General features: G+C 42.8%; 95 protein-coding genes, 4 tRNA genes and 1 other annotated feature (1 of these 100 running past the window's edge). Of the genes, 87 read left to right on the forward strand and 12 right to left on the reverse strand.

Annotated elements, in window-relative coordinates; genetic code table 11:
- The 12 genes from iscB to ACYQ3Q_RS22275 form a co-directional block, all read left to right on the forward strand.
- Positions 1-974, forward strand: the 3' portion of a protein-coding gene (gene iscB, locus ACYQ3Q_RS22220) for an RNA-guided endonuclease IscB (RefSeq protein WP_459930667.1). 262 nt of this gene lie to the left of the window's left edge; only the last 974 of its 1,236 coding nucleotides appear in the window; its start codon lies beyond the left edge, outside the window; its stop codon occupies positions 972-974.
- A gap of 86 nt (positions 975-1,060) precedes the next feature.
- Positions 1,061-1,987, forward strand: coding sequence for an alanyl-tRNA editing protein (locus ACYQ3Q_RS22225; protein ID WP_459930750.1), 927 nt, complete (start codon positions 1,061-1,063; stop codon positions 1,985-1,987).
- Positions 1,988-2,225: 238 nt separating this feature from the next.
- Positions 2,226-2,951, forward strand: a complete 726-nt coding sequence (gene rph, locus ACYQ3Q_RS22230; RefSeq protein ID WP_459930751.1) for a ribonuclease PH — start codon at positions 2,226-2,228, stop codon at positions 2,949-2,951.
- Complete coding sequence (locus ACYQ3Q_RS22235; protein ID WP_459930668.1) at positions 2,948-3,553, forward strand: XTP/dITP diphosphatase; 606 nt, start codon at positions 2,948-2,950, stop codon at positions 3,551-3,553. The genes rph and ACYQ3Q_RS22235 overlap by 4 nt, the downstream gene beginning before the upstream one ends.
- 131 nt (positions 3,554-3,684) lie before the next feature.
- Positions 3,685-3,761: transfer RNA gene (locus ACYQ3Q_RS22240), tRNA-Pro, on the forward strand.
- A 59-nt stretch (positions 3,762-3,820) separates the two neighbouring features.
- Positions 3,821-3,897: transfer RNA gene (locus ACYQ3Q_RS22245), tRNA-Arg, on the forward strand.
- A gap of 17 nt (positions 3,898-3,914) precedes the next feature.
- Positions 3,915-3,990: transfer RNA gene (locus ACYQ3Q_RS22250), tRNA-His, on the forward strand.
- 248 nt (positions 3,991-4,238) lie between these two features.
- Positions 4,239-6,227 (forward strand): glutamate mutase L, encoded by a 1,989-nt coding sequence (locus ACYQ3Q_RS22255; RefSeq protein ID WP_459930669.1) that lies wholly within the window; start codon positions 4,239-4,241, stop codon positions 6,225-6,227.
- On the forward strand, positions 6,202-6,849 hold the full coding sequence (locus ACYQ3Q_RS22260) for a DUF1638 domain-containing protein (RefSeq protein ID WP_459930670.1): 648 nt from the start codon (positions 6,202-6,204) through the stop codon (positions 6,847-6,849). The genes ACYQ3Q_RS22255 and ACYQ3Q_RS22260 overlap by 26 nt, the downstream gene beginning before the upstream one ends.
- 274 nt (positions 6,850-7,123) lie before the next feature.
- Entirely contained in the window at positions 7,124-8,311 is a 1,188-nt protein-coding gene (locus ACYQ3Q_RS22265) for a DUF5667 domain-containing protein (protein WP_459930671.1), read from the forward strand.
- A gap of 262 nt (positions 8,312-8,573) precedes the next feature.
- The gene (locus tag ACYQ3Q_RS22270; RefSeq protein ID WP_459930672.1) at positions 8,574-8,888 is read left to right on the forward strand and encodes a hypothetical protein; all 315 of its coding nucleotides are present in this window, start codon (positions 8,574-8,576) and stop codon (positions 8,886-8,888) included.
- A gap of 88 nt (positions 8,889-8,976) precedes the next feature.
- A tRNA-Leu gene (locus ACYQ3Q_RS22275) sits at positions 8,977-9,060 on the forward strand.
- Positions 9,061-9,116: 56 nt separating this feature from the next.
- Here ACYQ3Q_RS22275 and ACYQ3Q_RS22280 read toward each other — a convergent pair.
- Positions 9,117-9,497 (reverse strand): DUF4363 family protein, encoded by a 381-nt coding sequence (locus ACYQ3Q_RS22280; RefSeq protein ID WP_459930673.1) that lies wholly within the window; start codon positions 9,495-9,497, stop codon positions 9,117-9,119.
- A 13-nt stretch (positions 9,498-9,510) separates the two neighbouring features.
- A complete protein-coding gene (locus ACYQ3Q_RS22285; RefSeq protein WP_459930674.1) occupies positions 9,511-10,206 on the reverse strand; it encodes a DUF421 domain-containing protein in 696 nt (231 codons plus the stop codon).
- Positions 10,207-10,649: 443 nt separating this feature from the next.
- Here ACYQ3Q_RS22285 and tig point away from each other — a divergent pair, with 443 nt between their 5' ends.
- The 4 genes from tig to lon all read left to right on the forward strand — a co-directional run bounded on the left by tig (position 10,650) and on the right by lon (position 17,826).
- On the forward strand, positions 10,650-11,933 hold the full coding sequence (gene tig / locus ACYQ3Q_RS22290; protein WP_459930675.1) for a trigger factor: 1,284 nt from the start codon (positions 10,650-10,652) through the stop codon (positions 11,931-11,933).
- 44 nt (positions 11,934-11,977) lie between these two features.
- Positions 11,978-13,243, forward strand: coding sequence for an ATP-dependent Clp protease ATP-binding subunit ClpX (gene clpX / locus ACYQ3Q_RS22295; RefSeq protein WP_034142137.1), 1,266 nt, complete (start codon positions 11,978-11,980; stop codon positions 13,241-13,243).
- 193 nt (positions 13,244-13,436) lie between these two features.
- Positions 13,437-15,182: an ATP-dependent protease LonB gene (gene lonB / locus ACYQ3Q_RS22300; protein ID WP_459930676.1), complete on the forward strand. Its 1,746-nt coding sequence runs from the start codon at positions 13,437-13,439 to the stop codon at positions 15,180-15,182.
- A gap of 223 nt (positions 15,183-15,405) precedes the next feature.
- Entirely contained in the window at positions 15,406-17,826 is a 2,421-nt protein-coding gene (gene lon, locus ACYQ3Q_RS22305) for an endopeptidase La (RefSeq protein WP_459930677.1), read from the forward strand.
- A gap of 476 nt (positions 17,827-18,302) precedes the next feature.
- Here lon and ACYQ3Q_RS22310 read toward each other — a convergent pair whose 3' ends face one another.
- Positions 18,303-18,575, reverse strand: coding sequence for a hypothetical protein (locus tag ACYQ3Q_RS22310; protein ID WP_459930678.1), 273 nt, complete (start codon positions 18,573-18,575; stop codon positions 18,303-18,305).
- Between the two features lie 36 nt (positions 18,576-18,611).
- Between ACYQ3Q_RS22310 and yihA the strand changes: the two genes are divergently transcribed.
- The gene (gene yihA / locus ACYQ3Q_RS22315; RefSeq protein WP_459930752.1) at positions 18,612-19,205 is read left to right on the forward strand and encodes a ribosome biogenesis GTP-binding protein YihA/YsxC; all 594 of its coding nucleotides are present in this window, start codon (positions 18,612-18,614) and stop codon (positions 19,203-19,205) included.
- A gap of 547 nt (positions 19,206-19,752) precedes the next feature.
- Here the strand turns inward: yihA and ACYQ3Q_RS22320 are convergent.
- Both ACYQ3Q_RS22320 and ACYQ3Q_RS22325 read right to left on the reverse strand, forming a co-directional pair.
- Positions 19,753-20,010 carry a type II toxin-antitoxin system RelE/ParE family toxin gene (locus tag ACYQ3Q_RS22320; protein WP_459930679.1) on the reverse strand — a complete coding sequence of 86 codons (258 nt, stop codon included), beginning with the start codon at positions 20,008-20,010 and terminating at the stop codon, positions 19,753-19,755.
- Positions 19,979-20,287, reverse strand: coding sequence for an AbrB/MazE/SpoVT family DNA-binding domain-containing protein (locus ACYQ3Q_RS22325; RefSeq protein WP_459930680.1), 309 nt, complete (start codon positions 20,285-20,287; stop codon positions 19,979-19,981). Before ACYQ3Q_RS22325 ends, ACYQ3Q_RS22320 begins: the two co-directional genes overlap by 32 nt.
- Before the next feature lie 307 nt (positions 20,288-20,594).
- Between ACYQ3Q_RS22325 and ACYQ3Q_RS22330 the strand changes: the two genes are divergently transcribed.
- Entirely contained in the window at positions 20,595-21,593 is a 999-nt protein-coding gene (locus ACYQ3Q_RS22330) for a sodium:calcium antiporter (RefSeq protein WP_459930681.1), read from the forward strand.
- On the opposite strand, the gene ACYQ3Q_RS22335 is transcribed toward ACYQ3Q_RS22330, so the two are convergent.
- Together ACYQ3Q_RS22335 and ACYQ3Q_RS22340 are read right to left on the reverse strand one after the other, a co-directional pair.
- Positions 21,559-22,437 (reverse strand): DMT family transporter, encoded by an 879-nt coding sequence (locus ACYQ3Q_RS22335; protein WP_459930682.1) that lies wholly within the window; start codon positions 22,435-22,437, stop codon positions 21,559-21,561. The two genes, ACYQ3Q_RS22330 and ACYQ3Q_RS22335, sit on opposite strands and share 35 nt — an antisense overlap.
- Before the next feature lie 293 nt (positions 22,438-22,730).
- Positions 22,731-23,504: a LysM peptidoglycan-binding domain-containing protein gene (locus ACYQ3Q_RS22340; RefSeq protein ID WP_459930683.1), complete on the reverse strand. Its 774-nt coding sequence runs from the start codon at positions 23,502-23,504 to the stop codon at positions 22,731-22,733.
- Positions 23,505-23,680: 176 nt separating this feature from the next.
- Between ACYQ3Q_RS22340 and ACYQ3Q_RS22345 the strand changes: the two genes are divergently transcribed.
- From ACYQ3Q_RS22345 to aspA, 16 genes are all read left to right on the forward strand, one after another.
- Positions 23,681-24,439 carry a hypothetical protein gene (locus tag ACYQ3Q_RS22345; RefSeq protein WP_459930684.1) on the forward strand — a complete coding sequence of 253 codons (759 nt, stop codon included), beginning with the start codon at positions 23,681-23,683 and terminating at the stop codon, positions 24,437-24,439.
- Positions 24,440-24,551: 112 nt separating this feature from the next.
- On the forward strand, positions 24,552-25,085 hold the full coding sequence (locus tag ACYQ3Q_RS22350; protein ID WP_459930685.1) for a nitroreductase family protein: 534 nt from the start codon (positions 24,552-24,554) through the stop codon (positions 25,083-25,085).
- The gene (locus ACYQ3Q_RS22355; protein ID WP_459930686.1) at positions 25,078-25,365 is read left to right on the forward strand and encodes a hypothetical protein; all 288 of its coding nucleotides are present in this window, start codon (positions 25,078-25,080) and stop codon (positions 25,363-25,365) included. Before ACYQ3Q_RS22350 ends, ACYQ3Q_RS22355 begins: the two co-directional genes overlap by 8 nt.
- A 633-nt stretch (positions 25,366-25,998) precedes the next feature.
- Positions 25,999-27,393, forward strand: coding sequence for an FMN-binding glutamate synthase family protein (locus ACYQ3Q_RS22360; RefSeq protein ID WP_459930753.1), 1,395 nt, complete (start codon positions 25,999-26,001; stop codon positions 27,391-27,393).
- A 275-nt stretch (positions 27,394-27,668) separates the two neighbouring features.
- Positions 27,669-27,885: a binding site (T-box leader), on the forward strand.
- A 348-nt stretch (positions 27,886-28,233) separates the two neighbouring features.
- The gene (locus tag ACYQ3Q_RS22365) at positions 28,234-30,894 is read left to right on the forward strand and encodes a valine--tRNA ligase (protein WP_459930687.1); all 2,661 of its coding nucleotides are present in this window, start codon (positions 28,234-28,236) and stop codon (positions 30,892-30,894) included.
- Between the two features lie 175 nt (positions 30,895-31,069).
- On the forward strand, positions 31,070-32,395 hold the full coding sequence (locus ACYQ3Q_RS22370; protein ID WP_459930688.1) for a bifunctional folylpolyglutamate synthase/dihydrofolate synthase: 1,326 nt from the start codon (positions 31,070-31,072) through the stop codon (positions 32,393-32,395).
- Positions 32,396-32,551: 156 nt separating this feature from the next.
- Entirely contained in the window at positions 32,552-33,178 is a 627-nt protein-coding gene (locus ACYQ3Q_RS22375; RefSeq protein WP_034142149.1) for a DUF47 domain-containing protein, read from the forward strand.
- On the forward strand, positions 33,171-34,181 hold the full coding sequence (locus tag ACYQ3Q_RS22380) for an inorganic phosphate transporter (RefSeq protein ID WP_459930689.1): 1,011 nt from the start codon (positions 33,171-33,173) through the stop codon (positions 34,179-34,181). The genes ACYQ3Q_RS22375 and ACYQ3Q_RS22380 overlap by 8 nt, the downstream gene beginning before the upstream one ends.
- 136 nt (positions 34,182-34,317) lie before the next feature.
- Complete coding sequence (locus ACYQ3Q_RS22385; RefSeq protein WP_459930690.1) at positions 34,318-35,001, forward strand: SPOR domain-containing protein; 684 nt, start codon at positions 34,318-34,320, stop codon at positions 34,999-35,001.
- 134 nt (positions 35,002-35,135) lie between these two features.
- The gene (locus ACYQ3Q_RS22390; RefSeq protein ID WP_459930691.1) at positions 35,136-35,771 is read left to right on the forward strand and encodes a redox-sensing transcriptional repressor Rex; all 636 of its coding nucleotides are present in this window, start codon (positions 35,136-35,138) and stop codon (positions 35,769-35,771) included.
- 52 nt (positions 35,772-35,823) lie between these two features.
- Positions 35,824-36,132 carry a hypothetical protein gene (locus ACYQ3Q_RS22395; RefSeq protein WP_459930692.1) on the forward strand — a complete coding sequence of 103 codons (309 nt, stop codon included), beginning with the start codon at positions 35,824-35,826 and terminating at the stop codon, positions 36,130-36,132.
- A gap of 92 nt (positions 36,133-36,224) precedes the next feature.
- A complete protein-coding gene (locus ACYQ3Q_RS22400) occupies positions 36,225-36,431 on the forward strand; it encodes a hypothetical protein (protein ID WP_459930693.1) in 207 nt (68 codons plus the stop codon).
- 304 nt (positions 36,432-36,735) lie between these two features.
- Entirely contained in the window at positions 36,736-38,316 is a 1,581-nt protein-coding gene (gene cimA, locus ACYQ3Q_RS22405; RefSeq protein ID WP_459930694.1) for a citramalate synthase, read from the forward strand.
- Between the two features lie 243 nt (positions 38,317-38,559).
- Positions 38,560-38,922: a type II toxin-antitoxin system Phd/YefM family antitoxin gene (locus tag ACYQ3Q_RS22410; RefSeq protein ID WP_459930695.1), complete on the forward strand. Its 363-nt coding sequence runs from the start codon at positions 38,560-38,562 to the stop codon at positions 38,920-38,922.
- Complete coding sequence (locus ACYQ3Q_RS22415) at positions 38,915-39,169, forward strand: Txe/YoeB family addiction module toxin (RefSeq protein WP_034142154.1); 255 nt, start codon at positions 38,915-38,917, stop codon at positions 39,167-39,169. Before ACYQ3Q_RS22410 ends, ACYQ3Q_RS22415 begins: the two co-directional genes overlap by 8 nt.
- 243 nt (positions 39,170-39,412) lie before the next feature.
- The gene (gene aspA / locus ACYQ3Q_RS22420; RefSeq protein WP_459930696.1) at positions 39,413-40,819 is read left to right on the forward strand and encodes an aspartate ammonia-lyase; all 1,407 of its coding nucleotides are present in this window, start codon (positions 39,413-39,415) and stop codon (positions 40,817-40,819) included.
- Positions 40,820-40,832: 13 nt separating this feature from the next.
- Here the strand turns inward: aspA and ACYQ3Q_RS22425 are convergent, their stop codons facing one another.
- Positions 40,833-40,961 (reverse strand): hypothetical protein, encoded by a 129-nt coding sequence (locus ACYQ3Q_RS22425; RefSeq protein WP_459930697.1) that lies wholly within the window; start codon positions 40,959-40,961, stop codon positions 40,833-40,835.
- 435 nt (positions 40,962-41,396) lie between these two features.
- Between ACYQ3Q_RS22425 and ACYQ3Q_RS22430 the strand changes: the two genes are divergently transcribed.
- The 20 genes from ACYQ3Q_RS22430 (at position 41,397) to ACYQ3Q_RS22525 (ending at position 60,395) form a co-directional block, all read left to right on the forward strand.
- Entirely contained in the window at positions 41,397-41,951 is a 555-nt protein-coding gene (locus tag ACYQ3Q_RS22430; protein ID WP_459930698.1) for a hypothetical protein, read from the forward strand.
- Between the two features lie 141 nt (positions 41,952-42,092).
- Entirely contained in the window at positions 42,093-42,278 is a 186-nt protein-coding gene (locus ACYQ3Q_RS22435) for a hypothetical protein (RefSeq protein ID WP_459930699.1), read from the forward strand.
- Entirely contained in the window at positions 42,256-42,678 is a 423-nt protein-coding gene (locus ACYQ3Q_RS22440; RefSeq protein WP_459930700.1) for a type II toxin-antitoxin system PemK/MazF family toxin, read from the forward strand. The genes ACYQ3Q_RS22435 and ACYQ3Q_RS22440 overlap by 23 nt, the downstream gene beginning before the upstream one ends.
- A gap of 282 nt (positions 42,679-42,960) precedes the next feature.
- Positions 42,961-43,275: a DUF4321 domain-containing protein gene (locus ACYQ3Q_RS22445; protein ID WP_459930701.1), complete on the forward strand. Its 315-nt coding sequence runs from the start codon at positions 42,961-42,963 to the stop codon at positions 43,273-43,275.
- A 1-nt stretch (position 43,276) separates the two neighbouring features.
- Positions 43,277-43,933: a Maf family protein gene (locus ACYQ3Q_RS22450; RefSeq protein WP_459930702.1), complete on the forward strand. Its 657-nt coding sequence runs from the start codon at positions 43,277-43,279 to the stop codon at positions 43,931-43,933.
- Positions 43,884-44,567, forward strand: coding sequence for a RadC family protein (radC, locus tag ACYQ3Q_RS22455; protein WP_459930754.1), 684 nt, complete (start codon positions 43,884-43,886; stop codon positions 44,565-44,567). The genes ACYQ3Q_RS22450 and radC overlap by 50 nt, the downstream gene beginning before the upstream one ends.
- 164 nt (positions 44,568-44,731) lie before the next feature.
- Entirely contained in the window at positions 44,732-45,757 is a 1,026-nt protein-coding gene (locus ACYQ3Q_RS22460; protein ID WP_459930703.1) for a rod shape-determining protein, read from the forward strand.
- Between the two features lie 21 nt (positions 45,758-45,778).
- Positions 45,779-46,645 (forward strand): rod shape-determining protein MreC, encoded by an 867-nt coding sequence (mreC, locus tag ACYQ3Q_RS22465; RefSeq protein ID WP_459930704.1) that lies wholly within the window; start codon positions 45,779-45,781, stop codon positions 46,643-46,645.
- On the forward strand, positions 46,645-47,151 hold the full coding sequence (gene mreD / locus ACYQ3Q_RS22470) for a rod shape-determining protein MreD (RefSeq protein WP_459930705.1): 507 nt from the start codon (positions 46,645-46,647) through the stop codon (positions 47,149-47,151). Before mreC ends, mreD begins: the two co-directional genes overlap by 1 nt.
- A gap of 340 nt (positions 47,152-47,491) precedes the next feature.
- Positions 47,492-49,603: a penicillin-binding protein 2 gene (gene mrdA, locus ACYQ3Q_RS22475; RefSeq protein ID WP_459930706.1), complete on the forward strand. Its 2,112-nt coding sequence runs from the start codon at positions 47,492-47,494 to the stop codon at positions 49,601-49,603.
- Positions 49,604-49,729: 126 nt separating this feature from the next.
- Entirely contained in the window at positions 49,730-50,413 is a 684-nt protein-coding gene (gene minC, locus ACYQ3Q_RS22480; protein ID WP_459930707.1) for a septum site-determining protein MinC, read from the forward strand.
- Positions 50,414-50,449: 36 nt separating this feature from the next.
- Entirely contained in the window at positions 50,450-51,244 is a 795-nt protein-coding gene (minD, locus tag ACYQ3Q_RS22485) for a septum site-determining protein MinD (protein WP_459930708.1), read from the forward strand.
- Positions 51,245-51,273: 29 nt separating this feature from the next.
- Entirely contained in the window at positions 51,274-51,552 is a 279-nt protein-coding gene (gene minE / locus ACYQ3Q_RS22490; protein ID WP_034142165.1) for a cell division topological specificity factor MinE, read from the forward strand.
- A gap of 267 nt (positions 51,553-51,819) precedes the next feature.
- Positions 51,820-52,983: a rod shape-determining protein RodA gene (rodA, locus tag ACYQ3Q_RS22495; RefSeq protein WP_459930755.1), complete on the forward strand. Its 1,164-nt coding sequence runs from the start codon at positions 51,820-51,822 to the stop codon at positions 52,981-52,983.
- 393 nt (positions 52,984-53,376) lie between these two features.
- Entirely contained in the window at positions 53,377-54,159 is a 783-nt protein-coding gene (locus ACYQ3Q_RS22500; RefSeq protein ID WP_459930709.1) for a murein hydrolase activator EnvC family protein, read from the forward strand.
- Positions 54,160-54,185: 26 nt separating this feature from the next.
- Positions 54,186-55,061, forward strand: a complete 876-nt coding sequence (locus ACYQ3Q_RS22505) for a M50 family metallopeptidase (protein WP_459930710.1) — start codon at positions 54,186-54,188, stop codon at positions 55,059-55,061.
- Positions 55,062-55,164: 103 nt separating this feature from the next.
- Positions 55,165-57,021, forward strand: a complete 1,857-nt coding sequence (locus ACYQ3Q_RS22510) for a TIGR03960 family B12-binding radical SAM protein (protein ID WP_459930711.1) — start codon at positions 55,165-55,167, stop codon at positions 57,019-57,021.
- Between the two features lie 6 nt (positions 57,022-57,027).
- A complete protein-coding gene (locus tag ACYQ3Q_RS22515; RefSeq protein ID WP_459930712.1) occupies positions 57,028-57,723 on the forward strand; it encodes a TIGR03936 family radical SAM-associated protein in 696 nt (231 codons plus the stop codon).
- A 513-nt stretch (positions 57,724-58,236) separates the two neighbouring features.
- On the forward strand, positions 58,237-58,563 hold the full coding sequence (locus ACYQ3Q_RS22520) for a nucleotidyltransferase domain-containing protein (RefSeq protein ID WP_459930713.1): 327 nt from the start codon (positions 58,237-58,239) through the stop codon (positions 58,561-58,563).
- Positions 58,564-59,102: 539 nt separating this feature from the next.
- Complete coding sequence (locus tag ACYQ3Q_RS22525) at positions 59,103-60,395, forward strand: Rne/Rng family ribonuclease (protein ID WP_459930714.1); 1,293 nt, start codon at positions 59,103-59,105, stop codon at positions 60,393-60,395.
- 287 nt (positions 60,396-60,682) lie between these two features.
- Here the strand turns inward: ACYQ3Q_RS22525 and ACYQ3Q_RS22530 are convergent, their stop codons facing one another.
- Positions 60,683-60,988, reverse strand: coding sequence for a hypothetical protein (locus ACYQ3Q_RS22530; protein ID WP_459930715.1), 306 nt, complete (start codon positions 60,986-60,988; stop codon positions 60,683-60,685).
- A gap of 715 nt (positions 60,989-61,703) precedes the next feature.
- On the opposite strand from ACYQ3Q_RS22530, the gene ACYQ3Q_RS22535 reads away from it, so the two are divergent.
- The 5 genes from ACYQ3Q_RS22535 to ACYQ3Q_RS22555 all read left to right on the forward strand — a co-directional run bounded on the left by ACYQ3Q_RS22535 (position 61,704) and on the right by ACYQ3Q_RS22555 (position 69,444).
- The gene (locus ACYQ3Q_RS22535) at positions 61,704-64,664 is read left to right on the forward strand and encodes a cell wall-binding repeat-containing protein (protein WP_459930716.1); all 2,961 of its coding nucleotides are present in this window, start codon (positions 61,704-61,706) and stop codon (positions 64,662-64,664) included.
- Between the two features lie 197 nt (positions 64,665-64,861).
- Positions 64,862-67,117, forward strand: a complete 2,256-nt coding sequence (locus ACYQ3Q_RS22540) for a cell wall-binding repeat-containing protein (protein WP_459930717.1) — start codon at positions 64,862-64,864, stop codon at positions 67,115-67,117.
- 164 nt (positions 67,118-67,281) lie between these two features.
- Positions 67,282-67,980 (forward strand): YveK family protein, encoded by a 699-nt coding sequence (locus ACYQ3Q_RS22545; protein ID WP_459930718.1) that lies wholly within the window; start codon positions 67,282-67,284, stop codon positions 67,978-67,980.
- Between the two features lie 16 nt (positions 67,981-67,996).
- The gene (locus ACYQ3Q_RS22550) at positions 67,997-68,707 is read left to right on the forward strand and encodes a CpsD/CapB family tyrosine-protein kinase (RefSeq protein WP_459930719.1); all 711 of its coding nucleotides are present in this window, start codon (positions 67,997-67,999) and stop codon (positions 68,705-68,707) included.
- 149 nt (positions 68,708-68,856) lie between these two features.
- Entirely contained in the window at positions 68,857-69,444 is a 588-nt protein-coding gene (locus ACYQ3Q_RS22555; protein ID WP_459930720.1) for a Uma2 family endonuclease, read from the forward strand.
- A 492-nt stretch (positions 69,445-69,936) separates the two neighbouring features.
- Here the strand turns inward: ACYQ3Q_RS22555 and ACYQ3Q_RS22560 are convergent, their stop codons facing one another.
- Positions 69,937-70,173 (reverse strand): hypothetical protein, encoded by a 237-nt coding sequence (locus tag ACYQ3Q_RS22560; protein WP_459930721.1) that lies wholly within the window; start codon positions 70,171-70,173, stop codon positions 69,937-69,939.
- A gap of 211 nt (positions 70,174-70,384) precedes the next feature.
- On the opposite strand from ACYQ3Q_RS22560, the gene ACYQ3Q_RS22565 reads away from it, so the two are divergent.
- The 24 genes from ACYQ3Q_RS22565 (at position 70,385) to ACYQ3Q_RS22680 (ending at position 97,377) form a co-directional block, all read left to right on the forward strand.
- The gene (locus tag ACYQ3Q_RS22565; protein ID WP_459930722.1) at positions 70,385-71,203 is read left to right on the forward strand and encodes a tyrosine-protein phosphatase; all 819 of its coding nucleotides are present in this window, start codon (positions 70,385-70,387) and stop codon (positions 71,201-71,203) included.
- Between the two features lie 268 nt (positions 71,204-71,471).
- Entirely contained in the window at positions 71,472-73,334 is a 1,863-nt protein-coding gene (locus ACYQ3Q_RS22570) for a polysaccharide biosynthesis protein (RefSeq protein ID WP_459930723.1), read from the forward strand.
- Positions 73,335-73,481: 147 nt separating this feature from the next.
- A complete protein-coding gene (locus ACYQ3Q_RS22575; protein ID WP_459930756.1) occupies positions 73,482-74,639 on the forward strand; it encodes a DegT/DnrJ/EryC1/StrS family aminotransferase in 1,158 nt (385 codons plus the stop codon).
- A 15-nt stretch (positions 74,640-74,654) separates the two neighbouring features.
- Entirely contained in the window at positions 74,655-75,278 is a 624-nt protein-coding gene (locus ACYQ3Q_RS22580; RefSeq protein ID WP_459930724.1) for a sugar transferase, read from the forward strand.
- Positions 75,279-75,346: 68 nt separating this feature from the next.
- Positions 75,347-76,330, forward strand: a complete 984-nt coding sequence (locus ACYQ3Q_RS22585; protein WP_459930725.1) for an ATP-grasp domain-containing protein — start codon at positions 75,347-75,349, stop codon at positions 76,328-76,330.
- A gap of 64 nt (positions 76,331-76,394) precedes the next feature.
- Positions 76,395-77,069 (forward strand): HAD family hydrolase, encoded by a 675-nt coding sequence (locus ACYQ3Q_RS22590; RefSeq protein WP_459930726.1) that lies wholly within the window; start codon positions 76,395-76,397, stop codon positions 77,067-77,069.
- 192 nt (positions 77,070-77,261) lie between these two features.
- Entirely contained in the window at positions 77,262-78,461 is a 1,200-nt protein-coding gene (locus tag ACYQ3Q_RS22595) for a glycosyltransferase family 4 protein (RefSeq protein ID WP_459930727.1), read from the forward strand.
- A gap of 25 nt (positions 78,462-78,486) precedes the next feature.
- The gene (locus tag ACYQ3Q_RS22600) at positions 78,487-79,509 is read left to right on the forward strand and encodes a polysaccharide biosynthesis protein (RefSeq protein ID WP_459930728.1); all 1,023 of its coding nucleotides are present in this window, start codon (positions 78,487-78,489) and stop codon (positions 79,507-79,509) included.
- A 1-nt stretch (position 79,510) separates the two neighbouring features.
- Entirely contained in the window at positions 79,511-80,632 is a 1,122-nt protein-coding gene (locus tag ACYQ3Q_RS22605; protein WP_459930729.1) for a polysaccharide biosynthesis C-terminal domain-containing protein, read from the forward strand.
- 15 nt (positions 80,633-80,647) lie between these two features.
- On the forward strand, positions 80,648-81,781 hold the full coding sequence (gene wecB / locus ACYQ3Q_RS22610; RefSeq protein WP_459930757.1) for a non-hydrolyzing UDP-N-acetylglucosamine 2-epimerase: 1,134 nt from the start codon (positions 80,648-80,650) through the stop codon (positions 81,779-81,781).
- 23 nt (positions 81,782-81,804) lie between these two features.
- Complete coding sequence (locus ACYQ3Q_RS22615) at positions 81,805-82,941, forward strand: N-acetyl sugar amidotransferase (protein ID WP_459930730.1); 1,137 nt, start codon at positions 81,805-81,807, stop codon at positions 82,939-82,941.
- 57 nt (positions 82,942-82,998) lie between these two features.
- Positions 82,999-83,616 (forward strand): imidazole glycerol phosphate synthase subunit HisH, encoded by a 618-nt coding sequence (hisH, locus tag ACYQ3Q_RS22620; RefSeq protein WP_459930731.1) that lies wholly within the window; start codon positions 82,999-83,001, stop codon positions 83,614-83,616.
- Positions 83,600-84,394 carry an AglZ/HisF2 family acetamidino modification protein gene (locus ACYQ3Q_RS22625; protein ID WP_459930732.1) on the forward strand — a complete coding sequence of 265 codons (795 nt, stop codon included), beginning with the start codon at positions 83,600-83,602 and terminating at the stop codon, positions 84,392-84,394. The genes hisH and ACYQ3Q_RS22625 overlap by 17 nt, the downstream gene beginning before the upstream one ends.
- A gap of 185 nt (positions 84,395-84,579) precedes the next feature.
- Positions 84,580-85,773: a glycosyltransferase gene (locus ACYQ3Q_RS22630; protein WP_459930733.1), complete on the forward strand. Its 1,194-nt coding sequence runs from the start codon at positions 84,580-84,582 to the stop codon at positions 85,771-85,773.
- 21 nt (positions 85,774-85,794) lie between these two features.
- Positions 85,795-86,433: a hypothetical protein gene (locus ACYQ3Q_RS22635; RefSeq protein ID WP_459930734.1), complete on the forward strand. Its 639-nt coding sequence runs from the start codon at positions 85,795-85,797 to the stop codon at positions 86,431-86,433.
- Positions 86,430-87,584 (forward strand): phosphotransferase, encoded by a 1,155-nt coding sequence (locus ACYQ3Q_RS22640; RefSeq protein WP_459930735.1) that lies wholly within the window; start codon positions 86,430-86,432, stop codon positions 87,582-87,584. The genes ACYQ3Q_RS22635 and ACYQ3Q_RS22640 overlap by 4 nt, the downstream gene beginning before the upstream one ends.
- The gene (locus tag ACYQ3Q_RS22645) at positions 87,577-88,752 is read left to right on the forward strand and encodes a nucleotidyltransferase domain-containing protein (protein WP_459930736.1); all 1,176 of its coding nucleotides are present in this window, start codon (positions 87,577-87,579) and stop codon (positions 88,750-88,752) included. The genes ACYQ3Q_RS22640 and ACYQ3Q_RS22645 overlap by 8 nt, the downstream gene beginning before the upstream one ends.
- 165 nt (positions 88,753-88,917) lie before the next feature.
- Positions 88,918-90,138 carry a glycosyltransferase gene (locus tag ACYQ3Q_RS22650; protein WP_459930737.1) on the forward strand — a complete coding sequence of 407 codons (1,221 nt, stop codon included), beginning with the start codon at positions 88,918-88,920 and terminating at the stop codon, positions 90,136-90,138.
- 178 nt (positions 90,139-90,316) lie between these two features.
- Entirely contained in the window at positions 90,317-91,714 is a 1,398-nt protein-coding gene (locus ACYQ3Q_RS22655; protein WP_459930738.1) for an MATE family efflux transporter, read from the forward strand.
- A gap of 169 nt (positions 91,715-91,883) precedes the next feature.
- On the forward strand, positions 91,884-92,891 hold the full coding sequence (locus tag ACYQ3Q_RS22660; protein WP_459930739.1) for a hypothetical protein: 1,008 nt from the start codon (positions 91,884-91,886) through the stop codon (positions 92,889-92,891).
- Positions 92,892-92,941: 50 nt separating this feature from the next.
- A complete protein-coding gene (locus ACYQ3Q_RS22665; RefSeq protein ID WP_459930740.1) occupies positions 92,942-94,363 on the forward strand; it encodes a capsular polysaccharide export protein, LipB/KpsS family in 1,422 nt (473 codons plus the stop codon).
- Between the two features lie 89 nt (positions 94,364-94,452).
- Complete coding sequence (locus tag ACYQ3Q_RS22670) at positions 94,453-95,433, forward strand: NAD-dependent 4,6-dehydratase LegB (protein WP_459930741.1); 981 nt, start codon at positions 94,453-94,455, stop codon at positions 95,431-95,433.
- A gap of 19 nt (positions 95,434-95,452) precedes the next feature.
- Complete coding sequence (locus ACYQ3Q_RS22675; protein ID WP_459930742.1) at positions 95,453-96,619, forward strand: LegC family aminotransferase; 1,167 nt, start codon at positions 95,453-95,455, stop codon at positions 96,617-96,619.
- An 89-nt stretch (positions 96,620-96,708) separates the two neighbouring features.
- Entirely contained in the window at positions 96,709-97,377 is a 669-nt protein-coding gene (locus ACYQ3Q_RS22680) for an acetyltransferase (RefSeq protein WP_459930743.1), read from the forward strand.
- Between the two features lie 248 nt (positions 97,378-97,625).
- Here the strand turns inward: ACYQ3Q_RS22680 and ACYQ3Q_RS22685 are convergent, their stop codons facing one another.
- Both ACYQ3Q_RS22685 and ACYQ3Q_RS22690 read right to left on the reverse strand, forming a co-directional pair.
- Positions 97,626-98,501, reverse strand: a complete 876-nt coding sequence (locus tag ACYQ3Q_RS22685; RefSeq protein WP_459927236.1) for an IS3 family transposase — start codon at positions 98,499-98,501, stop codon at positions 97,626-97,628.
- Positions 98,502-98,524: 23 nt separating this feature from the next.
- On the reverse strand, positions 98,525-98,812 hold the full coding sequence (locus tag ACYQ3Q_RS22690) for a transposase (RefSeq protein WP_459927235.1): 288 nt from the start codon (positions 98,810-98,812) through the stop codon (positions 98,525-98,527).
- Positions 98,813-98,977: 165 nt separating this feature from the next.
- On the opposite strand from ACYQ3Q_RS22690, the gene ACYQ3Q_RS22695 reads away from it, so the two are divergent.
- Genes ACYQ3Q_RS22695 through ACYQ3Q_RS22710 form a run of 4 tightly spaced genes read left to right on the forward strand, consistent with a single transcriptional unit; the run spans position 98,978 to position 102,694 of the window.
- Positions 98,978-100,015, forward strand: a complete 1,038-nt coding sequence (locus ACYQ3Q_RS22695) for a sugar phosphate nucleotidyltransferase (RefSeq protein WP_459930744.1) — start codon at positions 98,978-98,980, stop codon at positions 100,013-100,015.
- A gap of 42 nt (positions 100,016-100,057) precedes the next feature.
- Positions 100,058-100,963 (forward strand): glycosyltransferase, encoded by a 906-nt coding sequence (locus tag ACYQ3Q_RS22700; RefSeq protein ID WP_459930745.1) that lies wholly within the window; start codon positions 100,058-100,060, stop codon positions 100,961-100,963.
- Positions 100,944-102,011 (forward strand): N-acetylneuraminate synthase family protein, encoded by a 1,068-nt coding sequence (locus ACYQ3Q_RS22705; protein WP_459930746.1) that lies wholly within the window; start codon positions 100,944-100,946, stop codon positions 102,009-102,011. The genes ACYQ3Q_RS22700 and ACYQ3Q_RS22705 overlap by 20 nt, the downstream gene beginning before the upstream one ends.
- Complete coding sequence (locus ACYQ3Q_RS22710) at positions 102,008-102,694, forward strand: acylneuraminate cytidylyltransferase family protein (protein ID WP_459930747.1); 687 nt, start codon at positions 102,008-102,010, stop codon at positions 102,692-102,694. Before ACYQ3Q_RS22705 ends, ACYQ3Q_RS22710 begins: the two co-directional genes overlap by 4 nt.
- Positions 102,695-102,865 lie beyond the last annotated feature (171 nt).

Here is a 102,865-nt window from a genome sequence, read left to right on the forward strand (position 1 = left end):
ATCTATTGTCTACTCGAAGACAGAATAGACGGACGAGAAGAAATAGGTTGAGATACAGGAAACCAAGATTCTTAAATCGAGTCAAAAGCAAGAACAAGGGATGGTTAGCACCTTCTATTGAAAACAAAATACAAACTCATTTAACGGTTGTTCGTAATGTATATAAGGTATTGCCTGTGTCAAAAGTAATCGTTGAAGTAGCAAGCTTTGATATTCAAAAGATCAAAAACCCTAGTATCAGTGGTACGGACTATCAGCAAGGTGAACAGATGGATTTTTGGAATATTAGAGAGTATGTGTTATTCAGAGATGGGCATCAATGTCAAGGTAAAAAAGGTTGTAAAAACAAGATATTCAATGTTCATCATATTGAAACTAGGAAGGTTGGAGGAGATTCACCTAGCAACTTAATTACTCTGTGTGAAGAATGCCATAACCACTACCATAAAGGTAAGCTAGAATTAAACATCAATAGAGGTCAAAAGTTCAAAGATGCTACCTTCATGGGGATTATGAGATGGAGTTTTTACAATAGATTAAAAGAAATGTATCCTATTGTAAGTTTGACATATGGTTATATTACTAAAAACACAAGAATCGCCAACAGCTTGCCAAAAGAACATCGTATTGACGCATTATGCATCAGTGGCAACCTTATGGTCAAAAGATTGGACTATTTTTACTTCTCTAAGAAAGTAAGATGCCATAACAGGCAAATCCATAAGGCAAACATCTTGAAAGGTGGTGTCAAGAAGTTAAACCAAGCACAATTTGAGGTAAAAGGGTTTAGACTGTTTGATAAGATTCAATACCAAGGTAAGTTGTACTACATCTTCGGAAGAAGAAATAGTGGTTTCTTCGATATCAGGACTTTAGACGGAACTAAGGTAAACAAAGGTAGTATCAGTTGCAAATCTTTCAAATTAATTGAAAGAAGAAAAAGTCTATTAACCGAGAGGAGGGTGGCAGGTTAGGGTATGTGTACGACATTCCTCCACTACCCTAAAGGGATAGTGGTTTCCTGCCAAGCCATTATGAAATGGAGGACTAACGTTTGGCCATGTTTGTGCACGAACATTTGATGCAGGCGGTTTATTTTGCTCCGCGTGGAAAGAAGCGGCTTCTTTTTTTGGGAACCAATATCCAACAGCGATATTTAAGCCCAGAGGATAAGCTGATTGGGTTTGTGGGAGATGCAGGTGCCGGCAAATCATTGCTGATTCGGGGAATGTTTCCTGGACTAGAACTTACCAATGATGACGATGGTATTAATATTCGACCGTTACCCTTAATGGAGGATGCTGAGCGTGGACATTTTCGCTATCATACCTACCATCTAGATGTTCGCTTCGAGTCTGCGTTTACCCAACCTTGGAAGATTGCAGAAGCCATTCAGAAAGCCATTTCTACTGGGCATCGCGTCGTGGTTGAACACTTCGACCTGGTCTATGCCCAGCTCGGGATTAATGCCGAAGTTTTGATAGGGGTAGGAGAAGAAGTGATTGTAACTCGGCCGACGGTGTTCGGACCAGAACCGCACAGTATAGCATCGATTGTCTTCGATTCAATCAAGTATCGGCGCATGGCCCATAGTGCTGAGGACATTACCTCGATGATCTTGGAAGAAATGGGCTTAGAAAAACCCGAAGTACACAGTGACATCAAACATGGTTTTGTGTTAGAATTGCCGGAAAAACCAGATATTGATTTAGATTTGGTAGAGCACCGTGTGTTGGACTTAATCAAAGCGGATCTGCCCATTTCTTTTGCCAATGACGGTCATATTCGGGTAGGAGAAATACTTTATCCGTGCACAGGTCCTCGAATTCATATTCGGCGATCCAGCGAGATTAAAGGGTTTCACTTGCTAAAGGAATTCAGGTTTGATCCGATCGCGCAGCTCTATACTATTGCTGGTATTGTGGGAGAAGAGACGTCGCCTACCCGAGCGGTTGATTTGTTCGGAGGGTATAATCGCAATATTTAGCTGTCGCACAAGCCGGGTCCCTTCTTGCCATCACGGTGACTTGCTATCACGACACCTTGCCATCCATGGCGTCACTCTAATCTCAAACATCCTTGTTTGAGCCATGGCGGTGTTCGAACTCGAACGTCCATGTTCGAGTAGTGGCCAGCGGATTGGCATTTCGCTTTCTATTCTGATAAACTAAAAAATGACAAACAGCAAAATTGACTCGTGCAAAGAAAGGCTAGGGGTTATTTATATGCAACGTTCAAATGGTCGAGCTTATGATGAATTACGAGCTGTGAAAATTTCACGGCAATTTACAAACATACCTGAGGGTTCAGTTCTTATCGAGATCGGGGATACTCGAGTTCTGTGCACAGCCAGTGTTGAGGAAAAAGTGCCTTACTTTCAAAAAGGATCAGGTAAGGGATGGGTCACAGCTGAGTACGCCATGATTCCGAGAGCGACTCAGACTCGGACGCAACGTGAGGCGAGCAAAGGTAAACTCACTGGTCGAACGATGGAAATTCAACGCTTAATTGGTCGGGCGCTACGCTCTGTCGTGGATTTAAAAAAGCTCGGTGAACGTACAATTTGGCTGGACTGTGATGTGCTTCAAGCAGATGGTGGAACCCGAACGGCAGCCATTACGGGCGCCTACGTAGCCCTAGTTGATGCAGTTCAATTTTTAATGGAAAAAAAGCTTATTAGAACGAACCCAATCATAGATTCCCTAGCAGCGGTTTCTGTAGGAAAGGTTCAGGGACACGCAGTCTTGGATTTAGCCTATGAGGAAGATTCCCATGCCGAAGTAGACATGAATGTTGTCATGACAGGCTCTGGAAAGTTCGTTGAAATTCAAGGAACAGCAGAAGATATTCCCTTTGATCGAGCTGATTTAGATAACTTTTTACAACTAGCTGAAAAAGGAATCCGATCTCTAATGGATGTGCAGAAGTCGGCAGTGGAAACGAGCTCATGAAGATTATACTTGCCACTCAAAACCAGGGCAAAATCAAGGAACTTCAAGAACTGCTGATGGATGAAACGATCGAAGTTCTTTCTTTACGAGATCTTGCAGACTGGGAAGAGGTAGAAGAAAATGGGGTGACCTTTGCGGACAATGCCGCCCTAAAAGCTAGAGTCGCCGCTCAGAAAACAGGACTGATTGCCCTAGCGGACGATTCTGGTTTAGAAGTTGACGCTTTAAATGGTGCGCCAGGAGTCTATTCTGCGCGTTTTGCCGGTGAGCCAAAAGACGATGAACGTAACAATGGAAAACTTTTACAACAGTTAGAGTCCACCAGTGATGACAAACGGACGGCCCGTTTTCGCTGTGCATTAGTGGTAGTGACCCCTGAAGGGGAAGAATTTCTTACTGAGGGTAGTGTTGAAGGTCAAATTTTAAGACAACGTCGCGGTACGGATGGATTTGGCTATGACCCTCTCTTTTATGTTCCTGAGTATGCGCGAACGATGGCAGAATTGACGTTGACTGAGAAAAACAAATTGAGCCACAGAGCTCAGGCATTTCGCAAAGTGATCCCGATACTCCAAACACTTAGGGGAAATATTAGAATCTAGAAATCTAAAAAGATCTAAGAGAAAAGGCAAGAAAAAAAGGTCTATTAAAAGGTTTGAAAAATAATTGAAAAAGTGCGCTTTGGTTCTTGACGAATTGATCAAGATGAGCTATACTGATCAAGTCACCAAATCGGGGTATAGCGCAGCTTGGTAGCGCGCCTGCCTTGGGAGCAGGAGGCCGGGGGTTCGAATCCCTCTGCCCCGACCATTATTTCTGGTTGTCCCTTGTTGAAGTAGTACCTGGTTGACAGTCGTAATCCTTGATCTGCGCCTGTAGCTCAGTTGGATAGAGCATCTGCCTTCTAAGCAGGTTGTCGGGGGTTCGAATCTCTCCAGGCGCACCAATAATTAAACTCTTATGGTGGGTGTGGCGAAGTGGTTAACGCACCGGGTTGTGGTTCCGGCATTCGTGGGTTCAAGCCCCATCACCCACCCCATAAAGCAAAAGTAACACCGAGAATTTATTCTCGGTGTTTTTTCAGTTATTCAACGGGAATCAGAAATGTAATTGGAACAGAGAACTTGACATTTATTGGAGTCAGAAATGACTCGGTATTAAAGTCGAAGTTGACTTGAAACGGCCTATCTCAGGGTAGGTTATCTTATTTAACAGTGGCATTAAAATTGCATTTAACTAGTTTTATTTGCTGGGATTGATCCAATTCTGTGAAGGAGTGTGCTAACAGTGTCCTTTATTTTAGGTATTGATACTGGAGGAACCTATACGGATGGTGTGCTTTTAGATTTTGAGGACAAAGTAGTGGTTGCAAAGGCTAAAGCCTTTACTACACCGCAGGATTTGACAATTGGTATCGAAGAGTGCATCGACAATATTGGGGAACTGGATCCTTTACAGATTAAGCTGGTTTCTCTTTCGACGACCCTCGCTACCAACGCGATCGTGGAAGGTCGTGGCGGCAAAGTAGGGTTAATTCTGATCGGTAATAAACCGGACGGAACTTACCCGGCCCATAAGATTAGCTTGATTTCAGGCGGACACGATGGGCTTGGAGTGGCAAAGAGTCAACTTGATACAGAAGAACTTATGAACGTCATTAGGCAAATGAAAAATGAAGTGGACACTTTGGCCATCTCCGGGATTTTCAGTATTAGAAATCCGGAACATGAGAATCAAGCCAAAGTGTTAGTGCGCAAAGAATGGGATGTCCCCATTGTATGTGCGCATGAGCTAAGCTCAAACATCGGGCTTTATGAACGGACAGTGACAGCCTGCTTAAACGCAAAATTGTTGCCCATTATCTCCGACTTGCTAAAAGCAGTAAAACAAGTGCTTAAAAGAAAGAGGATTGAAGCACATGTAATGGTGGTAAAAGGGGATGGATCTTTAATTTGGGAAGAAAAAGCACTTGAAAAGCCTATTGAGACAATCCTGTCGGGACCGGCCGCAAGTATCGTCGGGGCAATGTTTCTCTCGGGTTTGGATACGTTTTTAACGCTGGATATGGGCGGCACTACCTCTGACATCGGAATTGTCAAACATAAATGTTGGAGAATGCATGATGAGGGGGCAATCGTAGCTGGGTGGAAAACACATATTAATACAGCGGGGATCAGTACATTTGGGATCGGAGGGGATAGTTATATCACAGTTCCGGGAAAGGGTCAGCTAGGTATTGGTCCGACTCGAGTGAGGCCCTTGAGTGTTATTAGCTTACGCTATCCCTATTTAGTTAAAGAGCTTCGCGAAATCCAGAGCTCAAAACCCTTGAGTAACGGTACTAACTTTAACGCCCAAACAATAGATTGTTGGATAATCGTTAAACCCCCTCGTACTCTAGAAAGTTTAAGTCGCGATGAAACCTTAATTATCAAGGCTCTTGAGGACGGGCCCCATAATGTTCTGATTTTAAGAGAGCAAATTGGGAAATACGTGAGCCCATTTGCGCTCAATTCTCTCGAACAAGCGGGAATTATTGGACGCATTTCGTTTACTCCGACAGATGCTCTGCATTGCCTTAGTCTTTTAAAAAAATGGAATGTCGATGCTGCACTAGAAGGAGCAAGAATCCTCGCTAATACTTATGGATGCAGTCATGAGAACTTTGCCACAAAATGTCTAGAGAACATGACTCAATTACTGGCTCTCTCTACGCTGCAGAGCATCGCTTCCAAACAAGGTTATCTGTTCGATATGAAGGATGCAAACTTTAAGTTTTTCCTAGAGCCTTTTTTCAAGCAAGCAATGGACTCGGATATTCGTGTTCCAATCAGCTTGAATTACCCCATTGTCGCGATCGGGGCCCCCGTAAAAGCCTATTTACCGGCAGTGGGTCATCTATTGAAAACCGAAGTGATGATTCCTGAGCACAGTGAAGTAGCTAGTGCGATTGGGGCAGCAATGGGAAGGGTTAGCGAGAAGATTACCGCCTTAATTAAACCGGGGTTCAAAGTCCACGCACCTTGGGGATGCGAAGCATTTATGTACTATGATGATGCCTGCGAGAGAATTCTAACTAGGGGTAAGGAAATTGTCATAGAAAGTGCCAAAAAGGCCGGAATAACCAACCCAGAGATCACCGTGAATCGGGATAAAGTGACGAGTGATACGGAGTATGGTAAGATTTTCATTGAAGAGTTCTTCGAGATCATTGCCTCCGGATACTGTCAAGAAGAGAGGGGTTGTAACCATGAAAGCAAAGGTTTTTGTGTGTAGTACAATGGCCGATGAAATTCAAAAAGTGCTACCTCAAGGTATGTCCTATGAACTGTTGCCCTATGCACTTCATCGCGAGCCCAAAAAACTTAACTTAGAGCTGCAAGCCAGAATTGATGCGGATCAAGAGCATGACACCCTACTTTTTGGCTATGGGTTGTGTTCCAATGGAGTCGTGAATCTTCACTCCAGAACCCATACGTTGGTTATCCCCAGAGTTCACGACTGTATCAGTCTTTTGCTCGGTTCACGACAGATTTACCAACAGGAATTCGACAAATCGCCTGGAACCATCTATTTGAGCAAGGGCTGGATCGATCAAGGCGCTGAACCTTTGGCGGAGTTTCAGAAATATTGCGGAAAATACGGTGAAGTGAACGCTCGGTATATTATTGATACTGAATATCACAATTACAAGAGACTTGTTTTTATCGATACAGAAGTCGGAGATTATGAACCCCTTATGGACTATTCAAAACAAGTGGCCGATTTTATGGGAGCCGAATTTGAAGAACGAAAGGGTTCCTGTCAATTTTTAGAGAGATTAGTATCTGGAGATTGGGGAAGGGATTTTGTTGTGATTCCCCCAAAAATGATGGTTACCCAAGAAAGCTTCTTTTAAGAGCCTTTAAACCTAATACTACTTAAGTTAGCCATAGGTCTGTATGAGTAATGATGTCTGTCTTCCGTTTGTTTGTCCGATGTGTTTTATAGGCGTAAAGCTAATTGGGCCGAGAATCTATTTCGATTCTCAGCCCAATTTATTTCTTCACCCCCTAAAAAAGAACCCTTAGGTTCGTAAATAATTATGTAAGGGTTAAGCATAAAAGCATAAAACAAGAATTAAGGTCGCAATACTTATTAGACCACTACAACAAAAGAAAAGAGGATGGAAAATGAAAAAGATGAAAAAACAACTCGCAGTTGCCGTGACGGTAGCATTACTAACACTCCCGCTTGGTACATCCATGGTATTGGCTGAAACGGACAATTCATTGACGACGACATCAACAACTTCCGAGACAACAACCACTGACGTTGCTACCACAGACACGACAGCTACAGACGATGCAACAGGAGACGGCTCAACGACAGATGATACAACGACAGATGATACAACGACAGACGACACAACCACAGACGATGAAACGACGGACGATACGACCACAGACGATACGCCAGTTACCGATGACGATGGCGTTGAAGTGGCTCCTTCTAACTGGTTTACCAATTTAATTGGAAAACTCCAACTCGCCCTGACCTTTGACCCGGTGCGCAAGAGTGAGTTAAGTGAAAGACAAGCACTCGCAAAGTTGGCAAGAGCTCAGAAACTAATGTCAGAAGGAAAGATAGAAGCTGCTGAGATTGCATTAAGCGAATATAGCGATAAGATCACTAAGGCCCAGGAATTCCTAGAGCAAGTCGAAGATCCAAACACTGAAAAAGCTATAAAGCTCAACATCGCCCTTACCAATGTTAATTCTAATAATATTAATGTTTTAAGTAATTTATTGGAAAAGCTTCCCCCGCAGGCCGCTCAAAAATTAGCCCTTAATGTTGTGCACTCCATGGAGAAGGCCGTCAAAAAGATAGAGAAGCAAGAGGCCAAAGTCGCCCTAACGATCCCTACTGTAACAATTTCAGAAACGGTCCCAGCAACGACAGCTCCAGCGACGGAATCAGTAACAACAGAAATGTCAGCAACCAAGGATAAATCCTTGGAAAAGCAAGCTAAAATAGTATTAAAAGATTTTAAAAAATCACTCAAAGAAAAAGGAACTATTCAACAAGAAGAGGTTGAGCAGTCAGACGATGAGGATAATGATGCAGAAGGTAATGATACAGAGGATAACGATACAGACAATATAACTTCAGAGGAGACTGCTCCAGCTTCTCAAGAACCTTCTAACAGCCAGCCAACTTCTGTGACCGTCGCTCCAGCGCAACTTCAGAAGTCACCAACAACGAGTACTCAATCGTCTGGACGAGACAACAAGGAGAAAACCAAACGGGATGAACCAAGCAAAGAAAAGAGTCGGGATAACGGCGGGGATAAAAAGGCTAAATCAGACAAACGGGATTAATAAGAGGGTTATTTATAATCACAAGATAATAACTATTAACAAAGCGGCTCGATTGATGAGTCGCTTTTTTTCTGTGCTAGAGACAGTCGTTTTATCGTGAACAGGGGTTTTCCTAATTTAGAGAGGACTTACATCCCCTTTGCCATGAGGATTGGTCAAACTGAGCTGAGTGGGCCTTGGATTCTCCACGTTCGTGATAAAACGTGGTATACTAAATCTAAAGTGGTAAGATGAGGACCGAGAAAGACGGTGAAAACGACAAATGGACAAACAAAAGCAAAAACCTAAGCCTAAGCCGAATCCGGACGATCTCCGTCGTATGATCGGGTACACCATGATTACCTTTATGGGCGTATTTTTGTTTATCCCCATTGTATGGTTTATACATTTGATCTCACAAGACTCGGGACTTTACGTGCGCTGGGGTATTTGTTCGGCTTTTTTAGTAGTCTTTAATATCCTGTTTTATTATTGGAGATACCCATTAAATTGGTTAAAGAATTTAATGGTTTTGGTGGGCATCAATTTGTTAATCTTAATCTTTGAATATTTTTGGCTAATGCAAAGTATAGGCTAATAAAGTCAGAATGCTGGTAAATATATCAAACACTTGTCATATTACTAGAACTATGGTATTATTTCTTCTGGAGCAAGAACTCCAATTTGCGGGAATGGCGGAACTGGCAGACGCACTGGATTTAGGTTCCAGCGGGTAAACCGTGCAGGTTCAAGTCCTGTTTCCCGCACCAATAAGAAAACTTAGGTACGCTGGGGCAACGTCTCAGCGTATCTTTTGTTTAGTTTCTCAGAAAATGTTCTTCACAGTCAAGTTAACAGATTCGTAAATACTTTTAAATCGGAGTTTTAAAGTAGATACTTCTCCGATAGAATGTGAAAAGTCCTGAGCTTCAATGTTTTTTTCTAACCGCTTCAGGCTAAGGTCAATGGCTTCAATTTCTTGATGATCGAGAAGAACAGTCCACCAGATGTCACTCGTCTCCCAACTTTGTTGAGCAGTGGATAATTCATTTTTAGCGAACTCCCATTTTTGCTGCGCAAGGGATCGTTCGACCGTATCAAGCTGATCCCCAATCATCTCGGTCGTGGTTTGAATAAAGCGATGTGTGGTATATGAGCCACCAAATAACAATAGAGTAATTAGTATAATCGGCAACAGCGTGCGCACGGGGTTCACCTCTCTATCTGTGATTGTTTTTAGAACCGCGCAGCTTAGCTTGTGCGAAGAGCTTGCCAGAAGAGTCAATACTTGCTAAAAGGACATCCTCGATTCTCAATATCATTTGTTTTTGAAGTTCGCTTTTTAACCATGCCAAGTCTTTATTGCTCTGGACTAAGTTCCTTTGATTGAGCTTTCCGTCTAAGATAAGGGCCAGTGGCAACCCTTCGACTGGGGGCGTGATCTGAAAGTCTTCAGGAATAGTTGGCCTTTTCTGAGATTTGGGAATGACACTCACTTGACCGTTGTTTTCCAGTATGGCATATTCCACATCAGCAATGTTGGGGACGTTTTTAAGGCGGAGTTCTTCGAGTAGGTCAGTAAGGTTATAACAATTCTTTTTCAATTCGTCTTCAAGGATTTTTCCACGTTCGATGAGAATACTAGGTTTTCCGCAGATAATATCTCTAGCTCTTTCGCTTTTTAAGGAAATCCAGGCCAAGGTCATACTTGCAGAGAGAAGGACTAAGATCGGAATGATGCCGCTGAGGAGTGGAATGCCTATATTCTCACTGGGGATGACAGCTAGATCGGAAATCATGAGAATAACGACCAGCTCAAAAGGCTGCAATTGGCCGATTTCCCGTTTTCCCATCATGCGAAGGGCGACGATGACCAGTGTGTAAAGAATTAAAGTTCTGAGCACAACTACGATCATATTCGATCTCCTTTTTCATATTAAAAAGACTAAATTCGATTAAAGCACTTTTGATAATCACGTGAGTTATTTTGCCCTAAATGAAAAGAGTTATCCAAACGGAATTGTCTGTACACTCCTCACAGAATTAGATTGGCGGTTTCCCGCATCCAACTCTTATGTGGAAACATTTCTTTACTTAACTTCTGCGTATCCTATCAGAGATCCTTTGCTACATGGGCGTTTGAACTAGTTTTACGCAATTTGATTACGTGTTATAAGTCTGTTATAATTGATTAGTAAATTTTTTGTGCTATATGTAAAGAGTTTCAGGTTAAACTTTTGTTTCTTTTGATGTATTTGGCCTGAGCGGGGGTTTGTAGTCTTGAAAAACGGTAAGACTATCGAAGTATCCCACAACTGCCTTGCACATAGAGTAATTAGTGTTTTAAGGGGGAGAATATATGTCAGTCTCAGTCGAGAAACTAGAAAAGAATTTTGTTACTTTAGAAGTAACTGTAGAGTCCGAAAAGTTTGTCAGCGCGGTCAACCAAGCAGCCAAGAATTTAGCTAAGAAAGTCAATGTTCCAGGGTTTAGAAAAGGAAAAGCTCCACGCCGCATGGTTGAGGCACATGTCGGGAAGGAAGCCCTTTACGACGAAGCTCTAGATCATTTGATCGGACCAGCCTATGCATCAGCCGTTATGGAAAGCGGAATTGACCCTGTCGATCGTCCTGAAGTGGACTTAGTACAGATCGAAGAAGGGAAAGACCTAATCTTTAAGGCCAAAGTCATGGTCAAGCCTGAGGTTGAGCTGGGAGTTTACACAGGGTTACAAATTGAACAAGATGCAGCAAGCATCACTGAAGAGCAAGTCATGGAAGCGTTATTAAGCAAACAGCAACAACATGCCCGCCTAGTTACTCTTGAAGAGGGCAAGGTAGAAAATGATGATACCGTCAGCATTGACTTTGAAGGCTTCGTTGATGGAGTTCCCTTTGTAGGTGGTAAAGCGGAGGACTATGAGCTCGTTATCGGGTCGGGTACCTTTATTCCTGGTTTTGAGGAAGGCCTGATTGGAACTGAAATCGGAGAACCGGTTGATGTCAACGTTACCTTCCCAGCTGAATATCATAGTACAGAGCTTGCTGGAAAGGACGCCGTTTTCAAAACTAGTGTCAAAAAAATCCAGCGTAAAGAACTTTCTGCTCTAGATGATGAATTTGCAAAAGATGTCAGTGAATTTGAGACTCTTGATGAATTGAAAGCCGACTTACAGAATAAATTAATGAAGACAACTGAATTAAGAATCAAAGATGAACATCTCAAGAAAATCCTTGCTAAAGTGGTAGACAATGCCAGCGTCGAAATTCCGGAAGTTATGATTACGGAGCGAATCAAGGTTATGGTGGAGGACCTAAATCGTAATCTTGCACAGCAAGGCATGACAATTGAGCAGTATTACCAGTATACCAACACTACTGAAGAAGTCATGAAGGAACGTTTACGTCCTCAAGCTGCGGAAAGCGTCAAAATGGATTTAGTTTTAGAAACTATTGCTAAGGTAGAAGGAATTGAGGTCTCTGAAGACGAACTAGACGAAGAGATCAAAAAACTTGGTGAGCGTCATGGACAGGACGCTGTAGCGCTCAAAAAGGCCCTCATGGCGCGTGGAGATCTTCAGTTCTACAAAAATAGTTTAATCAGCGAAAAGACAGTTAGCTATTTAGTAGAACAGAACACCTAAGACCTACGCCTTGGGGGGAAATTCTGAGGTATAGAGGTGAGAGGATGGCAAAGTACACCGAAGACAAAAATCAACTAAAGTGTTCTTTTTGCGGCAAAACCCAAGAGCAAGTAAAAAAATTGGTTGCGGGTCCAGGCGTTTACATTTGTGACGAGTGCATAGAACTCTGTAATGAGATCATAGAGGAAGAGTTGACGGATGACTTAGGCGTTGAAATCGGAGATATTTTAAAACCTAAGGAAATCCGGTCAGTGATTGATCAGTATGTTATTGGTCAGGAACAAGCCAAAAAAGCACTTTCCGTAGCAGTCTATAATCATTATAAACGGATCAACCTAGGCATGAAAATCGATGATGTTGAATTGCAAAAATCGAACATCGTTATGCTAGGGCCCACTGGTTCAGGAAAGACTTTGCTGGCCTCGACGCTGGCTAAAGTGCTTAATGTTCCTTTTGCAATCGCGGATGCCACTTCACTCACTGAAGCGGGATACGTGGGTGAGGACGTAGAAAATATTCTCCTTAAATTAATTCAAGCCGCTGATTATGATGTAGAGAAAGCGGAAAAAGGTATTGTGTATATCGACGAAATTGATAAGATTGCCCGTAAGTCGGAAAACCCTTCAATTACTAGGGATGTATCTGGAGAAGGGGTTCAACAAGCCTTACTGAAGATCCTCGAAGGTACGGTTGCTAGTGTACCTCCTCAAGGTGGTCGCAAACATCCCCATCAAGAATTCATCCAGTTGGATACCACAAATATTCTCTTTATTGTCGGCGGAGCGTTTGATGGAATTGAGAAAATTATTCAAAATAGGTCTGGACAAAAGACTATGGGCTTTGGTGCTAATATTCAGAACAAATCTGAAAGAAATGTTGGCGAAGTCCTGAAGGATATTTTACCGATAGACCTTCAGAAGTTTGGCTTAATTCCTGAGTTTGTAGGGCGTTTACCCGTGATAGTAACCCTTGAGGCGTTGGATGAAGCAGCTTTAGTTCGCATACTCACCGAACCTAAGAATGCTTTGGTTAAGCAATACCAAAAGCTCATGGAACTAGACGGAGTAACCCTTGAATTCAAAGACGCGGCACTATCTTCGATAGCGACTGAAGCGATTCGTCGGAATACCGGAGCGAGGGGCTTAAGGGCTATTGTGGAGGAACTCATGCTAAATGTAATGTATGATTTACCCTCCCGCAATGATGTCATGAAATGCGTTGTCACCCAAGATGTTGTCTTAAAGAAAGAAGAACCTCTTCTGGTCATGACGGATAAAGTTAAAAAAGGCAAAAAAGAAGAGTCAGCTTAGGCGAGGCGCGAGGCTCGATGCGCGAGGCTCGATGATGGGGTTTCATGGACTCCACAAACAGTGATTTTCCTAAAATTGGTAGCAAAACATCGGAGCAGCCCAAGGGTTGCACCGGTGTTTTTTGTTGATAGTGTTTTATTCCCACTTTGTGGCAATACTAGACTAATAGATTGCTAGGAAGGGGAATATGAGCATGAATGGACTCAGTGGAATTGTTATGGTTGTTCAGTTGGTTTTTGCTGTTATTATTGGGCTATATTTTTGGGGGATGCTTAAATCTCAACAAGGAAATAAAGTCTCCGTTGAGCGAGAGTCACGTAAAGAACTTGAAAAATTGCAAACAATGCGCAAGATTGCGTTAACCACTCCCTTGTCCGAACGAACTCGTCCAGTTCATTTCGATGAGATCATCGGGCAAAAAGAGGGGATCAAAGCATTGCGAGCTGCTTTATGCGGTCCCAACCCACAACATGTCTTGATTTATGGAAGTCCTGGCGTGGGGAAAACCGCTGCAGCTCGGTTGATCTTGGAGGAAGCCAAGAAGAATCCCTTTTCGCCCTTTAAATCAAACGCTCACTTTACAGAAATCGATGGAGCGACTGCACGTTTTGATGAGCGTGGAATCGCCGATCCTCTAATCGGTTCAGTACATGATCCAATTTACCAAGGGGCAGGGGCGATGGGACTAGCGGGGATTCCCCAGCCTAAACAAGGGGCGGTCACTAAAGCTCATGGCGGAATTCTATTTATCGATGAAATTGGGGAGCTTCATCCTATACAGATTAACAAACTGTTAAAGGTCTTAGAAGATCGCAAAGTGACGCTGGAAAGTGCTTATTATAGCTCCGAGGACTCCAATATTCCTCAACACATCCATGATATTTTTCAAAACGGCCTACCCGCAGATTTTCGCCTTGTGGGAGCAACGACTCGTAGCCCAGAACAAATTCCGCCTGCGATTCGATCCAGATGTATGGAGGTTTATTTCCGGGGGTTGCTTCCGGATGAAATCTCTGAAATCGCTAGGGTTGCTGCAGCTAAAATGGAAATGCCAATTACCCAAGCAGCGGTTGATGTTATCAAACAATTTGCCGCTAATGGTCGTGAGGCTGTCAATATGGTCCAGCTTGCGGCAGGGGTCGCTTTAACCGATCGGTTGCCACAGGTGGACGTTGAAATCGTGGAATGGGTTGTGACCACGGGTCAATATGCACCGCGACCCGATAAAAAAGTGCCGACCGAAGCCAGCATTGGAGTGGTTAACGGTCTTGCTGTACACGGACCCAATATGGGTAGGCTCTTAGAACTTGAAGTGACAGCTCTTCCTGTAGCAGCGGGTACAGGACAACTTTTGGTAACAGGAATTGTCGAGGAAGAAGAACAAGGGGACGAAGGTAAGAAATTTCGACGTAAGAGCATGGCTCGAAGCTCAGTGGAAAATGTCCTGACTGTTTTAAGGCGGCAAATGAGCATTGAACCCCGAAATTTTGATATCCACGTCAATTTTCCAGGCGGCGGGCCAGTTGATGGACCCTCGGCCGGGATAGCCATTGCTACAGCCACAATATCGGCCATTCGTCAGCAAAAGGTGGACAATTATCTAGCTATGACGGGAGAACTTTCCATTCGTGGGCGAGTCAAACCCATAGGTGGTGTTTCAGCAAAGATCGAAGCAGCTAAGCAAGCTGGATGCAAGAGGGTGCTCATTCCTCTAGAGAATTGGCAAGAACGCTTTGCCGAGTTCCAGGGTGAGATCGAGATCATTTCAGTGGAAGATCTCACTCAAGTCTTAGAAATTGCCTTGGTACCAGGCATAAAACTTGAAAAATATGAGTTGCGGCCTCCTCTGGAAGAAGTCTTGAGCAGATTGGATTTTGCCGTTAATCAAGTGGTAACAAAGGCAGTTGCCAATTTGCCTGAACAGGGCAAAACATGTTAGAATAGATAATGATAAGTTTGGCACACTAGCTCTAGTGTGTCTTTTTCTGTACTAGTCAGACAGTATAACTTAATGTACTTTCTGCGCATAAGTGCAGCTAGGGCTTCCGCCGGCGCCTAACAGCTTGGTGCAAGCCAAGTTTTCTTTACATCTCAGAAGGATAATTCTGGGCTGAATTTTGAGTAACTTGGTTACTGGTATATTCTTTACAGGGGGGATTTCTATGATTAAAGAACGCGAATTACCCTTGCTCCCGTTACGTGGGATTCTTGTTTTTCCGTATATGGTTATTCACCTCGATGTAGGTAGGGAACGTTCTATGGCTGCTATTGAGAAGGCCATGCTCGAAGATCGAATTATACTCTTAGTATCTCAGAAAGAAACGGAGATTGATTCGCCGAATCCGGATGATTTGTATGATATGGGTACTGTCGCTGAAATCAAGCAACTCTTAAAGCTTCCTGGAGGCACGATGCGTGTCTTAGTGGAAGGAATATCACGAGGTCGTGTCCTCGAATTTTTAGAGGAGGACCTGTTTTATAAGGTAAGAGTCGAGGAAATGGTCGAGGAAAAGAAATCTCTAACCCCTGAAATTGAAACATTAATTCGAAGCATGACGCATCAATTTGAGGAATACGCCAAACTCGGTAAACGCGTACCCTTAGAAAACTTAGGAACGGTATTGGCAGTGGAAGAACCGGGGCAATTAGCTGATATTGTCGCGTCTCACCTCAATCTTAAAGTTCCAGATAAGCAAACAATTCTGGAAGCAATGTCGGTTGAATTACGCTTAGAACGCTTAACGGAACTGATCATGCGCGAGATTGAGATCCTAGAATTAGAACGACGCATTGGTCAGCGTGTGCGTAAGCAGATGGATAAAGCCCAAAAAGAATATTATTTGCGTGAACAGATGAAAGCCATCCAAAAGGAACTGGGAGATAAGGACGAGCGTCAAGTGGAGGCGGATGAATACCGCGAAAAGTTTGCCAAGGCTAAGTGTCCCAAAGAGGTTGAACAAAAGGCACTCAAAGAAATTGAACGCTTAGAAAAAATGCCTCCGTCCTCTGCTGAGGGCACCGTGGTACGTACTTATCTCGATTGGATTCTCGCGCTTCCTTGGGTTAAGACATCTCGCGATAAGATTGATTTAGTCAAAGCTGAAGAAATCTTAAATGAGGATCACTACGGTCTCGAGAAAATCAAGGAGCGGATTCTAGAGTTCTTGGCGATCCGAAAATTAACGCCTAAAATGAAAAGTCCTATTCTCTGCTTAGTAGGTCCTCCGGGAGTCGGAAAAACATCGTTGGCCAAATCAATTTCCAGAGCCTTAAATCGAAAATTCGTGCGTATGTCTTTAGGTGGTTTACGGGATGAGGCTGAAATTAGAGGACACAGACGCACTTATATTGGAGCTTTACCCGGACGGATTATTCAGGGGGTTCGGACAGCTGGAACTCGTAATTCGGTGTTTCTTCTCGATGAGATTGATAAGATGACCTCTGATTTTCGTGGTGACCCGGCCTCAGCTCTCTTGGAGGTTCTAGATCCCGAGCAAAACAGTACCTTCACAGATCATTACTTAGAACTCCCCTTTGACTTATCTCAAACCCTTTTCGTCCTCACGGCTAATACCCTGCACACCATTCCTCGTCCACTCTTAGATCGCATGGAGGTCATCACTCTCAGCGGCTATACAGAAGATGAAAAGGTCAATATCGCCAAGCGCTACCTAGTACCAAAGCAGATGGAAGCACATGGACTGAACAGCGACATTTTATCCATGGAGGAGGATGTTCTGCTTAAATTAGTCCAAGGGTATACACGAGAATCTGGAGTACGGGGTCTCGAACGTCAAGTCGCAAATTTTTGTCGGAAAGTAGCCATCCGCTGGGTAAAAAAAGAATGGGAACCACATACCGCAACCGTGGAAGATCTGGAATCTGCCTTGGGTGCACCACGTTATCACTTCCAAGTAGCGGCAAAGGCTCCTGAAATAGGGGCGGTAACAGGACTGGCCTTCACAGAGGTTGGAGGGGTTGTGTTAACGATTGAAGTCACCCCCTTGCCTGGAAAAGGAAGGTTAACCTTAACCGGAAAATTAGGGGATGTCATGAAGGAATCCGCTCAAGCGGCCTGGACCTTTGTCCGAGCTTATGCTCGTCAACTGGGCATTGAAGAAGACTTCTATGATCGAACAGACCTTCATATTCACGTTCCAGAAGGTGCCACACCCAAAGACGGACCCTCTGCTGGTATTACAATGGCCACTGCAATGGCGTCAGCCTTGGCGAAACGGGCTGTTAGAGCGGATCTCGCTATGACTGGAGAAATAACCTTGCGTGGCAACGTTTTACCTATCGGAGGCGTCAAAGAAAAGGTTCTGGCAGCCCATCGAGCAGGTATTAAAGTCGTGCTTCTCCCAGAAGAAAACCGCAAGGACCTTGAAGATATTCCCGAAAACATTCGCAAGTTACTAGAATTTCACTTTGTCAGCCGTATTGAGGAAGTCCTAACTCTCGCTCTCTTACCGTTGGCTCATTCGGATCAAGCGCCTGGAAATGTTCCCATTAATTCGATATACTCTCCAAGCGGAATTCCAAGCACAGAACGAAGCCCAGAAGAACGGCCACCTACCTGCTAAAGAAGAGAGTTCGCGAAGACACGTCCTCGGCCATGCGCTCGTCGTGAGGAGGGTCGCGTCATACTTGCTCAGCCGTTGCACTCGTCGCGCCAAACTAGGGCTTTAATCCGTTATGCAAGCGGCCAGGCGAAACACATGTGTTTCGGGCCAAAGCGACATCCGTGTCGCATGGCCGGCGGGAAACGTCCTGTTTCCCGTCCTGCTATGAAAGCGTCTTAAAGCCGAGTTTGGCTACGACTCACGCAGAGGCATCACGCCGCGTGATCGCGACCCTCTGTGGCAAGGGAGGACGGAAGGGCGTTTGAGGAAGTTTCTTGGCTTAGAGAGCATGGAGAGAGGAATTGCGTCAATGAGCGTAGTCGATAAAGCGTGAAGAAACGTAACGGGACTTGTCCATGGATGGACTGATGTCGCGGTGCCATGGATGGCAAGGAGCGACGCACATTAAGAAAGCCCAGAGGTTTTACGTTTTAGCTTTAGCGACAAGCGAATAGCAATGAAACACGATAGTCTCCAGTACGATAGTCTCCAGTACGATAGTCTCCAGTACGATAGTCTCCAGTACGATAGTCTCCAGTACGATAGTCTCCAGTACGATAGTCTCCAGTACGATAGTCTCCAGTGGAGAGTATCGCCGAAAGCGCATGGCCCTTAACGAATACTATGGCGCTGAAGGATAGAGTATCGCCGAAGCCGCGATCCCAAAAGAAATACTTATCGGCGTAGGATGTGTGAACGTGCCAAGACACTTCCTCCCCCAAATATACGAAAAGGAAGAGGATACCTTGATAGTCATTAAAAATGCGGAATATGTTGCCTCTGCTGTGAAATATGAACAGTATCCAGTAGGCGGGTTGCCAGAGATAGCGATGGCTGGGCGGTCAAATGTGGGTAAGTCTTCGTTGATTAATAGTTTTCTGGGGCGGCGTAACCTCGCGCGTACTGGGAATACACCGGGCAAGACCCAAACCTTGAATTTTTACCGGGTCAATGACGCTTGGTTCCTTGTAGATTTACCGGGTTATGGTTACGCAAAGGTCGCGAAGACAGTTAATGCCCAATGGGGCCCAATGATGGAGGCCTATCTGAAAAAGCGAGAACCGTTACGCGCAGTTATTCATATTGTAGATATTCGCCATGCTCCAAGTGTAGAAGATATTGAGATGCAACAGTGGTTACGGACAATGCAGGTTCCAACCATGGTCGTAGCAACAAAAGTTGATAAAATCGCACGCGGACAATGGCAGAAACACTTGAACGTCATCGCTAAAGCCTTAGATATTCAAGATGTTTCACTGATTCTTCCCTTTTCGGCTCAGACTGGAGTCGGTAAGGAAGAATTGAATGAGGCGTTGGAAGAGATACTGGGACTTGTGTGAGGGACTTGTGTGACACAGCGCTCGGTGCTTACGACGCAGAGCAAACTAACCGTTCAAGCGCCTACTCTGGGGAGCGGGATACATCCTTCGGCGATAGTATTATATAAAAGAACCCGCCTACGGCGATAATCTCCACTGGAGACTATCGTACCAAACTCGCCGTCCTGCAAGAAGGCCTAATTCGTGCGAAGACAGTGTCTTCGGGCTCGGTTGGCGGCAGTGCACATCCGCTGGCCAAGGATGGCCGAGTGTCCCTGTAGCCAAGGATGGCGAGAAGGGACCTTGTGCACTGTCCCGTTTCTGGGGTCGGTCGCTTGAACGGAAGTTTGCTTTTCTGCTTACGTAAAGACGTCGCGCTCGTGTCACACTGCGTCCCTGGCTTGGGTCGGGGAACGAAGAACGAAGAACGTAGAACGTAGAACGAATGATGGGGAGACGGCACATTTTAATGTGCACCGTCTAGCCCGGGTTAATGATATAACCGGAGATCCATTAGTGTGGACTCCGGTTTTTTACGTACTTGTCGTGCAATTGACTTATTAAGTGGTTAGAGGCTTTTTAGGATGTCATGATGTCCTACCGCACGCAAAACAATAGTATCACTTGTCCGTTCAAAGATGATTCGAATATCCATATTCGCATAAGCTTCAATAAAGTCGGTGTCTTCGATCTTATGAGTTTGCAAAGATGGATGCCTTGGGTTATCGGCAAGGAAGCGGAGTGCCTTTAAAACCTGTTTTTGCTCCTTTTGCGATAGCAAGAGAAAGTCTGCATCAAATGGGTTGGTTCTTATTATTATTGGCATGGGCAAGCTCCTCCAGATCTTTAATAGCCTCCTCCATGTTGCTAAATGTTTTATACTCGCCCTTTTCCAGGGCTTCTTGGCTTAGGTTCATTTTTTCTTGCCACACTTTAGTCCAAAAGTATTTTTGATTCTTATCTACCCAGTCAACTGGTCTTAAGAAAATTCCGCCGTCTTTCTCCTCAATTATGACATGGTCCCCCTCATGTAAATTAAGGTTCTTAGCAATTTGGGCTAGGCTGACGATCATCCTTTTTTGAATTTGTTGAACAATAGCCATTCGATTTCCACCACCTTTCACAGTTCAGTTGTATATACAGTTTAGCACTATTTGTTAAGCATATCAACATATCGCGACAATCAAGGGGATGCATTGTTTGCCAGGCATAAAGAAATAGCCTGAGATCCATTTAATCCGAATAATGGACTCCGGCTTTTTTGTGTTCATATTAAAAAGTACACGAAGAAGACTCTTAAGCTAATTGTTTTATCATAAAAAAACCTCACTCTCGTATAGTTATAGAGTGAGAATTATTGGAGCTTATTAGAACCCTCGGGGAGTGAGCAAGAAGAAGGGAGGGTAATAGTTGAGAGATGTCGGGTTTTTAATTATAAGTCTGGGAATTATTTTGATTGGGGCTGAAGCCTTCACTAATGGGATTGAGTGGTTAGGGCAAAGGCTCAAGCTTGGGGCTGGAGCGGTGGGGAGTATTTTCGCAGCGGTTGGGACTGCCTTGCCCGAGACCATGGTTCCGATTATGGCTTTTTTAGGGGGAAGGGTGGGGCCGGAGGGTGAAGAAATTGGGATAGGAGCGATTCTTGGTGCGCCTTTTATGCTTGCGACAGTGGCTTTCTTTATCACTGGAATTTCAGCGCTTATATTCCGGCGCAGGAATCTCCCTCTGCGTATTGATGCTAAGGTTGTAAGCCATGATCTAAAATTTTTCCTGATCGTCTATTCAATGGCCATTCTAGCTTCCTTTTTACCCTCTCAAACACTTAAGAATGGTTCTGCTTTAATGTTAGTTGCAGCTTATGGAATTTATGTATACCAAACAGTGCGCGATTGCAAGGATGATTGCCAACATGAAAAGTTAGCACCCTTATATGTGTCCAGACACAATCCTCAACCATCGATGACCATGATTTTGGTACAAATCTTCTTGTCATTAGTGGCGATCGTATTTGGGGCGGATCGTTTTGTCGATGCTATACAACCCATCGCTGTAGCCGTTGGAATTCCAGTCTTTGTGCTAGCTTTAATAATTACTCCAATAGCAACCGAGTTACCGGAAAAATTTAATAGCGTCCTTTGGATCCGGCGGGGTAAAGATACGTTAGCTATGGGTAATCTAAGTGGAGCCATGGTGTTTCAAAGTTCTGTGATACCGGCTATCGGAATTGCTCTTACGCCTTGGAAACTTGATACCTTGGCACTCTGGAGTGCGCTGCTTGCTTTGGGAGCAGCGTTGATTCCTTACCTTTCACTTCGCTACAAAGGGGTGATTTTACCTACTACTCTCTTAATTGGAGGAGTCTTTTACCTTTTTTTCATTTTGACGGTGGTTCGTTTTTCGATCCCGTAAATTCTGCGATGAGCATACCTGCTAAGACCAATCCAGCCCCAAAGAGCCCTCTTTGGGTTAACATTTCTCCAGCAAAGAAAAACGCAGAGATGGCAGCGAATACCGGTTCCATGGAAAAGATGAGTGCGGTATGGGTCGGTGTGGTGAATTGTTGCATTTTAGTCTGCACAAAGAAGGCGAGTGAAGTTGCCGGAATGGCGGTAACTAATAAGGCTATCCATACCGTTGAGCTAAAGGATATGGAAGGCTGGGGCAATAGAAAGGAGAAAAATCCGCTTAAAATGCTGACGGTAAGAATCTGCACGCTGGCTAAAACTGTCGCATTTGTCTCAGGGGCATAACGCCCTACTAAGAAAATATGTAAGGCAAAGCTTACCGCACAGGCAAGGATCATGAGGTCACCCTTATTAAGCTGAAAGCGATCACCTAGGGAGAGAAAGGCTAGACCGACTAAGGCACAGACTATACCGAGGATTAGGCTGGGGCTTGGAAGTTTCCGTGTTGTCAGAGTAACTAAGGCTGGGACAAAAACGACAGAAAGTCCAGTGATAAACCCGGCGTTGGAGGCCGTGGTGTATTGCAGACCCACCGTTTGCCAAGCGTATCCGGAGAACAGAAAAACCCCTAAGGCGGCACCTTTTAGCACAGTGCCTTTGGAGATATGGGCCTTCTGTATCCAGAGAAACGGAAGTAAGCTAATAAATGCCAGAGCAAAGCGAATCGCTAGAAAAGGAAACGGGGGAAGGTCCTCGATTGCCCATTTAACGATGACAAACGTTGAACCCCAAACTAGGGTAACCAAAAGTAAGGAAAAATCAGCCCATTGGCTTTTACTCAACTTCAATCCAATTACTCCTCTTCTTTATCAATCTTAAGTATTTAATATCAAGTTATACTTTCTACGCTGAAATACATTTTCATCATCTGATGATGCTGTGAAGCGTCATGGGGGTCTGCCCTGTAAATAACTATGACATTCATCAGTAGTGCCGCTTAGCGGCATGGGAGTCTGACTAAGCTCAGAAAGGCCGTTGCGCAGGTTACGCAACGGCCTTTCTGAGCTTAAATGCATTTTGGCACAGTGATTACGCAATTTCTAGTATACAGAAACAAATGCCAACTGAACAGAGGGATTTATTAACCTCTTCCTCCCTGATGCGGTCCTGGAAGATCTATCATAGGCAATTGTGCCTCTGGCATAGGTTCTTGGCCTATGATCGGAGTGTAGATTGGTGGAGGAGAACATGGCGTTGGTGGCGGACACGGGGCAAATTCGCCGCAATATTGTTGCTTCGCTTGACAGAATAAATGGTAGTGACGTTCTTCATCAGCGGCCATTTCCATAAGAATACACTGAATTTCTGGAATGGGTATTTTTTGCGCGAGTTCAAGATATTCCTGATGGTCTCTGGCCTCGTCTGCAATGTTAGAGTCTAGCAGAGCGCAAAGGTCGCTGGTATAGTTGACAAAATTCGCTCGCCATTCAACCCAGTGCCCACTACTTAATGCTCCGTATTTCGGGTCAACCCCCAGATGACGTAAGGCAAGAGCTAATTTTTCGAGATGTCGCATTTCGTCATAAGCAATGGGGCGTAACAAGGCATCGAAATCTGGGTGGTCCAGAAGCACGGCTTGATATAGGTAGGTTGTGATCGCGGTTAATTCGGAATCCTTACCAGCATAAGCCTCGTAGAGCCACGTGGCGTATGTAAAGGTAGGTTCGGGAATCTGCATGGGGGTAGCAGGTTCACGGAATTCCTGGACGGGGAGAAGTAAAACTTGGCCAGCATATATGCGATCAGGATGTTTTAAATGATTAAGTTGGATTATCTCAGCCATTTCGACATTGTAGGCCTTGGCAATTTTATAAATGGTATCCCCTGCATGTACAGTATATCGTGCATAATCCATCACGACTCCTCCTTTTTCATATGACATAGCACACTATATTCGCAAAGGGGAAGACATGATAATGGGTAATAATGGATTAAAGTTGGAATATATTGGACAAGTTCGACGTAGTAATGGTATTAGGATAACTATGTAGAAATCTTATCGATAATAAGTATATAAAAGGGGGGCGGGAGATGGGTCTTTTTATTTTGAGGGGAATCACAACGGCTTTGCTAGTTACAGTTTTGACCCTTTTTGCTGGTGTTATATGGGGCGCCATAGGTCTAGGAGGCCTGAGTACCTCTAGGTTATTGGATATTGGGCTTCTGGCAAGTTGTTTAGTGGGGGGGTACAGAACAGCAAAAGAAAGCGGTGTCTGGTTAATGGGCGGGGTCACTGGAGCTGGCTATGTTACAGTGGGGACTCTATTGCTGGCTCTATTCCTTCCCATTCAGGGGTGGGGCTTCATACAAGTTCTGGTCGAGGGTGCCTTGATTGGTTTAGTAGCTGGGGCGTTCGGAGCAGGCAGGAAGCGGGAAGTCGAGAGTTCCTGGAACGCAGGAAAGAGTCATACATTTTTTACTCCCTCCTATGCGAGTTGTGGTATAGATGACCACTTCAGCAGTAAGTTCGATTGGGAGACGGAGCCTATATCAAAGGACGATTTCGCAGAGAATCAAGGGGCTAAGAGGAATCCTGATGAAGGTTCAGATATAGAATGGCCTTGGGACAGGGAGAATAAAAATAAAAAATCAAAATTCTCAAGCCCAAAAAATTCTGGAATTTCGCAGATTTGGGAATCAGAGCCGCTAGATAATGATCTCGCTGATTGGGCGAGAGGGGGAGAGGATAAGGATAAAGCGGGTACGGAAAAGGTAAACGCGAGAAAAGTAGTTACGGGAAAAGTTACTTCGGAGAAAAATAGAGATTCGAGACCGTGGTGGGAGCAATAGGATTATTCATAGTGATACGTTAACGAAAGCAGGAAAAAGAACTAGCTGAGAGAATAATACTAATAAGTAAGAACATAATACGAAAAAGGCAAAGGAAATTGGAGGACTGAGAATGAATTTTCTTGAATTAGCTCAAGCTCGGCGGAGTTTGCGCACCTATCTGGATAAACCCATCGAACAGGAAAAATTGGAGTATATTTTAGAATCAGCCCGGTTAGCTCCGTCTTGGAAAAATCTACAGTGCTGGCGATTTGTTTTGGTCGAAGATACAGCAGGGCGTAAGGCTTTAGCTGAATGTATGAGTGAGAGTAATCCTGGACGGAAGGCTTTGATGGGAGCTCCTATGGTCATTGTTCTATGTGCAGTCCCTAGTGAATCAGAAGTATGGGAAGGCAAGGACTTTATGATGTTAGATGCAGGACTTGCCATGGAACATTTGGTGTTAGCTGCAACAGATCAAGGGTTAGGGACCTGCTGGCAGGGTCTGTTTAGTGAGGAGAAAGCAAGGGAGGCTTTGAATGTTCCTGGAAATGTTCGAGTAGTAGCGATGACTCCTTTAGGATATGCTGCTGAGGAACGACGCCCGCGTCCTAGGAAGGCGATGGCAGAGATAGTTTTCCGAGGAAAATGGGGAGGACTTGTGTGACACAGCGCTCGGTGCTTGCGACGCAGAGCAAACTAACCGTGTAAGCTCCTATATGAGGAGCGGGGTCCCCGCCAAATTCGCCATCCCTGGCTCAGTTGGCGGCTTCGCACGTCCTGTGCTCAGCCCCGTATCTGGGGTCGCTTACACGGAAGTTTGCTTTTCTGCTTTCGCAAAGACGTCGCCCTCGTGTCACACTGCGTCCTTGGCTTGGGTCGGAGAACGGAGAACAGACGGGGAATGGAACGTCTGGGGGACGGCATATTTCATGTGCGCCGTCTGAAGGGTGGAATTGTGTGACAGAGGGGGGGATGGGGTCAGGCCTAGGTGAAATATAGGTGAAATTTTGTGTGTAAGAGTGATGTTTTTAAAGGAAGAAGGGGAGGTACTTTGACTTGCAAGCAAGTCAAGTACCCCCATATTGCGCGCACGGCTAGCGTAGTGCTTATAGTGCAGCTTCAGCTGCATTTACATCGGTAACCATTAGCTGAATTTTCTCGGTGCTGTCAAGAATCCTTTTCAAGGCATTCCGCTTTTTTATAACAAAAAAGGAAGATATAAGTAATAAACATTCCAAGTAATCTTAGCCTCAAGCGAACTCGTTCAACTTAAGAAGTTGAACATCGAGCTTTCGGTATTGGTTTCCAGCGAGCCTTATAGCGAAGGCGCAAAGCAACTGATGAATATATCGCGCCGCGAGATGGAGTATACCACCACCTTCGTTAGATGAACTTACTCTAATTTGATCCTTGAATATATAAAGAAGAGGAACCTCATTTTAAAACCTTCAATGAGCACGTCTTTTTTTTGTATATTATTGGCTAAGCAGCGTAGACTACGCCTATTAAGATTGTGCATTGAAAAATGCGTAAGTCGAAGATGGGGGATTATCTTGTTGTTTACGACCGCCCTACTCATAGTTGCGCTTTCTGTTTTGGGGACACTCATTGCAGGAATCATACTTTTGTTGGTATTTTATCTTGTCGGTAAACGTTTGTTCCGAACAATCGTACAACGGCTTTTTGGTTTAGTGATTGAAAGGCTTCTTAAAGATAAGTATCATGAAAACCTGGCGGAATTGTGGAGTGCTGTACGTCGTACTTCACTCCAAACTATTCTAGAAATCAGTTTACGTGCTGAAGAAGGGAAACAAATCCATCGCCCTCTAGGCTCCCCAAAACCACTGCCCCATTATGATACCCTAATGTTCGTCGCTGCTCAAATGGCGCGTCTTCCTAAAGATGCCAGCATTCCGATAGACATGAAGGTAACCCTCGGGTCGAAGGCAGAAAAGCCTCTCCAGATCGATATTCCGTTAATGATCTCGGGCATGGGGTATGGGGTCGGGCTGAGCGAAGAAGCTAAACGTGCCTTAGCTAGGGCAGCAAAACAACTCGGAACCGCTACCAATTCTGGTGAGGGTCCCTTTCTTCAAAGCGAACGGGATGAAGCCGACAAATTCATCTGGCAAATTAGTCGGAGCACTTGGGGGCATAGTCCTCAAGGGATTGCTGCTGCGGATATGCTGGAAGTACAGATGGGACAAGGGTCAAGTGTAGGTTCCCGAGCACATGAACCTAATTCTATAAAGGGAAAAGCACAAAAACTCATGGGCATATCCCCTGTGGAATCCGTCGTGTCAACTGCAGTCATCCCAGGAATTAATTCTCCTTGGGATTGGCCAAAGTATGTTGCGGATTTGCGTTCCGAAGCAGCTGGGAAGCCTATTGCTATCAAAATTATGGCCACAGGCGGTTTAGAGCGGGACTTAGCCGTTTGTTTGGAGGCTGACTTTGATGTCATTGTGCTCGATGGGTGTCAAGGTGGTTCGTCTGGGGCAACACCCCTGATCTGCGATGATTTGGGAATCCCAAGTCTCTTAGCCTTAGTGCGCGCAGAACGTTTTTTGCGCGAACAGGGAGCCCGTAAAGAAGTGAGCTTGGTGGTCGGGGGAGGATATGCTACACCAGGGCAATGTTTAAAAGCTATAGCGTTGGGGGCAGATGCGATCTATCTAGGAACTGTTCCTCTGTTCGGATTAATCCATAACCAAATCCATAAAATTCTCCCCTGGGAACCGTTAACCCAATTGGTGTATTACGATTCCCCCTATAAACAACGACTGGATATTTCTTTGGCCAGTAAAAGTGTAGCCAATGTCTTAAAATCAATGGTCTTAGAAATGGAAGAGGGAATACGCGCCTTAGGGAAAACTGCTTTGTCGGAGCTTGGTCCTAACGATCTTGTCGCAGTGGATGAATGGACCGCTAAAGTAACCGGCGTAAGACGTGCAGATACTCGGCAAGACTGATACTCCGCGTGACTAAAGTCGGCGGGTTCTTAGGTACATAGACTTCCGTTCTACTCTCGCTTACTGGCATGGTAGTTCATAGTTACCATGGTAGGGCTCTTGATGTATGTTGTGCTGTGTCAGCGTATAGCCTTTGGACTGGCGTGGGAAAATATGGCTATTGGAACTGCTTAGGCCAATTTGAGTATGTAGAGAAGAAATAATAAGTTCGAAAGCTTTAAGATTTTGACAATATTTATCATGCCGAGTATAATATAAAAAATGAATATTTCGAGATAAACCCTAAGAATGTAAGGAATAGCGTGATAAACCGTTCAGAGAGAAAGGCTTAAGCTGGGAGGCCTTTTCGGAGAGCGCTAAGGTCGTACAGGAGGGGCAGGGGGGAATAAAGTACTCTCTGACGGAAAATCCCCGTTAGCGCATGATAAGTGCTGAGGAGACCCTGTGTCGCTCAGAATAAAGGTGGTACCACGGAAGCTTTTCGTCCTTTACCAGGATTAAAGGCTTTTTTTGATTGGGAGGAAGTGTCTTAGCCCACTCGCACATCCTACGCCGGTAGGTATTCCTTTTGGGATCGCGGCTTCGGCGATACTCTATCCTTCAGCGCCATAGTATTCGTTAAGGGCCATGCGCTTTCGGCGATACTCTCCACTGGAGACTATCGTACTGGAGACTATCGTGATCCATTGCTATTCGCTTGTCGCTCAGGCTAAACCGCAAAACTTCTGGGCTTTCTGCATGTGCGTCGCTCCTTGCCATCCATGGCACCGCGACATCAGTCCATCCATGGACAAGTCCCGTTAAATAGTTTGTTATAGATGGAAGGAGTTACGAAATATAATGGAAGAAATATCGGATAAAACAGAAACCATCGAAATGGCTAAAACTTACGATTCGAGCTTAGTTGAGGGGAAATGGTATCAGTATTGGGAGGAAAATGGCTTTTTTCATCAAGAGGTGCAAAAGGATAAACCAGCGTTTAGTATTGTGATGCCGCCGCCCAACGTGACAGGGGCCCTTCATCTTGGGCATGCCATGGACAGTACAATTCAAGATATCTTAACGCGCTTTAAGCGGATGCAGGGCTACAATACGCTCTGGGTACCTGGAACGGATCATGCCGGAATTGCGACTCAAGCTAAAGTAGAGGCGCAGTTGGCTGAGGAAGGGACAAGTCGACAGGAACTGGGGAGAGAGAAGTTCTTAGAACGGGTTTGGGAGTGGAAACGGCAATACGGTGGGCGAATTACTCAGCAGTTGCGCAGACTGGGTGCTTCTTGTGATTGGGAACGTGAGCGCTTTACCATGGATGAAGGGTGTTCTAAGGCAGTTCGGGAAGCCTTCGTTGACCTCTATCAAAAAGGTCTGATTTATCGCGGAAATTATATTATCAACTGGTGTCCGAAATGCCATACCACGATTTCGGATATTGAAGTAGAGCACCATGATCGAGACGGGAATCTTTATCACCTAAGATACCCAGTCAAAGACAGTCAAGAAGCGCTGGTTGTGGCAACGACTCGACCGGAAACTATGCTCGGAGATACTGCCGTGGCGGTTCATCCTGAGGACAAGCGATATGCGCATTTAATAGGCAAAACCTTGATTCTGCCTCTGATGGATCGGGAAATCCCTATTATAGCGGATGACTATGTCGATCGAGAATTCGGGACGGGTGCTGTTAAGATCACTCCCGCCCACGACCCGAATGACTTTGAAATGGGGCTTCGTCATCAATTGCCTCAGATCATGGTCTTAGATAAAGAAGCCAAGATGAATGAAAATGCGGGTCGCTATCAAGGGATGGATCGTTTCGAAGCGCGTAAAGCGGTCGTGGAAGATTTAAAAGCGGCAGGGGCTCTCGTCAAAATCGATGCTCATGCCCATGCGGTAGGGGAATGCTATCGTTGCTCCAGCGTGATCGAGCCGATGGTGAGTCGACAGTGGTTCGTAAAAATGGCCCCTCTTGCCGAGCCTGCCATAGATGTTGTTCGGGATGGACGTTTAGAATTTGTACCGGATCGATTTGACAAGATTTATCTGGGTTGGATGGAAAATATCCGGGATTGGTGTATTTCTCGTCAACTATGGTGGGGACACCGCATTCCGGTTTGGTATTGCGAAGCCTGCGGTAAGGAGATCTGTGCCGGCGAGGATCCGTTGAGCTGCCCGAGCTGTGGAGTAAAGAACCTGAAGCAAGATCCCGATGTTTTAGATACCTGGTTTTCCTCGGGTCTTTGGCCTTTTTCCACCTTGGGTTGGCCGGAGAAAACAGCTGAGTTGAAACAGTTTTACCCGACCTCCGTCTTAGTGACCGGCAGGGATATCATTTTCTTTTGGGTTGCCCGCATGATATTTATGTCCTTGGAGTCTATGAAGGAAGTGCCCTTCCCGAAAGTCATGATTCACGGGCTGGTCTTGGATGCCCAAGGGCGAAAAATGAGTAAATCATTGGGCAACGGTGTGGACCCGATCGAAGTGATTGAGCAGTACGGAGCAGACACCTTGCGCTTTATGTTAATCACAGGGAATACCCCAGGCAATGATCTCCGTTTTCATCCTGAACGGCTAGAAGCAACCCGGAATTTCTCCAATAAGATTTGGAACGCTTCAAGGTATGTAATCATGAATTTAGAAGACTACGAGCCAGGTCCTCGTGGAGAACTAACGCTAGTGGATCGCTGGATCCTCTCCCGCTATGCCTCTATCGTAGAGAAGGGGACAGAAGCTCTAGAAAACTTTGATCTCGGAGAAGGTGGACGATTACTCTTTGAGTTTATCTGGAGTGAGTTCTGTGATTGGTATATTGAGCTGACTAAGCCACGCCTTTACAACAAAGAAGATGCTGTAGCTCGGCATACTGCCCAATCCGTCCTGCTTGAAGTCCTCGAAGGAACCCTGCGGCTGTTGCATCCCTACATGCCGTTTCTCACGGAAGAGATCTGGCAGAACCTCCCGAAAGAGGGGGAGGGTAGCATCATGGTGCAGTCCTGGCCACAAGTACCACAGTATAAGGACGCTGAAGCCGAGAGTAATATGACTCTGCTCATGGATACCATCAAAGCAATCCGCAATATTCGCGCCGAGATGAAAGTTTCACCTGGACAAAAGGTCGAAATCCTGATCCTTGCCCCAGATGGAGTTCAACGTAAGGTGCTCGAAAACGGGAAGCCAGATATCCTGAAATTGGCTGGAGGGGCGAGCGTAGACATCTTTGAAAGGTTGGCAGAGAAGCCTGCTCAAGCAGCCAGTGCCGTTCTTGAGGGTGTAGAGATTTATCTGCCCTTAAAAGGATTGATGGATTTTGATAAAGAAATAACTCGGATCGAAAAAGAAATTATTGCAGCCAGCCTAGATATTCAAAGTCTAGACCTAAAACTAAATAATCCGGGATTCACCAACAAAGCACCTGCAGCAGTCGTGGCCAAAGAGAGAGAGAGACTAGAAGGCCTCTTAGCCCGCAAAGTGGCTTTAGAAGAACGCTTAAAAGAGTTAAAGTAAGGTATTTGAAGGATGGTCATGCAGTTTACCGCCTTGAAATTGAACTACACTAGACTTGTAGCTTGTGACACTGATTCTTGTCCTTGGTTCTTGAATCTTGTCCTAGATTTTTAAGTCTTGAGTCTTGGTTTTTGAATCATGAACATGTATACGTAAATCGGCAGGAGGAAAGGGAATGTCCGAAAAGGATCTTGAAAAGGAATATTCTGAGAGCTTACAATACCTCGCTAACCTGACGACGTTCGGAATAAATTTTGGGCTGGGGCGTATTCAAGAACTTCTTAAACGATTGGGAAATCCGGAAAGAGTTCTGCGCGTAGTCCATGTAGGAGGTACGAACGGCAAGGGTTCGACAACGGTCATGATTGCTCGTATCTTACGGGAAGCGGGGTACAAGGTCGGAGTCTTTACCTCGCCTCATATGCACGATTATCGGGAACGAATGGTCATCAACGGGCAAATGATCCCCAAAGAAAAGGTCATCCAGGTGATTACGCGCGTGCGCCCACATTTAGAAGCTATGGTTGCGGAAGGTTATGAGCATCCGACCGAGTTTGAGGTAAGCACTGCGCTCGCGTTCCTCTATTTCGCGGAGGAAAGCGTCGATTATGCTGTTATAGAAGTGGGGTTAGGTGGAGCCATCGATTCGACCAATGTGGTTAGCCCTCTAGTTTCGGTCATCACTAATGTTGGAATGGATCACATGGACTATTTAGGTTCTGATGTAGTTTCCATCGCCAAGGTAAAAGCAGGTATTATTAAACCCCAGTCAGTGGTAGTGACAGCCTCTGAAAACTTAGACGTGATCGAAGTATTGCGTGAACAAGCTAAGGCTATGGGTGTTCCCTTGTGGTTAGTGGGGGAAGATGTCCGCTGGGAAAGCAAATGGAGTGGAGAACTGGAACAGGAATTTGACCTCATAGGCTTACACTCAACCTACTTGAAGTTGCGCCTACATTTAATGGGACTCCACCAACTCCGCAACGCAGCAACAGCAATCACCGTCTGTGAAGTGTTGCAAAGTCAATATGATGTGAGAATACCTAGAGAAGCGATCTATGCTGGATTGCGTGACGTAGAGTGGTTCGGGCGTTTAGAACTACTTTCCCTGAACCCTAAGATCCTATTGGATGGAGCGCATAATGTCGATGGAGCTAAGGCATTAGCTCAGGCACTCCCACTCTATAAACGTAACAAGCTCATACTTTGTTTGGGGATGCTGGCGGATAAGGAACGGGAAAAGGTCGTGGATATGCTCGTGCCTTTGGCGGATGAAATCATTATCACCCGTCCCGATTCACCGCGAGCAGGGGACTGGAGGGCTCTTGGAAAATTGGCTGAACAGCATGGTCGTCCGGTAACCTGTATCGAAAATCCCAAGGAAGCCGTGGTTTTTGCTCTTAAGCGTCTTGGAGAAAACGACATGCTCTGTGTTACTGGTTCAATCTACATGCTGGCAGAGGCACGCCAAGCCCTAATCGATGATTTAAAGCAGGATTAGTAATTCCTCCATTGATCGACAGAAACGAAAAAAATAACACAACTCGTCCAAGATTTGATATAATACTCTGTGGACTAGATAATGTTGCTGAATCTGTTTCAATGAGAGGTTACGATCCGTGAAAATCAGAGTAAGTTTAGGGTTGGGGGATATAGTATGTTTAAGTTAACACCAAAAGAAGACAAATTTTATCAACTCTTTTCGGAAAGTACCGAGATTATTTCTAAATCACTTAAAAGACTCTATGGAATCATGCAGCAAGACAGTGTATCTGCTGAAGATGCTGCTCAAATGCATCGGTTCGAAAACGAAGCTGACAGTGTAACGAATCAAATCTTGGAACGATTAAATTGTACGTTTATCACACCCTTAGATCGTGAAGACATTTATAAACTTGCCCAAGTCCTTGATGATATCGTCGATTATGCGGAAGGTACTGTGGAGCGCATGCTTCTTTATCGAACCAGCAAACCCTCACTAGGAGCGCAAGAACTTGTTCATCTAGTGACATTAGCAGCAGAACAAATTCAGACAGCTTTTTCTTGTTTAGGAAATTTACATTACAAGAAATCGATGATCTTGGCGGCGGCAGAAGAGATTTATCACCTAGAGAGTGCAGGAGATAAACTCTACCGTTCTGAAGTGGCCCGACTGTTCGAACATGAGAAAGACCCCATAGAAATCATTAAATGGAAAGAGATTTTGGAACATATAGAATCAACCTTAGATCATTGTGAAGCTATTGCCGATCTGCTTAAAAGTGTGGTCTTGAAATATGACTAGTCTGGGTGTGCTGTTAGTCATTGTGGTGTTTTTAGCTTTAGCGTTCGATTACATCAACGGCTTCCATGATACGGCTAATGCGATTGCCACCAGTGTTTCGACTCGGGCCTTGAGCCCCAAACGGGCGGTGATTCTGGCAGCCGTCTTAAATCTTTTTGGTGCTCTCTATAGTACCGGAGTTGCCCAAACGATCGCTAAAGACATTGTTTCGCCGAAATTTGCGACCCAAGAGGTCGTAATTGCTGCTTTGCTTAGTGCAATCGTCTGGAACATTCTCACCTGGTACGTGGGGATTCCGAGTAGTTCCTCACATGCCCTAATTGGTGGAATGGTTGGAGCAGCTGTTGCAAAAGTTGGATTTAGCGTTTTACACTGGCAAGGTTTAGGTAAGATCCTTGCAGCACTGATTCTTTCCCCTATTATAGGAATGGCGCTAGGGTTTATTATTATGAAGGTATTAGCTTTTTCTTTCGGCAATTTTTCGCCGTCGCGACTCAATCATGGGTTCAAGAAGATGCAAATCATCTCTGCGGGCTTATTGGCCTTTAACCACGGCTCCAATGATGCTCAGAAATCCATGGGGATCATCACCATGGCTCTTGTTGCAGCGGGCTTACAATCACAGACCGATCTTGCACCGCAAATATGGGTAAAAGTTGCCTGCGCTGTGGCGATGGCTGCTGGAACCGCTGCGGGGGGGTGGAAGATTATCCGCACCATGGGAGGGAAGATCTTCAAGTTGGAGCCCATCAATGGTTTTGCCGCAGATTTAACCTCATCCCTCGTAATCTGGACAGCGACTGCCCTTCCAGGTCTCCATCTCCCCGTTTCCACCACCCATGTCGTTTCGGGTTCGATCATGGGGGTCGGGAGCGCCAAGCGGGTTTCCGCAGTGCGCTGGGGAGTGGCCCAACAAATGCTTGTTGCCTGGCTTGTGACTATTCCTACAACTTCTATACTCGCAGCGCTTTTTTACTTTGGCTTGTCAAAAATCATTGTATAATGGCTGCTAATTTCCTTGGACCTTGGTCGTCTGATCAAGGTCTTTCGACTATAGTCTTCTCGGTCTATTTCTGCAATTCTTAACATATCTTCCGTGTAGAGAAGTTTGTCCAGAACAACACGGAAGGGGAATGGACATGAAAGTCATGGAGCAGATTCGAGTAGTCGTTGTTTTAATTTTAGGGATGATGGCATTAGGTTTACTGACTTGGGGAATCGGGAAAATTTACATAGAGCTAGTGGGTCAAAGCCGGGGGGCCCAAACTAGTCAAAGAGGCACTAATCCCGACAATAATACCGTTCTGGTTCTACCTGAAGTGACGTTCTGGACTTGTCAAGTTGGCGTCTTTCAAAATGAATCCAATGCGCAAATGAGTAAAGAGCAAATCAAAATGCTAGGGTTTAAAGCCGAAGTAATCAGCTCCAATCCTTGGGTGGTTGGCATTGGCTTGGGGCATTCAACAAGTGAATTAAAAGGGTTACGAACATTATTGGCAGAAAAAGGAATTTACACCGTTCCTAAACAAATTACCCTTCCTGAACGATCCTTCCGAGTCGCTGGGAAGGGTGCACAGCTAACAGTAGAAATGTTAACAAACGTTAACATTATACTCAAGGGGGGCATGATGGCCGAAGCACTCGCGAAGGAACATCAATTATGGAATGCCCAAGCAGATAATCATCCTCCTAAAGATTTGGAAGAACTTCATCAATATTATAATTTACTACGCACAAAAACGACTCCAGAAGAGCAAAAAGCTTTAGGATTATCGTTATTTTATGAGTCACAGAGGGTTATAAACCTACTATCTGGTAAATAATAAATATAAATCATATTCCATATTTTAAGTTTTTGGAAATTAGAGCTAGGATTAAATTGCGTTTTTAATCGATAGTGCTATAATTAGCATATCATCTTAGCTAGCAAATTCCAGCAAAGAAATGAGGGATCCAATTGAAGACGCTAAAAATTCCAGAGGCAACCATTATTCGACTTTCAGTATACTCGCGTCATTTGACTGAAGTTGATCGAAAAGGAATTGTCACCACCTCCTCGGGAGAAATTGCTGATGGAGTTGGCGTTAGTCCTGCTCAAGTGCGAAAGGACTTGGCCTACTTTGGGGAGTTTGGGACTAGGGGTGTCGGGTACAATGTCAAAGATCTCCGTCAACATATTCTGAGGATCCTAGGATTAGGTGTTAATTGGAGCGTTACCCTTGTCGGAGTAGGAAACTTAGGCTTGGCTTTAAGTTCCTATAAAGGTTTTAAAGAACGAGGTTTTGTCATTACCAGTATATTTGACGCGGATCCGAAAAAAGTAGGAACCATGATCGGTAACGTGGAAGTTCTGCCCATCGAGCAACTAGAAGATATCGTGAAACTAAACCAAACACAGATCGGTATAGTAGCTGTTCCGGCAGCTGTCGCACAAGAAATTGTTGATCAATTGATTAGAGCCGGAGTGGAAGCCATCCTGAATTTTGCCCCGGTCGTTTTGAATGTACCGCCGGAGATTGAGCTCCGGAACGTTGATTTAGCGGTAAACCTCGAAGTGTTGACTTTTAATGTCTGTGGACAAAAGTGCTATTAAGCACGCAAGTTGGGGACGGTTCTGGGGAGGGTCGCGTCACACTTGCTCAGCCATGCGATCGTCGTGCCAAACTAGGGCTTTAAGCCCTGATGGAAGGCAGGGTACCCGGCCAAAGCGACGTCCCTGTCGCATGGCCGGCGGAACACATCCTTGTGTTCCGCCCTGCTATGAAAGCGGCTTAAAGCCGAGTTTGGCTACGACTCACGCAAAGGCGTTCGCGCCGTGTGATCGCGACCCTCTGCATGTCAGGGACGTCAGGGACGATGGTAGCGAGCTATTCAAGTTGGGGGCGGTTCTTGATTTGCATCTGGGGAGGGTCGCGTCACACTTGCTCAGCCATGCGATCGTCGTGCCAAACTAGGGCTTTAAGCCCTGATGGAAGGCAGGGTACCCGGCCAAAGCGACGTCCCTGTCGCATGGCCGGCGGAACACATCCTTGTGTTCCGCCCTGCTATGAAAGCGGGTTTAAAGCCGAGTTTGGCTACGACTCATGCAAAGGCTTCGCGCCGTGTGATTGCGACCCTCTGCATGTCAGGGACGATGGTAGCGAGTCGTGCAAGACGAATGCAAGACGAGAGCAAGTTGGGGACGGTTCGTGACTTGCATGCACCGTGTGGAAAAAAGAGCCCTGTGGCAGTTCTTGGGGAGGAACTGCCATAGGGCTTTTTACGCTGATTCGGAACATTACGCGGGTAAGTTTTATTGTTAAAAAATGTTGACCTGTTGTACAGTAATAGGAACCTGTCGTATAATAGCACAATAAGAATTGTATTTAGATTTCCGCTGGAAGGGTCAGGACAAAGCGCTACAAGTTGGTAGGTGCCAACTACACTAAGTGGGAAAATAGCCCGTGGCAAGTTCTTGGAACATCGCCATCAGGCTCTTATTAGTACAAAACGCACTTCAGCTGGAAGCTTTTGCTATTGGATGGCATAGGCTGTGTTGAAAGAAGAGGGGGAGAATATTGAATCAGAACCAAGGAAAAAAAATCACTGTGTACGATACAACGTTGCGAGATGGAGCTCAAGGGGAAGGGATCCATTTTTCAACGCAAGATAAGGTAAGTTACGTTAAGAAGATTGCGGAAATGGGTAGTCTCTATGTAGAGGCGGGCTGGCCGGGTGCTAACCCATTGGATCAGGAATTTTTCCAACAAGCTCGCGACTTGCATTCCCCTTTGACTCGCATTGTTGCTTTTGGCAGTACCTGCAAAGTCAAGGAGTCTCCGGAGCAAAGCGATATTCTGTTAAATCTCTTGGCATCAGGAGCGAAGACGATTACGATCTTCGGGAAGTCCTGGGATCTGCATGTTAGGGATGTTTTACGGGCAACATTGGAAGAAAACCTTCGCTTGATACGAGAGTCCGTGTCTTTCTTGCTTCAACAAGGACGGGAAGTCTTCTTTGATGCCGAGCATTTTTTTGATGGTTTTAAGGAGAATCGGGATTATGCTTTGAAGTGTATTGCGGCTGCTCTCGAGGGAGGGGCGAAGACCATTATTTTGTGTGATACGAATGGAGGAAGCATGCCGGCTGAAGTAGCAAAAGGAGTTAGAGTTGTCATGCAGGAATTTAATCCCCCAGAACTTGGAATCCATGTCCACAATGATAGAGGTCTGGCAGTTGCCAATTCAATGATTGCTGTGGAATCTGGGGTCACTCAAATTCAGGGGACTTGGAATGGGTTTGGGGAACGGTGTGGAAATGCCAATTTAAGTACCCTCATTCCCTTATTACAGCTCACTGGGGATTACTCGGTAGTTTCTGAGGAGGCATTGTTAAAAATCACCTCCTTTTCTCGCTACGTTGCTGAATTGACCAATGCCCCTTTTGATGAAAAACAGCCGTTTGTGGGCCGCAGTGCGTTTGCGCATAAAGCAGGTATGCACGTAGATGCGATTCTAAAAAACCAACGGACCTTTGAACACATGGATCCTGCTGGGGTTGGAAATGAACGACGAATATTAATTTCTGATCAGGCAGGAAAGGCAAATATATGGGAACGTCTACGTCGCTTTGAACCCACCATGTCTAAAGAAGACCCACGGGTTGAGAGTGCCATGATCGAAATCAAAGAATTGGAACATAACGGGTTTCATTTCGAAGCAGCTGAAGGAAGCCTTGATCTGTTACTTCTGAAAATCCTCGGCAAGGTTCCCACACCTGCCTTTGAAGTTTTAGATTATCATGTTTGGAGTGACCCTTTGCGAGGAGAACTAGACTCAGTGGCAGTCGTTAAGGTAAAAGTGGGTCAAGATACGGTACAGATTGCCTCGGAGGGGAACGGGCCGGTGAATGCCTTAGATACGGCATTGAGACAGGCTCTCGTCAGTTTCTTCCCGATTTTGGGTCAAAGTCAACTTGTTAATTACAAGGTGAGGGTTCTGGATGGTTCGCGAGGTACAGAAGCAATCGTGCGAGTGATCATTGATACTCGGCTAGAACATGAAGTTTGGGGGACCATAGGAGTTTCTAAGAATATCCTCAAGGCTAGCGCCCAGGCTCTACTTGATGCAATCAATTGGACGATCTGGAAGTATCAATAGGACGAGAGCGAGAGGCCGGGAGGGTCGCGTCACACTTGCTCAGCCATGCGATCGTCGTGCCAAGCTAGGGCTTTAATCCGTATGCAAGCGGGCAGGGTTCCCGACCAAAGCGACATCCGTGTCGCATGGTCGGCGGAACACATCCTTGTGTTCCGCCCTGCTTTATGAAAGCGGATTAAAGCCGAGTTTGGCTACGACTCACGCAAAGGCAATCGCGCCGTGTGACGCGACCCTCTGGAAAGAATGGAAAACGCAAATCCTGAAAAAAGTAAATCACCTTGTTTAGATGACATACAAGCACACCTTGCCTTATTGTACAATATACTGTACAATAAAAGTGAGGTGAATTATATGATAGCAATAAGTTATTCGACTGTAAGACAAAATTTTAAAGAATATTGCGAAAAGGCTACAAATGATTTTGAGACTATTATTATTACTCGCGAACGTGGAGAAAATGTGGTTATGATTTCGGAGGCTGAATACAATAACCTTCTGGAAAATATTTACGTGAGAAGGAACCCTAAATATTATAATGAACTCCTTAAATCCATAGGACAACTTAAAAGTGGTAAAGGAAAGAAACGGGAACTGCTGGATGATTAAGATATTTTCAGATATTGCATGGAATCATTACTTGTATTGGCAAACAGAAGATAAGAAAATATTAAAAAAAATCAATGAGTTAATACGAGATATTGAAAGGAATGGGAATGAAGGAATTGGTAAGCCTGAACCATTGAAACATGAATTATCTGGATATTGGAGTCGTCGCATTACAGATGTTCACCGTTTAATTTATCAAATTGACGTTGACAAGATTAATATAATCAGTTGCAGAAATCATTATTGAATGAGCCGAGGAATTTATCCTCGGTTCATTCAATAATAATTTGACATTTTGGTGACCCTACCCCGGGTAGCTTGCTCTGCATAAATTGCTTTGTTTGATTCATAATAATCCAGTGTAAATAATGTTCCGGACAATAACTTCAGCTGAATGGAAAATCTCTAACATAAATTCTCGACAGACCTCTTGAGCTGATATATTATGTATACAATATACAGAGTTAATATTATTGGGGGAGAGTGTAGTATGCGGGAAGAAAAGGATTTGTTAGGAGTTCACGAAGTCCCGGATGACGTATATTATGGCATACAAACACTCCGTGCAACGGAGAACTTTCCAATTACGGGATATCCTCCCCATGGGGAGTTAATTCGTGCTTTAGGTATGGTTAAGGGCGCAGCAGCTGAGGCGAATATGTATATTGGAAGCTTGAATCCTTCTATAGGAAAAGCAATTGTGCAGGCGTCTAGGGAACTGATTAGTGGTCAGTTTCACGAGCAATTCGTGGTTGATGTAATCCAGGGTGGAGCTGGGACGTCCATGAATATGAATGCCAATGAAGTCATTGCTAATCGGGCAATTGAGATTCTTGGTGGAAAAAAGGGTGAGTACTTTAAAGTCCATCCCAACACTCATGTCAACATGGCTCAAAGCACCAACGATGTTTTCCCTACGGCAATCCGGATTGCTTGCCTGAATGTGGCCTTTGATTTGCTCGAATCCTTAGACAGTTTACGCCAGTCCTTTGCAGATAAGGCTCAAGAGTTTGACGGTATTATAAAAATGGGGAGAACGCATTTGCAAGATGCCGTTCCCATTCGGTTAGGCCAGGAGTTTGCAGCGTATGCTCACATGTTAGGGCGAGATATTAAGCGAATCAAAGAATCGATACGATCCCTAGAAGTCATGAACATGGGCGCCACGGCGGTGGGCACAGGATTAAATGCAGATCCCAAATATATTGAAAAAGTAACTGAGTACTTGCGTGACTGGACTCACTTACCCATGCGACTGGCCGAAGATCTAGTTGATGGGACTCAAAACACGGATGCGTTCATGGAAGTCTCAGGATCCTTAAGAACGTTAGCCGTAAATCTTTCCAAAATCGCCAATGATTTGCGTTTGATGGCCTCAGGTCCACGGACGGGACTAAATGAGCTAAATCTACCGCCTATGCAACCAGGTTCTTCTATTATGCCTGGAAAAGTCAATCCAGTGATCGCGGAAGTGGTCAATCAAGTTGCCTTTCAGGTTCAAGGGAATGATTTTACCATTGGTTTAGCCTGTGGGGCTGGACAACTAGAACTCAATGTCATGGAGCCGGTGATGGTCTTTAATTTACTACAATCGTTAGACATCCTGCGCAATGTGACTCGTATCTTTCGAGAACGCTGTGTCATAGGCATCACAGCCAATGTAGAGCGTTGCCGCGCGATGGTGGAAAATAGCGTTGGTTTAGTGACAGCTATCAATCCCCATGTGGGATATGAGGTAGCATCAAGCGTAGCCAAAGAAGCTATCTTATGTGGTCGACCAGTCTGCGCTATCGTATTGGAAAAGGGAATTCTGACAAAAGAAGAACTCGATGTGATCTTAAACCCCTATGAGATGACCAAACCAGGTATTGCGGGTGCGGAGCTGTTAAAACGGTGAGGGGAGGGTCGCGTCACACTTGCTCAGCCATGCGCTCGTCGTGCCAAACTAGGGCTTTAAACCCTAGATGGAAGAGGCAGGGCGAAACACGGGTGAGTGTTTCGACCAAAGCGACATCCGTGTCATGGCCGGCGGAACACATCCTTGTGTTCCGCCCTGCTCTGAAAGCGGGTTTAAAGCCGAGTTTGGCTACGACTCACGCAAAGGCTTCGCGCCGTGTGAGCGCGACCCTCTGGGGCTGGTAAGATACTTTGATCCCAAACATCTTAGTTTGGGTTATGCGGTGCTCTAAACTCGAAAGCCCTGTTTCGAGTTTGGAGCACCTTTTTCGTTAACTAAGAATATCCAAAAAAGGAACGTCACTCTTGGTATCAATCCCGAACGCCCTCTTACCCCAGCATCCCTCCTGCTTCTTCTTATCAGCGACACTTCTCTCTAGTTGTGAATCTCTTTTCTGTTAGAAAACAGATTGTAGGGCATATTAAGGATAGGCTAATATTGCTTAGAAGGATAATATGGAAAAACGTCGAATAACATTATTATTTCAATGACAAACACTTGGAAGTGAGGACTTATTATGGAGTTGTTCAATAATGTGTTGGAACGGTTGGGAAGCCTTATCAGGCAGGGTATTGCACGTATAGAGGTAAGTTATCAACGGGTCGACATTCATATCAGGCCAGAGGCATTATCGTTATTTGACATGAATGAACAAACCGTGAGCGATGTGATTGGTGAAATTGCAAATCTTTTTGAAGCTATCTTAAGAGACGAAGATGAATACTACGCAAATCAAATGACGCATGCCGGATACGCTCGTGAGGAAACGAGAGAGAAATTAAGCCTTGTTAGAAGTAAACTGGCAAATGATAAGTACATGCTTAGAAGTTATAGATTTATTAATAACTGTTCAGGAAAGATTTTGCAAAGGGTTGTGACAGATACTTTTCAAAAGTCAATAAATGACTTAGGGGGAGAAATGCTCAAATTTGCTCAAATTAAATTGATAGTTCATGACAATATGGATTCGACTTTGAAACAGCATGTCGATTTTGATATGGACGGTATGAGGCTTGATCGTTTTATAGATCAATTAGTTAGACTACGTGACGAATTAAACAAGATAGAGTAGTTGATAGAGAGGATAAGAGTAATGTTATACGTCTCATCTGGATTTAGCACAAAGGTTGCGGAGAAAGTAATAACTGGCGAGAGGTCTTTTCATAGCTGTTTAGCATATGATGTTATTGGTTTCTATGGGGAGGTAATAGCTATGAACGAAACAAATGGAGTATATAAACGGACTCGTTCTGGGCGTGAAGCTGCAATAAAACGTTCGAAAGAAACCGACCGAGAACGAGGTGCTGATAAGGAGTATCTTAGCGTTTTTTTACATGAGTACCAACTTCATGAATCTCTACGAAGGAGGGCTAAGAGTGTCAGTCAAAGATATGATTAGAGATAGTCTTATTGATACGCGCCTTTTCGGCTTTGGCGAGGTTTGGACTATTAAAGACGAACTAGTGTCTATTCCGGATGCTGATAGGATCGATGACAGAGTTCTCCATGCTTATCGTTCAATGCTTATTGTATCTAACGACAGCGGCAATACGAACCCACTTACTTTGACAGTTAACACGGCACCTCTATCGCATAGAATTGATTTAAAGCGGCGTGGTGACATTGAGTTACATGCCAGTAGAAATAATCTCAGATATGACTCAATGGCTAAACTTAGGCTTATCCAACCTCTGTTAAAAGTTGATCTTGAACGTTACGTAACAACAATAAGTGATGATGGCAAAGAGGATATACTTATCGGACTAGAGGAATTATTTGGACTTATAGTTGAAGAATAAAGGAAGACACTTGAAAAACGACTTGCATACATTAATTTCAAACAGCTTAGTTTGAGTTCTGCCGTACTCCAAACTCGAAAGCCCTGACTCGAGTTTGGAGTACCTTTTTCGTTAAATAAGAATATCCCGAAAATGAACGTCACTCTTGGCATTCATCCAGAACGTCCTCTTGACCCAAGCCAGAGGAAGTTTCTGGGCTTAGAGAGCACACAGAAGAACAGTGTCGAACTTGCTTAGTAAAGGGGAAGATGCTACACTTAAATGTAGTATAAACAAGGGTCTATGTTGACTGTTGTAAAATATTACTACTTAGTGGAAGGGGAAAGAACTATGGCGGCGGTTGGGCGCAATTCTTCGAGCACAGGTAGAACCGTCTTACTCATTTTGATTGGTGCTGCCATTGGAACTTTAGTTGGACTTGGCTTAGAAAAATACGGTATTTTCGCACCGTTTTTGAGGCCTGCCGTTATCGATATACCCTCCCATACTTACTTGGATTTCTTTTTCCTCTCGCTCTCATTCGGTATTCGCTTGAGTATTACTATGGCGACGCTTTTGGGAGCCTTAGGAGGATATTTATTGTCAAGGAAGGTGTAATATGCTCGTGCTTGCTTCTTCATCTCCTCGGAGGGCGATGTTGCTTCGCGAGGGAGGGTATACCTTTGAAACGGTTAAGGCTTCCGTTTCAGAAGTGCTGACAGAAGGGATTACTCCGGAAATCGGGGTAAGACAGTTGGCAGTACGCAAAGCCCAAGCGGGTTTAACCCACTGGTTGGAATCAGGGGGAAACGCGCAGGATGTCGTGTTAGGGGCTGACACGATGGTAGTTCTAGACGGCCGAATATTGGGGAAACCTACTTCTACTGAAGAAGCGGTTGAAACACTGAAGAATCTAAGTGGCAGGACTCATGAAGTTTTAACGGGAGTCTCGTTAGTTTCTGGATCGGGAAGGCTCGTCGAGGACGTGGTTACAACCATTGTCCATTTTCGCCCGCTCAAAGCGGATGAAATTACGTCGTATGTAGCCAGTGGAGAACCGATGGACAAGGCCGGGGCGTATGGAATTCAAGGGGGAGCCGGAAAGTTTGTCACTGCAATACAAGGATCTTTGACAAATGTCATTGGCTTACCGATGGAGTATCTTACGGAACAGCTGAAGGCGTGGGGGATTGGGCAGATAAATATCGCTTCACGCGAGGTGGATGATGGATTATCGACGTTTGAAGGATTTACCGGAGGAACTTCTGCCCCGTGAGAGACTTTGCCAACTAGGTCCCGAAGCATTATCAAATCGGGAAATATTGGCCATTCTTTTGCGTACCGGCATCAAAGGAGAAAATGTTTTAACGCTAGCTGAACGGATTTTGGTCAGTGTCGGTGGACTTTCAGGGTTAGGCAAGCTAACAGTGCATGAACTGGCCCAAATACACGGTTTAGGAAAAGCAAAGTCTGCAGAAGTGAAAGCCGCCTTAGAATTAGGGCGTCGTTCAGTCTCTGTAGATCCCATGTCGAGACCCGTGGTCAATTCTCCTCAGGATGTAGCACACATTGTAATGGAAGAAATGAGATTCCTAGATCGTGAACATTTCCGAGTTGTTTCTCTATCGACGAAAAATCATGTCTTGGGAATCAGCCCGGTCTCGATTGGTTCGCTCAATTCATCCATGGTCCATCCAAGGGAGTGTTTTAAAGAAGCGATCCGGCGCAATTCAAACGCCATAATTTTATTGCACAATCATCCCAGTGGGGATCCAACTCCCAGTCAGGAAGACATTGAGGTCACGCGTCGTTTGGCAGACGGGGGAAAGATTCTGGGGATTGAGGTGTTAGATCACGTGATTATCGGAGATAATCGGTTTATCAGTTTGAAAGAGCGGGGAGTCATATAGATGTCCGAAGTCCGATGTCTGAGGTCCGACTTTGTATTCGATTTAAGAATCGAAGAACGGAATTAAACCTGAAGGCTTGAATTATTGTGCGAACTCTGTTCGCTTCGATTCGGACTTCGGACCTCGGATTTCGGACATCGATTAACGGAAGGAGTTTTAATTTAATGTTTGGTTTTAACTTTTTTAGCAGAGATTTAGGGATAGATTTAGGAACAGCAAATACAGTGGTTCATGTCAAAGGAAAAGGGATTGTAGTCCGGGAACCTTCTGTGGTGGCAATGGACATAACGACAAAGACCCCAATGGCCGTAGGGGATAGTGCTAAAGAAATGATCGGTCGGACCCCCAGTAATATTGTGGCTATACGTCCACTAAAAGATGGGGTAATCTCAGATTTTAATGTTACACAAAAAATGCTGAAATACTTTATTAGCCGTGCCCTAGGAACCGAACATCCCTTTATCCGGCCTCGTGTGGTTATTTGTGTGCCTTCTGGTGTCACTCCGGTTGAGGAACGTGCCGTGAAAGAAGCTGCTATGGCAGCTGGTGCGAAAGATCCGATTATTTTAGAAGAACCTATGGCAGCAGCTATTGGCGCTGGACTTCCAGTCAGTGAACCGACGGGGAATATGATCGTTGACATCGGTGGGGGGACAACGGAAGTCGCGGTTATTTCATTAGGTGGAATAGTGACAAGCCGTTCAATCCGTGTGGCCGGTGATGAAATGGATGATGCGATCATTGCTCATATTAAAAGACGATATAATTTGATGATTGGTTATCGAACCGCGGAAGCACTCAAGTTTGAAATCGGTTACGCTTATATGGCAGAAAAGGGTATGTATACAGTGCGCGGGCGAGATTTATTAACAGGCCTTCCAAAAACAATTGAAGTTTCCTCAGAGGAAATACAAGAGGCGCTACAAGAACCAGTGATGGCTATTGTCGATGCTGTAAAATCATGCTTGGAAAAAACTCCCCCGGAATTATCGTCGGATATTATGGATCGTGGTATTATGATGGCAGGTGGCGGTTCGTTACTGCGCAACCTAGACCGATTGATTTCTGATCAAACAGGCATTGCGGTGCACTTAGCGGAGGATCCATTGTCCTGTGTCGCTATAGGCACAGGACATGTCTTGGAACATGCGGAGATCCTTCGAAAAATTGCCGCCTCGCAAAAGAGTTAAAAATAGCGGGGGGGAATTGTGGTGGGGAAAAGAGTAAATGTAACGGGAATTGCGGTTCTCGTTTTCTTTCTGTTGCTAGGCGTACTCATAACCATCCGTCTAACCGGACTGGGTAGTCATTTCCCCAACCCAGTTGGGGGGGTTATGCAACGCGTTTTAAGCCCGTTAGAACAACCCATTCTTGACTTGGGGAATGGCATTAAGGGAAATTTTCGAGTCTTATGGAACTTCCGAGAGGTACAGCTCCAAAATGAAGCTCTTCGCAAACAGGTAGATCAGTTAACTGGCGATAATTTAAAACTCAAAGCTGAAGTACTGGCCGGTATGCGCTATAATGAACTTGATGAGGGTCAGTTTCGCAGTCCGACCCTCGCTAAGTTTGAAAAGATAGGTGCTAGTGTTATTAATCGTAATCCTACCAATTGGTACCGAACCCTAACCTTAAACCGTGGAAGCGCGGATGGGATCGCCCCAAATGACCCAGTGATCGGAGATTTAGGGCTTTTAGGGAAGGTTGTGTCGGTCTCACCGACCACCTCGGAAGTCTTACTAATCCTTGACGGGGAAGGACAAGTAAGTGCCCTTGTGCACGGAAGCACGGGTGTTAGTACCTTCGGAATTGTGCAAGGAAATTATAATCGCGGTTCTCGTCTGAGTCCGGAAGGGAATTTACAAATGCTCTTTCGCAGAGAAGATAGTGTAAATCCAGGAGATCTGGTACTAACGTCAGGGCTCGGAGGAGTCTACCCTAAAGATATCCCGATCGGTCAAGTAAAGGAGATTCAGCTTGACCCCTCAGGCTTACTCAAAACGGCCTACATTCAACCACTCATGGACTTTGATGCCTTGGAAGAGGCTTATATTGTTAAAATGGCGGGGGGAAAGTAATGCGTTATGTTTTGATCGCAGGAATGTTTCTCCTAAGTCTGATTTTACCGGGAACACTCTTCCACTTTTGGTCATGGTCAGGAATTAAACCGGATTTACTCATGTTACTGACGATCTATATCGCCATGCATCATCGTATGTCCGTCAGTGGGATTTGGGGACTTGGGGCGGGTTTATTTGAAGACTTTTATGTGGGGCGCTACGTCGGTATGTATACACTCACACTTGCAGTGGTCGCTATTTTGAGTAATTGGCTAGCCGAGCGCTGGTACCGAGAAAATTTCCTCTTAACCACCTTTATGGTCTTTCTTGTAACCGCAGTGGGGCAAATACTAGTTTCTTTTTTAAGTTTGGGTGCTGGACTTCATTGGGGTTTTACAGATATCGTACGATTAGTAATCGGAGTATCCCTGTACAATGCCCTCCTAGTTCCCGTGACCTATCCATGGATTCACCAATCCTTCGTTCGCGGCTGGTTGCGCTACCGGCCAAGATATGAACGCTAGGCGTTCATATCTCGAGGTTCGATATTCGAGGTTCGAGGTTCGAATTAAGCCCGAACAAGTTCGCAAGACAATTTAAGCATCGCAGTTTAAGGCGGATTTCAATTCAGAGTTTATGCACAAAGTATCGAACTGCACACAACGAATTGATCCTAGAGCTAACTCCAATCTATTTTTTAAATCATAGAAACGAAGTAATACAATAATAGAATTTCGAATACCCTCAATAATACTCAAGTTAGTTCAATCCGTTACTTCGATTCGCAGAATCGAATTCACAAATCGTACCACGAACCTCGAACCTCGAACATCGCAAAAAACGTAGCGGAGAGGAGTTTTTTGAATGGATGACAAAGAGCGAAAACCCTATACGTATCGACTTTGGGGCTTAAGCATCGTAGTGCTTTTGGTCTTCTTAATTCTAGGCTCGAACCTCTGGCGTTTGCAGATTGCCCAAGGGTCCTACTATACCGCTATGGCTAAGGGAAACTTCGTAAAGCAGGTTAAGGTGCCTCCCACGAGAGGAGATATCGTCGATAAAAACGGCAAGCTCCTGGTAACGAGTGTTCCGGAGTTTGTGCTACACCTAGATTGGATGGATTTACAACAAGCAAAGGGCAGTGCTTGGAAAGATGTCGTGCGTGGCTTAGCAGGTTATATTAAACCCTACTGGCCAAACACCAATCAGACGGTGGATTCGATCACGGAAGATATTTTAGCCAATATCCAAAATCACCAGTGGGAACGCTATCGCCCCGTTATCATCTTGAATAAGGTGGTTCCTGAGCTCCAAGCGGTCATCGCCGAGCACCAAGAGGAGCTTCCAGGAGTAAGTGTGGAAGCGATTCCTGTGCGCTACTACCCTCGGAAAATTCTGCTTGGTCAGCTCCTAGGGTATGTTCGTGAAATAGCAAAACCGGAAATTGATCAGTTGAATAAAAATCCAGATGCGCAACAGGTAGGGTTTGAGTATGCTCAGGGAGACATCGTGGGTAAGATGGGGGTCGAAAAATCCTATGATTTCTGGTTGCGGGGTCAAGAAGGAATCCAACAAGTTGAAGTAGATAATCGAGCCCGTCCTATTTCCAAACAGGTTATTATGCCACCACAAGCAGGGAAAACCGTCCAACTGACCATTGACGCTGACCTACAAAAAACGGTGGATGATAAACTCGATGAAGTCATTCAAGACGTACAGAAAAAAAGCCCAACGGCTCATTCCGGGGCAGCTGTGGTCATCGATGTCAACACAGGCAAGATTCTGGCCATGTCTTCTCGGCCTGCAATGGATCCGAACGATTTGATCGGGATAATTTCGGACCAAATGGCAGATAAGTATTGGCCTCAAGACCCTAAACGAGCCTCAGAAGCGGCGTCCCTTAACCGGGCCTTGTCAGGGGTGTATGCACCAGGTTCGGTCTTCAAAATGGTGACAGCGATGGCTGCTTTACAACTCAAAGTAACAACGCCGGAGGAGCGGGTCAATGGTGCCATGTCTTCGTTAGGGAACCTTGCTGCTCAGCAACAAGGTACCGCTGAATGGGGTGGAAATAATTTTGGCTCTGTCAATCTTTCTCGAGCCCTAGCTAAATCCTCGAATATTTATTTTCAAGTGATGGGCCGCCGCGCCTTTGAGGCTAATCCGGAGACGATTGGCCAGATCGCCCATGAATTCGGATTAGGCGTCGAAAGCGGCATTGATTTACCCGGCGAAGCTAAAGGAATAGCACCTTCTGCCGAATGGAAGAAATCTTATTTTGGCCCTACCTATGAGAAGTCTCGAGATAAAAAACTGGCCGATATTGAGAGTAATTACGCCACCAAGCTGGCGGAAGCGACCGACGCTAAAGCTAAGCAAAAACTGCAAGCGGCAAAAGACACAGAGATTAAACAGGTTGCTGTATGGTACAAGCAAATGGTCAGTGAACATGTGGACTGGAAGGTCTATGACAGTCACTTTAATTCTATTGGGCAAGGGTATAACTCCTACACGCCGTTGCAATTAGCCAATTATGTTGCTACCATGGTGAATGGTGGAAAACACTTTCGACCGTATGTTGTCGATAAACTCTTGGACCCAATTACTGGAGACACGGTACAGCAATATGAACCTAAGGTTCTAAATACCGTCTCGGTTTCACCCGAGGTTCTTGATGCGGTCAAAAAAGGGATGCGCGCTGTTACAACAGGGGAAGGGACGGCCTCCTTTCTCTTCGCTGATGTACCGGAATTTACTGGGGGAGGTAAAACTGGAACCGCCCAGATCGGGTCCAAGGACACGATTTCGGGAGATATATACAACGGTGTGTTTGTAGCCTTTGCCCCTTATGATAATCCGCAAATTGCCTTTGCCGGGATCGTCGAATTTGGAGGGCATGGAGGGGATACGGCAGGTTACGTCGCCAAGGCAGCCTTTATGAAGTATTTTGGTTGGAAGAACGCGAATGGAGGCTAAAAAACGAGGAAATTTATCCTCGTTTTTTTTAGATAGTAAAAAGGGAATTGGGACAACCTTGTAGAATTTATAGAGGAGCGTTTATAGAAGGTAGAATTATGACTAAGCGATGGGGGATTGGGCAGGTTGACACGGACTGAACATGTGGCACTTAAAGGAACCCGCGAAGGATTGGTGTTATACCTTGATCCTGCCGCGGACTTTGGATTGCTAATGAACGAACTGGAAAATCTTTTGAAAAGCTCTGATCAATTCCTCCAAGGCGCGAACGTCCGGTGCTATGCTGGGAAAAAGGAATTTTCCGAGGCTGAACAAGCAAGTCTGGCAACAATTTTACGACAAAACCAGTTAGAACTTGCAGGATGGTTAACCACGGAAGAGGTCTACGTCCCAGGCAAGACGCAGTCCTACGCAAGCCAGGAGAGGGAAGCACGTCTCTGGGAGGAAGGGATGGTGGAAGGACGCTGTCTCTTCATAGAACGAACACTTCGTTCTGGAAAAAGTGTGCAATTTGAGGGTCATGTCGTAGTAATGGGTGACGTTAATCCTGGCGCAGAAATCATTGCCACGGGAAACATTGTTGTTCTAGGATCCCTTCGAGGAGTTGCCCACGCAGGAGCAACTGGTGACCGAAAAGCCTCCGTGAGCGCGTATCATTTGGCACCCACCCAATTAAGGATTGCGGACCTGGTAACTAGGGCACCTGATGAGGAAGCGGACGGACGAGGACCGGAGATTGCCAAAATCAAAGATGACCAATTAACGGTTGAAGCGGCTGGTATGAATGGTTGGCGAAGCAAGGCTCGTTAACGAAGAATAAGTCTATGTGGAAAGGTAGGTCTAACTATGGGTGAGGTAATCGTTGTAACTTCCGGAAAAGGGGGCGTTGGTAAGACGACAACATCCGCAAATATTGGTACCGGCTTAGCTGCTAGCGGTCATAAAGTTGTCCTAGTCGATACCGATATCGGTTTGCGCAACCTTGATGTTGTGATGGGTCTTGAGAACCGTATCGTATACGATTTAGTGGATGTAACCAGTGGGAATTGTCGGCTTAAGCAAGCACTCATTAAAGATAAACGTTTTACAAACCTCTTTTTGCTACCAGCTGCCCAAACTAAAGATAAAACAGCAGTTAGTCCCGAGCAGATGAAGACATTAGCCAAAGAACTTAAAGAAGAGTTTGATTATGCGATCATTGACTGCCCGGCAGGAATAGAGCAAGGCTTTCGCAACGCGATAGCCGGCGCAGACCGTGCGGTTGTCGTTTGTACGCCCGAAGTCAGTGCAGTGCGCGACGCGGACCGTATTATCGGCTTATTAGAAGCTGCCGAACTGAGAAATCCGAAGTTAATCATCAACCGTCTCCGCCCCGAAATGGTAAAACGTGGGGATATGATGGATATCTCAGACATCTTAGATATTTTGGCAATCGAATTAATCGGGGTTGTTCCAGAAGACGAGAGTATCGTAGTCTCCACAAACCGCGGAGAACCCGCAGTTATGGATCAGGGGTCAAAAGCAGGAGAGGCCTACCGTCGCATTACAAGGCGGATTATGGGAGAGGACGTACCCCTTATGAACCTTGAGGTACCCTCTGGAATCATGGATAGACTAAAAAGACTTGTTGGGATTCGCTAACCGTTCGGTACTGAGAGGAGGAATCGTCCTTGTTAGAATTTATCAGCCGGATGCTTGGCAGGGAAAGCGCCTCGAGCAAGACAGTAGCAAAAGAACGCCTTCGGCTCGTCTTGGTGCATGACCGCGCTAGCATATCGCCTGCCATGCTGAACAGACTAAGGGAAGATCTAGTCAAAGTAATCTCTAACTATATGGAGATTGATGAAGCGGCACTCGAGTTCAATCTATGTCAAGATGATCGAGAAGTGGCCCTAGTCGCCAACATCCCCGTCGTGAAGATGAAGCGAGACTACGCAGCCAAAGGGTAAGCGAAGCGCGAAGCGCGAGGTTCGAGGTTCGAAGTTCGAGGTTCGAATTGAAGCGAACAGAGTTCGCAGGATAATTACTTTTACATCCGTTCTTCTGGGGCTGTAACAAAACTTTGAAGTTTGTTACGCCCCATGTTTTTATGTTCAATTCCGTTCTTCGATTCGCAGAATCGAACTCACTATTCGAGCCTCGAACCTCGCGCCTCGCGCCTCGCGTATGTTATAATAAACAAGTATCCGTCAACATAAAAATCATAGGGAGATTATATCGTGGACAGAAGAGCTTTAAGAAACTTAGACTTCTTATTTATACTTTTTACATTGTTATTACTGGCTGCCAGTTTGGTAATTTTAAGCACGGCCTCGATCAATGTGATGAAGTCAAATCCCCTCCACTATGTTCAGACGCAGACTATCTGGATTTTGAGTGGTCTCGTCATTGCAGTGGTCGTAGCTGTGATTGATTATCAGAAATGGCAAGTTTTTCGCTGGTGGATTTATGGCTTTAACCTGGCCCTGCTCTTAACCGTTATCTTTTTTGGTGACTCGGCCAAAGGGGCTACTCGTTGGATTTATCTTACCTCTTCGATAGGAATCCAACCTTCAGAGTTTGCCAAAATTTTCATCATCTTAACCTTTGCAGATTTTTTGGCCCGGCGAGAAGGCAGACTCAATAATTTCACTGATTTCATACCTCCGTTTTTGTTTGTATTAATGCCCATGCTGCTCATTTTTAAGCAGCCCGACCTAGGAACAACCTTAGTTTTTGTGGCAATATTTATCGGAATGATGTTTGTAGCAGGGGCAAATCCATGGAAATTCGGAGGTCTTATCGTAGCAGGGGTTATTACAGTGGCAGGTGCGCTTTGGCTCCACTTCGCGACAAATTTACCAAAGTGGTTACAATGGGCTCAAGGACTCCCACTCCCCCTCCAAGAGTATCAATTAAAGCGCTTAACGATTTTTGTTAATCCTGCAGCGGATAAGTCGGGAGATGGTTTTCATATTCTTCAATCCCTGTGGGCGATTGGATCAGGTGAGTTATGGGGTAAAGGGTATCGAATGGGTACCCAAGGCCAGTTGAATTTCTTACCCGAGCACCATACCGACTTTATTTTCTCGGTGGTTGGCGAAGAGTTCGGCTTTATCGGAACGATCACGCTCCTCTTCCTGTTTCTAATCTTCTTACTGCGCGCCATCAACATTGCCTTGAAAGCACGGGATATGTACGGAATGTTGATTGTCACGGGTGTGGTTTCCATGTTCACCTTTCACATTCTAGTCAATGTAGGTATGACCTCCGGGATTATGCCTGTCACAGGAATTCCACTCCCGTTGATCAGTGCTGGGGGAAGCGCCTTGTGGGCCAATATGGCTTCGATTGGCCTACTCTTAAGTGTCAATTTAAGACACCAGAGGCGCATGTTTTAATCGATGTCCGATATCCGAGGTCCGAGGTCCGATATCGAAGCGAACAGAGTTCGCCCAGAAATTAAAGCCTTCTGCCTAATTCCAAGTCTAGTTGAATTCCAAATCTAATTCGTTCTTCGATTCGTTGAATCGAATTCAAGTTCGGACCTCGGACTTTGGACCTCAAAATAGAACTGCATCGCAGTTCTATTTCTTTTGCTTTCGCGTAGACTATTAAGGAATGTACGAGCCTGAATGATCGAAGTCTGATGTCCGAGGTCCGAATTGAAGCGAACAAAGTTCGACTAAAATTTAAGCTAAAAGTCTAGTTTATTCTTCGATTCGCAGAATCGAATTCAAGTTTCGGACTTCGGACCTCGAACTTCGGACTTCGTAGAAAGGGGGCAGAGTGGGATGAATCCTTTTGAACGCTGGGATGACTGGGAATGGGAACGGGCCATCCAAGAAGTGGGGAAAGAACAAGGGCGGGGTAGGTCTGGACACCCTGAGCACACGACGGGACGCTTCCGAAGACCTGTGAAGCGGGGCTGGGGAAATTTCCTCAACCATTGGAATGGAACCCAAAAAAGAACCTCTTTAGCAGCGTTACTTTTTCTGTTGATTTTCTTCAGCGCTAATAGTGCAGACCCCTTTTCTCGAGCGATTCATTCAACTTACCGCAGCGCTATGGATTCAGGAAACTATTACCAAGTTATGACGGGTATGGCTAAAGAAGCCTTGTCGCTAGGGGGTGTCGGAGTCAAGAGTACGCCCGTTGACGCTAAGATGATCGGTCAATTATTGCCTCCTATTTCTGGACCGGTCATGGCTGCCTTTGGAGAAGTGGGAAAAGGAGGCAGCAACCCGGTCGGGTCGGTTCATAACGGAATTGATGTAGGGAGTGCTTTGGGAAACTCCGTCGTAGCTCCTGCGGATGGGGTAGTTACTTTTGTGGGGGAAGATCCCCAATTAGGGAAGTACGTGAAAGTGGATTTTGGAGATGGGTGGACTACGGTGTTAGGGAACCTAGGCGGAATTTATGTTCAGCAGGGTCAGCGAGTTGCCAAGGGATACGTTGTCGGAACGGTTGGTCTTTCCGCACCCTTGAAGAAGCCTTGGCTGCATTTTGAACTAAGAAAGAATAACCAACCAGTCAATCCAATACCCTATGTCATCCCGCCAGAGTCCAAGAATTAGCTAAAAATCTAAAGCGGAGGGTGAATATGGAGCTTGTGAAACTATCCGGGGTGAGCATCCGAATCCATCCCACATTTCTTTTGGTTTTGCTACTCTACGGAGTCCTGGGTCTAGCTGCCCAGGCTCTTCTCGTCTTTGCTCTCGTTTTGGGGCATGAATTAGCGCATCTTCTAACGGCCAAAGCGTACGGCTTTAAAGTTGTAGGGCTCGAGCTATTTCCTTTCGGCGGATCTGCCTACTGTGATGATCTCTTTGAGGGGAGGAAATTAGAGGAGAGCATCATGGCGCTAGCTGGTCCGGCCTTTAACATCGTCCTTTTATTTGGTGCCCAGGCCTTGCGTTGGAATGGGTTGTGGACGGGGGAAATTTCCGATGATTTTGTACGCTATAATTTCTGGCTTGGTGCCTTTAATCTAATCCCGGTCTTACCCCTGGATGGTGGGCGGGTAGTGCGGGCTCTTTTTGTAGGGGGATTTGGATTCGTCCGGACCACGAAGTTTTTGGCTTGGGCTGGAAAATGGCTAGGGGTCATCTTTGCCCTTTATGGCATAATCTTAGGAGTTCAGGGAAAGTTTACAGAAGGACCACTTTTTTTTCTAATTCTAGGGGGTTTCTTTTGGCTGGCAGGTAGTAAAGAAATCTCGACAGCCCATATTACCTTTCTCAGACAATTAACCCGTAAGAAAGAAGAACTCATGAAAAAAGGTTTGATGCGTAATATTTGTGTCACAGTACAGAGCAATACTCCTCTGGTGCGAATCGTGGAGGAATTTACTCCGGATCGTTACGCCATGGTCAGCCTAACGAATGGGAAAATGGGGATGGATAAAATGCTTACGGAGACAGAGATTGTAGAAGGGATGTTGCGGGAGGGAATTCACTTTCCAGTGGGTAAACTATAGACGAGATATCTGAGGATAATCTCTGTAAAAATATAGGGGATTCGAGTTAACTGTGATATAATATAAGTTCACTATATAGTTACAAGGAGGCCTCATTGACAGCATGAGTAATATTACTGCGGCGGAGATACGCCGGCAGGTCGAACGCTTTTTACCAAAAGTCTTGAAACCAAGCCGCTATATCGGATCCGAATGGAATGCAATCAAGAAGGATTGGGATAAAACCGAGGTACAAATGGTCTTTGCTTTCCCCGATGTCTATGAAGTCGGAATGTCCCATTTGGGAACTCGAATCCTCTACCACCTAGTGAATTCGTATCCGGAATTTCTCTGTGAAAGAGTTTTTGCGCCTTGGATCGATATGGAGAAAGAGCTGCGTGAGAAGGATATTCCACTGTATGCCTTAGAATCCTTTCAACCCCTCAAAGCCTTTGATGTCGTCGGGTTTACCCTGCAATATGAAATGAGTTTTACCAATATCCTGAATATGCTGGACTTAGCGGGGATCCCGATGCGCACAGAAGAGCGCGGACCCGAAGATCCTTGGATCATTGCCGGAGGTCCTTGTGCTTATAACCCTGAACCACTGGTAGGATTTATTGACTTTTTCCTGATTGGGGAAAGTGAAGAACAGTTGCCAGAAGTGCTGCGCCTCGTGGCCGAGCAGAAGAAAGATCCCCTCCCTCGTCAGGACTTTTTAAGGAGAGTTGCCCAGGTTCAAGGGGTTTACGTGCCGGACTTCTACCAGGTTACATATAAGTCAGACGGTCGCATAGAAAAGATTGAGGCTGAAGCGGGTGTTCCTGCGGTCGTCGAAAAGGCTATCGTCAAAGATCTAGACCAAGCATTTTTCCCCACCAACCCAGTGGTTCCGTATATGGAAATTGTCCATGATCGAATGATGCTGGAAGTCATGCGCGGATGCTCACGGGGCTGCCGTTTTTGTCAAGCAGGTATGATTTATCGACCCGTCCGAGAGCGCTCTAAGGAGACCCTCCTCAAACAAACAGAGGAATTGGTACGTTCGACAGGATATGATGAAATCGCCCTCACGTCACTGTCCACTGGAGATTACTCCTGTATTCAGCCGGTCATTTATGACATACTCGAAAAGCATGGAGCAGAAGGGGTCGGAGTATCACTCCCATCGCTGCGAGTAGACTCCTTCGATGTCGATCTTGCTGAGACGGTTCAAAAAGCTCGCAAATCGGGGTTAACCTTTGCTCCAGAAGCGGGTTCACAGCGCTTACGGAACGTGATTAATAAAGGGGTCGAAGAGCAAAACCTCCTAGATGCCGCTGAGACTGCCTTTAAAAAGGGCTGGTCCACGATTAAGCTATACTTTATGGTGGGCTTACCGACAGAGACCCAAGAAGACATTGACGGGATTATCGATCTGGCTAAAAAGGTTGCTAATCTAGGAACCAAGCTAGGACGCCGAAATATCAAAGTGACCATCTCGACCAGTATCTTCGTTCCCAAAAGCCACACCCCTTTTCAGTGGGAACCTCAGGAGGCAGGCTCTTCAGTAGACCTGAAGCAGAGATATCTACGGGAGAAAATGCGAGATCGTCGTTTAAATTATAATTATCATGATGTGAAAACCAGTTACCTCGAAGCGGTCTTTGCCAAAGGGGATCGACGGCTGGCGCCACTCCTAGAATGGGCTGTCCAACACGGTTGTCGTTTTGATGGCTGGGGAGAGCAATTCAAGTACAGCGTCTGGATGCAGGGACTCCAAGAGTTAGGAATTGACCCGTCTTTTTATGCGAATCGGGCGATGGACTATGATGATATCTTACCTTGGGACCACATAGGGAGTGGAGTGAGTAAAGAGTTTTTAGTTGACGAGCATCATCGGGCCCTGCAGGAAGCAAAGACGATCGATTGTCGCTATGATGATTGTACGGGATGCGGGGTTTGCCCAAGCCGAGGGGTTCAGATTGAGTTGAAAGGGTGAGTTGCCATGCGGCTAAGAATCGCCTATACCAAAATTGAAGATGCCAGATATATTGCGCACCTTGACCTGACCAGGGTGTTTGAACGTGCGATCCGGCGGGCCGAGATCAAGATGTCCTACTCGGAAGGGTTTAACCCCCGTCCCAAAATCTCCTTTGGTTTCGCCTTAGCAGTCGGAACAGAAGGGGAGCGGGAGTACGTGGATATTGATCTCCAGCAGGACATGGATTTGGGAGAGGTGCTTGCCCGCGTTCAGGAGCAATTACCACCAGGAATCCGCCTGCTCCAAGGGCGTGCTCTGGATTCCGGAGCCAAATCTTTGATGGCAGTGCTCAATGCCGCCAGTTATCGGATCCGTGTGCCAATGGCTTTACCGATTCTGCCGGAACGTTTGCAGGAAGCGGTAAGTGCTTGGCTCGCTCGAGAACATGTGACCTTTTCGCGCTATACGAAGAAAGGGCCGACAGATAAGGATATTCGACCTTGGATCAAGCAATTGACCGCCGAAATTCAGGGGGATGAAATCTTCTTTGACCTAGAAGTTGAGATGGGGAATGCCGGAAGTGTTCGCCCGGAGGAAGTCTTGGCTAGCTTGCGGGAACTTGAGAATTTGCCGCTGGATTTGGATGCCCAGCACGTTGTGCGGACGGGGGTCCATGTGAGCTATGAGGGGGAGAAGAGTTCGCCGCTAGATGAGCGTTGAGCCTGATCGTTGGGGTCTGAGTGGGAGCGAGGGTCCCGAGCACACTTGTTCAACCCTGCGTTCGTCGTGCCAAACTAGGGCTTTAAATTCTTGATGAAAGCGGGCGGGGTACCCGTCCAAAGCGACGTCCGTGTCGCATGGCCGGCGGAAAACGTCCTATTTTCCGCCCCGCTTTAAGTAAGTGAATTTAAAGCCGAGTTTGGCTACGACTCTCGCAAAGGTTTCTCGCCGTGTGATCGGGACCCTTGCTCTGGGGTCGACGGAGGGGAATGTTGGGAGTGGCTTCAAAGAGCTGAGCTGAGCTACGCGGCAGGGCTGGGAACGGACGCTGGTGAGCTGCACAGTCGGGCAAGGAATGGACACTTGGACATGATTTCTTCATACGCTCCTTCGCATCAGTGATAAACTGTGACCGGATTAGAACCTACAACTCCTATTTAAAGAAGAATTATCGTGGTATAATATGGTAAATAATACATGAGTGATTGGTTGATTGGAATGGGAGGAATATCAATGGGCAACCCGATTCAGCGAGAGGCCATTGAGCTTTTTTGCAAGAATATTAAAGAAAGGCTTTCGTCTAACATAAAAGATGTACGACTCTTTGGCTCAGTTGCAAGGGGAACCGACACCCCAGAGTCGGATATCGATATTCTAGTACTGGTGGAAAAGGACGATAGAGATATTAGTGATGCCATTATGGACATTGTAGTGGATATAAATCTTGAATATGATGTGGTTATTACCCCAATCATAATAACCGATTCCCATTATACTAATCCTCTTTTTAGGGAGACAGCATTTTTCCATAATCTCGAGTATGAAGGTGTTCCAATATGAGTAACTTCGATCTCACGCCGACTACGATGATTTTAAGACTTTCAATAAAGAAGATTGCTTGATGGCCAGAGAGCAGGCTAAGGGTATTATCCAAGAAATTACCAATGTTCTTAGAGATATTCATGAATAGTTTAAGTATGTGGACAGTTCTTGGCTTGAATAGAGACGATTGGGTGAGCAGTGAGTCCGAGGCGCGATTGTGACGTTCGAGGAGAGAGGGCCACGACATACTTGTTCACCCTGCGCTCGTCGTACTCTCCGTTGCTCACAGAGCAGAACTTGCGTTACAAAAGCGAATCCTCTTTGATGAGTGGCTAGCCAAACTTGGCTTAAGGGGTGACATGCATCAGCGGGACGGAAAACAGGACGTTTTCCGCCGGCCATGCGACAAGGATGTCGCTTTGGCCGGGTATCCCGCCTCCGTCATAAACCCCTTGAGCCTAGTTTGGCCCACGACATCATGAGGTGAGCGTTGTAACGCAAGTTCTCTCGAGTTCTCCCAAGTTCTCCCAAGTTCTACCCTAGGAGGTGACACTCTAATGAAAAACCAAACCACCAAACCTCGCCTAAAAGAAATCGTTCTCCAGACCCAAACAAAGAACAATACCCAATCTGAATCCCAATCCCAAAAAATACGAGCGGCTGTCTTTGAGCAGGGGGAATTGGTGGAACTGTTCGAGGAAGTGGGCGCCTCATCCCACATGGTGGGGAACATTTATAAAGGACGGGTTGAGAATGTCCTTCCTGGCATGCAGGCAGCCTTTGTTGATATTGGAGTGGACAAGAATGCCTTTCTGTATGTGGGGGATGCTATCCCGGCACACTTTGATGAGGATGGCAAGGTTTCTCCAGTTGTACATGATCGGATTGAGAATATCCTTAAACCTCGCCAGGAGCTATTAGTTCAAGTTACCAAAGAGCCAGTGAGTACCAAGGGGGCGCGAATTAGTGTTAACATAACTCTTCCTGGGCGGTATGTTGTGCTGCTTCCTCAGGTGAGTTATATTGGGGTGTCTCGGAAGATTCAAGATAATAATGAACGGGCACGGCTAAGGGATTTAGCAGCTACCTCCAAACCGGAGGGTATGGGGGTCATCGTTCGCACCCTAGCTGAAGGGATTGATGGGGATGAGATAGCGGAAGATATTACTCAGCTCGTGGCTTTTTGGCTGGCTTTGCAACCGAAGATTCCTCATGTTTCCGTGCCTGGCCTTGTCCATAAAGATGTCGATCTCATTTCTCGGCTGGTCCGCGACTGGATTGATCAGGACGTCGAGAAAATCACCGTCGATCAGGAAGAAGTCGGTCAAGTCATACGCCAAGCCTTGCTGGAGATTGAGCATCCGGCTGCTAAGAAAATCCACGTTGTCACAGGAGAAGATCTTTTTGCTAAGTACGGTGTGGATGATGAAATTCGTAAAACCTTACGGAGCAAGGTATGGTTGAAAAGCGGCGGTTATCTGGTGATACAACAGACAGAGGCCTTAATCGTGATCGATGTGAACACGGGAAAGTATGTTGGGCAACGCTCCTTAGAGGAAACGGTGGTCCATACGAACCTAGAGGCAGCTCGGGAGATTGCACGGCAGTTGCGTCTGAGAAACCTGGGTGGAATCATCATTATTGACTTCATCGATATGATGACGGAAGAAGCTCAGAAACAAGTCATCGATGTCTTAGAGACTGCGTGTGCTCGGGATAAAACAAAGTCCCAGGTTTTAGGATTGACTCAACTTGGGCTGGTGGAAATGACCCGGAAGAAAGTGGGTCAGACCTTAGCAGTACGCTATACATCCCCTTGTCCGACTTGTGAAGGAAACGGGAGGGTTTAAGGAATACAGAACTATCGTAACGAAATGACACCATGACATTTTGAAAAACATTTAATCTGAATCTTAGAAGATTGTTATCTAGGGCTTAGTGCTACTTATCCCACAAGGGTCATGGACGACCTAGTGTCGCCAGTAGCAAAGGATGGCGAGAAGCGACCCGAAACCCCAAGAACCCCCAAACCTTTATTAAGGATTGGGGGCTCTTGTTTGTCGCTGTGGAAGTTAATTAACAATATCAATAGGGTGGGCGTAAGCAATGGTCATGATCGCTGATCCGCGAAAGGGGTTCATTTAATTCGTCTCAAATGGGATGTCTCCAATTGTAGAACTTCGACCTTGGCTTCAATGCGTTCCAGTGCTTGTCCAGTCTTTTGGTTATGCTCTATCTGTATCTCACGGAAATCAAAGATTGCTTCAATTTTTTGAGGTATATCATGTTCGACAACTGTGATTATTTTAGCAACGTTTTGAGCTATTGTTTCTTGACCTGTTCTAATCACATTGACTTCGCTTCTAAGCTCATTTAACTCACTTCGCATTTCCGTTTGCGTTTGATATATGTTTGCGAGAAGCTCCATAACTTTTTGATCCATTTGAACACCTCCCTTACAGTATGATTATAACATAATTTGTAAGATGTGAACTGAAGTGTCTAGAAATAATATTTTACTCTAGTGAACGGTCAATTTCTTAAGATGAAGGGGTTCCCTGTGCAATATCAATAGGGTGGGCGTAAGAAATCTTCAAGGAAATCTTCCATAGAATCAAAGCTCTTGATTCGTCCAGCGTCGATTTCGGCCGAGTTCACTTAGTATGACCACAAATTCATTAAACAAAAAGCGCTGCCTCCTTTTCGCGTTTCGTTAGTTCTAGAGACAGGAGGAATTGCTCTCAGCTTAAAATAAAGTATTGCCAATTGTCGCATTCAGTAATAATGTATCTCTATAGGTCGTTTTACAGAAAGGGGCTGCTAATTATGGCCTTACCGTGGCACAAGCTTAATCACAAGAGGCAGAATCATTATATTATTCTAGCCGCGATTGTCTTAGCAGTGGTTGTTATCGGAGTCGTTCTTTTAACAAACATGGGCTAGAGAATGCAATAAGAAAAAAATAGTCATATTTAAGCTTAATTAAACAAGAATAAGAGGTATTCATTGCAGGAATCTCTATCGGAATGGCGAATTAAAATCAGAATATCCCTTATCCAGGGTGGACCAAGATTTAAGCTCAAATGGCCATGATTATTAAGATACAACGGTTCTAACCCTAAATTAAGTACATAGAAAGAGAAAGTGGAGGTCAGATTATGAAACGAAAAGCCAAACAAAAGCTCTTGAATAGTTGCCTGGCAGCGGCAGTCGCTTTGTCGGCAACTCTAACACCTGTCGTTGCTAACGCCGCTCCGACGGCTGCTCCAAGTGCGGTGACTAGAATTGGTGGGTATGACCAGTACGCAACAGCAGCGTTAATGGCTCAAAAAGGCTGGACAGGAACGTGTGATAGTGTCGTTCTTTCTGCTGGAATGACCTACTCCCTTGTTGATGCGCTTGCAGCGGGTCCATTAGCTGCTAAATTGAATGCTCCTATTCTTTTAACGGATAACGGGCAAACCTTAAATTCTTCGGCTAAAGCAGAATTGCTTCGTCTTAAGCCTAAAAAAGTTTATATTACGAGTGGAACAGCTGTCATTAAACAATCCGTCCTTAATGAGATCAGCGCAATGGGTATTGCCCCAGTTCAGCTCGGCGGGTATGATCAATATGAAACGTCCGTAAACATTGCCAAAGAGATGGCTAAGCAGGGTGTCGATATTACTCGGGTCATGCTTGCGGCTGGTTGGCTAAGCCCAGCCGATGCCCTATCCATTGCTCCTATTGCTGCAGCAAAGGGAATTCCGATCTTGACAACGACCCAGGCTCAGCTTCCTGCCTCAGTTAAAACCTATCTTGACAGTATCAAGGCTAAGGTCACGGATTCCTATGTGGTCGGTGGAACGGCTGTGGTGTCAGATACCGTCAAAGCTCAATTAACAGGAAACGTGAAAAGATACTCAGGTCTTACGAAGTATGACACGAACATCCAAATCTTGAAGGGTTTCGCCAAAGAATATCGGAATGACAAAGTGTATGTTGCGAATGGAGAAACCTTAGTCGATGCCTTGGCTGGGGTGCCCCTCGCCGCAGCAAATCGCTCTCCTGTGGTTCTTGTTAACCAACAATTAGATAATTCCACCAAGGAATTTGTGAAGTTGAATATGTCAATTGATGACATGGTCGCTTTAGGTGGCGAAGTCGTGGTTCCTACTGCAGGACTGGATGCTTTGACCTCAGCGGTATCCTATGCAACTGACAGCGCCACACTAGGTTCGACAGACGTTACAAAGCCGCTAGAACTAACGAATAACGTCAAAATTACAGGCAATGATGTAACCTTGGAGAATGCTGTCGTAAATTATAGTGTTTATGTCAAGGGCAATAACGTAACTCTGAGTAACCTTACAGTTAAAGGAACGGTCTTTGTGGATCCCGGCAACACCGGATCAGCAACAATAGACGGTGTAACCGCTGCTAATATTGTCATCCTTTCCGGAGCACCTCACAGTGTTATTGTGACAAGATCAACCGTGACAGGTGAAATGACGATTAGTTCAGATGGCAATACCAATATTGTGCTTTCCTCAGTAACTACTAACGGTGTAACTGTCCAAACTCATGAAATCTATGAAACAGATGAACTGGGTAATCAGGTAAAAGTAGGTACGATCTCGATTACCAGCGACAGCGAAAATAATCTCGGGGCTATGACGATTACGAGTCAATCTGGTGAGACCGCCGTCGTGAATTTGAGCGGGGAATTTAACGAACCTATTACTGTTCAAGGTCAGGGTGGGATTTCCATTAATACAACCGCTGGTACAGTTATTTCCAGTATTACTTCTAATACTAGTAATTTAACCTTAAGTGGAGCCGGAACCTATACAGCAGTAGTAGCTCAAAGTGGTACTTTGACAGCGGCAACGGGTACGGTTCTTCCATCCGTCACAGTTGCCACGACAGCTCCTGGCCAGGTTGTGACCTTAGCTGGTACGATTACGAACGTAACACAAACTCAAGGAAATGTCACCTTAGCGGCAGGTACTAAAGTGGAGAACTTGACTACTACAAGCGATGCTGTAGTTGTTGTCCCACCCGGGTCAAGTATTACAAATCTCGTCTCAACAGGCCCAACGACTCCTACAGTTTATGGTGGCGGTGTCGTTAACGGAGAGACAACTCCGACTACTGGTACAGGAGGTACTGGTGGCACAGGAGGTAGTGGCGGAAGTACTACATCGACAGCTACTATACTTTCCATCAAAAGTGCAACAACAGGGAATGACATTGCCAGTATCAGTGGAACTCAGATTACGATAACTCCTAGTGCTGCTGCTTTCAAACAACCGAACATAAAGGTTGATCAAAACGCTACTATGAATTTAAAGGTTAACAGGTTGGGAACGATTTATGATTTGGGTTCCTGGAATTTAACGAATTCAGCTTCCGGTAATGATATTTTTTCAGCCAGTAACGCAGTAAACTTAAATGTCCTGAATACTCTCAATGTTCTCAAGGCTACTGGGGTTCAAAGTTCCAGTATTTTCAGTGCTATCGATTTTCATGCCGTATTGACTGCTGCACAAGGCATGACTTCTGCAAATAAGACTAAAGTGTATGATAGCATAGCTGATATATTTAGTGCGGCAAAAAATACAGATTCGGCAAACGCATTTTACGAGGCGCTGAACCTACCGGGTGTTTACGCTGCTGCTGATGTACCAACACAAACGACAATTTGTAATATCATTTCTAATGCATTACCCGATAGCCCTGATAAAGATGGAATTATCCATGATTTGTTAATGGAAGATAGTGCCACATCTGCAGCTGCAGTCGCGACATTAACTGACAGCGGGCAAATGGATGAATTCTTTCGTGACATTAATTTTCAGGCCCTTTTTGATGCTTTAGCTAATTCTAGTAATAAAGAGGATATTTTCACAGCGATTAACTTTACAGCACTGTACAATGCGATTGAAACATTGGATAGTAAACTAACTGTATACATTGCCCTCGCCAATATTTATCAAGCTGCTTTAACGGTCGATACAGGCAATGCCATTGATTATGGAGCCCTACTACAGTTGATTATTACAATTGATAATACAGTCAATTTGTCCTTGACTAATGGGAACGGTACTAAAACTTATACGGTCGTTAAAGGTTCTTAATTAAACGCAAAGGTAATTTTCACCGTTCCTGAAACCTCGTTGGCAGATCCTGTGTATTTTTAAAAGAATACACAGGATCTTATGTTTTGCAAAAAGGTGAACTGAACGTTGGAAATCATAAGATAATCCTATTCATGGAGGAATACCCATTAATGTGTCGAATTAGTCAATCAAAGCTAAAAATTGGAGGCTAAGATATGAGCAAAACTATGAAGCAAACGTTGTTACGTGGTTGTCTCGCTGTTATCGTTGCATTGTCTTCAACCCTGACTCCTGTTGTAGCGAACGCAGCAACGACAAATATCTCGAGTTCTGTAACTCGGATTGGTGGAACTGACCAATACGAAACAGCAGCCCTGTTGGCTCAAACAGGTTGGTCAGGCACATCCGATAATGTCGTTCTCTCGGCTGGAATGAACTACTCTCTTGTCGATGCTTTGGCTGCTGGCCCGTTAGCCGCAAAATTGAAGGCCCCGATTCTTTTAACTGATGGCGGACAAAGTCTGAGCTCGTTTGCTAAGGCGGAGTTACTGCGCCTCAAACCCAAAAAGGTCTATATAACCAGCGGAACGGCCGTAATTAAGTCCTCGGCGATTGACGAAATCAGGGCGATGGGTATTACCCCGGTTCAACTCGGTGGGTATGATCAATATGAAACGTCCGTAAACATTGCTAAAGAACTAGTAAATCAGGGTGTCAATATTTCTAGGGTTATCCTAGCGGCAGGCTGGTTAAGCCCTGCCGATGCCCTGTCCGTTGCACCGATTGCCGCAGCACAAGAAATACCCATCTTGACCACGACCCAAGATCAGCTACCTAATTCAGTTAAGACGTACCTTGAAAGCATTAAGGCCAAGGTCACAGATTCCTATGTCGTAGGTGGTTCAGCAGTCGTTGCTGAGGCAGTCAAAAGCCAATTGCCTGGTAAGGTCAGCCGATATTCAGGCCAAACGAAATATGACACGAACGTCGAAATTCTAAAGAATTTTGCGAGAGAGTATAAGAATGACAAAGTGTATGTAGCCAACGGGGAAACCTTGGTTGACGCCTTGGCTGGCGTGCCTCTTGCCGCAGCTAACTGGGCCCCGGTTGTTCTCGTTAATCAACAAGTGGAGAAGACTACAAAGGACTTTGTAAAGTTAACTATTTCTACTGCTAAAATGGTTGCCATAGGCGGTGAAGCAGTTGTCCCTTCCGCGGGTATTGACGCTTTGACCTCTGGTGTTACTTATGCGAGCGACAACGACACAATTGGTTCAACCGACATCACTAAGCCGGTTGAACTAACGGAAAATGTCCAAATACTCGGCAATAACATAACCCTAAAAAACGCCCTAGCCAACTACAGTGTTTATGTCAAAGGTGACAACGTCACGCTGAGTAATCTTACTGTCAAGGGGACAGTATTTCTGGATCCCGGCGACAACGGATCAGCAACCTTAGATGGCGTAAGTGCTACTAATATTGTTATCCTTTCCGGGGCAAAGAACAGTATTCATCTTAAAAATACTACTGCAAATGATCTTACGGTAGACAGCAGTAGCAGTAATGTTCGAGTTGAGTTAACAGGGACGACAACTATCGGTAACACAGTTGTACGTTCTTATGCAATCATCCACAGTAATGGAGCCATGGGTCAAATGGTGATTACAAATAAGACTGGTGAGAGTCCAGTGGTTGAGCTGAGTGGGACATTTAGCGAGCCTGTCATCGTCGAAGGACAATCAACCGTTCGTGCTGCTTCAGGAGCATCCCTTGCCCTTCAGATTTCGCCCAAGAGTAAAGAGCAAACTGTTACTCTAGAAGGAATTTTCACGACTGTCGAAGTGAATAAAGAAGGTCAGGTTCAACTGGGTGCATCTGCAGTCATAACAGATCTTATAACGAATACCAAAGCAATCTTGAATGTTAATAAGGGTGCAAAAGTGACCCATTTTGATAACAGAGGAAATACTGTGGATATCAGCGGAGATGGAGCATCTGCGGTTCCTAAAAGTAGTACTATTTCTACTGAGGAGCCGATAGTGACACCCCCCGTTCAGTCACCAATAGGTGGAGCGGGTAATCCTCCTTCGTCGCTTCCGACCTCGGTCACCCTTTCCAATCTAAAAGTTATCACTGACCCTGCAGATTTATTAGGAACGTATAATAACGGAGCAACCATTAATCTCTCCGGACTAGATGATGATATAGAAGTTCTTGGCTTTGCCTTGACGGCTGATCAGAGTTGTACTTTTCAATTTAAGGTGGATAATAAAACTCAAAATATAGCTTTAATAGCTGGGCAAGAACGAGTTGTCACGGTAGGGGATCTAATTCTAGGTGAATCAATGGAAGGCGGGGTAAGCCTTAGCACATTTAGACTTTTCTATACAACAAAAACCTTACAGGGTAGTTTGCTGAAAGATGGAGTTTCGGTTGGCACATTAAAGGTTACGTTGAAATTTAAATAATTAGAATCTTCTTAGTGAACTAACAATAATATGGCCGTATTTTCGATACGGCCATTTCTGCGTAGAAAAAAACATTTAGCATAGTTCAATTGAAGGAAATATGAAAATTAGGGCGAATAGTATAATGTCGAACAAGTTTTACTGGACTGATTTGGGAGGTAGACATGGAAGAAGAAATAGAATTACGACAGTACTGGGAAGTTCTCCAGAAACGTTGGATCATCGTTGTGGCTCTACCGCTCATAGCAGCCCTTACCAGCGGAGTCATAAGTTTTTTTGTGATAAAACCCGTGTATCAAGCTTCAACAACTATGATCGTGGGTAAAAAGGCTTCAGAGTCAGGTCAAGCAGCAGTCCAAATGCTGGATAACAGTGTTCTTCAAGCCAACCTCCAACTTGCCAAGACCTATGCAGCGATTGCGCAAAGTCGCACTGTCGAACAAAATGTCATTAATGACTTAGATTTGGAATTGACGGTTGCCGAACTGGACAGTATGATCTCCATTAACCCAGTGAAGACTACGGAAATCCTAGAAATCCAGGTTATGAATACAGACCCTGAGCTGGCATCCTCTATCGCCAACTCAATGGCTAATGAGTTTTCTAAAGCCGTGATTGACATCAAAAAAGTGGATAGTGTGAGCATTGTCGATACTGCCATGACCCCAACTCACCCTGTTAAGCCCAATAAGCAATTGAACATCTTGATTGCCTTTGTTGTGGGCTTAATGGCTTCCGTCGGACTTGTCTTCCTCTTGGAATATCTGGACAACACTGTAAAGACCTCCGAGGATGTGGAGAGGATTTTGGGGATTCCGGTACTAGGCGTCATACCAAACTACGAAACGGAAATACAAGGGTAAGAGGGGACGATTCCTTTTGACAGTTTCATTAATTACATTTGAACAAATAAAATCTCCAATCTCTGAAGCTTACCGAACACTCCGAACCAATGTCCAATTCACAGGTGTGGATTCCAAGACTAAGAAAATTATGATCACCAGCTCAGGTCCACGGGAAGGGAAATCGACTACGGTCGCCAATCTAGCGGTAAGTATCGCTCAAACCGGGAAATCCGTGCTGGTCATCGATGCGGATTTGCGTAATCCCACTCAACATAAACTATTTAAGGTAGGTAATTTTGAGGGTCTATCGAGTTTTCTGGTTCAGGATCAAGGTAATCAAGACTTTATAAAGGAAACGGCGATTCCCGGTGTCAAGGTTCTCACGGGAGGTCCCATTCCGCCGAATCCAGCGGAGTTAGTCGGATCCCAACGGATGAAGCGTTTGATCGAGGAAGTCAGCGAGCAATTTGACGTGGTTCTGATCGATACTCCGCCCATCATCGCGGTGACGGATGCCGCCATTATTGCCCAGGAAGTCGATGGAGTCATCTTGGTTCTAGCTTCAGGTGAAGTGAACAAAGAGTATGCCCAACGAGCCAAAGAGCAATTGGATAAAGTAGGAGCTAAGATCCTAGGGGCTGTTCTCAACAAAGCAGACATGAAAACCAGTGAATACTACTATTACTACTATTATCATGGATCCGAGGATTCTAAGAAGAAGCACAAAGGCCATAAAAAACGCTAATTTCAAGATACATTACACCGTAGGGGCAATTCATGAATTGCCCCTACGGTTATTCAATCGATTAACGAAACCGGGTTGGTAAAAAACGGATGAAAAATGGGAAATACTAAAGTATAATTATAGTAAAACACCAAAGGAGCGTGTTCTTGATGCCATTACCACAGGAAGGAAGAAAATACACCTATGCAGATTACATAACCTGGCTTGAGGAAGAACGATGGGAGATTATTGACGGAGTACCCTATATGCAAGCAGCTCCAACCTGGCAGCATCAGGCAATATCTGTAGAACTAACCTCACAATTTAATGCTCATCTTAAAGGAACACCGTGCAGGGTATTTGCTGCTCCGTTTGATCTTTGTATTCCTAACGATAATGAACGGGATGAAGAAATCTCGAATATCATCTCACAGCCCGATATTGTGGTGATATGTGATGAAAGTAAGCTTAGAAAAACAGGATATTTCGGGGTGCCAGCCCTGATTATCGAGATTTCCTCGCCGTCGACGGCTAGAAAAGACAAGCTTTTAAAGTTTAATAAATTTGAAAAAGCTGGAGTGCCAGAATACTGGATTGTTGAACCTGAGAACAGGTTAGTAAGTGTGTTTACTTTACAGGAAAATAACCGATATGGTAGACCTGAAGTTTATGCGGAGGATCATACGATCAAAGTAGGGGCAATTCATGTATCCCTACCCTCAGCATTTGAAATAGATTTAAGCTCGGTTTTTGTTTAAAAATGAGCATAGGAATTGATTAGCATTCTTTGAAAAGATTATGTAGAGGCAATTTACTCAAAAACTCTAAAAACTGTGAGCTGCAAAAGCCGAATCTGTGCTAGAATACTTTTGAGTTCAAAATGCACATAAATAATTACTTGTGAGATGGAGATCAACACGGAATTGCGTTTTGTTCGGGAAGACATTAAGAAAATTGACAACCGCTTACAGCCCAGGGCGAGGAACTCATCCATATTAAACGGCTGAAATAAGAACATATGTGTGTTGGGGACCCCGAGCACAAGCCCGATTTTAACAGATATCACCCGTTCGGGTGATATCTGTTAAATCCATTTTAATATATAATCCACACAAAGCTTGGAGTCGTTGAATCTTGTCTCAAGTGTCAAACATTCTCGGATCAATTGTAACATTCTTTACCGAGATTAAAAAGCAGTACTTTAATGAGAAAATTCTTTACAATACTATGGTAAAATAAAGTAGTGCAAATTATTTTCTAGAAGGTGGTGACACCCCTGGACATAAAAGGCTATCCAAGGCATGAGAAAGGAATTGACCATGAGCGTCTTCCAGTACTGGTCCTGGAGGATTTCCCAGGGGTAACTCTTCAAGAACTACTGGAGAGAAAGACTCTGGACCTGAGGAACCGTTATTGACCAGGGCCGACTCTAACAGCCTTAAAACACTGGGGTCATCGTCAACAATTAGAACATTAATAGTAGACATACTTTTTACCTTCTTTTGCTTCATGTAACATCATTGTAACATAAGTTTGAAGGCTTGTTACTTTAGTATTGTAAAATATTATGGGAATGTATTAAAGATAGGAGTTGCAGGAATAAGTCAATATATGACGAATAATAGTAATAAGAAGATGTTAGTACTATAACAGTTTGGGAGAATACGGTATTATCAGAAAGCGTATAGGGGAGTTTAGATGATCGATATCCACAGCCACATCCTGCCCGGGCTGGACGACGGGTCAGATACTATGGAAGAAACACTGGGAATGGTACGTCAGTTATACGAGGCAGGATTTAAGACGCTGATAGCCACCCCGCATGTCCTAGAGGGGAACGACTCTTTGAGCCCAGAGGAGATCCTAGCTACAACAGACCAAGTACGTAAGCAAGTAGCTGAAGCAGGGATCCCAGTGGAAATCTTACCGGGCGCGGAGAACTATATCTTCCCTGAAATGGCCAAGTGGGTGCGTGAAGGTAAACTATTGACCCTGGGAAATACCGGCAAGTATCTCCTAGTTGAGCTCCCCATGCTAGAGATTCCTCAGTATACCGAACAGGTCTTTTTTGAACTCCAAGTCCAGGGGCTGACTCCGGTTCTTGCCCATCCGGAACGGAATAAGGGGATAGTTGATGAGCCGGGGCGCTTACTTGAATGGGCTAACAAGGGGGTTCTCTTTCAGTTGAACTTTAGAAGTCTGAGTGGCAGATATGGTCCTCGGTCCCAGGAACTCGCAGAAATCATGCTTCAGAGTAATCTGATCCACTTTGTCGGATCGGATGCTCATCGCGCATCTCAAAAGGATTCCACCTATCTGAAGGCACTGCAAAGCCTCGAGGAAATCGTGGGTGAGGAACGCTTTCAAGAAGTGACGCTGAGCAATCCTCAAACCCTCCTTGCCGGGAAACCTCTGTCGGGTGAAAGGGAGTATACCCTTAATGAACCTGTTAGAAAGAAGAGAATGAATGGATTTTGGAGGTTTTTTAAACGGTTGAGGGGGAAAGAAGAGGATTAATTTGCAAAACAGCATATATTTTGGTGAATATTCATTTGATAGCGATGATGATGTAAGAATTATGGGTACTTCTTGGGAAGGACTTTGAGTCGTCATTCACGAAAATACTTATAAGTACATTTGTCCTAGGACTGTGGACCTATAGGAATAGGAGCAGGGTCGGGATTTTTAACCTTAAAGGGTTAAAAATCTTTGTATTTTATATCGAGGAGGGTCTTGAAGGACAGGGAGGGTATATAGTAGTAGTAAATAAAGGAAGGTCCGATCCATGATCTTAAACCGAAAATCGTTAGCCTTAATGTTAGTGGATTCAGTACTCCTTAATCTGGCTGCGTTTGGTAGCTTTTATCTTCGCTTTGAAGGAGACATTCCACAGGAATATTTCCTGACCTATTATCATACAGCTTGGGCTGGAACACTCATCTACCTACTCGTCTTTTCCTTATTCGGTCTGTATAATCGGCTTTGGCAGTATGCCAGTATCAGTGAACTCACGTCAATCCTTTATGCGGTGACGGTCGGAACGAGTAGTGTCGTACTCGTTATATATTTCTTAGCCCCCATGCGCTACCCGAATACTGTAGCGGTACTATTATGGTTGACCTCCACCTTTTTAATCGGAGGCTCACGTTTCTTAGGGCGGATCTTGCAAGACGGGTTTTTTAACGTTCGTATTCCGGGAATACCGAAGCGAATCCTGATTATCGGGGCAGGAGATGCCGGGGCCTTAGCGGTCCGAGAACTGAAAAACAGCAATTATCGAGAAGGCTATCCTGTGGGGATTATTGATGACGCTTCACAAAAGCAAAAGCTCAAATTGATGGGTATTCCCGTGCTAGGAAAAAGGACAGATATTACGCGAGTTATAAGATCCCACAAAGTGGAGGAAGTCATTATCGCGATACCTTCAGCACCAGGGAATACCATACGGGATATCACCGAGCTTTGTGAAAAAAGTGGAGTTGTCATTAAGATCATTCCGGGTATTTATAACTATTTGAGCGGACAAGTGGATGCCTTGAAAATCCGTGAAGTGCAGATTGAAGATTTATTGGGCAGGGACCAGGTGAAGCTCGATATCGAGGAAGTAGCAGGCTATCTAGCCGGAGAAACCGTCTTAGTCACAGGAGCCGGTGGATCGATTGGCTCAGAACTCTGTCGGCAAATCTGTAGATTTAACCCGGAAAAGCTGATCCTGGTCGGGCGTGGTGAGAATAGTATTTTTGATATCGAGCAAGAACTGCGTTCTGACTGTCCCGGTCTTAATCTCGTCACCGAAATCTTGGATGTCAAAGATCGTGAAAAGGTCGAATTAGTTTTCAGAAAGTTCAAACCCGGAGTCGTCTTTCATGCTGCTGCTCATAAGCATGTTCCACTGATGGAGCACAACCCAGAGGAAGCTTTGAAGAACAATATCTTAGGAACCTATAATGTCGCCGAGATCTCGGACTTGACCCGGGTCAAGACCTTTGTGCTAATTTCTACGGATAAGGCCATTAATCCGACGAGTATTATGGGGGCCACGAAACGAGTGGCTGAGATGATCATTCAAAGTTTAGATCGACGATCCCAGACCCGTTTCGTCGCCGTTCGCTTTGGCAATGTCCTAGGGAGTCGAGGCAGTGTCATTCCGACCTTCAAGAAACAGATTGCCAAGGGTGGCCCTGTGACCGTGACTCACCCAGATATGGTTCGCTACTTTATGACCATACCGGAGGCAGCGCAGCTTGTGATTCAGGCGGGAGCGATGGCTCAGGGTGGAGAAGTGTTTATTTTGGATATGGGAAAGCCGGTTAGGATTGTAGAATTAGCGAAAGATCTGATTCGATTGTCAGGGTTTGAGGTGGATGTGGATATTAAGATTGAGTTTACGGGGATAAGGCCTGGAGAGAAGTTGTACGAGGAGTTGCTCACCGCGGAGGAAGGGACGACGAGTACGAAGCATCAGAGGATCTTTGTGGCGAAGGCGAATGGGGTGGATGTTGCGGGGATTGAGGGGTTGGTTCAGGTGGTTAGGGAGAGGGGTTCGTACTTGACGAGGGAAGAGATCGTGGAGGAGTTGGGTGGGGTTGTGGTGGGGTTTGGGCAGTGGACGGGGAGGAACGGGATGGAGAGGGTGTCGGCGAGGTAGGGTATGATTTATCTAAGTCTTTAAAGAGATGTACGTTTGAAGGGGTAAGATGAGAAGGTTTACACAGATTATTCATCGTAAACTTTTTCTAAGCCTCATCATTATATTTAGATATAGAAATTAAAGGAGGGAAGGGGTTTGCAGCAGATGATTCCATTATCAAGACCTGATATTACAGAGAGAGAGAAACAAGCTGTTCTAGCAGTCCTAGACTCAAATTTTTTGAGCTTAGGGCCAAAATTAAAAGAGTTCGAGGAAAAAATGGCAGCCTATGCTGGAACGAAATATGCAATAGCCTGTAATAGTGGGACGAGTGGTTTACATATGATTGTTGCCGCTTTGGGAATAAAAGATGGCGATGAAGTTATAACAACTCCATTTAGTTTTATATCCTCTAGTAATTGTATGTTATTTGAACGCGCCAAACCCGTGTTTGTTGATATCTATGAAAAAACCTATAACATGGATACCGCGCAAATCGAAGCGAAGATTACGGAAAGAACCAAAGCAATTTTACCGGTCCATGTATTTGGGCAACCTGCGAACATGCATGACATAAGACGCATTGCTCTTAAACATGGCCTGTTTATTATTGAAGACTCCTGTGAGGCGATTGGGGCCGAGTGGAATGGTAAAAAAGCGGGAACGATGTCCGATGCTGGGGTCTTCGCCTTTTATCCGAATAAGCAAATTACTACGGGTGAGGGTGGGATCGTCGTTACGAACAACGAAACCCTTGCTAAGTTATGTTATAGTCTTCGCAATCAAGGACGTGGAATCGATACCCAGTGGCTCAATCATGTTCGTTTAGGCTACAACTATCGGATGAGTGACATCAGTTGCGCACTTGGTATTGCACAGTTGGAGCGAATTGATGAAATTATTGCTGCTCGTCAGCGAGTTGCTGATTCTTATATGGAAAAACTTAAAGATGTTGAAGGGGTTATTCTTCCCACGATTGACGAGAGAGTGAAAATGAGTTGGTTTGTGTTCGTAATACGGTTTGAGCCATGGATTGATCGGAACTTAGCTATGGAAACACTTTTAGACCGGGGGGTAGGGTGTAGGCCATACTTTACTGCGATCCACCTTCAGCCTTTCTATCGCGAGATGTTTGGGTATAAGGAAGGGGATTTCCCGGTTACAGAACACGTTGCGAGCGGTACTTTGGCTATTCCATTCTTTAATAATATCACTAAGGAGCAAATCGATATCGTCGTGGATGAGGTTAAGAGAGCTATTCGGTATGCCTCTATTGCCGATCCTGAAGCACGGCTGAAGAGATTGTGGGAAGATGTGAACTAGGAGTGTAGACTGTTCATGATACCTTACGTTAAGATAAAGAGAGTTATGGATTTATTATTTTCGATTATTTTGTTGATTGCGGCGTCTCCGATCATGCTTTGTGCAGCAGTTGCCATAAGATTAGGATCGCAGGGCCCCGTGCTCTTTAAGCAAGAGCGGCCGGGTAAAGACGGAGTAATATTTACGATTTATAAGTTTCGGACCATGCGCTTGGAGACGGAGAATAACGGTCAACCCCTATCCGATATGGAACGTATGACCCGTGTTGGAACGGTTTTGCGAAAGCTTAGTGTCGATGAACTACCTCAGCTTTTTAATATATTAAAAGGGGAGATGAGTTTTATTGGCCCTCGCCCTTTGTTAGTTCAGTACTTAGAACGTTATACTCCAGAACAAATGCGGCGGCATGATGTGACACCAGGGATATCTGGGTGGGCACAGATCAATGGGCGCAATGGGGTGGACTGGGAGACGCGGTTTGAGTATGATGTGTGGTATGTTGAGCATATTTCGTTTGGGACTGACTTTAGGATCTTTTTACGGACATTGGATATTGTGCTTAAAAGGAGCGGGGTTAATCAGTCGAAGAATCAGACGATGGAAGAGTTTGGTGTGGCTGGGGAGAAAATAAGTGGCTAGATAGAAGGTACATTTCATTTAAAGGTCCGTTTAGCCCTTACATACTAAGAAATGAGTGATTATAAACCATGGAGGAATTTAACATTCTGTTCACGAGTGCTGGTAGGCGAGTAGCGTTAGTACGACACTTTAAAAAGATTCTTAACGAGCTTAGAATTGTAGGTAAGGTTGTTGTTGCGGACTTACAATCCAATGCCCCAACGCGGTTTATTGCTGATGGGAGTGTATTAGTTCCCCCAGTGGCTAATCCTTCGTATGTTGAGTCCATTTTGAGAGCTTGTAAGGATTATAATATTCAAATGGTTGTACCTTTGATTGATCCTGAATTGGGGGTTCTTGCGGAGCATAAGGAGCAATTCAGAAAAATGGGGGTTCGTTTGCTGGTGTCATCAAAGCAGGTTAATGATATCTGCTTTGACAAGAGGAACACTAGTCGTTTTCTCCAATCAATTGGAGTTGAAACGCCAAGAATATCTGATGCTAATAGGATTTTGGAGGACAACGAAGGTTCGTATCCGTACTTTGTTAAGCCTGCGTGCGGAAGCGGTAGCATTGGTGCAACTAGGGTTAACAATAGGGCGGAATTAGAATTCTACATGAAGCATGTACCTGAGGCAATTATTCAAGAATTTGTACCCGGGGAAGAGTACACTATTGACGTTTTAGTGGATTTTGAAGGAAAAGTACGATGCGCCGTACCGCGGTTACGGATTGAGACAAGGGCTGGAGAGGTTAGTAAGGGGATGACAGTCAAGGATCCGGAGATTATTGAACAGTCGATTAAGATTGTTAGTGCTCTTCCTGGGGCGTTGGGTTGTATTACCTTGCAGTGTATCCGCACAGTGGATAATCAGTTAAAATTCATTGAGATCAACCCGAGGTTCGGTGGAGGTTTTCCACTGGCGATAGAGGCCGGGGCTGACTTTCCCAAGTGGATTATCCAGCTATTACGAGGCTCGAAGGTCAATATAGAAATTGATGAATGGGACGACGGAATAGTGATGCTTCGATATGATGATGCCGTTTTTGTTAGAAAAGAGGATATTTTATAAGAGATTTTTTATCTAATCAACTTGAACCTGATAAATTAGTCTTGCGGTTTTAAGGATGTGTACAATGAGTATAGAAGCAATAGTGTTCGATTTAGATGATACAATCTATCCGGAAGAGCAATTTGTTTTTAGCGGCTTCAACTCTGTAGATACATGGTTAAAGGCGGAATTTGAGATCTTTGGATTTCAGGAGCATGCCAAACAAATTTACGGACTGGGAATTAGGGGTAATATCTTTGACCAAGCATTAGTGAATTTAGGTGTAAAATGTGACCCTGAGCTGATTCGAAGTATGGTTCAAGTATATCGGGAACATTCCCCCTATATTTCTGCTTATGAAGATGCGATATGGGCATTAGATCACTTCCAGGGACGATATAAGATGGGGCTTATAACTGACGGATATTTAATGGTTCAAAGGAATAAGGTAAAAGCTCTGGATATTAAAGATTATTTTGATACGATAGTATTTACTGATGTGTATGGTAGAGAAAATTGGAAGCCTAGTCTTCTGCCGTATTCTATTGCTAAGCAAGAGCTCGGGTGCGCACACCATGATATTGTGTATGTAGGGGATAATCCGAGCAAAGACTTTATCGGTGCAAAGAAGCTAGGATGGCTCACTGTTCAGGTCTCTAGAACAGAAGGCCAGTATTGTAATGTTCAAGTTCCAGAAGAAAATTATTCTGCGGATTTCTGTATAGAGTCTCTAACTGACTTGATTGATGTTTTAAGGTGATCGTTGGCGGAAACTGTGGTTGTTGGCACTGGGACGCGAATGGGCATAATCGAGAGTGTGAAAAAATAACGTAAACAATACCAGTGGTTGCATTGTCGGTGCAGGTGTTGTAGTGGTTAAGGATATAAGTGAGACTGGGGCCTATGCTGGGTTGCGGCGGAAAAGATGATATGAAAAATTAGGTGGTAAGCGATGAATGTACTTTTTATGACAATTGCGTATCCAGAAGTTGGAGAACATAATATATACTCTGATTTAATGCAAGAATTTGAACGCAATAGTAATAAAGTATATATTGCTTGTTCCAATGAAAAACGCAATGGCCAACAAACAGTTATTAATGAAGAAGAGGGAAAAAATGTCCTGCGAATTAGGACAGGTAACCTTACCGGAAACGTCAATTTAATTGAAAAGGGTCTTACAACAGTTTCCTTGGAAAGTACATTTATTAGAGGAATCAAGACTTATTTTCATGGTGTAAAGTTTGACCTAATTATATATTCGACTCCACCGGTTACATTCGCACGAGCGGTTAAATACTTCAAGAAAAGGGATAATGCAAAAACCTATTTATTGCTAAAAGATATATTTCCGCAAAATGCTGTAGACATTGGAATGATAAAAGATAAGAGCTTGCTGCATAGATACTTTAGAGGTAAAGAAAAGAAGCTCTATAGCCTATCGGACTATATCGGATGCATGTCACAGGCTAACGTTGATTTTGTATTGAAACATAATCCGGATATACCAGCAGATAGAGTTGAGATTTGCCCCAATAGCATCTTGCCCGCAGAATTGAATAGATCTGACAAACGAAGCATAAGAACAAAATATAAGATTCCAGATGATTGCACTATATTTATATACGGTGGCAATCTTGGCAAACCGCAGGGAATAGATTTTGTTGTTGAGTGCTTAAAAAGCAATATAAACTTAAATGATAAGTTCTTCATTATTTGCGGCAAAGGTGCTGAATACCATAAACTTGAAACGTTTTATAAAGAACAACAGCCGAGCAATATGCTTTTGATAAATGGGTTGCCAAAGAAGGAATATGATGAACTGGTAACTGGTTGTGATGTTGGACTGATATTTTTAGATCATCGCTTTACCATACCAAACTTTCCATCAAGGCTATTATCGTATATGGAGTATGCTATGCCGATAGTGGCTTGTACAGATGCAAATACCGACATTGGACAAGTCATTTGTGATGGTAAATTTGGCTGGTGGTGCAAAAGTAATGATAGTGACAGTTTTAAAGACATTATTGATTCAATATGTACATCACGAGACGAATTGAGTGCATACGGAGATAATGCCAGAAAGTATTTAGTAAAAAATTATACAGTTAAAACATCATATGAAATTATTGTGAAGCATTTTAATTAATTATTTTTTGGAGGAGAATAGGATAATGTTCAAAGACAAGACTTTATTAATAACAGGTGGTACAGGCTCTTTTGGTGGGGCAGTTTTAGACCGCTTTTTAAATACTGATATCGGCGAAATCCGCATTTTCTCTCGTGATGAGAAGAAGCAGGACGACATGCGCCGTCTATACCAGAACGAAAAAATCAAGTATTATATAGGAGACGTTCGTGATATAGCCAGCATTAAAAATGCAATGTATGGAGTGGATTATCTTTTTCATGCCGCTGCACTAAAGCAGGTGCCTAGCTGCGAGTTCTTTCCGTTAGAGGCGGTAAAAACCAATGTTCTGGGCACAGAGAATGTATTAACCGCCGCTATAGAGTATGGCGTAAAGAAATGTATCTGCCTTTCAACAGACAAGGCAGCCTATCCCATCAATGCTATGGGTATCTCCAAAGCTATGATGGAGAAGATTATTGTAGCGAAGTCGAGAACTGTTGCCCCAGATGGGACGAGCATTTGTGTCACTCGTTACGGTAATGTTATGGCTTCAAGAGGTTCTGTTATTCCTCTGTTCGTGCAGCAACTTAGGACAGATCAGCCGATGACAGTTACTGATCCGAATATGACACGTTATTTGATGAGTTTAGAAGAAGCTGTGGAATTGGTAGTATACGCATTCCAACATGCTCAAAGTGGAGATATTGTTGTGCAGAAGTCTCCGGCAAGTACAGTAGGAGATTTAGCAGAGGCTATGCGTCAGCTCTTTGACCCTAATCATGAAATCAAAATCATCGGTACTCGTCATGGAGAAAAGATATATGAGACGCTGTTGACTAAAGAAGAATTCTTTAAAGCGGAAGATATGGGTCATTACTTTAGAGTACCGGCTGATAATCGTGATTTGAATTACGAAAAATACTTTGTGAATGGAAATGAAAAGCTCTCTACAATGGAAGAATACAATTCCCATAACACTTATAGATTGAGTGTTGAAGCAATAAAAGATAAGTTGTTAAGTCTTGATTTCGTTAGAGTAGAGCTTGGGATGAATGAGGTGCAATAAAGTGAAAGTACTTATAACTGGAGCCAACGGCTTTATAGGAAAAAACCTCTGTGCAACTCTGGATATAAATGAGAGATATGAGCTATTAAAGGTAACTCGTCAAACTACGGATGCAGAGTTAGCTGAATACCTCAAAGAATGTGATTTTATCTTCCATTTGGCAGGTATCAACAGACCAAAGGATGAAAAAGAATTTTTTGAAGGAAATGCTGATTTTACAGCTCAGATTACTCAGGGTTTGATGAAACATAATCGTCGTAATGTGAAAAAGGTGCCTATCGTATTCACCTCAAGCATTCAAGTGGATAAGGACAACCCATACGGCCAGAGTAAAAAGCAGGGTGAAGCGGCTCTTGCTGAATATGGAAGGACTACTGGCGCTCCAGTGTACATCTACCGTTTAACCAATATTTACGGCAAGTGGAGCAAACCAAATTACAATACGGTTGTTGCGACTTTTTGCTATAGCATCGCGAGGGAACTTCCAATTCAAGTCAACAATCCAGATGCAGACTTGATGTTATGTTATATCGATGATGTGGTGGAGGAATTCTTAAAAGTGCTGGAAGGAAATCCAACAGTAGAAGACGGTCATTGTATTGTTCCAGTTACACATTCCATCAAGTTGGGGGCATTGGCTAGTACGTTTCGCAGCTTTAAAGAGAGTAGAAGTAATCTTTCTGTTGCCGATATGTCAAATCAATTGGAGAAGAACCTCTACAGCACATATTTGAGCTTCCTCCAAGAGGATGATTTTAGCTATCCTTTAAAGATGAATGTTGACGATAGAGGAAGCTTTACTGAAGTTATCCGTACTGCAGAAAGAGGACAAGTATCCGTCAACATCTCCAAGCCCGGTATCACGAAGGGCAACCACTGGCACCACAGTAAAAATGAGAAGTTCTTGGTGGTGAGCGGTACGGGAGTTATTAGATTTAGAAAAATTGGCGAGAGTGAAGTAATCGAATACCACGTCAGCGGAGATAGGTTGGAAGTGGTAGACATTCCACCCGGTTATACTCACAACATTGAGAACTTAGGTGATACAGACATGGTTACATTAATGTGGGCAAATGAATGCTTCAATCCGGAGAAACCGGACACTTACTATGAGGAGGTGTAGAGAGTGGCAGACAAAATGAATGGAAATAAACTAAAGGTCATGACCATCATCGGTACAAGACCTGAAATCATTAGACTATCAGCTTGTATTAAGGCTTGTGATAAATACTTTAATCATATCCTCGTTCACACAGGACAGAACTGGGACTACACTTTAAATGAGGTGTTCTTCGAGGATTTGGGGTTACGTGCACCTGACTATTATTTGGATAGTGTGGGCGGCACTTTAGGCGAGACTATGGGAAATATTATAGCAAAGTCCTATGAGGTGCTTCAAAGAGAAAGACCGGATGCACTCCTCATTCTTGGCGATACAAACTCGGCTCTTGCGGCAATCTCAGCCAAGAGACTAAAAGTGCCTATCTTCCATATGGAGGCAGGTAATCGTTGTTGGGATTGGAATGTATCTGAGATGGTTAACAGAAAGATTGTGGATCACATTTCCGACATCAACCTTCCGTATACGGAGCATAGCAGACGTTATCTGTTATCCGAGGGCATAGATGGAAAGACCATATTCGTGACGGGTTCTCCGATGAGAGAAGTGCTGCGGGACCATATGGAAAAGATACAGGCTTCAGATGTATTGGAGCGCTTGGGATTAGAAAAGGGTAAGTACATTTTGCTCTCAGCTCACAGGGAAGAGAACATTGATTTGGAAGATAATTTCATGTCGTTGATGACATCTGTTAATAAAATTGCAGAAAAGTACCAGATGCCGATTATTTACTCAATGCATCCGAGAAGCAAGAAGTTTATCGAGCAGCGTGGGTTTGCATTCCACCCGCTGGTTCAGAGCATGAGTCCGTTTGGATTTATCGATTATAACCATCTGCAGATGAATGCGTACTGTGTGATGTCGGATAGTGGGACATTGTCCGAAGAAAGTGCTATTCTTGGCTTTGCGGGGGTTTTGATTAGAACTTCTACTGAGAGACCGGAGGTGCTTGATAAGGGGACTGTGGTTATTGGTGGGATTAGAGGGGAAGATGTTGAGCAGGCGGTGGAGCTGGCTGTGGCGATGTTTGAGAATGGTGAGGAGACGGTTATGGCTGAGAATTATTTAGATACCAATGTGTCTGTAAAGGTTGCGAAGCTGATCCAGAGCTATGCAAAGATAGTTAATATAACGGTGTGGGGAGAAACCTAAAATAAAAAAGTAGGAGCAAAAAAATGGAAGATAGAGAGTACCAAGTTTGTGCTAACTGTGTCATGGACACTACAGATTCTCTTATACAGTTTGATGAAAGAGGTTTCTGCGATCATTGCAACAATTATTACAACAAAATACTTCCCAATTGGCATCCAGACGAAAGAGGTAAACAACAATTAGATGCAATCGTAGAAAAAATCAAGCAAGACGGCAAAGGGAAAAAATATGATTGTATCATCGGTCTTAGCGGTGGCGTTGACAGTTCCTATCTTGCATACTATGCAAAAGAAATACTTGGATTACGTCCGCTGATTTTTGCGGTTGATACAGGATGGACGTTGAACGTGGCTGTTGAGAACATTGAGAAAATTGTTCGAGGCCTTGATGTTGACTTGTATACGGAGATTGTGGATTGGAATGAGATGAAAGATTTGCAGTTGTCGTATTTTAAGGCACAAGTTCCATATCAAGATTCTCCACAAGACCATGTAATCTTCGCGTCACTGTATAATTATGCTGCAAAGCAGGGATTAAAATACGTTCTAACAGGGGCAAACTACTCAACTGAGTGTGTAAGAGAGCCAAATGAATGGGTGTACTTAAATGATTTACGTCAAATGAAAGATATTCACAAGAAATTTGGCGTAAGAGCATTAAAAACACTTCCATTTTGCGGTATGTTTAAATATCGCTTGTATTATCGCTATGTTAAAGGCATGAAAATAGTTCAGCCTTTAAATCGGATACCTTATAATAAGGAAAAAGCTATATCCCTCCTGGAAAAGAAGTTTGGTTGGCAGCGATATGCTAATAAACATTTTGAAAGTATATTTACACGATTTTATGAAGGTTATTGGTTAGTCAAGAAATTTGGTTATGACAAGCGAAGAGCCCATTTTTCAAGTCTGATTCTGACAGGTCAAATGACAAGAGACGGAGCATTGCAAAAACTTGCAGAACCCCCGTATGATGAGAATCTTGCGATACAAGACCTTGAATATGTTGCTAAGAAGCTTGGTTTAGCCAAGAAAGAATTCATAGAAATGATGAATGGCGAGAATAAAACATTTCGTGATTATAAATCAACGTACTGGTTAATTAATGCAGCCATAAAATTTGCAATTTTAGTAGGTTATGAAAAACGCCAGTTTAGATAAAAAGAAGATTTATAAAAGTATAGTTTTTACCTAAAATAAGATAAAGCGAGTGAGAAAATGATAGCAGTTATCGATTATGGAATCGGCAATGTGGGTTCCATCATAAACATGTTTCATAAAATAGGTGTACCCTCAGTACTTACAAAAGATATAGATCAGGTAGAGAAAGCCGAAAAGCTAATTCTACCCGGAATAGGCGCTTTTGATATTGGCATGCAGAGACTGAACGAAAGCGGGCTTGTTGACGCAATAAAGAAACACGCCGTTGAAAAGCAGAAGCCACTGTTGGGAATATGTCTCGGTATGCAGCTGCTGGGTAGAAAAAGTGAAGAAGGAATAGAAAACGGATTAAGTCTTATCCCTTTTGACAATAAACGTTTTGTTTTTGAGGAAGATACGCAGTTGAAAATTCCACACATGGGATGGGATATTGCTGTAACCACAGAAAAAGATGATCCCCTTGCTGAAGGGCTTACATCTGTACAAAGATACTATTTTGTACATTCATATCACGCAGTGTGTGATAGTGAGAAAAATGTCTTAATGAGGTGTGAATATGGTTATTCCTTTGCCGCGGCAGTAAAAAAAGGCAATATATATGGTGTGCAATTTCACCCTGAAAAAAGCCATAAGTTTGGGATGGCATTGCTGGAGAATTTTGCAAGGAGAGTTTGAAATGTTCTATAGACCTAGATTGATACCTTGCCTTACCCTGAAAGACCAGGGCTTAGTTAAAACAACAAAATTCTCAAATCCAAGATATTTAGGAGACCCTATTAATGCGGTAAAAATTTTCAACGGTAAAGGCGTTGATGAACTATGTATTTTAGATATTACAGCAACTTCTGAGAACAGAGGCCCTGATTTCGATTATTTGAAAGACATAGCTAGTGAAGCCTTTATGCCGCTTAGTTATGGCGGTGGGATTACCAATATGGAGCAGATTAAAAAGCTGTTTTTCATTGGGTATGAAAAAGTAATTATTAATACAGCATTTGTACAAAATCCACAGTTAATAAGAGAGGCAGCAGATTTTGCCGGTTGTCAAAGTGTTGTCGTATCAATTGATGTAAAGGACGAGTTGTTTGGGAAACGAAATTGCTATATCAATGATGGTAAAACTAAAGTAAGCATGGATTCGGTTACATTAGCAAAAAAAGCTGAGGAGTTAGGGGCCGGGGAAATATTACTAAACTCAATCAGTAGAGATGGTACAATGCAAGGCTTTGATATCAGGCTTGTCAAAGATATTGTTGGTGCAGTTTCTATCCCTGTCATAGCATGTGGCGGGGCTAAAGATATCCATGATTTTAAAAAGGTTCTTCAGGAAGGTGGCGCACATGCAGCTGCAGCGGGTAGCTTGTTTGTATATTATGGTGAGCAAAAAGCAGTGTTGATAACTGCACCTGAAGAAAAACATTTATTTGAAATTGGTGTGTATCAGCATGATTAGTTGTTGTTAGTTTAGAAATGGATTATTTGGCAGAGGGATTTATTAAAGTTGACTAGTGGTAGGAGAATTGGAAGAAAAACTTATATCTATTGCATTTTAAGTATGCGTTGATTAAAAAGGCAGAAAAAGAGGACGATGCTACTGGAGTCTGAAGACAAAACTTTTTAAACAGTGAGGAAAATACTATGAAGGTATTATTGATTGACGTCAATTGTAAGTATAGCAGTACGGGGAAAATTGTATATGATTTATATTCGAACCTAAGTCGGGATGGGAATGCCGTTACTATTTGCTACGGAAGAGGACCACGGATTACTGAGACTAATATATATAAATTTAGCAGTAAAATCGAAGTGTGTACACATGCGATATTAACACGATTAACAGGATTAACCGGTTGTTACTCTTTTTTTGCAACACAAAATTTGATTAAATGCATTAACAAATTTAAGCCGGATGTTGTCCATATACATGAGCTTCATGGATACTTTGTTAACATTGCTCCGGTGGTTAACTATTTAAAGAAAAGCAACATAAAAACAATCTGGACATTTCATTGCGAATTTATGTACACGGGTAGGTGCGGTATTTCATACAATTGCGAAAGGTGGAAAAGCGGTTGCGGACGCTGTCCAAATTTGAGGGAATATCCCTCTACCATTCTTTTTGATTTTTCAAGATGGATGTTCAAAAATAAAAAGAAGTTGTTTGATGGTTTTGATAACTTGACGATCGCTACTCCGTCAAAATGGCTCTCGGACAGAGTTGGGCAATCCTTTTTGAAGAATATGCGGGTAGAGGTTATATACAACGGAATTGATGCAGAAAGCATTTTTTATCCCAGAAAATTTCAACATCTCAAGGAAAAGCATAATGTAATTGATGAAAAAATTGTGCTTGCTGTTGCACCTTCGCTCATGTCGAAGGTAAAAGGCGGCAGTTATATTGCTGACCTTGCAGAGCAAATGAAAGGTGAAAATATCAAATTCTTTCTGATAGGCGTTGAACATAAGACAGAAGAATTCGAGGACAACGTAATTGTACTACCCTGCATAGAAAACCAAGTGGAGTTGGCGGAGTATTATTCCATGGCGGACGTTTTTGTAATGTGTAGTGAAAGAGAAACTTTTTCATTAACATCTGCCGAGGCGTTGTGTTGCGGTACGCAGATTGTAGCTTTTGAGTGCGGTGCGCCTGAGGGAATTTTTGAAAATCCATTTGCAACCTTCGTTAAACACGGAGATGTTTACGCATTGAAAAATGCGGTTATGGATACTTTAAATAACCCACTCTCAAAAGATGAAGTCAGAAAATATGGAGCGAACAATTTCTCAACAATTGAAATGTACAAGAAATATCTTATATTATACAAAAACTAAAGTGTTTAAAGAGGTATCTATATGATTTCATTCAGCGGAATAGACGGTTCGGGCAAAGGTACTCAGATTTCTCTTGTTGAAGAATACTATCGTGCCAATAATATTAAATTTAAAACTATCTGGGCAAGAGGAAGCTGGACTCCAGGAATTGAACTGATTAAGAAAATCGTTAGACGTGACAGGGGATTTTCGGAGGAGAAAAAAGCCGAATACCGAAAAGAGGCAAGAAGCGATCCTAAAAAACAAAGAATTATATTGATTTTATCCATATTGGATTTGTATTGGTTCTTTGGAATATATTATCGTCTTGTAGAATTTTCTGGAAGAGTGGTTATATGCGATAGGTATATCTGGGACACGCTTGTGGATTTAAGAGTTAACTTTTATAATCATAATTTTGAGAGTTGGTATATTTGGAAGTTAGTGATAAGGCTGATACCGAAGCCAAAGCATTCTTTCATTTTTGTTATATCATCGGAAAAATCCATTGAAAGAGGCCTGATGAAGCAGGAAGCCTTCATGGAAAGCGTTGAAATAAAACAGGCAAAGATTGAAGAATACTTTAAATTGATTGACCAAGGGAAATGGAGTAATGTCATTGACGGCGATATGACAATAGTAGATGTATCTCAAAAGGTTAAAGAAGGTATTAATGAATGAAAATAGACGATATGCTGGTGCGCGAAGATTTTTATAACATTTGCGAACGCACACTAAGTGACTATTTTACAAATATCTATATGTGTCCTAGTGTAGTAAATGTCGTTAAGAAGAATCAGAAGTGCGATTTATATATCTTTCCTCGCTTAAATGCTATTATATCACTCCACGTTAATCGAAGCGTAGTGAGTTTTCTTGAAGATGAGTATCGTGTTCGTGGGAGTATATTAAGGCGTTTGATTGTAAAAACATATATTTGGAGCGCAATACGCTTTAAGTGGATGTTCGCTGTAAAAGGTATTTGCATAACTGGTCTACAGCACGATCTATCTGAAATGCTTATCTATCCTTGCAATAGAAAGATAAGAGTTTTTCATTTTGAAAAAGGAATAGTCGATGTCATTCTTAAAGAGGGTTTTGCTGATGCAACTTTACGTAATGAGATTTCTGCAAGAACGATTTTATCAAAGACGTTCATACCGAAGATTGAAGAAGTATTTGTAAATGGATACCGAGAGAAAATAATTGACGGTATTCCTTTAGCGCGAATATCAGACAATATAAAATATGAAACATACAGAGCTGAAGCATATCAGTGTGTTCACGAAATTGGGCTAGCAAATAAACGGCTTGTTTCACTACAAGAATACGTAAATCAATTAGTAAGCGAAATCGCAAGTAAGTCAGTTAACAAATTATGGGCAGAACTATCTACTTCGATTCAAGATATGCTTCAGGATGATACGTCAGAGATACCCCTCGGTCCAAGTCATGGAGATTTACATCACGGTAACATTTGGGTAGAAAGAAATACCAAATCTGTTATCATCATCGACTGGGAAACATATAATGAACGCAGTTTATGGTATGATGCAGCAGTACTTTTTTGCGGACTTCGGAATGTCCAGGGAATTCAACAACTGCCTGAACAAATAGAGAAAATGATTGCTACCGGGGAAGTTCAGTTCTATAATTCACAGTTAAATAGTATGGGAGTAATTATTAGTGTTTTATTACTTGAAGATATGCTCTTTAAATTATTAGAACACAGTGCCTTGCCGTGTGAGCTAGACAATACCGAAGCCGATGTTTATATAAAAGATATTGAGCTTTGTATTGGAAAATTAAAGGAGAAGTATTGGATTGTTTGAAAAACTTAAAGAAAATGCATATTTTAATGAAATTTGCTACCTCAGTAAAGAACATGTTGCAGCAAAAGATTTATCCAAAGCAAGTGATTTGCTATGTAATATAGATTTGGATAAGCTATTTCGAGTTGCAATAGATAATGAGGTTGCTTCAATTATTTATCCTTCTCTGGCATTGATTATTCCAGATAGACTCCCAGAAGAGTGGGAGAATGAATATCTAAAAGTAAAAAAACATGTTACATTTATGATGAATCAAGTAACCTGTCTGGCTAAAGTATTGAAAGATGTAGGAATTCCGCTCGTTATACTAAAAAATGGCGGCATTGCTCTATCGATGGAATATGATTTGGGTAAATGTCCGATGGGCGATGTAGATACTTTAGTAAGAAAAAAAGATTTTATTAAAGCGCACAATGTAATCTTGGGTCAAGGATATAAGTTCAAGTTTCGTAGTGAATATGAATTTGAGGATATTGAACAAGCGTATCAAGATGGTAGCACAGAGTATTACAAACAAGAGAATGATAATATTATGTGGTTCGAGCTGGCTTGGCGGCCTATTGCAGGCAGGTGGATTGCTCATGAATTGGAGCCAAGTGCAGAGGATTTCGTGTCCCATGCAGTTGAGATTGAAGAAAATGGAGCTTACGTTCTTTCTCCAGAAGATAACCTACTACAAGTATGTATACACACTGCTAAGCACTCATATATAAGAGAACCAGGATTCCGGCTACATTTGGATGTAGAACGGATTGTGAATCGCACGCAAATTGATTGGGACCTGTTTATTAGAAAAGCTGAAGAGACCAAAGTTAAGGCAGTTGCTTACTTCTCTTTATATATACCCCACGTATTGTTTGGTACGCCTATACCAAATGAGGTTCTGAATAGATTAAAACCAAACCAATTAAAAGAGAGAATACTTCGTAATATGATTGAACGGGGAGGAATTTTAAACGATGGAAAAGAGAAGTTTAGCAAGATTTCCTTCATAATGTTCCAGCTGTTGCTTTATGATTCGGTTACTATTGCTTGGAAAGTTGCGTTTCCTGGGGTAGTTTCATTGAAAAAAAAATATGGAGGAAATAGTACACATCGTATTATTATAGCTCAAATTAAACATATAATGGATTTAGCGGGGGTGCGAAAGAAAAAAACTAAAAAGTAGAAGCCTTGATTATCGATACTATCATATGCCACTTTACTAACGCATGATTTGTTACAAACGGTAAGGTTAAAGATATAATGTTCAAAGTATGGAATCAAATATGTCCATGCTACAAAAGAAAATTATTATAATATGTAATTATAATAGTTAATAGGGTGTGCTGTAATGAAAATATACTACTTAGGGTCAGTTATAAATACTGATACATTTGAAAGAATAGTCAAGAATAGTAAAGATAAGCCTTCTGCGGCGCCACAACGATTTGAATCTCTGATGCTTGAGGGAATGAAAAGTATTAAGGATATTGAGTTGAATATTCACTCTATGCCCGCAATTGCGGCTTATCCCAAAAGTAATGTAAGGTTTTGGGGAAATAAAAAAGAAATCGTTGCTGGAGGTTACCAAATTACCTGGATTCCGTGTATAAATTTGGATGGTATTAAGCAAATTACAAGTTCTATTACCACTTTTTTCTCAGTGCTGTTTTTTTTGCTATCAACTATATCAACGCAGGATAGAATAGTACTTACTTACGGTGTGGAGGCAAGTACTGCGCTTCCTATTCATTTATTATCACGATTGTTTAGATGTAATCGTGTAGCCATCATACCTGATTTACCAGATTATATGTATCAGAATAGAAAGAAGAGAGGGTTGCAGAAATTAATACAAAATATATATATATTTTTGAGCAATAAAGCGTCAACACAGTATGATGGATATATTTTATTGACGAAAGAAATGGCTAAGAAGTTAGGAATTGAAAATTGTCCGTTCGCCGTTATAGAGGGATTTGCAGGAGAAGAGCATGTTCTTGAAAATATACAAGGACGATCAAAGGCAATCATGTATGCTGGCGCATTATATGCTAATATGGGTATTGATTTGTTGGTCGAGGCATTTACCAAGTTCATAAGACAAGATATCGAATTGTGGCTTTTTGGGTATGGATCATATGCGGAACAAATAATGGAGATAGCAAAGGTTGACTCACGTATAAAGTTTTTTGGAAGAGTACCGCATAATGAGGTCTTAGATTATGAAAAGAAAGCAATGCTTTTGGTAAATCTACGCAACAATGATGATGAATATACTAAATTCTCTTTTCCATCCAAAACACTGGAATATATGTCCTCTGGAACGCCATTATTAATGACAAGATTAGATGGTATTCCGAGAGAATATTTTGATTATGTTTTAACACTTGATGAACGTAATAGTAATGCATTGTGTAATAAATTTGAGGAAATTTTCAGTATGGATGATTCAGAATTAGAAAACTTTGGGCTTAAAGCGAAACAATTTGTATTGAGTTACAAAAACCCGGGTGTACAGGCTAAAATCCTTGTCTCTCTTTTGAAATCGGTAAACTCTACAAAAAAGTAAAATATCAGAATCCGATTGGTTTAAAATGGAAATAATATGTTGAGTAAATCTTAATAACTGTGTTATGTAGAATATTTTACAAAAGTTTTCAATTTAACATCAAAAATAAGAACCTAATGTTAGCAAAGATGGGATACATTATATGTTAACTAGAAGAACCAATTTTAGTAAGTTAATTATGATATTATCTAAGAGATTTAAATATATTAGTTTTATTAATGCAAGTTTTTTTATTTACGCTATAATATTCCTGAAAGGTATTTTCACAAGACGATTTATTACTCCGGAGGAATATGGAGTATTTGTGAATACTCAATTACTAATGTCATATGGTATGTATCTACAATTAGGTGCATTGAACGCACTTAATTTTGAAATCCCAGGTCTAATAGCTAATAGAGATGATAATAAATTAAGACAAACTATTAGTTCAGCAAAAGGGTATATTACCATTTTAGCGTTAATTTTTTTAGTTATAACACCGGTATTTCTACTATTGAATATCAGTCCGACACTAAAATATGGATATATGTTCACAGCAATCTGCTTATCTTTAAGCCTATTTGTAGGTATAGGAGAGAACATTCTTCGAGGTTATCAAGACTTTGGCAAATTGTCACGGATTATGTTTTTTAAGGCAGTAAGTATGTTTATTGCAACTGTTATTCTAGCATATTATATCGGATATTACGGATTATTCTTTGGATTAATTATCGGAGAAATTTTAGCATTTTTCTTTATGTTCAAAGAGATATTTAGCTTTAAATCAATATTTAGTTTAAAACTTATGTATGAGCGAATAAGTCTAGGTTTTCCAATATTTCTAAATGGTATGCTTTGGTCTCTTTTTCTTACTACTAGCCAAACAGTAGGATTTTTTAAATTATCTAAAGTAGAAATGGGAGAATTTAGTATATCAATTATGATTTACGGTGCTATCATGATTGTGCCGACGATTGTATCTCAAATAGCTTATCCAAAAATTTTGGTCTTTATAAGCAGAAATAATAATAAAACACTAATAACTGACTTTTATAAAGATTTTATGGAATATTACAATTGTATACTTACAATTATTACTGTTCTCTCTTTATTAATTATGCCAGTGTTAATAGAATCTATTTTACCAAACTACAAAAATGGTATTAATGCATCAATGATTTTATTATTATCTATGTTTATTATAGGGATAAATGGCATAATTGCGAATATAATTACTGGCTATAAAAAGGCTAAACAATTAACGATCCATATGCTAATAGCATTTCTTTTATTGATTTTAACTGAATTACTTCTTCTCGATTCACTTGGAATAGATGCAATTTCAATAGCTTTGGTGATTGCATATATAACTTATACAATATTAAATATTCATTATCTAATTAATAAATTAGAAATAAGTGTATTAATTATTATTAAAAAATTATGTTTAAATTTTCTATTATGCATAGTACCAACTTTTTTTCTTCTGTATATTGGAACATTTTATTTAGCGATATTTTACGGTATAGTATGCATATTACTTAATGTGTATTTTATGGTAGGGGAAATTAGGAGAAGATTAGATGATATTTAAATTCATTATAACAAGTTTAATTTTTTTGTATTTTTATTCGCTTATTTATTTGAAGCCAGAGTTTAGTATTTTATTCATTAATGCTTTAAAATTATCAGCAGTTCTCATTACAATCCAACTAATCTTTCAATATATAAATAAAAAAACCCATATTAGTTGTCGTAATTATATGACACTACTTTGGCTTTTGACAGGATTCATGTTTTTAATGACGCTGATCTATAGCGCATTTAACATTGGAAATTACTCAATAAGCACATTAATTCAAGATATGATATCAATGGCAGTCTTTAGTAGTGGTTTTTTGTTAACAACAAAAAAAAATTCTAATGATCAATATATAATTAAGTTTTTAAAATTCATTGGAATCATTGCTATTATTTCCGGACTTATAGCTATTTCTTACGCTAATTTTTCCCTAGGAAGAGACGACAATATTTGGAAACCTCAATATATTTGGTGGGGATTATTGTATCCTTGGAGTTACTTATTGTTGTACAAGTTTATTATGCAAAAAACATCTGCTTTTTGGAATGTGTTGGCTTATGGGAGTATGGTGATGTATTGTGTTCTGGGCCTTCTATTTGGTAAGAGGGTTGTTATATTTGAGTTAGCAATAGTTCTATTAATAATAATTATTGCAACAAAAAGAAGAAGTTACATACTAAAAATGTTTAAAACAGGCGCGGTTACAATGGGGCTTATCTTCCTTGGTGTGTTTGCGTCACATTATATCTTTGACCTTAATCTGATTAATCTCTTTGAGGATACCTGGTTACGTCTTAGCAGTGACAGTATTCAAGAGTTTGATAGGTTTGAAGAATTTAAAAATATATTTAGGCAATATCCTTATTCAATTATTATCACCGGAGCAGGGCTAGGTTCTTTTCATGATGGACCAGGTGGAATCAATTTGCATATAGGGTGGCTTAACTTTATTTTTAAAGGAGGTATTTTGTTTTTTGTTCTTGAGTTATGGGTGTTTAGCATAGCGATAAAGGCACTATTAAAATCGAAGAATAAATGGCTGAAATATATATCTGCATGTGTCGTTTTTAGCTACATCGGTATTATGATCTCATCTTCTTGGGTAGCTTCTCCAATAATAGTAAGTTTTAGCATTATGAAATTTGGGCTTTTAAGAGTCACAGAAGCAAATGTTCCGGACTTGAAGTGAGCAATCTGAATAAATGAATTAAATATATGATTTGAAGGAGAGTTCAAATAATGAAGGTTAGAGATGAACGGGTGAAAATATGTTTTTATGCGAGAGCCGGACAACTTGAACTGTATGTTGCTATAGCTAAGAAACTTAGTACAGCAGAGAATATAAATATTGTTTTTGTTACTCAACACAAAAAAGAGACTGATTTTATCAAAAAGATTATAAAAAATGCAAATGTATATGAGATTGAAGACTTTATTAGGAAAAACTGGAATACTAAGTCGGAAAAAGATACAAAAGAAGTGATGAAAGATTATAACAATATTAACATATGGAGAATGCTTTATACTGATAGATTTTTAGTAAACTATAACAAAGAAGATTGCATTAAAATGATAAACCTGCATTTTAATTTTTTTGATGAGCTATTTAAGAACGAAAGACCTAAGTACTTTATCAATGAAGTTGTAGCAATTTTCGCTGCTTATGTAGCTATGGTTGTCGGTGAAAAATATGATTGTACTTATGTAGGCACTACAATTGCTCGAGATAATGCTAAAAATCAGTTTTTCTTCGTTGATGACTTATATCAGAGAAATAAAGAAATGGAACGTCTTTATCGGGACGGTGAATTTGATCAATCAGATATAATAGAAGCCACGGACTACCTGTATGAATTCAGAAACCAGCCGAAGTCACCTGCATATATGAACCAACATAAACGACGCCCCAGTTGTACATTGAAACTTCCACTTTATCCGATTAAGTATTTGTTAGAAAAGAACAAGAAAATATATAGAGATAAAGTAGCTTATATGACTTACAATAATGCTTTTAAAATAATAAATGCCCCTTTGATAAACTATATTCGCTATAAGTGCAGTGTAAAGTATTACCGAAAGCCCGTAGAAGGGGAGGACTACTATTTATATACGCTGCATTATCAACCAGAAGCCTCAACACTAGTGTGTGCACAAAAATATGAAAAGCAGCTATTGGCAATTGATAATATCGCTAAAAGTATTCCAACTGATAGTGTGTTGTATGTAAAAGAACATTATGCTGTGCTTGGACACAGAGATTTACACTTTTATAAAGAGTTATTAAAGTATCCAAATGTAAGATTGATTGATCCGTATTACGACATACACTCATTAATTAATAACAGCTTAGCTGTAATTGTATTAACAAATACAACAGGATTTGAAGCAATTCTACATGGTAAAAAAGTATTTGTTCTAGGGGAGGTTTTTTACGATTTTTTTGATAACGTAGAGAAGATAACAGATATTTACAATGAACATTTAAAGTTAACACATATCGAGCCAAACGCAAGTGATGATAAAATTATTAGATTTTTGTGTGCATATAAGAAGTCCCTTTATAAAGGATGTGTTTATACAGCCTTTAAAGATTTCTTGAAAGAGGAAAACATTGATGTTTTGATTAGTAGCTTTAAAGATTATATTAGACAAAGAACTTAGACAAAACATGAGTTTCGTATCGGATCGAAGCACCCATTAAAAAGTGATAGTGTATTTCGGTGTTAATAATGAATGTGAGGCTAAAGACAATGAAAAAAGTATTAATAACTGGTTCAGACGGTTTCATCGGGAGCCATTTAACAGAAGAATTAGTAAAGCAAGGATACAAAGTAAAGGCTTTTACACTCTACAATTCATTTAACACTTGGGGGTGGTTAGATACGCTTTCAGTAGACATTATGAATAACGTCGAGATATTTCAAGGTGATATAAGAGACCCTAACGGCGTAAGAGAAGCAATGAAAGGTGTGGATGAAGTATTTCATTTGGCAGCTCTTATTGCTATACCATTCAGTTATCATTCACCGGACACCTATGTTGATACCAACATCAAAGGAACACTGAATGTTTTGCAGGCAGCAAGGGACTTAGCAACAAGCCGTGTGCTGGTTACTTCTACATCAGAGGTCTATGGAACTGCTCAGTATGTACCCATCGATGAGAAGCATCCATTTCAAGGACAATCTCCCTATTCAGCAACTAAAATAGGGGCTGACAGGTTAGCAGAAAGTTTTTATCGTAGCTTCGACATGCCTATTACTATAGTGCGACCATTTAACACCTATGGACCGCGTCAATCGGCAAGGGCAGTGATTCCGACAGTTATTACCCAGCTTTTCTCGGGAATAACTGAAATAAAGTTAGGGTCCCTAACTCCTACGAGAGATTTTGTTTATGTAAAAGATACTGCCCAGGGCTTTATTGACATAGCTACGTCTGACAAAACTATAGGAGAGGAGATTAATATCGCAACCCAGCAGGAGATCTCAATTGGTCAGCTTGCACAGGAGTTAATTGATCAGATTAACCCTAAGGCAACGATAATTTGTGACGAGCAAAGACTTCGCCCAGAAAAAAGTGAGGTAAACAGGTTATTAGGTTCAAATAAAAAAATTAAAGAACTTACAGCCTGGGAACCAAAGTACGGGTTAAAAGAGGGCTTGGCTGAGACTATCGTGTTTCTTAAGGAGAATCTATGCAAATATAAATCAGATATTTATAATCTGTAATAGTTTTAGGAGTGTTTTTATGGATAAGTTAATTCCACTTTCTGTTCCAAACTTTAAAGGCAACGAGCTGAATTATGTAGCTGATGCTGTAGAATCTGAATGGGTGTCTACGGGCGGTGCATACATAGACAGATTTGAAAAACAATTTGCAAATTATTTAAACGTCGATACCGCTGTCGCATGCCAAAGCGGAACCGCTGGACTACATTTAGCATTAATTTTAGCGGGGGTTAAAGCCGATGATGAGGTAATAGTTCCAACGCTTACATTTATAGCCGCTGTTAATCCCGTGAAATATTTACAGGCTCATCCTATTTTCATGGATTGTGATGATACTTTGTGCATGGATATGGATAAGTTGAGGGAGTTTTGTCAGACAAAGTGTAACTTCATAAATAATAAGCTCATTAATAAATGGACTGGAAGACATATAAAAGCAGTCGTAGTTGTGCATGTTTTCGGTAACATGGCAGATATGGCTGCAGTTATGGATATTGCTGAGCAATATAATCTCAAGGTTATTGAGGACGCTACTGAAGCCTTGGGATCTTACTACATTGATGGTTCTTATAAACATAAATATGCTGGGACAATCGGAGACATTGGGGTTTACTCTTTTAACGGTAATAAAATAATTACTACCGGTGGGGGGGGCATGTTAGTTTCATTAGATACAAACACGATGAAGAGAGCAAGATATTTGTCTACACAGGCAAAAGACGATGCAATTAAATTCATTCATGGAGAGGTTGGCTACAACTATAGGATGACCAATCTACAGGCTGCATTAGGTGTGGCACAATTGGAACAGCTTGAATGTTTTATAGAAGTAAAAAAAGAAAATTATTACGAATACAAAAATTGTATAAATAATGAGATAAAAGGTTTAAGAATATTAGATTTCCAAGATAATATTAGACCAAATTATTGGTTTTATTCCTTATATATCGAGGATTTTGATACGTACTCTCGCGAAAAAATAATAGACCATCTGTCGAATAATAACATCCAAACACGCCCTATATGGGGACTTATCCATGAACAAAAACCTTATTTGAACGCCCAAAGTTATAAGATAGAAAAGGCATTTCAATATGCTAACAGAATTGTTAATATTCCATGCAGTAGCAATCTGTCCGTTTATGATGTGCATAAGGTAATCGATAATATAAGTGCTATTATATAGAAGTTAGATTATCTTGAATTGCTGTGTAATTCTTAAGAAATGACTGTCGGTTACAGCTTCAGAAGGTTGTTCCAGAGAGGTGCTTTTTAATGACAATGCGAAAAAAAGACATAGTAATTATAGGTGCAAGTGGGTTTGCAAAAGAAATTCTATGGCTACTTGAGGTGAACAATAAACAAAAGGATGAATGGAACATTTTGGGCTTTATTGACCAATCGTACCAACAAGACGCAGAGTCGATTCACGGATATTATATTGTTGGCGATGATGAGTGGCTGGCAAATTATAAAGATGAAATATATGCCGTATGTGGGGTAGGTACTCCGTCCTTGAGAAAGAGAATTGTTCAGAAGTTTAAGGATAATATGAATATCATTTTCCCAAATATAATCTCGCATAATGCGGTTTCATCTGAAAGCGTGAATATGGGGAAGGGATGTATAGTGTGTTCCCATACTATACTTACCGTTGATATACAATTGGGTGATTTTGTAACTATTAATTTAGATTGCACTGTTGGGCATGACGTAGTTTTAGAGGATTATGTTACATTATATCCAAATGTGAATGTTTCAGGCAATGTACGGATAGAAGCAGAAACCGAAATTGGTACAGGAACGCATATTATTCAAGGTTTGACTATTGGAGAAAAAACTATAGTTGGTGCTGGTGCAGTTGTAGTCAGAGATTTACCAAGCTATTGTACTGCTGTGGGTAATCCTGCAAAAGTAATAAAACAAAGAGATGCAAGTTCATAATATTAGCGGTTTGGAGTTGTCAAATTTGGTTTAGTCCCTAAACTCGTAATTTTAGTACCAATTTATGGTTATAATATAACTGGCTCTTATCTACAGGCAGGATAGTGAAATGCTGGAGAGCAACACGAGCGGCCGGTAGAGTTCTGCTAAGGATAGCCAGGGGATATATTTAATCACCCTGGTATCTTTATTTCTATCCTTAGGAGAACCAAAAAGCGATAAACTCAAGAGGCGAAGCCTCTTAACTGTTACACCGCTTGGGGTAAACGCTCTCGATAATACTGTGAACGCATTACTAGGGGCGGATAACCTCCGTTTGGAGTGTAAATTCGTTTCCGATTGTAATAGGTTTCTATAAATCTAAACACTATGCTTTTAATCTTTTCCATACTCATTGTTTCGGTTCTGAATTTATAGATGCTTTCTTTCTTTAATGTGGCAAAAAAGGACTCCATTCTGGCATTGTCATAACATTTACCAGTACTGCTCATACTCTGTTTCGCACCATGCTGGGCGAGTGCTTGACGGTAGATCCCGCTTGTGTATTGACTACCCCTGTCCGAATGAAAGACCATCCCATAGGCTTGATACCTCTTAACACCCGAGGTAAAGGCTTCGACACATAGCTCGGCTCTCATGTGATTTGCCATTTTAAATCCCACGATACTTCCATCGAAACAATCCAATACGGCGGCTAAATAAAGCTTTCCGTCAGCCGTTGGGATTTCTGTGACATCTCCAAGCCATTTTTGATTGGGTGATACTGCAGAAAAGTCTTGTTTGATGAGATTGGCACTGGCTTGAGCGGCTAGATCTGCTTTGGTTATTCCTCTACAGTGATGTTTCTTCTTGAGCATAAGATGGTTGATTTTACAGAGCTTAAGGATTACATAATAGCTACCGGTATAGCCTTGATAAAGTTTTAAATGGAGATAAATCCTGTATGCTCCATAGTCCGGGTTGTCCGCACGAATTTGAAGGATCTTAGCCAAAAGTTCTTCGTATTTGTAAGGCTTGGACTGCCTTTTTAACCACTTATAATATCCGGCTTCACTAACCAGTAATACTCTGCACATGGTTTTTATGCTGTGCTTGGTTTTCTCTTTAGTTTTGTGAAACCACATCCAATGAAAAAGCTCTCGTGCAGCTATTTCTTTTGGCTCTCTGCGAAAAAACCTAAGGCCCTTTTTAGAATATCATTGGCGGCTTCAAGGTCTTTAATCTTCTTTTCCATTGCTTTGGTTTCAGCTGTTTTTGGGTCAATACGTTTATGTCCGCTGCCAACAAAACTTACTTCTCCATACCGTTTTGATTGATTTTTCCATGAGTATAGCGTTGTTACTGGAATCCCCAGTTTCTCTGAGGCAGCCGTCGTCCCTAATTCGTAAGACAACTTGATGGCCTCTTGTTTGAAGTCTTTGTCGTATTCTCGCATCTGGATTTACCTTCTTTCGTTTTTCCTATTCTTACCAGAATTACGAGTTTTCTGACTTAACTAAAATGATACTACTCCAGTTTGATCATGGGGGTCATTCAAACGAAGAGACTATCAATTATATTGTTAAGAGGATCGGGTAGTTGAGAAAAGGGGGTGTAAGACTTGGATATTAGTAAGTTCATAATCGTAGAGACTATGCCTATTATCGAGACGATGGAAGCTATAAATAATAATGGACACGGAGTTGCGTTCATATGCGATAATGGTTGTTTACTAGGAGTAGTAACTGACGGCGATATTAGACGGCATATACTTAAAAATGGAGATTTGAAACGCCCTGTTGGGGAAATAGCAAATTATAACCCCAAATACGGAACGATTGGAGATTCTATTGATATAGCAAAGTATATGCGAGAACAAGCAATTGCAACATTGCCAATGGTGAATAAGGATAAAATAATATTATCAATTCATTTTGTTAATTCGAATCCAGTGCATAAGAATACTAATCTGAAAATTCCGGTTGTTATCATGGCGGGTGGAAAAGGAACAAGATTATATCCTTATACACAGATATTACCAAAACCACTTATTCCTATAGGAGAAAAAACTATTACAGAGTTGATAATGGACCATTTTGAAGAGTTCGGTTGCGATCAGTTCAACATGATAGTCAATTATAAAAAAAATCTTATAAAAGCTTTTTTTCAAGACAGTGAACAAAAGCGGTTCGTTGAATTTACTGATGAAATAGAATTTATGGGAACTGGAGGAGGATTAAAGCTTCTAACAGGTAAATACAATTCCACTTTCTTCATGAGTAATTGTGACGTCATAGTTCAGGATGATTACAGCGAAATTCTAAAACACCATAAAAAACAAAAGAATCTCATTACCATTGTGTGTGCTATTAAAAATGTGATCTTTCCATACGGCACAATTGAAGTCACAGAAACAGGACAAGCTTCCCAACTTAAGGAAAAACCTAATTTCTCATTAATGACAAATACAGGGTTTTACGTTATTGAACCAGAGTTATTAGATAGAATACCACCCGACACGTTTATACATATTACGGACGTAATACAAAATTGCATAGACGTTGGAGAACGAGTAGGAGTATATCCGGTATGCGAAAGCGCATGGTTAGATATGGGGAATATGGAAGAACTGGAAAGAATGAAGGAACGATTGAGCTGAGATATCTGATTTATACTACGTATCCAAGAGAGGTAGTGCTATATGAAAAATGAGTTGCTTTTATGTACAGTTATCTTCTCACAGAATATACCTTATCTTGAGTCTTTCTTTGACAGTGTATCAAATCAAGATACACTGTCATTTGACTTTCTAATTATTAACGAGGATGTGGATATTACACAGTACACAAAGTGGACTAACAATGCAACGATTCTACAATCAATTGGAAATCCTATAGAAAACCGTCTTCAGATGATAAGGTATGCAAAAGAAAAACAGTACAAATACATTACTTGGCAAGATAGCGATGATATGTGTTCACCTGAAAGAATAACAACTATATTGGAGGAAATCGGAGATTACGATGTCTTAGTACATGATATGCGTATTGTAGATAATGTTGGAGATGAAATCTGTGAATCATTTATTGGTGAGCGCTTTTGTAATATGGATATTTGTTTTGAAGATATTAAATACAAGAATTTCATTGGCTTTGGAAACACTGCAGTGCGGGTAGATTGCTTGAGCTCTAATATGTACATTCCTGAATCAATTAAAGCAGTGGACTGGTGGATAGGATGTTCCTTGGCGCTAGACGGAAACAACATTAAGTACATTGATAAAAGATTAAGTGATTATCGACAGTATGATTCTAATTTAGCACATTTAAAAATTAGTTCTACGAACCAGTTAAAAAAACAATTGGGAATTATTAATGCACATTATATTGAAATAATTAAATCGTTAGTAAAAGATAAAGTGTTACAAATTGAATTAAAACAACATAATCAAAAAATTGAAATGATAATAAACAAATTTCCTGAAGAGGAGCTTAAATCAACTTTATTAGCCTCATTTAAGGACGAATACACAAGCCAATCTGTTTGGTGGGAAGAGATTAACGATATTATTAAGGGGGTTAACTATAATGGCAAAGCTATTATTTAACAACGGTGCAGAGATTGAGGATTACGGTAAACCATATATTATTGCTGAGTTAGGTGCGAATCACAACGGTGATATGGATTTAGCTAAACTGATGATTGACGAAGCGAAAGTAGCGGGATGCTCATGCGTCAAGTTCCAGTCATGGACTAAAGACACCGTATTCTCAAAGAAAGTGTATGAGGATAATTACTTTTTAAATGACGACTATAGGAATCGTTCGGATTATACACTTAAGGAAATAGTGGATACTTTCAGTGTATCTGAGGCGGAGCTATATTCAATGTATCAATATTGTACTGAAGTTGGGATAGACTTTACATCGACACCTTTCAGTAAAAAAGAGGTTGATTTTTTAGTTGACAAATGCAACGTATTATTCATTAAAATTGCGTCTATGGATTTAAATAATTATCCTTTCCTTAGATATGTAGCACGTAAAGGGGTTCCAATAGTTATTTCAACTGGCTTAAGTGATACTGCAGAAATTGACAAAGCGATCAGTGTAATTGAAGCCGAAGGTAATACACAGATATGTATACTTCACTGTATTTCAATATATCCTCCGAAATTTGAGGATATAAATTTGAAGAATATACTTGGATTACGCTCTATGTATCCCAAGTATCCAATTGGATTCTCAGATCATTCGTTGGGAGTTGAGATACCTTCAGCTGCAATCGCACTTGGTGCATGCATTATAGAGAAACATTTCACTCTTGACAAAGATATGTTCGGTTGGGATCATAAAATTTCTGCAACTCCAGATGAGATGAGAGTGCTTATTCAATACGCGCAAAATATAAACCAAGCATTAGGCACAACTAGAAAGGTTGTTTGCGATGATGAGATAAAAAAGAGAGATGCGTTTAGAAGGAGTATCGTTGCAGGAAAGAACATTAAACAAGGAACTGTTTTAACAGAGGCGGATCTTGATTTAAAACGACCCGGAATAGGAATACAGCCAGATAGATTAGATTGGTTAATAGGTAAATCGGTTAAACGAGATATAGGATATGATGAGTTATTAAGGGAGGAGGATGTGATGTGATTGCAATTATTCCAGCTAGAGGTGGGTCGAAGGGACTACCAAGAAAAAACATACTTCCCATTAGCGGAAAACCACTTATAGCGTATACTATTGAAGCTGCGCTTAGAGCGAAGTGTATTACTGAAGTAATTGTGACAACTGATGATGATGAGATTGCCGAGGTTGCTAAGGTTTATGGTGCCAGTGTGCCATTTTTAAGACCTGACTATTTGGCATCAGATAAAGCCTCAGCTGTGGATGTTTATATTCATGCTGTTGAATGGCTTAATAAGATTAGGGAAGAAAACATATCAAAATTCATGGTGCTTTTACCAACAGCTCCATTACGAACAAGTGAAGATATTGAAAATGCATATAATCTATTTTATCAAAATAAAGCTACTACTCTTATTGCTGTTAAAGAAGCAGATGTACCTCCAAATTGGTACATGGACATTGATAGCAATTTGCGGTTGAAGCCTAGCGGATTCGGCGGAGCAGATAACATGGCTAATCGACAGGAAAATAAAAGATATGGAATTGTATGTGGAGCTATCTATATTCTTGATTATCAATTACTAAAAACCAAAAGAACATATTATTGTGATGACACATTAGCCTTCGTTATGCCAGAAAATCATTCAATTGACATAGACTGCAAAGCAGATTTTGAGTATGCAAAGTTTTTGATGACCAAATTGTAGGCAATCAGGTTTGGTATAAGGAAATAATTTGTAAGCGGTGGACTAAATAGCGGTAAGCGTCTAATAAGACAGTGTATAGAAACCTAATTAATGCTCGGGTCGGAAAAGGCCTTCGAAGTTCGTCTTCGGGGGTCGTCTTTTCCTCCCCAAGGGGACTGGTACTTCCCGAAT

Source organism: Desulfosporosinus burensis, from assembly GCF_054657535.1.

Coding starts and splice junctions, on each gene's coding strand:
- ACYQ3Q_RS22225 (WP_459930750.1), top strand. CDS start 1,061: ATGTTTGTGCACGAACATTTGATGCAGGCGGTTTATTTTGCTCCGCGT.
- rph (WP_459930751.1), top strand. CDS start 2,226: ATGCAACGTTCAAATGGTCGAGCTTATGATGAATTACGAGCTGTGAAA.
- ACYQ3Q_RS22235 (WP_459930668.1), top strand. CDS start 2,948: ATGAAGATTATACTTGCCACTCAAAACCAGGGCAAAATCAAGGAACTT.
- ACYQ3Q_RS22260 (WP_459930670.1), top strand. CDS start 6,202: ATGAAAGCAAAGGTTTTTGTGTGTAGTACAATGGCCGATGAAATTCAA.
- ACYQ3Q_RS22265 (WP_459930671.1), top strand. CDS start 7,124: ATGAAAAAGATGAAAAAACAACTCGCAGTTGCCGTGACGGTAGCATTA.
- ACYQ3Q_RS22270 (WP_459930672.1), top strand. CDS start 8,574: ATGGACAAACAAAAGCAAAAACCTAAGCCTAAGCCGAATCCGGACGAT.
- ACYQ3Q_RS22285 (WP_459930674.1), bottom strand. CDS start 10,206: ATGATCGTAGTTGTGCTCAGAACTTTAATTCTTTACACACTGGTCATC.
- tig (WP_459930675.1), top strand. CDS start 10,650: ATGTCAGTCTCAGTCGAGAAACTAGAAAAGAATTTTGTTACTTTAGAA.
- clpX (WP_034142137.1), top strand. CDS start 11,978: ATGGCAAAGTACACCGAAGACAAAAATCAACTAAAGTGTTCTTTTTGC.
- lonB (WP_459930676.1), top strand. CDS start 13,437: ATGAATGGACTCAGTGGAATTGTTATGGTTGTTCAGTTGGTTTTTGCT.
- lon (WP_459930677.1), top strand. CDS start 15,406: ATGATTAAAGAACGCGAATTACCCTTGCTCCCGTTACGTGGGATTCTT.
- ACYQ3Q_RS22320 (WP_459930679.1), bottom strand. CDS start 20,010: ATGCCAATAATAATAAGAACCAACCCATTTGATGCAGACTTTCTCTTG.
- ACYQ3Q_RS22325 (WP_459930680.1), bottom strand. CDS start 20,287: ATGGCTATTGTTCAACAAATTCAAAAAAGGATGATCGTCAGCCTAGCC.
- ACYQ3Q_RS22340 (WP_459930683.1), bottom strand. CDS start 23,504: ATGGATTATGCACGATATACTGTACATGCAGGGGATACCATTTATAAA.
- ACYQ3Q_RS22345 (WP_459930684.1), top strand. CDS start 23,681: ATGGGTCTTTTTATTTTGAGGGGAATCACAACGGCTTTGCTAGTTACA.
- ACYQ3Q_RS22350 (WP_459930685.1), top strand. CDS start 24,552: ATGAATTTTCTTGAATTAGCTCAAGCTCGGCGGAGTTTGCGCACCTAT.
- ACYQ3Q_RS22365 (WP_459930687.1), top strand. CDS start 28,234: ATGGAAGAAATATCGGATAAAACAGAAACCATCGAAATGGCTAAAACT.
- ACYQ3Q_RS22370 (WP_459930688.1), top strand. CDS start 31,070: ATGTCCGAAAAGGATCTTGAAAAGGAATATTCTGAGAGCTTACAATAC.
- ACYQ3Q_RS22375 (WP_034142149.1), top strand. CDS start 32,552: ATGTTTAAGTTAACACCAAAAGAAGACAAATTTTATCAACTCTTTTCG.
- ACYQ3Q_RS22380 (WP_459930689.1), top strand. CDS start 33,171: ATGACTAGTCTGGGTGTGCTGTTAGTCATTGTGGTGTTTTTAGCTTTA.
- ACYQ3Q_RS22385 (WP_459930690.1), top strand. CDS start 34,318: ATGAAAGTCATGGAGCAGATTCGAGTAGTCGTTGTTTTAATTTTAGGG.
- ACYQ3Q_RS22395 (WP_459930692.1), top strand. CDS start 35,824: ATGCGATCGTCGTGCCAAACTAGGGCTTTAAGCCCTGATGGAAGGCAG.
- ACYQ3Q_RS22400 (WP_459930693.1), top strand. CDS start 36,225: ATGAAAGCGGGTTTAAAGCCGAGTTTGGCTACGACTCATGCAAAGGCT.
- ACYQ3Q_RS22410 (WP_459930695.1), top strand. CDS start 38,560: ATGGAAAACGCAAATCCTGAAAAAAGTAAATCACCTTGTTTAGATGAC.
- ACYQ3Q_RS22415 (WP_034142154.1), top strand. CDS start 38,915: ATGATTAAGATATTTTCAGATATTGCATGGAATCATTACTTGTATTGG.
- aspA (WP_459930696.1), top strand. CDS start 39,413: ATGCGGGAAGAAAAGGATTTGTTAGGAGTTCACGAAGTCCCGGATGAC.
- ACYQ3Q_RS22425 (WP_459930697.1), bottom strand. CDS start 40,961: ATGTGTTCCGCCGGCCATGACACGGATGTCGCTTTGGTCGAAACACTC.
- ACYQ3Q_RS22430 (WP_459930698.1), top strand. CDS start 41,397: ATGGAGTTGTTCAATAATGTGTTGGAACGGTTGGGAAGCCTTATCAGG.
- ACYQ3Q_RS22435 (WP_459930699.1), top strand. CDS start 42,093: ATGAACGAAACAAATGGAGTATATAAACGGACTCGTTCTGGGCGTGAA.
- ACYQ3Q_RS22445 (WP_459930701.1), top strand. CDS start 42,961: ATGTTGACTGTTGTAAAATATTACTACTTAGTGGAAGGGGAAAGAACT.
- ACYQ3Q_RS22450 (WP_459930702.1), top strand. CDS start 43,277: ATGCTCGTGCTTGCTTCTTCATCTCCTCGGAGGGCGATGTTGCTTCGC.
- radC (WP_459930754.1), top strand. CDS start 43,884: ATGGATTATCGACGTTTGAAGGATTTACCGGAGGAACTTCTGCCCCGT.
- ACYQ3Q_RS22460 (WP_459930703.1), top strand. CDS start 44,732: ATGTTTGGTTTTAACTTTTTTAGCAGAGATTTAGGGATAGATTTAGGA.
- mreD (WP_459930705.1), top strand. CDS start 46,645: ATGCGTTATGTTTTGATCGCAGGAATGTTTCTCCTAAGTCTGATTTTA.
- mrdA (WP_459930706.1), top strand. CDS start 47,492: ATGGATGACAAAGAGCGAAAACCCTATACGTATCGACTTTGGGGCTTA.
- minD (WP_459930708.1), top strand. CDS start 50,450: ATGGGTGAGGTAATCGTTGTAACTTCCGGAAAAGGGGGCGTTGGTAAG.
- ACYQ3Q_RS22500 (WP_459930709.1), top strand. CDS start 53,377: ATGAATCCTTTTGAACGCTGGGATGACTGGGAATGGGAACGGGCCATC.
- ACYQ3Q_RS22505 (WP_459930710.1), top strand. CDS start 54,186: ATGGAGCTTGTGAAACTATCCGGGGTGAGCATCCGAATCCATCCCACA.
- ACYQ3Q_RS22510 (WP_459930711.1), top strand. CDS start 55,165: ATGAGTAATATTACTGCGGCGGAGATACGCCGGCAGGTCGAACGCTTT.
- ACYQ3Q_RS22515 (WP_459930712.1), top strand. CDS start 57,028: ATGCGGCTAAGAATCGCCTATACCAAAATTGAAGATGCCAGATATATT.
- ACYQ3Q_RS22520 (WP_459930713.1), top strand. CDS start 58,237: ATGGGCAACCCGATTCAGCGAGAGGCCATTGAGCTTTTTTGCAAGAAT.
- ACYQ3Q_RS22525 (WP_459930714.1), top strand. CDS start 59,103: ATGAAAAACCAAACCACCAAACCTCGCCTAAAAGAAATCGTTCTCCAG.
- ACYQ3Q_RS22530 (WP_459930715.1), bottom strand. CDS start 60,988: ATGGATCAAAAAGTTATGGAGCTTCTCGCAAACATATATCAAACGCAA.
- ACYQ3Q_RS22535 (WP_459930716.1), top strand. CDS start 61,704: ATGAAACGAAAAGCCAAACAAAAGCTCTTGAATAGTTGCCTGGCAGCG.
- ACYQ3Q_RS22540 (WP_459930717.1), top strand. CDS start 64,862: ATGAGCAAAACTATGAAGCAAACGTTGTTACGTGGTTGTCTCGCTGTT.
- ACYQ3Q_RS22545 (WP_459930718.1), top strand. CDS start 67,282: ATGGAAGAAGAAATAGAATTACGACAGTACTGGGAAGTTCTCCAGAAA.
- ACYQ3Q_RS22555 (WP_459930720.1), top strand. CDS start 68,857: ATGCCATTACCACAGGAAGGAAGAAAATACACCTATGCAGATTACATA.
- ACYQ3Q_RS22560 (WP_459930721.1), bottom strand. CDS start 70,173: ATGTCTACTATTAATGTTCTAATTGTTGACGATGACCCCAGTGTTTTA.
- ACYQ3Q_RS22565 (WP_459930722.1), top strand. CDS start 70,385: ATGATCGATATCCACAGCCACATCCTGCCCGGGCTGGACGACGGGTCA.
- ACYQ3Q_RS22570 (WP_459930723.1), top strand. CDS start 71,472: ATGATCTTAAACCGAAAATCGTTAGCCTTAATGTTAGTGGATTCAGTA.
- ACYQ3Q_RS22575 (WP_459930756.1), top strand. CDS start 73,482: ATGATTCCATTATCAAGACCTGATATTACAGAGAGAGAGAAACAAGCT.
- ACYQ3Q_RS22580 (WP_459930724.1), top strand. CDS start 74,655: ATGATACCTTACGTTAAGATAAAGAGAGTTATGGATTTATTATTTTCG.
- ACYQ3Q_RS22585 (WP_459930725.1), top strand. CDS start 75,347: ATGGAGGAATTTAACATTCTGTTCACGAGTGCTGGTAGGCGAGTAGCG.
- ACYQ3Q_RS22590 (WP_459930726.1), top strand. CDS start 76,395: ATGAGTATAGAAGCAATAGTGTTCGATTTAGATGATACAATCTATCCG.
- ACYQ3Q_RS22595 (WP_459930727.1), top strand. CDS start 77,262: ATGAATGTACTTTTTATGACAATTGCGTATCCAGAAGTTGGAGAACAT.
- ACYQ3Q_RS22600 (WP_459930728.1), top strand. CDS start 78,487: ATGTTCAAAGACAAGACTTTATTAATAACAGGTGGTACAGGCTCTTTT.
- wecB (WP_459930757.1), top strand. CDS start 80,648: ATGAATGGAAATAAACTAAAGGTCATGACCATCATCGGTACAAGACCT.
- ACYQ3Q_RS22615 (WP_459930730.1), top strand. CDS start 81,805: ATGGAAGATAGAGAGTACCAAGTTTGTGCTAACTGTGTCATGGACACT.
- hisH (WP_459930731.1), top strand. CDS start 82,999: ATGATAGCAGTTATCGATTATGGAATCGGCAATGTGGGTTCCATCATA.
- ACYQ3Q_RS22630 (WP_459930733.1), top strand. CDS start 84,580: ATGAAGGTATTATTGATTGACGTCAATTGTAAGTATAGCAGTACGGGG.
- ACYQ3Q_RS22635 (WP_459930734.1), top strand. CDS start 85,795: ATGATTTCATTCAGCGGAATAGACGGTTCGGGCAAAGGTACTCAGATT.
- ACYQ3Q_RS22640 (WP_459930735.1), top strand. CDS start 86,430: ATGAAAATAGACGATATGCTGGTGCGCGAAGATTTTTATAACATTTGC.
- ACYQ3Q_RS22650 (WP_459930737.1), top strand. CDS start 88,918: ATGAAAATATACTACTTAGGGTCAGTTATAAATACTGATACATTTGAA.
- ACYQ3Q_RS22655 (WP_459930738.1), top strand. CDS start 90,317: ATGATATTATCTAAGAGATTTAAATATATTAGTTTTATTAATGCAAGT.
- ACYQ3Q_RS22660 (WP_459930739.1), top strand. CDS start 91,884: ATGACACTACTTTGGCTTTTGACAGGATTCATGTTTTTAATGACGCTG.
- ACYQ3Q_RS22665 (WP_459930740.1), top strand. CDS start 92,942: ATGAAGGTTAGAGATGAACGGGTGAAAATATGTTTTTATGCGAGAGCC.
- ACYQ3Q_RS22670 (WP_459930741.1), top strand. CDS start 94,453: ATGAAAAAAGTATTAATAACTGGTTCAGACGGTTTCATCGGGAGCCAT.
- ACYQ3Q_RS22675 (WP_459930742.1), top strand. CDS start 95,453: ATGGATAAGTTAATTCCACTTTCTGTTCCAAACTTTAAAGGCAACGAG.
- ACYQ3Q_RS22680 (WP_459930743.1), top strand. CDS start 96,709: ATGACAATGCGAAAAAAAGACATAGTAATTATAGGTGCAAGTGGGTTT.
- ACYQ3Q_RS22685 (WP_459927236.1), bottom strand. CDS start 98,501: ATGTGGTTTCACAAAACTAAAGAGAAAACCAAGCACAGCATAAAAACC.
- ACYQ3Q_RS22690 (WP_459927235.1), bottom strand. CDS start 98,812: ATGCGAGAATACGACAAAGACTTCAAACAAGAGGCCATCAAGTTGTCT.
- ACYQ3Q_RS22700 (WP_459930745.1), top strand. CDS start 100,058: ATGAAAAATGAGTTGCTTTTATGTACAGTTATCTTCTCACAGAATATA.
- ACYQ3Q_RS22705 (WP_459930746.1), top strand. CDS start 100,944: ATGGCAAAGCTATTATTTAACAACGGTGCAGAGATTGAGGATTACGGT.